Here is an 82,211-nt window from a genome sequence, read left to right on the forward strand (position 1 = left end):
GTGGGTCTCCTCGGAGAGGACATGGGACATCGGCGCCTCCGGTAGCAAAGGGGATGTAGGCCGGTCCTTCAGGTCACCGTGCCTGAGTGTTCGCCCGTTGGCAACAGTGCCGGTGCGACGCGTAGTCTCGCGGCGTGGCTGATACGACGTCCCTGACCCGTGCGGTGGACCACTTCGCCGATCGTCTGCGCGCGGCTTCGCAGAGCCGGCTCCAGAGAGGCGCGGCCACGGAGGCGCTGGCGCTGGCCAGGGAGTTGGTGCGGCGCGCGCAGCTCATCGAGGAGCCCGGAGCGCTGCCGCGCGAGATGCCGGACGCCGGGATGTTCGCCGCCGCCGATCAAATCACCGTCGCGGTGCACGACTTGGCCCTCGTACTCACGGACGAGGGCCAGGTTCGGGAAGCTCTGGAGTTGGTGGCGCAGGCGCAGAAGCGGGCGGGCGTGTGAGCCTCACAGGCTCGCTATGACCCGGTCGGCCAGGATGTAGACGTTCTCCGCGCCGCACTGGAACGTCAGGGTGTACGCGCCCGAGATGCCCGACCCGCCCAGCAGGAACGGGGTCTCGCCCGCGGTGAGGGCCGCGGCGAGGCGTTCCGCCGTCTCGCGGTGGCCCGGGGTCATGCACAGCGTGGTGCCGTCGGCGAAGACGTAGACGTCGAGGGTGCCGAGCGGACCCGGGCGGACGTCGGTCAGCTCGATCTGGGACGCGGCCAGTTCCTCGAGCGTCGCCACCGTGCGCTCGTGGTCGTTCACGATCGGTGACTGGACCGGTACGAAGTCGGGGTGGGACGGGTGGCGGCGGCGGGCCGCGGCCAGTTCGGCGGAGTCCCCGGCGAACTCGTCGGCGTCCGCGCCCGGCTCGGACACGGACTCCAGCGGCTCCAGGCCCACGAAGTCGGTCTGGCGGGGCAGGAACAGCTCGCTGTCCGGGAGGCCCAGCAGGGAGGGCGCGTCGGAGGCGTCACGCGCCTCCTGGGCGGCCCAGAACGCGCGCGCCTCGGCGAGCTCCCGCTCCCGCTCCTCGGCGAGCGCCTCGGCCACGGCAGCGCGTATCTCGGCCGCGTCGGCCGTGGTGCGGGCGGCCGGGACGAAGCCGCGCAGTTCGGCGGCGGTCTCCTCGGCGTTCCTGGCGTCCCTGGCCAGTTGGGTGTGCAGGGCGGCGACCTGCCGGCGCAACTGCAAGAGGGTGCGCAGGACGGCGACGCCCACGGCGCCCGTGGCGGCCGTGGTGACCAGCAACGCGATCGGCATGGCGCTCACTGACGTACTCCCGGTTCAAAGTCGACCCCCGACTTCCTACATCAGCTTGAAGGGTGGACTATCCACCTGTCAGTGCGTAACGTCACGAAACGGGCAGGACTTTGGGCCTGGGGTTTGGTGGCGAAGGGCGCTGAGCTGCGTAAATCCCTCCGGGGAGGGAGATAGGTCACATCCTGGGGGAGATTGGATCACAAAACGGCCCGGAGTCCAGGGGCTTTCCGGACTCCGGGCTGATCCGTCACCGCAGGTGCCGGCGCGGTCACGCAGGGCCCCTGCCGGGGGCCTGCGGCCGGGTGTTCAGCTCAGGCGCTCGATGACCATGGCCATGCCCTGGCCGCCGCCGACGCACATGGTCTCCAGACCGAACTGCTTGTCGTGGAACTGGAGGGAGTTGATGAGCGTGCCGGTGATGCGGGCGCCCGTCATGCCGAAGGGGTGGCCGACGGCGATGGCGCCGCCGTTGACGTTCAGCTTGTCCAGGTCGATGCCGAGCTCGCGGTAGGAGGGGATCACCTGGGCGGCGAACGCCTCGTTGATCTCGACCAGGTCGATGTCGTCGATGGTGAGACCGGCCCGGCGCAGGGCCTGGTTGCTCGCCTCGACCGGGCCCAGGCCCATGATCTCGGGGGACAGGCCGGAGACGCCGGTCGACACGATGCGGGCGAGCGGGGTGAGACCGAGCTCGCGGGCCTTGGTGTCGCTCATGACGACGACCGCGGCGGCACCGTCGTTCAGCGGGCAGCAGTTGGCGGCGGTCACCATGCCGTCGGGGCGGAAGACCGGCTTCAGGCCCTGGACGCCCTCCAGCGTGACGCCGGCGCGCGGGCCGTCGTCCTTGCTGACGACCGTGCCGTCGGGGAGCGTCACCGGGGTGATCTCCCGCTCCCAGAAGCCGTTCTTGATGGCTTCCTCGGCGAGGTTCTGCGAGCGGACGCCGAACTCGTCCATGTCCTGGCGGGTGACGCCCTTGAGGCGGGCGAGGTTCTCGGCGGTCTGGCCCATCGCGATGTACGCGTCCGGGACGAGGCCGTCCTCGCGCGGGTCGTGCCAGCTGGTGCCCTCCTGCGCGGCGACGGCCGCGGTGCGGGCCTCGGCCTCGGCGAAGAACGGGTTGCGGGTGTCGGGCAGGCTGTCGGAGTTGCCCTTGGCGAACCGGGAGACCAGCTCGACACCGGCCGAGATGAAGACGTCGCCCTCGCCGGCCTTGATGGCGTGCAGCGCCATGCGGCTGGTCTGCAGGGACGAGGAACAGTAGCGGGTGATCGTGCAGCCGGGGAGGTGGTCCATCCCCATCTGCACCGCCACGATGCGGCCGAGGTTGTTGCCCTGCTCGCCGCCGGGCAGGCCGCAGCCGAGCATCAGGTCGTCGATGTCCCTCGGGTCCAGCTCGGGGACCTTGGCGAGGGCCGCCTGGATGATCGTGGCGGTGAGGTCGTCCGGGCGCAGGTCCTTCAGGGAGCCCTTGAAAGCGCGGCCGATGGGCGAGCGGGCGGTCGAGACGATGACTGCTTCGGGCATCACGGCTCCATTGGCGGGGGTGCGTACGGTGGTCGGCTGCTTGGGAAGTTACCCGTACGTATGGCCGAGGTCACTGGTGTGGCCGTGTGACTCGCGCCGCAATTTACTAAGCGCTTGCTTGGGTCGCCGGCGATGGGCCGGGCGGGTGCGGGCGGGGCGGCGCACCGGGTCCGGGGGCTGCCGCCCCCGGACCCCTGCTTCGGCCCTGGACGGGCCTCGCCCTCACACGCCGGACTGGCTGATGGGGGACGTCGGTTCCGATTCCGACACCCGCCGCCTGCGGCGGCGCTTGAGGAGGGCCCACGGGCCTCGGGGGCCCGTCGGCATCGCTGCCGTGACCTCCGTGCCGGCCTCCGAGGCCGCTTCCGCCGCCGCCCGGGCCACCGGCAGGAAACCCTCGCGGCGCGAGACGTCCGGGCGCTCCTCCTCCGCCGGCCAGAGGCCGAGGGCCGCGCAGACCGTGGGCAGGACCGCCATCGCCGCCGTCGCGTACCCCTCCGCCGAGGGGTGGTAGTGGTCGGGGCCGAACAGCTCGCTCGGATTGGCCTCGAACTCGGGGCCCAGCAGGTCGCCCAGGGAGACCGTGCGGCCGCCCTGCTCGACGGCGCCGATCGTCTGGGCGGCCGCGAGCTGGCGTGAGGCCCGGCGGGCCAGCCAGCGCAGCGGCTGCTGGACCGGCTCGATCGTGCCCAGGTCGGGGCAGGTGCCGACGACGACCTCGGTGCCGGCCGTACGCAGCCGCCGTACCGCCGAGGACAGGTGGCGGACCGAGCGGGTGGCCGGCATCCGGTGGGTGACGTCGTTCGCGCCGATCATGATCACGCAGACGTCGGGCACCTGATCGGAGTCGCCGAGCACCAGCGCGACCTGGCGGTCGAGATCGTCGGACTGGGCGCCCGGGAGCGCCACGTTGCGCAGTTCCACGGGGCGCTCGGCGACCGCCGCCAGACCCGCGGCCAGCAGTGCGCCCGGGGTCTGCCCGGAGCGGTGGACGCCCTGGCCGGCCGCCGTGGAGTCGCCCAGCATCGTCAGGCGCAGGGGTTCCTTGCCGGGTCCGGGCGCGTCGTAGGCGAGGCCGTAGCGGCCGTCCGCCTGGGGGACGTGCGGATGCGTCCCGTTGTTCACCTGGCGCCGCGCCAGGTGCATCTCCGCCACTACCAGCCCGACCGCCGCCGCCCCGGCCAGTCCGATGCCGCCGCCGCCATAGGCCGCGCCGGCCGCGATGCGCCGGGCCACTCTCGCCCTCGACATGCTCGTCATGCCTCGACGCCACCTCCTTGTGTCCGTACACCCACTCCTTGCCCCGTACGGACCGTCGCCCAATCTCCACCAGGAGTGAACCTGCCGCCCGGTCGCCGCCCGGGCCGTACCCTGGCGTAACCACTACGACCACTGTTTTTGCAAGCAACCGGAGACAACGGTGCAATTCCACGACTCGATGATCAGCCTCGTCGGCAACACCCCGCTGGTGAAGCTCAACAGCGTGACCAAGGGCATCCAGGCGACCGTCCTGGCCAAGGTGGAGTACTTCAACCCGGGCGGTTCCGTGAAGGACCGCATCGCCCTGCGCATGATCGAGGCGGCGGAGAAGAGCGGGGAACTCCTGCCCGGCGGCACGATCGTCGAGCCGACCAGCGGAAACACCGGGGTCGGGCTGGCCATCGTGGCGCAGCAGAAGGGGTACCACTGCATCTTCGTGTGCCCCGACAAGGTGAGCACCGACAAGATCAACGTGCTGCGGGCGTACGGCGCCGAGGTCGTCGTGTGCCCCACCGCCGTGGACCCCGAGCACCCGGACTCCTACTACAACGTCTCCGACCGGCTGGTGCGGGAGACGCCGGGCGCGTGGAAGCCGGACCAGTACTCCAACGCGAACAACCCGCTCTCCCACTACCACTCCACCGGCCCTGAGCTGTGGGAGCAGACGGAGGGGCGGATCACCCACTTCGTCGCCGGCGTCGGCACCGGTGGCACCATCTCCGGGACCGGGCGCTATCTGAAGGACGCCAGCGAGGGCCGGGTCCAGGTCGTCGGCGCCGACCCCGAGGGGTCCGTGTACTCCGGCGGGTCCGGGCGGCCCTACCTCGTCGAGGGCGTCGGCGAGGACTTCTGGCCGACCGCCTACGACCGGACCGTCGCCGACGAGATCGTCCCGGTGTCCGACAAGGACTCCTTCCAGATGACCCGGCGGCTCGCGAAGGAGGAGGGGCTGCTGGTCGGCGGCTCCTGCGGGATGGCCGTGGTGGCCGCCCTGCGCGTCGCCGAGCGGCTCGGGCCGGACGACGTCGTGGTCGTCCTGCTGCCCGACAGCGGTCGCGGGTACCTCTCGAAGATCTTCAACGACGAGTGGATGGCCGACTACGGCTTCCTCGAGGACGAGGGCCCCAGCGCCCGCGTCGCCGACGTCCTCAACGACAAGGTGCACGGCGCGATCCCGTCCCTCGTCCACATGCACCCGGACGAGACCGTCGGCGAGGCCATCGAGGTGCTGCGCGAGTACGGCGTCTCCCAGATGCCGATCGTGAAGCCCGGCGCCGGTCACCCGGACGTCATGGCCGCCGAGGTCGTCGGGTCGGTCGTGGAGCGGGAGCTGCTCGACGCGCTGTTCACCCAGCGGGCCTCCCTCGACGACCCGCTGGAGAAGCACATGTCCGCCCCGCTGCCGCAGGTCGGCTCAGGTGAGCCGGTCGGCGACCTGATGTCCGTGCTGGGCACCGCGGACGCGGCGATCGTCCTCGTCGAGGGCAAGCCCACCGGGGTCGTCAGCCGCCAGGACCTGCTGGCCTTCCTGGCCAAGGGCGGGAAGTGACTTCTGGCCGGCGAGGGCCGAAACCTCCGGGAAACCTCCGGTGAACGGCCCCCGTGGGCGCTGAACTTCCGTTTGCCTACCGAAATGGTGGACTTCGCGGAAGTGGTACGAGCGTGTCACGTGCACGCAGCACCCGGTTAACACGCGTCCTGCATATTTATGGATGTCGGCAGGGCGGGAGCGGCTCCCCGCCCCACCGGCACCCAAACGGCGTCACGGACCTCCGGAGCGGCTCCCGGACCTCCACCGACGCCACGGACGCGCAAGCCCGGCCTGACCCGGCCCGCGTCCCTCGCGGGGACCGCCGTCGTCCCGCCCCCCGGCAACGGGGGTGCGGCGGTCCCCGCGCAAGCTTCCGCCGTAGGGCCTGTCCGCCGGACAGGCCCTACGGCGCTGTCCGCGCCGGCGTCGCCTTCCAGCTGCCGAGGAACCGCAGCCGCTCCTCCGTCTCGGAGCCCGCTTCCGGGGTGTAGACCAGCAGCGACCGGTCCGGGTCCGCCGAGACCGCCAGCGTCTCGTACGGGAGGGTCAGCAGGCCCGCGACCGGGTGCTGGATCCGCTTCACCCCGTACGCGCACTCCCGGACCGGATGTTCGGCCCACAGCCGCCGGAAGTCGTCGCTCTTCAGCGAGAGTTCCCCGACCAGGGCGGTCAGCCGGCGGTCGTCCTGGTGATGGCCCGCCAGCATCCGCAGATGCGCGACGCACTGGACGGCCACCGCGGACCACTCCGGGTAGAAGTCGTGGGAGCCGGGGTCGAGGAAGACGTGCCGCGGGATGCTGCGGTCCTGGGGCGGGGTGCGGCTGTAGCCGAAGACCGCGTCGGCGAGCGCGTTCCACGCCAGCACGTCCATCCGCTGGTCCAGCACGAAGGCCGGGGTGCGCTCCATGCTGTCGAGCAGCGACCGGACGCCCGCGCGGACGCGGGGCGCGGCCGGCCGCCCGGCCGGCCTGCGGGGGCGGGCGACGGCGCGCAGATAGGCGTGCTCCGTCTCGTCCAGGCGCAGTACGCGCGCCACGGCGTCCAGGACCGCGTCGCTGACTCCCCCCGACTTCGTCCGGGAGGGACCCCCGGGGCCCCTGCCCTGCTCCAGGCGGATGTAGTAGTCGACGCTCACTCCGGCCAGCTGCGCCACCTCCTCGCGACGCAGACCGGGCACGCGCCGTCGCCCGTACGAGGGCAGTCCGACCTCCTCCGGCTGGATGCGGGCGCGGCGCGAGCGCAGAAAGTCTCCGAGATCCCCGTCCATGCGTTCGATGGTAGGGGAGCGGCGGGCCGCGAACCTGGTACTGGCAGACCCAGGAAAAGCGCATCCCTGGGTAGCGCGGACGCGGACGGCGAGGGTGGTGCGTGCCGCCGGGGAACCGCCCCGGCCCGCTTCTCCCAGGAGCAACAGATGTCGTACGAGACCCCTTACACGAGCCTGGCCGGTCGTACCGCCGTCGTCACCGGGGCCGCCAGCGGTATCGGTGAGGCCGCCGCCGCGCTGCTCGCCGCCTCGGGTGCCCGGGTCGCGCTGCTGGCCCGGCGCGGGGACCGGCTGGAGGCGGTCGTCGAGAAGATCCGCGCCGACGGGGGCGAGGCCCTGGCCGTCGTCGCCGACGTCACCGACGACGCGTCGGTGGACGCGGCCGCCGCCAGGATCCGCGCGGCCTACGGGAACGTCGACCTGGTCGTCAACAACGCCGGCGTCATGCTGCCCAACCCCGTCGACGACGGCCGGATCGACGAGTGGCGGCGGATGCTCGACACCAACGTCACCGGAGTGCTGCGGGTGATCCGGGCCTTCACCGGGGACCTGGTGGGCGCCGCCGCCGAGGGGCGGCCCGCGGACCTGGTGAACATCTCGTCCATCGCCGCGCACATCGCGTTCCCGAACTACGGGGTGTACGGCGCCACCAAGGCGGCCGTCACCCATCTCTCCCAGGCCCTGCGCGTCGAGTTCGGGCCGCGGGACGTGCGGGTCACCAACGTGGAGCCGGGACTGACGGAGACCGAGCTGGCGACGCACCTGGACAACGCCGAACTGGCCGGGCAGCTGGACGGCATGTTCGACGCCGTCGGCGGGCTGTCCGCGGCCGAGGTCGCCGACGTGGTCGCCTACGCGACCAGCCGCCCGCGGCACGTCAACCTGCGGCAGATCATGGTGCTGCCGACCCGTCAGGCGTGAACCCCGGCCCCGGCCCGGGTCACTCCTCCCAGTCGCCGCCCTTCGAGGAGCGGCGACGGGAGCCGAAGAGACCGGGGTGGGAGCGGGCGGCCTGGACCGCGTTGACGCCGACGATGCCCACCCAGGAGACGATCAGGCCGGGCAGGTGCGCGGTGCCCGCGCCGATCGCGGACAGCGGGACCGCCAGCACCAGCGAGACGATCCCGAAGCCGAAGCGCTCGCCCCACGAGTCCGTCGCCCTGGGCGAGCGGGCGTCCCGGGCCGCCACCATCTGCTGCTCCGCGAACTGCCGCCGCACCCGGCGCTCCACCGCGGCGTCGATGCGCTGGTCGACCTTCTCCAGGAACGAGTCCACCAGCGCGGACTCGTACTCCTCGCCCAGCTCCCTGCGGGTCTGCAGGGTGGCGTCGAGGTCCTTCTTGAGGTCCGTGTCCCGCGCTTCCATGGTGGTCTCCCATCCCGTCATACGACCAGGCTAGGGAGCGGGCGCGCCCGCCGCACTGGGGATAGCCCCCCTGTCCGCGGTGGGGTTCGGCACCGGGGGAGGACCGCACCGGGGGAGGACGGCACCGGGGGAGGACGGCGGCGGGGGCGGGCCTACTTCGTCAGCCCGTGCTGCTTCGCGTACGCGTCGGCCACGTCCTCCGGGTCCTTCTTGTCCTTGTCCACCTGGCGGTTGAGCTCGGTGAGCTGGGCCGTGGTGAGGACGTTGCCGAGCTTCGCGAGGGCCTTGCGGACGGTGGAGTCGGCCTTGCGGTCGGCGATCAGCGGGACGATGTGCTGGCCCGGGATCAGGTTCTCGGGGTCGGTCAGCACCACCCAGTCGTTGGCCACGATGTCCGTGTCGGTGGTGAACAGGTTCGCCACGTCGACGTCGCCCTTCTTCAGGGCGCCCTTGACCAGCGGACCGGAGGAGTCGAGGGACCTGAACTCCTTGAACTCCACCCCGTAGACGTCCTTGAGGCCCACGACGCCCACCTGGCGGGTCTTGACCTCGGGCGCCGCGCCGACCACCAGCCTGCCGATCTGCTTCTTCAGGTCGGCGAGGGAGACCAGCCCGTACTTCCTGGCCGTCTCCTTCGTGACGACGAAGGCGTCCGAGTCCTCGGCCCTGCCGTACGGCAGTACCTGCAGGCCGGCCGGGAGGGCGACGGCGAGGGCGTTCTGCATCTCGCCCTCCTCGGTGGCCGTCGCCTTCGGGTCGAGGTAGTGCAGCAGGGCGCCCTGGTACTCGGGCAGCAGGTCGATGTCGCCGCCCCTGAGCGCGGGGATGAGGATCTCGCGGGTGCCGAGGTTGGGACGGACCTTCACCTTCACGCCGGCCGCCTCCAGGACGGCCGCGTAGAGGTGGCCCAGCACCTGGTTCTCGGTGAAGTTGGCGGTGCCGATGGTGACCCCGTCCTTGCTGGAGCCGCCGCCGGCGGAGGTGGTGCCCTCGTTGTCGAGGGAGGTGATGCCGCTCGCGCAGGCGGTCAGCGCGGGGACGGTCGCGGCCGCGAACAGGCCGCCGAGGATCGTGCGTCGGTTCATTTCGCTGACTTCCCTAGGCGGTCTGTGCGGGGCGGTGTCGGAAGAGGAGGCGCTGGAGGCCGGAGAGCGCCAGGTCCAGGGCGATGGCGACGGCGGCGACCAGGACCGCGCCGCCGAGCACCTGGACGAGGTCGCGCTGGGCGAGGCCGTCGAAGACGTAGCGGCCGAGGCCCCCGAAGGAGACGTACGCGGCGATCGTGGCCGTGGCGACGACCTGGATGAGCGCGAGGCGCAGGCCGGTCATGATCAGCGGGAGGGCCAGCGGCAGCTCCACCTGGAGCAGGACCTGGTGGCCGCGCATGCCCTGCCCGCGGGCCGCGTCCTTCACGTCCGGGTCGACGGCCGTCATCCCGGCGTAGGTGTTGGTGACGATCGAGGGGACCGCGAGGGCGACCAGCGCGACGTAGACCGGCAGCATCGACAGTCCGCCGGCCAGGAAGACGAGGACGACCAGGCCGACGGTCGGCAGCGCGCGGCCGAAGGAGGCCAGGTTGATCGCGACGAACGCGCCCCGGCCGGTGTGCCCGATCAGCAGGCCGAGGGGGAGGCCGATCGCGGTCGCGACGAGGGTGGCCAGCAGCGAGTACTGGAGGTGTTCGGCCAGGCGGTGCGCGATGCCGTCCGAGCCGGACCACTGGGCACCGCTGGTCAGCCAGCCGCCGAGGTTCTTGATCAGTTCGTACATCAGGCTCGCCGCCTCTTCCACGGGGTGAGGAGGTACTGGACGCCGACCAGGGCCGCGTCGGCGACGACCGCGAGGAGGATCGTGAGGACCACGCCCGCGATCACCGGCGTCGGGAAGTTGCGCTGGAAGCCGTCGGTGAAGAGCTGGCCGAGACCGCCGTCACCGATGTAAGTGGCGACGGAGACCAGCGAGATCGACATGACCGTGGCGATGCGGACGCCCGCCATGATCACGGGGAGCGCGAGCGGGAACTCGACGGTGAGGAGCGTGCGCAGGGGGCGCGTGCCCATCGCCTTGGCCGCCTCCTTGGTCTTCGCCGGCACCGAGTCGAGGCCCTCGACCGTGTTCCGCAGCAGCACGACCAGGGTGTAGACGGTCAGGCCGATGACGGTGGTGGTGCGGGTCAGGCCGCTGACCGGCAGCAGCAGAACGAAGATCGCGATCGAAGGGATCGTGAACAGCACGTTCGACAGACCGAGCAGGAAGCCGCGCAGGGGGCGCACCCGGTGGGCGACGACCGCGAGGGGGAGGCTGATCAGCAGTCCGAGGAGGACGGCGGTCAGGGCGGCCTGGAGGTGGGAGATCGTGAGGGTGGTCAGGTCGTCGGTGTGCCCGGATATCCAGGACCAGTCGATGGTCATGCGGCCACCCGTGCCTCGGTGTGGGCCCGGCCGGCGTGGGTGTGGATGTCGTCGCGGGACGTCACGCCGGTGAGGACACCGTCGGCGTCCACCCGGGCGACGAGTCCGGTGGGGGCGGCCACCGACTCGTTGAGCGCCGACAGCAGGGAGTCGGAGTCCTTGAGCGGCCGGACCGGCACGTCGGTTCCGGCGGTCGAGGCGGTTCCGTCGGCGGTCTTCGGCGCCCAGCGCAGCGGCCTGCGGGCCTCGTCGAGCACGAGGCGCCAGGGGCCGCCCTCGGGGGCCGGGCCCTGCGGGACGTCCGCGAGGGTCTTCAGCGAGAGCAGCTTCAGACCGCGCTCGGCGCCGAGGAAGTCGGCCACGAAGTCGTCCGCCGGGCGGGCGAGCAGTTCGGCGGGCGAGGCGCACTGGACCAGGTGGCCGCCGGTGCGGAACACGGCGATCTGGTCGCCGAGGCGGACGGCCTCGTCGATGTCGTGCGTGACGAAGACGATGGTCTTGTTCAACTCCTTCTGGAGCCTGAGCAGTTCGTCCTGGAGCTGGGTGCGGACCACCGGGTCGACGGCGCCGAACGGCTCGTCCATGAGGAGCACCGGCGGGTCGGCGGCGAGCGCGCGGGCCACCCCGACGCGCTGCTGCTGGCCGCCGGAGAGCTGGTGCGGGTAGCGGCGGCCGGCTTCGGCGGACAGACCGACGGTCTCCAGCAGTTCGGTCGCGCGGGCGCGTGCCCTGCGGCGGCCGTGGCCCAGCAGCAGCGGCACGGTGGCGATGTTGTCGAGCACCGTGCGGTGCGGGAAGAGCCCCGACTGCTGGATGACGTATCCGATGGAGCGGCGCAGCTCGGCCGCGTCCTGGCGGGTGACGTCCTTGCCGCCCACCTCGATCGTCCCGGAGGTCGGGTCGACCATGCGGTTGATCATCCGCAGGGTGGTCGTCTTGCCGCAACCGGAGGAACCGACCAGTACGGTGACGCCGCCCTGCGGCATGTGGAGGGAGAGATCGTGGACCGCCGTCGTGCCGTTGCGGAAGCGCTTGTGGACCGCGTCGAACTGGATCATGAGTTGTCCCTTGCCCGGCTGTATAACGTCATGCAGAGTTCTCGGTAGGTGAATAGCTTGTCAACGGTTCGGTGTTAATCCGAGGTAACGGATGGCCGGCAGGCAAGATCGAGTGTCCGGATTGATGGGAGTTCGTGGCCTTATGTCGTCTCGGATGGTGGACGCCCCTTCTGGGGTCGGCTCCGGTCTCGTCGTCCTCGACGGGATCGCTCTCGGCGTCGCGGACGTCGCGCGCCTCGCCGACCGGGCCGCCCGCCCGGTCCCCGGCACCGAGGCGACGAAGCGGATGACCGAGTCCTGGGACGCCGCCCGGCGGATCGCCGCCACCGGTCGCGTCTACGGCCGCTCCACCGGGGTCGGCGCCAACCGGAACGAGGACGTGCCCACCGAGGCGGCCGCCGAGCACGGACTGCGCCTGCTGCGCAGCCACGCCGGCGCCATCGGCGAGGAACTCCCCGCCCGGCAGGTCCGGGCCATGCTCGCCGTCCGCGCCAACCAACTGCTCGCCGGCGGCGCCGGCCTCAGGCCCGGCGTCGTCACGGCGCTCTGCGAGGCGCTGGAGAGCGGGGCGTATCCGGTCGTCAACGAGTTCGGCTCGGTGGGCACCGGGGACCTGGCGGCGCTGGCACAGGTCGGGCTCGCACTGGTGGGGGAGCACCCGTGGCGCGGCACCGGAGCCCCCGAACCGCAGCAGCTCGACAACAACGACGCCCTCGCGCTCATCAGCAGCAACGCCCTCACCCTCGGCCAGTCCGCCCTCGCCCTGCACGAACTGCGCGGACTCCTGGAGGCCACCCAGGTCGTCGCCGCGCTCTCCCTGCTCGCCGTCGACGGCTCGCACGAGGCGTACGCCGCCCCCGTGCACGCCGCCCGCCCGCACCGCGGCTCCGTCGAGGTCGCCCGCCGGATGCGGGAACTGATCGGCGCGCAGGACCGGCCCACGCCACCCCTCGGCAGGATCCAGGACCCCTACGGCTTCCGCTGCCTGCCCCAGATCCACGGCCCCGCGCACGACGCCGCCGACGCCCTGGAGGAGGTGGTCGGCATCGAGATCAACGCGGCCGCCGAGAACCCGCTCATCTCCCCCGAGGACATGGCCGCCTACCACCACGGCGGCTTCTACCAGGCCCAACTCGCCCTCGCCCTGGACCACTTCAGGCTGGCGCTGACCCAGGTGGCCCGGCTGTCCACCTCGCGTCTGTCGACGCTGAACGAACCGGCCTACACCCGGCTGCGCCCCTTCCTCGCCGACCCCGAGCCCGCCTCCTCCGGCGTGATGATCCTGGAGTACGCCGCCGCTGCCGCCCTCGGTGACCTGCGGGCCTTCTCGGCCCCCGCCTCCCTCGGCCACGCTGTACTCTCCCGGGGCGTCGAGGAACAGGCCAGTTTCGCCTCGCTCGCCGCCCGGCAGACACTGCGCGCCTGTGCCGCGTACCGTCTCGTCGTCGGCTGCGAACTCGTCGCCGCCGTACGGGCGCTGCGCCAGCGCGAGCTGCGGCCCGAGCCGGGACTTCCGGCGGGCCGGGCGCTGGAGCTGGCCGAAGCGGTGCTCGACGCGGAACAGGCCGACCGGCCGCTCACGGACGACGTGCGGGCGGCGGCCGGGCTGCTGGACCGGTTCACGGAGATCTGGAGGGGGAGCGGGGCATGAGCGCGGAGACGGAGATCGGTGGGGGAGTGCCGGGGCCGGGGGCGCCGGGTCCGGGAGGACCGGGGCCGGGGGCGCCGGGTGCCGGTGTGCCGGACAGTCCCGCCGCCCGGCTGCAGGCGCTCTTCGAGGGGCACCGGCTGACACCGACCCAGCGGCGCATCGCGCACAGCATGGTGCGGCGCGCCGCCGACGTGCCCTTCCTGTCCAGCGTGGAGCTGGCCGAACTCGCGGGCGTCAGCCAGCCGTCGGTGACCCGCTTCGCGGTCGCGCTCGGCTTCGACGGCTACCCCGCCCTGCGCAAGCACCTGCGCGAGGTCGCCCCCGCCGAACGGACGGCCGGTCCGGCCTCGTACAACGAGTACCAGCAGGCCGTCGAGGCCGAGATCGAGAACCTGAAGCACCTCGCCGAACTGCTCGCCGATCCCCGGCCGGTGCAGCGGGCGGGCCGGCTGCTGGCGGCCTCCCGCCCGCTTCCCGTGCTCGGACTGCGCGCCGCCGCCTCCCAGGCGTACGGGTTCGCCTACTTCGCCGCCAAGGTCCATCCGGACGTACGGCTGCTGAACGAGGGCGGCACGATGATCCACGACCGGATCGACGCCGCCGTCCGGGCGGGCGCCTCGGCCCTGCTCTGCTTCGCGCTGCCCCGGCATCCGCGCGAGGTCGTCGACACCCTCGCCTACGCCCGGGAGGCGGGGCTGAGCGTGGTGACGGTCGCCGACTCCGCGTTCGCGCCGGTCGCCAAGGTCTCCGACCTGCTGCTGCCGGCCGCCGTCGGCACCGGCCTCGCCTTCGACACGGCGTGCGCGCCGATGCTGCTCGGGCGGGTGCTGCTGGAGGCGATGTGCGACGACCTGCCCGACGCGCAGGCCCGGCTGGAGGAGTTCGACGCGCGGGCGGCGGCACGGGGGCTCTTCGTGGAGTAGACCCGCCCGTGTTCCCCGTCGTGCGCCCCGCCGGGTTCTCCGCCGGGTTTTCTGCCGAGTTCTTTGTCGCGGTCTCTGTCGCGGTCTCTCAGACTCGTCTCACGTTCGCTCACTAGTCTGAGCGGTCACGAGACTGAGCCGGAGAGACCAGGAGGCGGACGTGGCACGCGGAGGGCAGGGGCTGGCTCGGGTGGCCGTCGTCGTACGGGCCGGAGCCGCGCCGTTGTGGTGGTGCGGGGTGTTCGCGGCGGGGGTCGGGGTCCTGGTGCCCGGTCTCACCGGCCGGCGGATCGGGGTGCTGGCCGGGGCCGCGCTCTTCATCGTCGCCGTCGCCGTGGCGGCGTGGCGCGGCCGCAGGCGGCTCACCGCACTCGGCCGCGGCGCCGCCCGGGCCGGCAAGCAGGACGTGCTCCAGGACCGGGCGGTGACCGTCCGCACCTGGCGGCGCGGTCACCGCTGGTGGCTGCTGCTCGCCTTCGTGGCCGCGCTCGGCAGTTCCTTCGCGGTGCCCGCGGCAGCCGGCCTGCTGCTCGCCGGCTGGGGGACGGGGCTGCGGCTGAAGGCCGCCTGGCTCGGCCGCCGCGAGCGGGCCGACGACGCGCTGCTGTGGGTGCGCGTCGACTGGCTGGACCGGCGCGGCGGACGCCCCGCGGGCAAGGCCGTCAAGGCGTACCGCAGCACCGGCATCGCGGCGGGCGACGCGGCCCCGGGCGGGTCCCGTCGCCGCACCGCGGCGCTGGTCTAGCCACGGACCGGTACAGCGGGTCCGGCCGGTCCGGCTAAACCTCGAGGTCCTCCTCGATCTTCTTCAACTGGTGGCGGGCCATCGCCAGGTTGGCCCGCTTGGCGTCCAGGACCAGGTACATGAAGAGTCCGTTGCCGCCGCGGCCGCTGATCAGCCGGATCAGGTGGTACTGGTCGGCCAGGGTGATCAGGATGTCCTCGATCTGGCCCTTGAGACCGAGGTGCTCCATGGTGCGCATCTTGGCGCGCACCACGTCGGTGTTGCCGGCGGCGGCGACGTTCAGGTCGAAGGTCTTGCTGCCGCCCAACGTGCCCAGCGCCATGCCGCTGGTGTAGTCGACGAGCGCCACTCCGGTCGCGCCCTCGATCGAGGCGAGACATTCCTTCAGCGTGGTTTCGGTGTTGGCCATGACTGTGCTCCTCGGTTCCTTCTCAACTATCCGTGGTGGTGCGCGCGTTGGGCGTCGCCGATCCGCGCGCCGATCTGGTCCGTACGATGGGTGGCTTGGCGGGCGTCCGCACGGGCGGCTTCGCGGGGGTCTTCGGCGGCGTCCTGGCCGCCGTCTCGGCGGCGGCCTTCGCCTCCCGCGCCTTTGCTTCCCACGCGTCCACGAGCTCCCCGATGCGGGCCCCGGCCCGGCGGCCCTCCAGATGCAGCCGGCCGACATTGACGCGGTCCTGCGCGAGCAGCGTCAGCACGGCGCTCTCACCGGCCGCGTAGGTCGCGACGTAGCCGTAGACCCCGCGCACGAGCAGCTCGCGGAAGTCGCCCTGGCCGGTCGTGTCCGCCATCCGCACGGCGACGCCGAGGGCGGCGGCGGTCAGCGCGGCCACCACCTCCGGCTCCACACCGGGCGTGTCGTGGGCGAGGACGAGACCGTCCACGCCGGCCGTCAGGGCGCCGGTCAGCTGGGGCACCCGGGCCCGCAGCCGCCGGAGTTCGTCGAGTATTTCCGGCTCGGACACCATCAGCTCGCTCCTCTCGGCGCGCGGTCGCTGCCGTTCAAAGGGCCTCCAGCGCATCCCTGAGCCTTTTCAGCAGAGTGATGTCGGGGTCGTTGACACGGGGCAGGGTGATGCCCGGTGGCGGGTCGGGGTCGGGGGCGACGGGACCTGCGGCGGGAGTCGCGGCCGCCGACCTGGAGCGGAGCGGGGGCGCGCCCGGCGGCGGGCGGTGCGGCCGGGGCGGCGGGAAGAGGGCGGTCAGCAGACCGGCCGCCGCCAGCCGCCGGACGTCCACCAGGGTGTGGAAGGCCTGGCGGCCCAGCTCCCGGGCTATGTCCGTCGCAGTGCGCACACCGTCCACCGAGGCCAGCACCGCGCTCTGCCGGGCGGTCGGCGCGGGCGCCGCGACGGTCTCGGCCCGGCGCAGCGGCGCCCCGTCGGTCAACGGGTCCGGCCACAGCCGGTGCAGCAGCTCGCGCCGGCGCAGCGTCTCGCGCTCGACCGCCTCGACCGGGACCGGCCGGAGCGTGCCCAGCCAGTGCCCGGCGCCGTACCGGAAGTGGCCCGGGGTGCTGCTGGGGGTGAGCGCGAAGTAGGCCGCGTCGTACACCGCCTCCAAGTGGCACAGTTCCAGCGCGCCGCGCGGGACGCGGCCTGCGTCGAGCAGCAGCCGGGCGACGCCGTACTCCTCGTCGGCCCGGTCCACCGCGTCCTGCCAGACGGCGGGGGCCAGGGTGCCGTGGGCCAGGAGGAGCACGTCGAGGCCCGGGGCGAGGGGGCTCTCGGCGTGCACCACGCGGCCCTCGGCGAGGTAGAGCGAGCCGCGCTCCCGCTCCAGGACACCGGTCGCCCGTTCGGCCGCGAGCCGGGTCAGCATCGGGGACAGCCCGCTGCCGCGCTCCCGGGCCGCGGTCTTCTCCCGGACGGGCAGCCGGGGCGGCGGGGTCGTCCCCTGCGGGGGCGTTCTCACCGCGGTCACCCCAGCACCAGCCGTCCGGCCATCTCGCCCAGCCGGATCCGGGCCAGCGCGAGGTTGCCGTCCGGCCGGGCCAGCCACACGTGCAGGAACACGCTGCTGTCGAAGGACGTCGGTACGAAGCGGAGCACGTGATAGCTGTCCCGGTTGCTGATGATCAGGTCCTCGACCGGGGGATCGGCGGCCCCGCCGCCCCCTTGGCCGTCCTGGCTGTCGTGTCTGTCGTGGCCGTCGGGCGCGAACGCCCGCTGCTCCGCCGTGAGCCGGGCCACCTCGGCGGCCTCGGCCGCCGCCGCCTCGTGGTCGCCGCCGGGGAACTCCCCGACCGCGCCGAGGGCCAGCCCGCTCGTCCAGTCGACCAGCGCGGCGCCCCGGGCACCGGGCAGCCGCATGGCCTCCAGTAGACACTCGTCGATTCCGGGCACCGTTGGGCTCCCCTCCCGCCTTCGGTTCGGCTGAGTGATGAAGAAGCTACGCAACGTAGGCGACGAGGGGTGAGTCTTCTGGCATTTTCCAGCGGAACATGCGGCGGGGCGGCTAACGTGGGTCGACTGACCCCGTTTCGGGCCGAATCGGCGCCCCATGCGCCCCTTCTCCACCGTTCAACACCGGCCCACCGGCGCGCGTCAACGGCGCGCACGTCCGCGCGGGGTGGTGAGCGCGAAGACGCGCGCCCCTCTCGCTCCCGTCTTTCCTGTCCCCGTGGCTTTCGCCGCGCCGGGGCACGCTGTGGCCCCGATGTATTGACTAGTCCTATTCATCGAGTCAGGATGTGAATAACAACAGCAACACCCGCCGGGATCACCCATCCGCAAGGAGGCAGACCATGTCAGGACCCCGCCCCGTACGAGCGCCACGCGGTACGGAACTGAGCGCCCTGGGATGGCAGCAGGAAGCCGCCCTGCGGATGCTCCAGAACAACCTCGACCCCGAGGTCGCCGAACACCCCGACAAGCTCGTCGTCTACGGCGGCACGGGCAAGGCGGCCCGCGACTGGCGCTCCTTCGACGCGATGGTCCGCACGCTCAGGACCCTCAAGCAGGACGAGACCATGCTCGTGCAGTCCGGCCGCCCGGTGGGCGTCATGCAGACCCACGAGTGGGCCCCGCGCGTCCTCATCGCCAACTCCAACCTCGTCGGCGACTGGGCCAACTGGGAGGAGTTCCGCCGGCTGGAGCAGCTGGGCCTGACCATGTACGGCCAGATGACCGCCGGTTCCTGGATCTACATCGGCACCCAGGGCATCCTCCAGGGCACCTACGAGACCTTCGCCGCCGTCGCCGCGAAGAAGTTCGCCGGCACCCTCGCCGGCACGATCACCCTCACCGCCGGCCTCGGCGGCATGGGCGGCGCCCAGCCGCTCGCCGTGACGATGAACGACGGCGTGGCCATCTGCATCGACTGCGACCCGCGCGCCATCGAGCGCCGCATCGAGCACCGCTACCTGGATGTCAGGGCCGACAGCCTGGACCACGCGCTCCAGCTGGCCGTCGAGGCCCGCGACCAGCGCAAGCCGCTCTCCATCGGCGTCCTCGGCAACGCCGCCGAGCTGCTCCCGCAGCTGCTCGCGATGGGCGCCCCCGTCGACATCGTCACCGACCAGACCTCGGCCCACGACCCGCTCGCCTACCTGCCGACCGGGATCGCCTTCGAGGACATGGCCGACGCCGCCGAGAAGGACCCGGCCGGCTTCACCACCCGGGCCCGCGAGTCGATGGCGCGGCACGTCGAGGCGATGGTCGGCTTCCAGGACGCGGGAGCCGAGGTCTTCGACTACGGCAACTCCATCCGCGGCGAGGCCCAACTCGCCGGATACGACCGGGCGTTCGCCTTCCCCGGCTTCGTCCCCGCCTACATCCGCCCGCTCTTCTCCGAGGGCAAGGGCCCCTTCCGCTGGGCGGCCCTGTCCGGCGAGGCCTCCGACATCCACAAGACGGACAAGGCGATCCTCGACCTCTTCCCGGAGAACGAGTCGCTGCACCGCTGGATCAAGCTGGCCGGCGAGCGCGTCCACTTCCAGGGCCTGCCCGCCCGCATCTGCTGGCTCGGCTACGGCGAGCGCGACAAGGCAGGCGAGCGCTTCAACGACATGGTGGCGTCGGGCGAACTGGCGGCCCCGCTGGCCATCGGCCGCGACCACCTCGACTGCGGTTCCGTCGCCTCCCCGTACCGCGAGACCGAGGCCATGCTCGACGGCTCCGACGCCATCGCCGACTGGCCGCTGCTGAACGCCATGGTCAACGTGGCCTCGGGCGCCTCCTGGGTCTCCATCCACCACGGCGGCGGCGTCGGCATGGGCCGCTCCATCCACGCCGGCCAGGTGTCCGTGGCCGACGGAACCAAGCTGGCCGGCGAGAAGATCCGCCGCGTCCTCACCAACGACCCCGGCATGGGCGTCATCCGGCACGTGGACGCCGGCTACGACATCGCGGAGTCGGTCGCGGACGAGCGGGGCGTGCGGGTGCCCATGCGTGAAGGTGACGACGCGTGACCCTTCCGGGAGACGAGCGGGGCGGCAACGGTCCGGCGGGGGCCGAGCCCCCGTCGCCGACCGCGGGTTCGCCCGTGCCCACCGGTTCCGCCCCGCGGAACGACCGCCCCGAGCCGGCAGCGGCCCGTGCGTCCTTCCAGGAGATGTGGCGTGACCTGGCGCCCATCGGCCGGCACCCCGCATCCCGCGGCTACCGCCGCTACGCCTGGACCGCCGCCGACACCGACTGCCGGGCCTGGTTCAGGGACCAGGCCGAGACACGCGGCCTGACGTACGAGGTCGACCGCAACGGCAACCAGTGGGCGTGGCTCGGGGACCCGACGGCCGGCGACGCCGTCGTCACCGGGTCGCATCTCGACTCGGTGCCGGACGGCGGCGCCTTCGACGGGCCCCTGGGCGTGGTGTCCTCCTTCGCCGCCCTCGACGAACTCCGCGCCCGGGACGTCACGTTCACCAAGCCGCTCGCCCTCGTCAACTTCGGTGACGAGGAGGGCGCCCGCTTCGGCCTCGCCTGCGTCGGCTCCCGGCTCACCGCGGGCCGGCTCACCCCGGAGCAGGCCCACCGGCTCACCGACGGCGACGGGATCAGCCTCCCGCAGGCCATGGAGGCCGCCGGTCACGACCCCGACGCCATCGGCGCGGACCCGGAGCGGCTCGCCCGTATCGGCGCCTTCGTGGAGCTGCACGTGGAGCAGGGGCGCGCCCTCGACCTGAGCGGGGACCGGGTCGGCCTGGCCAGCGCCATCTGGCCGCACGGACGCTGGCGGTTCGACTTCCGGGGCGAGGCCAACCACGCCGGCACCACCCGCCTCGTGGACCGGCGCGACCCGATGCTGCCGTACGCCGAGACCGTGCTGGCCGCCCGCCGCGAGGCCCGGCTCGCGGGCGCCGTCGCCACGTTCGGCAAGATCTCCGTCGAGCCGAACGGCGTCAACGCCATCCCCTCCCTGGTGCGCGGCTGGCTCGACTCCCGGGCCGCCGACCAGGCCGCCCTCGACACCGTGGTCGGCGGTGTGGAGAAGGCCGCCCGCGAGTACGCCGAGAGCCACGGCATCGACCTGGACGTCGTCCGTGAGTCGTTCACGCCGGTCGTCGAGTTCGACCACGCCCTGCGCGACGAACTCGCCCGCATCCTCGGCAGCGACACGGACCTCAAGGTCCCGGTCCTGGGCACCGGCGCCGGACACGACGCCGGAATCCTCTCCGGGACCATCCCGACCGCCATGCTGTTCGTGCGCAACCCCACGGGTGTCTCGCACTCCCCGGCCGAGTTCGCCGCCGAGGACGACTGCGTGGCCGGGGTGCACGCCCTCGCCGACGTACTGGAAGGACTGGCCTGCCGGTGACCCCCACGCAGCGGACACGGACGTACTGGCTGGAGCACGCCTGGCTCGACACGAACGTCGAGCCGGGCGTCGCCCTCACGGTGTCGACCAGCGGCTCCGCCGCGGGTCCGGGCGGCCGGATCACCGCCGTCCGCACGGGCGTCGACACCCCGCCGCCCGGCGCCGAGATCCTGCGCGGCCTCACCCTCCCCGGCCTGGCGAACGCCCACAGCCACGCTTTCCACCGTGCCCTGCGCGGCACCGTCCAGGTCGGCTCCGGCACCTTCTGGACCTGGCGCGAGGTCATGTACTCGGTCGCCGACCGGCTCACCCCGGAGACCTATCACCAGCTGGCCCGCGCCGTGTACGCCGAGATGGCGCTGGCCGGCATCACGGCCGTCGGCGAGTTCCACTACCTGCACCACGCCCCCGGCGGCACCCCCTACGCGGACCCCAACGCCATGGGCGAGGCCCTGATCGAGGCCGCCGCCGACGCCGGTGTCCGGATCACCCTCCTCGACACCGCCTACCTGTCCGCCGGCTTCGGACAGCCCCCCAACGCCCACCAGCTCCGCTTCTCCGACGGCGACGCGGACGCCTGGGCCGAACGCTGTTCACTTCTCAAGGAACGGGATCACGCGAGGATCGGGGCGGCGATCCACTCCGTACGGGCCGTGCCCGCCCGGCAACTGGCGACCGTGGCGCGCTGGGCCGAGGAGCGCCGGGCGCCGCTGCATGTGCACCTGTCCGAGCAGACCGCCGAGAACGACGCCTGCCGCGCGGCCCACGGCCGCACGCCCACCCAGCTCCTCGCCGAGCACGGCGTCCTCGGGCCGCGCACCACCGGCGTCCACAACACCCATCTCACCGACGAGGACATCGCCCTCCTCGGCCGCTCCTCCACCGGCACCTGCATGTGCCCGACGACCGAACGGGACCTCGCCGACGGCATCGGCCCGGCCGTCGCCCTCCAGGCCGCGGGCTCGCCGCTCTCCCTCGGCTCCGACAGCCACGCCGTCATCGACCTGCTCGAAGAGGCCCGCGCGATGGAGCTGAACGAGCGGCTGCGCACCCGCACCCGGGGTCACTGGACGGCCGCCGCCCTGCTGCGCGCCGCCTCCGCCGACGGCCACGCGGCCCTCGGCAACCCGGACGCGGGCACCCTGGAGGCCGGCGCGGCCGCCGACTTCACGACGATCGCGCTCGACTCGGTCAGGACGGCGGGCCCGGTGCCCAGGCTCGGCGCCGAGACGGCCGTATTCGCGGCGACCGCGGCGGACGTACGGCACACGGTCGTCGCCGGGCGTCACGTCGTACGCGACGGGGCGCACACGCTCGTACCGGATGTGCCGCAGGCCCTCGCGCGGGCCGTGGCAGCCCTGCACGCCTAGCGACCACCACCGGCCCCCGCCCCCACGAGGACACGACGATGAGCAGCAGCACCGGCACGACCACCGTCATCACGAACATCGCCACGCTGGTCACCAACGATCCCTCCCTCGGAGGCGGATCCCCCCGGTCGAGCAAATTCGAGAGCGGGGGAGGCTCCCCGCTGGGTCTGGTCCGGGACGCGGCCGTCGTCATCGAGGGCGACCGCGTCGTGTGGACCGGTGAATCAAGCAAAGCACCCGCCACTGACAACCGGGTCGACGCCGGCGGCCGGGCGGTCCTCCCGGGCTTCGTCGACTCCCACTCCCACCTGGTCTTCGCGGGCGACCGCACCGAGGAGTTCAACGCCCGGATGTCGGGCCGCGGTTACACGGCGGGCGGCATCCGCACGACGGTGGCGGCCACCCGGGCGGCCACCGACGAGGAACTCGAGGCGAACCTCACCCGTTTCCTCTCCGAGGCCCTCCGCCAGGGCACCACGACCTTCGAGACCAAGTCGGGCTACGGCCTGACGGTCGCCGACGAGGCCCGCGCCCTGCGCCTCGCCGCCGCCCACACCGACGAGGTCACCTACCTCGGCGCGCACATCGTCTCCCCCGACTACGCCGACGACCCGGCCGGTTACGTGGCCCTCGTCACCGGCGAGATGCTCGACGCCTGCGCCCCGCACGCCCGCTGGATCGACGTCTTCTGCGAGAAGGGCGCGTTCGACGGCGACCAGGCCCGCGCGATCCTCACCGCGGGCAGGGCGAAGGGACTGCACCCCCGCATCCACGCCAACCAGCTCTCCTACGGGCCCGGCGTACAGCTGGCGGTCGAACTGGACGCGGCCAGCGCCGACCACTGCACCCACCTCACGGACGCGGACGTGGACGCCCTCGCGAGCGGCGCCACGGTGGCCACGCTGCTGCCCGGCGCCGAGTTCTCCACCCGGGCGGAATGGCCGAACGCCCGCCGGCTGCTGGACGCGGGCGTCACCGTCGCCCTCTCCACGGACTGCAACCCCGGCTCGTCGTTCACCTCGTCCGTGCCGTTCTGCATCGCGCTCGCGGTGCGGGACATGGGGATGACACCGGACGAGGCGGTGTGGTCGGCGACGGCGGGCGGCGCCGCGGCCCTGCGCCGCACGGACGTGGGACGCGTGAGCCCCGGCGCCCGTGCCGACCTGACCCTTCTGGACGCCCCGAGCCATGTCCACCTGGCCTACCGGCCCGGCGTGCCGCTCGTCTCGGGGGTGTGGCGGCGCGGCGTACGGGTCGTCTGATCCGGAGCCGCCTTCGGCCCCCGGTCCGCCACCGACCGGCCCCATCCGGTGCCGAGGAGCACGAGCACCGCGCCCACGAAGCCGAGCCACCCCGGCCGGTCGCCGGCCAGCGCGATGCCCACGGCCGCCGCCCACACCGGCTCGGTGCCCAGCAGCAGGCTGACCCGGGACGGCGAGGTACGGCGGACCGCCCACATCTGGACGAAGAACGCGAACAGCGTGCAGAACACGGAGAGGTAGACCAGCCCCAGCCAGTCGCCGCCGTCGAAGTCCGCCGCGGCCGCCCACGGCGAGGCGCCCGCCCCCGGAAGCGCCACCAGCACCGCGAACACGGCGACCGCGGAGCCCAGTTGGACCGTCGTCAGCGACAGCGCGTCGGCGCCGCGCACCGAGTCCATGCGTGCCATGGCCAGCACGTGCACGGTACGGGCGACAGCGGCCCCCAGCATCAGCAGATCGCCCCCGGACGGAGCGGTGAATCCGGCGCCCTGCGTCAGCAGCGCCACGCCGAGCACCGAGAGCCCCGCCGCCGCCAGGAACGCCCCCGGCAGCCGCACCCCGCGCACCCGGCTCTCCGCGAGCGGCGTGAACACCATGGTCAGACTGATGATCAGCCCGGCGTTGGTCGCGGAGGTGTGCACCACACCGTAGGTCTCCAGCAGGAAGATCCCGGCCAGGATCAGCCCCAGGATCCCGGCCCCGCGCCACTGCGGCCCGCTCAGCGCGCGCAGCCGCCGCCACCCCACGACCACCAGCACCGGCAGCACCACGGCGAACCGCAGCACCAGCACGGCCGGCACGGTGTCCGCCGTGGTGACGCCCTTGGCGGCGAGATAGCTGGAGCCCCAGACGACGGCGACGAGCAGGACGGGAACATCGGCGAGCCGCCCGAGCGCGGAGGGACCGGCAGGCGCGGCGGGGGAGGCAGATGAGGCAGGTGAGGCCGAGGCAGGGGAGTCGGGCATGGGGCTCCTCATGAGCAGATGACGTGGCTGGCCCAGCGGCTCTGCTGGTCAGAGGGCTGAGCCAGAGTAGTCACCGGCGGGAATCCGGCCAGTGGGTTTCCACCATGAGGACACCGGACACCGGACACCAGGTACGAGGCAGCAGACGCGGACACCAGGTACGAGGCAGCAGACGCGGACACCGCCAGGCACCGGGCACCGTGTCCTGTGCTCAGGCCGCCCCCGCCCGCCACAGCTGGTCGCCGTCCTCGTCCAGCGGCTCCAGGGACACCCCGCCGCCCGCGTCCGCCGTCAACGCCGTCAGGATCGCGATCTCCGGGCGGACGGTCCCGTCGCCGTCCACGGTGAACCGCAGGTTCGCCCCGTGATCGCCTTCCACCGAGGCGCACTCCCACACTCCCACGCCCTTCTCCACGGATCCCCTGCTGTCCAGGCAGAAGTCCTGGTCGGCGTACGACTGGAGCACCCCGCGCGCCGTGTCCACCCGCCACCGCTGGCTGGGCGAGGCGGTACACGGGACCGTGACCACGTCCGTGCCGTTGTCGAAGTCGCCCGCCACCTCCAGACAGCGCCCGGTGGCCGCGTTCACGACCTGGGCGTACGTCCCGCCGGGCGCGCGGGTCGGTGAAGGCGTGGGCTTCGGCTTCGGCGGGGTGCTCGTGCGGGAGGGGGACGAACTCGGCGTCGGGGAAGGCGAGGGGGAGCCGGGGGCGGAGGCGGGCGGCGCGGAGACCGTCGCCGTCACGGTCACCGGCGGGAGCGCCGACGGGCCGGTGACGACCGCGCCCGCCGCATCCCGGGAGTCCCCCGAGTCCCCCGAGTCCCCCGAGGTCAGCAGCAGGGCCACCGCCAGCGGTACCACCGCCACCCCCAGCGCGGCCGAGGCCAGCGCCACCCGCCGCGACGGTCGTCTCGGGGCCGCCGGTCCCCGGCCGCCGGACGGCTGCCGGTCGTCCCTCACGTACGCCGACCCGCCCCACACCAGCAACCCCTCCGCCAGCACCCCGCGAGGATCGTCGCGCAGCGCGCGCTGCTCCTCGTGGGCGGTCGCGCAGTGCGGGCAGTGCGCCATGTGGGCTTCGAGGTCGGGGCTGTGCCGCGGGCCGTCCGGACGTACGGACTGCTCGATCAGCCGGCGGAAGTCCCCGCAGCGCGGGTCGTCGGAGGCGGCGAGCCGGTGCCGGAGGCAGGCCTGGGCCAGAAGGTGGAGGGCGGGGCCCGTGCCGTACGTGACGTCCTCGGGGGTCAGGCCGAGCAGCGCGGCCGTCCGTTCGGCGGGCTCGCGTTCCACGACGCCGTACCAGACGAGGCCCTGCGTGCGGGAGGGCACGGAACGGAACGCGGCGAGCAGGGGCGGCACCGGGCCGCCGGGGCCGGCCGTGTTGAGGACGAGCAGCAGTCCCGCGTCCAGGCCGCCGGCCCGGTCGTCGAGGGCCCAGTGGGCGGCCACCTGCCCGGCCAGCAGCAGGAGTCGGTGCCGCCAGGACCCGCCGGGGTCGTTGCCGCGGGCCGTCTCCCGGGCGGCGAGGGTGAACGCCTCGGCCGCGAGACGCCGCGCCGCCGGTTCGCCGGTCGTGCAGCGGCGGGCGTAGGCCAGGACGGCCGGGTGGTGGCGGGCGCGCAGTGCGCGCAGCGCCGGGTACGCGGTGGCGGGGGCGGCGCGGAGCCGGTCGGTGAGGTACGCGTCGGAACCTTCGGCGCTCAGGTCGTCGCGGTCACCGTCGCCGTCGGCACGGGCCATGGGGGTCGCCTCCTCGCCGGACGTGCCGTGCGTCCGGTTGCTGACGTACCGGTCAGTCTGTGGTGGAGGTGACCCTAGTGGCCCAGGGGGTTCCGTGGGGAGGTTTCCGGGGGTAACAAGAGGGGGCGCAAGCGGGCGGCCGGGGTGACACCGGCGTCCGTGTCCGGGAGAGCACCCGGACACGGACGGGACGGGTCACTCCTCGACCGTCAGCCCCTTGCGCAGCCGCACCAGGGTCCGCGACAGCAGTCGCGACACGTGCATCTGCGAGATGCCGAGCTCCTCGCCGATCTCCGACTGGGTCAGACCGGCGACGAAACGGAGGGACAGGATCTGCCGGTCGCGGGCCGGGAGTTCGGCGATCAGCGGCTTCAGCGACTCCACGTACTCGATGCCTTCGAGTCCGTGGTCCTCGTAGCCGATGCGGTCGGCGAGGGCGCCTTCCGAGTCGTCCTCCTCCGGCTGCGCGTCCAGCGACGAGGCCGTGTACGCGTTGGACGCGGCCATGCCCTCGACGACCTCCTCGTTGGAGATGCCGAGACGCTCGGCCAGCTCCACGACGGTGGGCGCCCGGTCGAGCTTCTGGGCCAGTTCGTCGCCCGCCTTGGCCAGGTCGAGCCGGAGCTCCTGAAGCCGGCGCGGGACGCGCACCGACCAGGACGTGTCGCGGAAAAAGCGCTTGATCTCGCCGATGATGGTTGGCATCGCGAAGGTCGGGAACTCGACGCCGCGCGACAGCTCGAAGCGGTCGATCGCCTTGATCAGGCCGATGGTGCCGACCTGGATGATGTCCTCCATCGGCTCACTGCGGGAGCGGAACCGGGAGGCGGCGAACTTGACCAGGGCGAGGTTCAGCTCGACGAGGGTGTTGCGCACGTACGAGTACTCGTACGTGCCCTCCTCGAGGGACTCGAGCCGCGCGAACAGGGTCTTGGACAGGGCCCGTGCGTCGACGGCTCCGACCTCGTCGTACGGGGGGATCTCCGGAAGTCCGGCGAGGGCGTCGGTGGGGTCGACGTCCGGTGCCGCGTCCTGCGCGATGGGTTCCAGATGTTCTTGTTCCGGAGGGGGTGTCGACGTCGCTCCGCGGGTAGGCGGTGCGTCGAGCCGGGGTGACATGATGTCCTCCATCGTTCTCGGCGTATGGCCGCCGAAGCCGTTGAGTGCACTGCGGTGTGCGGCGCCTCCAAAGCCGGCCGTGTCGGTTACGTGCTTCTCCTAGCCCTACCCGCTTTACTTGCCCCGCCGCAAGTGCATTTTGTCCCACTATGTCCGTTTGTGTGTGATTGTTCGGGTGTTGAGGTGCGGGCCGAAGGCGTAGGGTGCGAGGGCGTCAGCAAGCAGTCAACGACCCCAGGAGAAGAGACGGCATGGACCGCGGGACGGTCGGCAGCGCACAGTCTGGCCGGCTTCTGGTCGAGGTGCGGCAAGAGGGCTCCAGCGCCGTGGTGACCCCGGCGGGTGAGTTGGATCACCACACCGCCGATCTGTTGCGTGAGCCACTCGAGGACTGCCTCTCCAAGGGGACCAGTCGCCTCGTGGTGGACTGCACGCGTCTGGAGTTCTGCGACTCCACCGGGCTCAACGTGCTGCTCGGCGCCCGCCTGAAGGCGGAGGCGGCCGGCGGCGGAGTCCATCTGGCGGGCATGCTGCCCGTGGTGGCGCGGGTCTTCGAGATCACCGGCGCGGACGCGGTGTTCACCGTGCACGCTACGGTCGAGGCGGCCCTGAGCGACGGGCACGACGAGCGTGACGCGGACGGCTGAGCTTCGCCGTCCGCCGGTAACGGGTGCGAACGGACGCGAACGGGGGGTGTTCCGGCGGCTCTCTCGGGCAGGAGACATCCTGAGCCCGAACATGTCGGCGGCGACGCCGACGCGAACGCCGTCCGTCCGCGTACGGACTTGTAGTGATCCGACCTGTGAATGGTGAACCGGTGAATCGGGGAATCGGTGAGGTGAAGCGCTGATGAGCACCACCCGGCCTTGTTCGCCGGGCGACCGCGGCCCGGAGCCCGACGACGCTCCTGGGGCGTCCGAGGGGCGCGCGCCTGGAGCCGCGGTGTCCGAGGAGGGCGCGGCGACCGCGGTGTCCGAGGAGGGCGCGGCGACCGTGACGTCCGAGGAGGGCGCGGCGACCGTGACGTCCGGCTCGCCGGGCGGCCGCCAGGTACGCCGGCTGAGCTTCGACGACGCCAGTGGGGTCGTCCCGCTCGCCCGCGACTTCGCCCGCCAGGCGCTCTACGCGTGGGCCTGGCTGCCCGCGGACACCGCCGACCGGCGGGCCGCCGCGGAGGACGTGCTGCTGGTCGTCTCCGAGCTGGTCACCAACGCGTGCCTGCACGCCGAGGGGCCGGACGGGATGGTCCTCACCTGTGACAACAAGGTGATCCGTGTCGAGGTCTCGGACCGCGGCGCGGGTCAGCCGGCCCCCCGCACCCCGCACCGCGCGGGCCGCCCCGGCGGCCACGGCATGTTCATCGTCCAGCGTCTCTGCCTGGACTGGGGCGTCGTACGGACCCCGGACGTCACGGGCAAGACGGTCTGGGCGGAACTGGGCGCCCCGGCCTGACCGTTCGAGGCCCGGGAACCTTCCGCTCCTCCCGGGCCCCTTTCCCTTCCCGGACCCGCTCTTGGCCGACCGGGCCCACTTCGGGTTGGACCGGGCCCCGGTGTCCCGCTGTCCCGGGGGAGGTAACGGAAGAGCGGGACCGGCCTTTCTGAAGTGGCGTCGGCGTCCCGAAAGCACGGTCGCCGTCAGGAACGACTCGGCGCCGGCGGTTCCGTACGTCCTCGAAACCCCCTGAACCCGCGCGCCGGATCGCCACAACTCCGGCGCGTACGTTCTCTTCCCTCCTCATCGCCCCGGGCGTACCTTGACGGCTCAATCTGATGCCTCGTCAGTAAGGGCGGGGCGGTGGGAGTGAGGGGACGGGACCGTGTCGAACCGGAAACGAACCGCCGCGCTCGCGACTGCCGCGGCCCTGGCCGGCTCGGCGGTGTGGATGGCCGCCCCCGCGGCCATGGCCGAGGTCGTGAACGTCAACTACGCCTGCAAGACGCCCATCGGCGACAAGAGCGCCGTATCGCCCATCGACATCAAGGGCGTCAGGAGCGGCAGCAGCTACAAGATCACCATGTCCTGGCAGAAGGGCGTCTCCTCCAGCCCCGTGGAACTCGGCGCGGGCTCCATGAAGCCGAGCGCCACGATCAAGCTGGGCGGCGCCGACAGCGGCACCCTCGAGGTCACCGGCCCCGCCAACCAGGCCGCGATCCCCGAGAACACCCCCATCAAGATCAACGACCTGAGCGGCACGTACACCCCGAAGAAGACCGGCAAGGTCACCTTCACGGCCGGCGTGCTCACCATCAAGGCGCTCGGTACGACCACCACCTGCACGCCCGCCAACAACGCCGGCCCCTCGCTGACCCTCGACGTGACCGCGTCGGGCGGCGGGAGCACCACGAGCGGCGGCACCACGAGCGGCGGCACCACGAGCGGCGGCGGTTCCGGCGGCGACCTTCCGCAGACCGGCCCCGAGGACTCGGCCATCGCCCTCGGCACCCTCGGCGGCACGGTGCTGCTGGCGGGCGCGGCCGGCACCCTGTGGCTGACCCGGCGGGGCCGGACGGCACGCGTCCACCGCTGACCGTCCCCCTCGTACGAGTGCTGGAGCCGCCGATGCCGTACGCCGCCGCCCGTGCCCTGCTGCTCACCCTGCCGCTGCCGCTGCTGCTCGCGACCACCCCGGCCGCCTCCGGCGGCTGGTCGGTCGCGCCCTCCGGTGGGGGACGGCCGTCCTTCTACGCGGAGGGCACGCCCGGGGCGGTGCTCCGGGACACGCTCGCCGTGACCAACCGGGGCACGCAGCCGCTCACCGTACGGCTGCGCGCCACCGGCGACGGCCTTCGGGTCGCCTTCGCCGAACCGGCTCTCGGCGTCCCCGCCCGCACCCGCGCCGAGGTGCCCTTCACGGTGACGGTCCCGGCGGACGCGCCGCCCGGCGACCGCGCCGGCGAGCTCCTCGTACGGGATGCCGCCGGCCGGGAGTCCACCGTCCGGCTGCTGATCCGGGTCGGCGGCCCGGAGCTGGCCGCGCTGACCGTCGAGCACGTGGCCGTGCGCGGCGACCGCATCGTGTACGAGCTGGTCAACCGCGGCACCACGGCGCTCGTCCCACGGCTCGCCGTGCACGCGGACGGCGTCCTCGGCGCCGTCCTGGACCGCGCCCCGCGCACCCTGCCCGTCCGGCTGCCCCCGGGCCGCCGCCTCGCGCTCGACGAACCGTGGCCCGACCGCCCGGCCCTGGACGCCGTCACCGTCCGCCTCACCGTGACCGCGCCGGGCGCGGCGCGGGCCACCGGGCGGGCGTCGGCGCGGTTCGTGCCGTGGGGCACGGCGGCGGCCACGGCGGCCGGCGCGCTGTCGGTCGCGGCGGCCGCGGTGGCCGTACGGCGACGCGGACGCCGGACGGCCGCGGCCCGGTCCGCGGCGAAGGGAGTACCGGCATGAGAGGCACCCCCCGGATCCTGGCGCTGCTGCCGGCCCTGCTCCTGCTGCTCCCGCTCTCGCTGCCGGCGGCCGGCACGGCCGTCGCCGCGGAGGGCGGACCGGCCGTCATCCTCTCGGCGTCGCAGGCGGGGACGGGTGGTTCGATCACCGTCAGCGGTACCGGCTGGCGGTCGCGCACGCTGCTGATGCTGCTGGTCTGCGGGCAGGCGACACCCTCCCGGGGCGTGGTCGGCGGCACCAACTCCTGTGCCAACGCCGACGGACGCGCCGTCACCACCGACGCCGACGGCCGCTTCAGCCGGGCGCTGCCGGTGACCGAACCGCCGGTGCCGTGCCCCTGCGTGGTGCACGTGGCCACCGCGACCGGAGCGAAGGCGCAGGCCGACGCGGTGTTCCAGGTGGCCGGACACCCGGTCGAACCGCTTCCCGCGCAGACGACGGGCGGACGCCTCTCCGTGCTCACCGACACCCGGCTCGACGGCTCCGGCGGTCTGCTGACCTGGTTCGGCGCGCCGCCCTCCCGCACCCTCGCCTTCACCGTCGGCAACGTGGGCACCGCGGCCGTCGAGAACCCCGTCTTCCAGGTCGGCACCGCCCACGGGGTGTTCTCCCCGCAGTGGGACGAGCGGCAGTGGCACGGCACGCTCCGCCCCGGCGAGAAGGCCCGTGTCGAACTGCCCGTCGAACTCACCGCGGGCGCCCACGGGGACTACACCGTCTCCCTGAAGTACGGCGGGAAGGTCCTCGCCGAACAGCCGTGGGGGGTGGGCCGCCCCTGGGGGGTGACCCTGTTCTGGATCCTGCTCTGCCTGGTGGTGCCGGCGGCGGTCTTCCGCATCGGGATGGCGGTGGTGGACCGGGTGCGCCCGCGCCACGCCGTCCGACGGCCCGCGCACCTCCCGGGGCACGGACGCAGACGCAGGACGGCGGTCACACTCCCGAAGCCCGCACCCCCCACCCCGAACGCGACCCTGCCGTGGTTCACCCCGGACACCGGTCCGGGCCCGGCGGGCCGGCTCTCCGCACCGCACGAAGACCATCCGACGAGTCCCACGACTCCCACGACTCCCGGCAGGAAGGGATCCACGTGAGTGAGAGAGCCGTATCACCTGACCGTGCGCCCGCGCGGAAGAGAGCGGCAGCGGCGGGCGCCGCCGTCCTGATCACCGGGGCGGCCGTCCTGCTGGGCGTGAGCGCCGGGCAGGCGCAGGCCGCCGAGGTGGCCTACGCCACCAAGTGCGTTCCGCCCGCGGGCATCGGCCTGCCCGACGTCAACGGCACCACCAAGGTCGAGATCACGGCACCCGCGACGGCGAAGGTCGGCGACACCGTCGACGTCGTCTGGAAGTTCACCCAGGCCGCGTCGAAGAACCCCGACATCATCGACCTGCCCGCGAACTCGGTCCAGCCGTCCGGCACCTTGAAGGCGGCCGGCGCGCAGACCGCCGACATCGCGCTGCAGGGGCCGCGCGAGAACCCGGCGATCCCCAAGGGCGGTGCGATGACGCTGTCCGACATGAAGGGCACGCTGAAACTGACGGCGGCCGGACAGGTGACGCTGACCCCGGACGCGTACGTCGTCAACGCGCTGTCCACGGACACCAAGTGCGCCCCGACGGAGGCCGTGCAGCCGGCGGCGACCATCACCGTGACCGCGGGGGAGAGCGGTTCGGGTTCGGGCTCGGGCTCGCCGAGTACGTCCCCCGACCCCTCGGAGAGCGCGAGCCAGTCACCGTCGCCGAGCGGGTCCGGCACACCCAGCACCTCCCCGTCGGCGTCCGCGACCGGCGGTGGCCAGACGGACTTCACCGGCAAGGTCGTCGACATCCCCTACACCTGCCAGTCGCCGATCGGCGAGAAGAAGGCGACCTCGCCGATCCAGATCAACGCCAAGAAGAACGGCGGGAGTTACGACCTCACCGTGCAGTTCAAGAAGTCGGTCATGGACAGCCCGATCGACATCCCGGCCGGCAAGGTGAAGCCGACCATGCAGATCGTGCTGGGCGGCGCGGACGAGGGCTCGGTGACGGTGGAGGGCCCGCTGAACTCCGCGCCGATCCCGCAGAACGACCCGATCGAGATCCCGGACCTCACGGGCGTCTACAAGCCCGGCGCGACCGGTGAGTCCACACTCTCCCCGGGCGTCCTGACGATCGAGGCCATGGGCACGACCACCACCTGCACTCCGGACAGCACGGCCGTCTCGCTCACCCTGGACACCGCGGAGCAGGCGAGCGGCGCGTCCGGCGGCAGCGGCTCCTGGTCGTCCTCGGGCGGGTCCACGTCGACCGGCGGCGGCCTCGCGGAGACGGGCTCCGGAGACCACGGCACCCTGAAGGCCCTGGGCCTGGTGGCGGGCACGGCGATCCTGCTGGGCGGCGCGGTGTTCACGTTCATGCCCAGGAGAAGGGCGAGCTGAGCCGCGCGGCGACGAGAACGGCGAAGGAACGACGGAGGGCCGCCGTACCCACGCGGGTACGGCGGCCCTCCGGCAGACACGGGAGCGGACGTCAGTGGACGTCGCCCATGAGCGCCTTGACCTTCTTGCGGTACATCCACACCGCCACACCGGCGATGACGGCGAGCACCGCCTCCAGGGCCACTATGCCCGTCTTGTTGAGGTCGACGCCGGCGATGGACAGCAGACCGGTCGTGGCGTCACCGGCGGTGACGGCCAGGAACCAGACGCCCATCATCTGCGAGGCGTACTTCGCGGGAGCCATCTTCGTGGTGACCGACAGGCCGACCGGGGAGAGCGTCAGCTCGCCGACGGTCTGCACGAAGTAGATCGCCGCCAGCCACAGCGCGGCCGCCTTGTGACCACCCTCGGCGATCGACAGCGGGGCCAGGAAGAGGAAGAAGGACGCGCCGACCAGCACGAGTCCCATCGCGAACTTCGTCGCGGTGCTCGGCTCCTTGCCGCGCCGGGCCAGGGCCAGCCAGGCCCAGGCGAAGAGCGGGGCCAGCGCCATGATCAGGACCGGGTTGACCGACTGGTACCAGGAGACCGGGAAGTCCCAGCCGAGAACGCTGTTCTTCGCCGAGGAGTCGGCGAACAGGGACAGCGTCGAGCCACCCTGGTCGTAGATCATCCAGAACACGGCCGCGGCGACGAAGAACCAGACGTACGCGGTCAGCTGGGACTGCTCGGCGCGGTCCAGTTCCTTGTCGCGCTTCATCCGGGCGATGACGACGACCGGGATGATCAGACCGGCGACGGTGATCGGGACCAGCAGCCAGTTCAGCGTGTAGACGCCGGAGACGCCGACGACGGCGTAGAAGACGATCGCGACGGCCGCCCAGAACGCGGCCTTGCGCAGGGTGGCCGCCTTCTCCTGTGCGGACAGCGGCGTGGGGACGACGTCCGAGCGGGAGCTCAGGTGGCGGCTGCCGAGCAGGAACTGGGCGAGGCCCAGGCCCATGCCGAGCGCGGCCAGCGCGAAGCCCAGGTGCCAGTTGACGTTCTCACCGATGGTGCCGATGATCAGCGGCGCGGCGAACGCGCCCAGGTTGATGCCGATGTAGAAGAGCGTGAAGCCACCGTCGCGGCGCGGGTCGTCGGGCCCGTCGTAGAGGTGGCCGACCATCGTCGAGATGTTGGCCTTGAGCAGGCCGGAGCCGATGGCCACCAGGCCGAGGCCCCCGTAGAAGGTGCCGGCGTTCGGCAGCGCGAGGGTCAGATGGCCGAGCATGATGACCGCGCCGGCGACGGCGACGGTCTTGCGGGGGCCGAGCACGCGGTCCGCGAACCAGCCGCCGGGCAGGGCGAGCAGGTACACGAGCGACAGATAGACCGAGTAGATCGCGGTCGCGGTCGCCGCGCTGAGGTGCAGGCCGCCGGGAGCGACCAGGTACAGCGGGAGCAGTGCCCTCATGCCGTAGTAGGAGAAACGCTCCCACATCTCGGTCATGAAGAGAGTGGCCAGTCCGCGGGGGTGGCCGAAGAAGGTCTTCCCGGAGCCGGGGGTGCCCGGGCGGACCGAGTCCTTCGTCAGGCTGGACGCCATGTCGTTCCTTGCTGCTCGGGACGCGCGCCGCAGTGGAGCGTTGCGCGCCCGGTGGGGGGCGGCCGGCACCGGCGGGCCGTGTCGTCCACCCCCACGCCCCGGGGGAGTCCGCTCCGGGTCTCGGAGCGGCGGACGGCGACCACCGGGATCCACGCCCCCTCGCGTCGGGGGCCCGGCCACAGGTCATTCCTTTCGAGGCCGGCGGGGACCGGCCCGCACACAAAGGAGACCTTCAGCGTCAAGTCCGACCGCCGAAGGTCCATGCGTGCTACAGGCGTTACTTCACCATACGACAGCACAACGCCTGATATGGAAGGACTTGAGACACGGATCACAGGTGATCAAGGAACCGTGGGCGGTGTTTTGAAGGTGTGCCCCAGGATGCCATCCCTCGACCGTAGGTCCGTACCAAGATCGACGGGGGGACGGGTCCCCGCTCGGCATGCCGTCTGTCCGGCATGTCCGTGAGTAAGAAACAGCTGGGCGATCACACTTCGGCCGCCGCCCGGCGCCGACTACCATCAGCTCATGACCCGTGTACTGCTCGCCGAGGACGACGCGTCCATCTCGGAGCCGCTGGCCCGCGCCCTGCGCCGGGAAGGTTACGAGGTCGAGGTGCGTGAGGACGGCCCCACCGCGCTGGACGCCGGAATGCAGGGCGGCGTCGACCTGGTCGTGCTCGACCTCGGGCTGCCCGGCATGGACGGTCTGGAGGTGGCCCGGCGACTGCGCTCGGAGGGCCACGCCATCCCGATCCTCATCCTGACCGCGCGCGCCGACGAGGTGGACACCGTCGTGGGCCTGGACGCGGGCGCCGACGACTACGTCACCAAGCCCTTCCGGCTGGCCGAGCTGTTGGCCCGGGTCCGGGCCCTGCTGCGGCGCGGCGCGTCCGAGCCCCAGCAGCCGCCCGCCACGCACGGTGTGCGCATCGACGTCGAGTCGCACCGCGCCTGGATGGGCGAGGAGGAACTCCAGCTCACGGCCAAGGAGTTCGACCTGCTGCGGGTCCTCGTCCGCGACGCGGGCCGGGTCGTCACCCGCGACCAGCTGATGCGCGAGGTCTGGGACACCACCTGGTGGTCGTCCACCAAGACCCTCGACATGCACATCTCCTGGCTGCGCAAGAAGCTCGGCGACGACGCGGCGAACCCCCGGTACATCGCCACCGTGCGCGGTGTCGGGTTCCGCTTCGAGAAGAGCTGACGCCGCCGCTGGGGTCGGCCGGCGGTGCGCGTCGCGTCGTCGGGTGCGGGCCGTGGGGCCTCTCGCGCAGTTCCCCGCGCCCCTGGGCCGGGCGCCGCACCGGTCTTGTGAAGTAACCGTCCGGAGGGCTCCGTGCGTCGCCGTCTCATTCAGTCCACCCTCGCCGTCGTGCTCGTCGTCATCGCCGTCTTCGGGGTGTCCCTCGTCATCGTCGAGACCCGCACGATCAGCAACAGCGCCCAGGAGCGGGTGGACTCCGAGGCGCTGCGGCTGGCCAGCATCGTCGACAGCCGGCTGGTGGGCTCGGAGAACGTCACCGCCGACATACTGCGCGACCAGGTCACGCAGGACCGCTACGCAGAGATCCGGATCCCCGGCCGGACGGTCATCCAGGTCGGCACCAAGCCCCAGGGCGATGTGATCAAGGCGTCGGCCCGGGGCGAGGAGGGCGAGACCATCCTGGTCCAGGAGCCGCGCTCCACGGTCACCCGGGAGGTCGGCCGCACGCTGCTGATCATCGGCCTGGTGGCGCTGCTCGCGGTGATCGCGGCGGTGCTGCTGGCCATCCGCCAGGCCAACCGTCTCGCCTCCCCGCTGACCGACCTCGCGGAGACGGCGGAGCGGCTGGGCTCGGGCGACCCGCGGCCCCGGCACAAGCGGTACGCCGTCCCCGAGCTGGACCGGGTCGCCGACGTCCTCGACGCGTCCGCCGAGCGCATCGCCCGCATGCTGACCGCCGAGCGCCGCCTCGCGGCGGACGCCTCCCACCAGCTGCGCACGCCGCTGACGGCCCTCTCCATGCGGCTGGAGGAGATCACCCTCACCGACGACCCGGACACCGTGAAGGAGGAGGCGACGATCGCCCTGACGCAGGTGGAGCGCCTGACGGACGTGGTCGAACGCCTCCTGACCAACGCCCGGGACCCCCGCACCGGCTCGGCGGTCACCTTCGACCTCGACGAGGTCATCCAGCAGCAGCTCGCCGAGTGGCGCCCCGCCTACCGCGGCGTGGGCCGGGCCATCGTCAGCTCCGGGAAGCGAAATCTGCGGGCGGTGGGCACGCCCGGCGCGGTCGCGCAGGTGCTGGCCGCCCTGATCGAGAACTCCCTCATGCACGGCGGCGGCACGGTGGCGCTGCGCACCCGTGTGACCGGCAACCAGTCCGTGGTCGAGGTCACCGACGAGGGCCCCGGGGTCCCCGCCGATCTGGGCGCCCGCATCTTCGAGCGGGCCATCAGCGGCCGCAACTCCACGGGTATCGGTCTCGCGGTGGCCCGCGACCTGGCGGAGGCCGACGGCGGCCGTCTGGAGATGCTCCAGGCCCAGCCCCCGATCTTCGGGCTGTTCCTGTCCCGTACCGCCCCGCAGAAGCGGACCGCGGAGGACGGCGGACCGACGGTCAGGTAGGAACCGGCGGACGGGTAGCACCGGCGGTCGGGTGGCACCCGGCGATCAGTTAGCACCCGCGAGCCGCTCGGGCACGGCCTTTTCCGGCCGATCCTGCGTGCGGCCGGACCTGTGCCCGGCCGATCCCGCGCCCGGCCGGTCAGCCGACCCGCTGTCCCGCCCTCGGCTCGGGCCCCCGGGACTGCTCGGTCACCGTCAGGAACGACTCGGCGCCGGCCACGGCCTCTTTGGCGGGCAGCGTCCGGAAGACCCACGTCCGGTACGACCAGAACCGGAACAGCGTCGCGATCCCGATGCCGACGAACTTGAACACGTTGCTCTGGATCGGGCTGTCCCAGCCGAAACCGTAGGTCGCCGCGAACAGCAGGCCGTTCTCGATCACCAGTCCCACCGCGCTGAACAGCAGGAACAGTGTCAGTTCCTTCGTCCGCCCGCTCTTGTCGCGGTCACGGTAGGTGAAGTAGCGGAACCCCACGTAGTTGAAGACGATCGCCACGACCGTCGCTATGACACTGGCCCGCACCACCTGAAGGTCGGTGAGGTGCCGGACGAGATTGAAGACTCCGAGGTTGACCAGCAGCCCCGCGCCGCCCACGGCTCCGAACTTCGCGAGCTCGCGGACGACCCTCCTCAGCCCCGAGGAACCATGCGCCATGGTCGTACAGGCCCCCGTCCGGGATCGGTTTCGTCAACCCAGCCATGCTAACCACCACTCTTCTCGGTTTCCTGTGGTCCGGCTCACGGGCCGGTGACCAGCAGGGGAGAAGCGGGGAAACGGTCGGTATGAGGCGGGAAAGTTCCCGGTAAGAGGCACGGAATTCGGCCGCGGTGGCGTGGCCGATACCCTGGGGTCGTGACGTTCCCGGTAGTCGGCATGGTCGGCGGGGGCCAGCTCGCTCGTATGACACACGAGGCGGGCATCCCGCTCGGCATCAGATTCAAGCTCCTCAGTGACACCCCACTGGATTCCGCGGCGCAGGTCGTGAGCGAAGTCGTCATCGGCGACTATCGCGACCTCGACACGCTCCGCGAGTTCGCGCGCGGGTGTGACGTGATCACCTTCGATCACGAGCACGTACCCACCGAGCACCTCAGGGCGCTGGAGGCGGACGGCATCCCCGTCCGCCCGGGCCCCGACGCGCTGGTGCACGCCCAGGACAAGGGGGTGATGCGCGCGCGGCTCGACGCGATCGGCGTCCCGTGCCCCCGGCACAGGATCGTGACCGACCCGGCCGACGTCGCCGCGTTCGCCGCGGAGGGCCTGGCCGAGGGCGCCGAGGGCGACGGCTTCCCGGTGGTCCTCAAGACCGTCCGGGGCGGCTACGACGGCAAGGGCGTGTGGGTCGTCGGCTCGGTCGAGGAGGCCGCGGACCCCTTCCGGGCCGGCGTCCCCGTCCTCGCGGAGGAGAAGGTCGACTACGTCCGCGAGCTCGCGGCCAACGTCGTCCGTTCGCCGCACGGTCAGGCGGTCGCGTACCCGGTGGTCGAGTCGCAGCAGGTGGGCGGCGTCTGCGACACGGTGATCGCCCCCGCGCCCGGCCTGGACGGGACCCTCGCCCTGCGGGCCGAGGAGATGGCGCTGCGGATCGCCAAGGAACTGGACGTGGTCGGCCACCTCGCGGTCGAGCTCTTCGAGATCCGCAACGAGGACGGGACGCCCGGTGTCCTCGTCAACGAGCTGGCGATGCGCCCGCACAACTCCGGCCACTGGTCGATGGACGGCGCGATCACCTCGCAGTTCGCCAACCACGTCCGCGCCGTCCTCGACCTCCCCCTCGGCGACCCGCGCCCGCGCGCCCCGTGGACGGTCATGGTCAACGTCCTGGGCGGCGACTACCCGGACATGTACTCCGCGTACCTGCACTGCATGGCCCGCGACCCCCAGCTGAAGATCCACATGTACGGCAAGGACGTGAAGCCCGGCCGCAAGGTCGGCCACGTCAACACCTACGGCGACGACCTGGACGACGTCCTCGAACGCGCACGTCACGCAGCCGGTTACCTGAGAGGCACGATCACCGAATGAGCCCTGCCCACCCGTCGCCCGACCACCGCCCCTCGACGAGCGCTGACGCGCCCCCCTTCCCATCGGTCGGCATCGTCATGGGTTCGGACAGCGACTGGCCCGTCATGGAGGCCGCCGCTCAGGCCCTCGACGAGTTCGAGATCGCCTACGAGGTCGACGTCGTCTCGGCGCACCGCATGCCGCGCGAGATGATCGCGTACGGCGAGCAGGCGGACGGGCGCGGGCTCAAGGTGATCATCGCGGGCGCCGGCGGCGCCGCCCACCTCCCCGGCATGCTCGCCTCCGTCACCCCGCTGCCGGTGATCGGCGTCCCCGTGCCCCTGAAGTACCTGGACGGCCTGGACAGCCTGCTGTCGATCGTGCAGATGCCGGCCGGCGTCCCGGTCGCCACGGTCTCGGTGGGCGGCGCCCGCAACGCCGGGCTGCTGGCCGCCCGCATCCTCGCCACCCAGGACGAGGAGCTGCTCGCCCGGATGCGGGACTTCCAGCAGGAGCTGAACGACCAGGCCACCGAGAAGGGCAAGCGCCTGCGCGCCAAGGTCGAGGGTTCGAACGGCTTCGGTTTCGGAAAGTGACGGAGATGACCTCACTGGACGCGGCCCGCGAGCTGCTGCGCGAGTTCCCTGTCGTCGACGGCCACAACGACCTGCCCTGGGCGCTGCGCGAGCAGGTCCGCTACGACCTCGACGCCCGCGACATCTCCGGCGACCAGCACGACCACCTGCACACCGACATCCCCCGGCTGCGCGCGGGCGGGGTCGGCGCGCAGTACTGGTCCGTGTACGTGCGCGCGGACCTGCCCGACGCGGTCCCGGCGACGCTGGAGCAGATCGACTGCGTGCGGCGGCTCATCGCCCGCCACCCGGAGGACCTGCGCGCCGCGCTGACGGCCGCCGACATGGAGGCGGCGCGCGCCGAGGGCCGTATCGCCTCGCTCATGGGGGCGGAGGGCGGCCACTCCATCGCCAACTCGCTCGGCACCCTGCGCGGCCTGTACGCGCTCGGCGTGCGCTACATGACGCTCACCCACAACGACAACGTGGACTGGGCCGACTCCGCGACCGACGTGCCCAGGGCCGGCGGCCTGTCCGCCTTCGGCCGCGAGGTCGTGCGCGAGATGAACCGCGAGGGCATGCTGGTCGACCTCTCGCACGTGGCGGCGACGACGATGCGGGACGCGCTCGACACGACGTCCGCGCCGGTGATCTTCTCGCACTCCTCCGCACGGGCGGTGTGCGACCACCCGCGCAACATCCCGGACGACGTCCTCGGACGTCTCCCCGCCAACGGCGGCATGGCGATGGTGACCTTCGTGCCGAAGTTCGTCCTCCAGGCGGCGGTCGACTGGACCGCGGCCGCCGACGACAACATGCGCGCGAACGGCTTCCACCACCTCGCCACCACGGCCGAGGCGATGAAGGTCCACCGGGTGTTCGAGGAGACGAACCCCCGCCCGGTCGCCACCGTCGCCACGGTCGCCGACCACCTCGACCACATGCGCGAGGTCGCCGGCATCGACCACCTCGGCATCGGCGGCGACTACGACGGCACCGCCTTCACCCCCGACGGCCTCGACGACGTCTCCGGCTACCCCAACCTGATCGCGGAGCTCCTCGACCGCGGCTGGTCCGGGCCGGACCTCGCCAAGCTGACCTGGCGGAACGCGGTACGCGTACTCGGCGCGGCGGAGGACGTGGCCCGCGGCCTTCAGGCGACCCGGTCGCCGTCCCACGCGACGATCGGGTCGCTGGACGGCTGAGCCGGCCCGTCGGTCAGGGCGGGGTAGTCGGTGTAGCCGACCGCCCCGCCCACGTACATCAGGTAGCGGTCCCGCAGCGGGTTCAGCGGTGCCCCCTGCCGCAGCCGGGCGACCAGGTCGGGGTTGGCCAGGAACGGCCGTCCGAGGGCGACCAGGTCGGCCCCGGCGGCGAGCAGCCGGTCGACCGCGCGGGAGACGGCGTCCGTGGTGAGTTCCGTCAGCACGGGGTTGGCGACGAGCGTCCCCGGCCACTCGGCCCGGATCCGGCGGAACAGCGGCGCGTCCGGCTCGGCGTACACCACGTGCAGATACGCGAGCCCGAGGCCCTTCAGCCGCTCGACGAGCGCCGGGTAGAGCTCCGCCGTCTCGTCGTCGTCCTCCTCGATGCCGTTGAAGGTGACGCCGGGGGAGATCCGTACGCCCACCCGCTCCGCGCCGATCTCCGCGGCGACCGCCTCCACCACCTCCGCCGCGAACCGGATCCGCCGGGCGACCGAGCCGCCGTAGGCGTCGGTGCGGTGGTTGGTGTTGCCGGCCAGGAACTGGTGCAGCAGATGGCCGTTGGCGGCGTGCACCTCGACGCCCTCGAACCCGGCGTCGAGCGCGTTGCGGGCGGCCGAGGCGAAGTCGGCGACGGTGGCGTCGATGTCGTCCGGGCCCATCTCCCGGGGTGTGACGGCGGGCCGGTGGCCGTCCGGCGTGAAGATCGTCTCCGGCAACGGGACGGGGGAGGGGGCGACGGGCGTCAGCCCGCTGGTCGCCGGATGACTCACCCGCCCCCCGTGCTGGAGCTGGAGGAACATCCGCCCGCCCGCGTCCCGTACGGCGTCCGTCACCCGCCGCCATCCGGCCACATGCCCGGGCCGGTGGATCGCGGCGATGTTCGGATACGTCTGTCCGACCGCGTTGGGCGTCGCGGCCTCGGCGATGATCAGGCCGGCGGACGCCCGCTGGGCGTAGTAGGCGACCATGAGGTCGCCCGGGGTGCCGTCGGCGGCGGCGCGGTTGCGGGTCAGGGGGGCCATGACGAGACGGTGGGGGAGGGCGAGCCCTCCCAGCCGGAACGGGGTGTCCTTGGTCGGTGTCATGGCGGTACCGTAGAAGTTGACACTGATGTCAGGTTCAAGTCCTTCCGGAACCGGGGCGGCCATGCGGATCGGTGAACTGGCGCGGCGCACGAACGTCAGCGAGCGCTCCCTGCGCTACTACGAGACCCAGGGGCTGCTGACCGCCGACCGCACCCCCGGCGGGCACCGGGACTACCCGGAGCGGGCCGTCGACCGGGTCGTGCTCATCCAGGAACTGTTCGCGGCCGGGCTGCACAGCACCAAGATCGCCCAGCTGCTGCCGTGCATGCGGGACTCCGACGGAGGCCCGTCCGCCGTCGCCACCCCCCGGCTGGTGGCCGACCTCACCGCCGAACGCGACCGCATCGACCGGACGATCGCGGATCTGGTCCGGTCCCGGGACACCCTGGACGAGGTCATCCAGGTGGCCGAGGGCACCTGACCGGCGCGTCCGTACCCCGAACGCCCCGCCCACCAGGAAGCCGGCCGGCCCGCGTGCGACGGTGACCGTACTGCTGATCGACGTACGGAGACCGCCATGGCCGACCTCCATGACGAGCCGCACGCCCTTCCCGAGGTCGGTGAGCTCGACGACGCGGCGCAGCCGTCCCCGTCCGGCCCGCACCCGTCGCTCACGGCCGAGGAAGCTGCCGAGGCCCTGCGAGTCGTTCAGGCCGCCCAGGAGCCCGAGAGCACCCCGCTGGAGCGCGCCCGCGCCCTGCTCGCCGCGCACCCCGTCGCCGACGGCTACAGCGGACTGCCCACGGCCCTGCGCCACCTGCCCTGGTACGACCTCCGGCTCGGAGACAGCGCCGTCGGCACGGACGTGCCCCGGCTGCGCCAGGGCGATGTCGGCGCGCTGCTGTGGTCACTGCACCTGCCCGACGGCCTCGCCGCCGGTGGCCGGGCCATCGCGGGCACCCTGGAACAGGTGGACCTCGTCTGGTCGGTGATCGCCGCCCACCCCGAGGCGCTGCGGCTCGCCCGCAGCGCCGGGCAGATCATCGACGCCCGCCACTGCGGCCGCGTCGCCGTCGTCCTGGGCCCGGCCGAGGCCGCCGCGCTCGACGACTCCCTGGGTGTCCTGCGCGTGCTGCACTCCCTCGGGCTGCGCGTCCTCACCCTCGCCGGCACCTCCTGGGCGGGCGAGGCGGGGCTGACCCGGTTCGGCGAGGAGGTCGTCCGCGAGATGAACCGGCTCGGTGTGCTCGCCGACCTCTCCGGCGCCTCCGACCGCACCGTGGGCCGCGTCCTCGGCCTCTCCAGGACACCGGTCCTGTTCACCCGCTCGGCCGCCCGCGCGCTGCGCCCCCACCCCGCCAACCTGTCGGACGAGACGCTCGCCGGACTGGGCGCGGCCAGGGGACTGTGCCTGGTGCCGCTGACCGCCGAGCAGACCGGCCCCGGCCTCCGGGACGTCGCCGACCACCTCGACCACGTCCGCGCGATCGCCGGTCCGGCCTGCGTCGGCCTGTCCGGCACCTACGACTCGGGCGCCGCCCACCCGCAGGGCCTCGCCGACGCCTCCGGCTACCCGCACCTGATCGCCGAGCTGCTCCGCCGGGGCTGGCCGGAGACCGACATCGCCCTGCTGACCTGGGGCAACGTGCAGCGTGCCCTGCGCACCGCCGACTTCACGGCCCGGGCGGCCCAGGAGCGCAGGGAGCCGTCGACGGCGAGGATCGCGGAGCTGGACGGCAGGGCCGCAGGGTAGAACCGCCGGACGGGTCCGCCGGGCAGGGCCGCCGGAGGGCCCCCGGGTCGTCCGACAGGGCCGCCGGACGGGGCCGCTACGGGTGCTCGGTCCGGCAGAGGCAGAACGGATGCCCCGCCGGATCGGCGTACACCTGGAAGTCCTTCTTCTCCCGGTCCTCCAGGTCCAGCGGCCGCGCGCCCAGCGCCAGCACCCGCTCGTGGGCCGCGTCGATCTCCGCCCAGGTGGCGCCGCCGTCGAGATCGAGGTGGAACTGCTGAGGATTGCGGTCGGCGCGCGGCCACTCCGGCGGGGTGTACCCCTCCACCTGCTGGAACGCGATCCGGGGACCGCCGGGGACGCGCAGGACGATCCAGTCGTCCTCGCCGTCCTCGGCCTCGGGCGTACCGCCCAGGACCGCCGCGTAGAAATCGGCGAGCGCACGCGGGTCGGGACAGTCGAGGACGACGGAACGGAAGCGGGCGACGGGCGGCATGGAATCCTCCTGGCTCGAGCGCGGTACAGGGCTTCGGCAGTCGTGCGGGCCGCGGCGATGGTGTGTGCTGCGGTCGTGGTGCGGGCTGTGACGATGGTGCGTGGTGCGTCGCGCGGGCTGCGGCGGTGGCGCGGGCTGGGGCCGTAGGACGGCTTCAGCAGGCGCACAGGCAGAACGGGTGCCCGGCCGGGTCCGCGTAAACGCGCCAGCCGCGCGAGCGGTCCTCCGCGTCCAGCGGCTTCGCGCCCAGCGCCAGCACGCCCCGCTCGGCCGCGTCCAGGTCGTCGACGGTCAGGTCCAGATGGAACTGCTGCGAGTTCTCGGGCGCGGGCCACGCGGGCGGTACGAACCCGGGGGCGGCCTGGAAGGCCAGCGACTGGCCGCCGGGCACCTTCACGTCGAACCAGTCCCCCTCGCCCTCGACGCTGCCGCCCAGCACCTCGGCGTAGAAACCGGCCAGCGCTCCCGGGTCGGGACAGTCCAGAACGACCGTACCCAGCTTGGCGAGAGCCATGACTTCCTCCTGGTGATCGGGATGGTTACCCCTAGAGGCGGATAACCAGTAACGGTTACTGCATGCTGCCGCATTGGCGGTAACGTCGCAAGCATGAATGACCGATCGGCCGCACCCGGCGGCCTGGCCCTGGTCGAGTCCCTGGTGAACACGCTGGACCTCGAGTCGGGCGCGGACGCGCTGGACACGGCGGAGGGCCGGGCGCGCTTCGGGCTGCCGGAGAGCGCCGACGGCGCCGGGGACACCGACGGCGCCGCGGGCGAGGTGGCGCGCGCCCGCGAGCTGCGCGAGTCCCTGCGCGCGGCCCTGCTGGCGCACGCGGGCCATCCGCCGCACCGCGCGGTGACCCCGCTGGGCGAGCTGCTGGCGTCGGCCCCCCTGCTGGTGACGGTCGACGAGCACGACGGCTCCGCCCGCCTCACCCCGTCCGGCCCCGCCCCCGCGGCCTCACTGCTCTCCCGTACGGCCGCCGCGGTGGCGGAGGCGCTGATCGCGGGCACCTGGACCCGGCTGAAGGCCTGCGAGGCCGCCACCTGCCACTGGGCGTACTACGACCGCAGTCCGGCGGGCCGGGGGCGCTGGTGCTCGATGCAGGTGTGCGGGGCGCGCGCGAAGATGCGCCGGTACCGGGCGAAGTAGTTCACCGGCCGAGGCACAGGCCGGTGGTGCAGAATGCAGCAAGACGCCGGTTCGGCCGACTGAGCCTCGGCCGAACCGGCGTCGCTCCGTAGGCCTGTGCCCGCGTCTCGCGTGTGACTGTGTCCGTTCCCGCGTGTGACTGGTGTCCGTTCCCGCGTCCGCGCGGTCGGGCCGCCTATGCGGTCGGGCGGCCCATCGCCCGGTACGTCCAGCCGGCCTTGCGCCACAGGGCGGGGTCGAGCGCGTTGCGCCCGTCGAGGATCAGCCGGGTCGTCGCGACCTCCCCGAGCTGCGCCGGGTCGAGCTCGCGGAACTCCCGCCACTCGGTGAGGTGCAGTACGGCGTCGGCGCCCCGGACGGCCCCCAGGGCCGAGTCCGCGTACCCGAGCGTCGGAAAGACCCGGCGGGCGTTGGCCATGCCCTTGGGGTCGTACACCGTGACCTGGCCGCCCTGGAGATGGATCTGCCCGGCGACGTTGAGGGCGGGCGAGTCCCGTACGTCGTCGGAGTCGGGCTTGAAGGTGGCGCCGAGCACGGCGATCCGCTTGCCCAGGAAGGACCCGCCGCCCAGCGCCTGCCGCGCCAGCTCGACCATCTGCCCGCGCTGCCGCATGTTGATGGAGTCGATCTCGCGCAGGAAGGTCAGGGCCTGGTCGGCCCCCAGCTCACCGGCGCGCGCCATGAAGGCCCGGATGTCCTTGGGCAGACAGCCGCCGCCGAACCCGATGCCCGCCCGCAGGAACTTCTTCCCGATCCGGTCGTCGTACCCGATGGCCTCGGCCAGCTTGGCGACATCGCCGTCGGCGGCCTCGCACACCTCCGCCATGGCGTTGATGAAGGAGATCTTGGTGGCCAGGAAGGAGTTCGCGGAGGTCTTCACCAGCTCGGCGGTGGGGAAGTCGGTGACGACGAACGGAGAGCCCTCGCCGATCGGCGTGGCGTACACCTGCCGCAGCACCGCCTCGGCCCGCTCGCTGCGTACCCCGACGACGATGCGGTCCGGGTGCAGGGTGTCCTGGACCGCGAACCCCTCCCGCAGGAACTCGGGGTTCCAGGCGAGCTCGGCGTCCGCGCCGGCGGGCGCCAGCCCGGCGATCGTCCGGGCCAGCCGGTCCGCGGAGCCCACCGGCACGGTGGACTTGCCGACGACGAGCGCGGGCCGCGTCAGATGCGGCGCGAGGGAGCCGATGGCGGACTCGACGTACGACATGTCGCACGCGTACTCACCGTGCTTCTGCGGGGTGTTCACGCACACGAAGTGGACGTCGCCGAAGGCTCCCACCTCGGCCCAGTCCTGGGTGAAGCGCAGCCGCCCGCTGGACCCCTCGAACCCGGGGACGTGCCGGCGCAGCAGTTCCTCGAGCCCCGGCTCGTACATGGGGGTCTCGCCGCGTTCCAGCATCTCGATCTTTTCGCGCACGACATCGAGCGCGAGCACCTCGAAACCCAGCTCGGCCATGGCCGCGGCGTGCGTGGCGCCGAGATAGCCGGTGCCGATCACGGTGATCTTGAGGGCCATGGATGCTCCAGGTGGGGGTGTCGTCGCTGCGCGCCCGAGCATAGTCGGGGCGTGTCGGCTCCCCTCACCGGGCAGTTGTCAGAAGAAGGCCCGCTGTCGCCAAACTCACGTATCACTCGGCTGGGTGGGCCCCTAAAATTTGAGTTACTTAACGGTAATTAGCGTCGGTGACCGTAGCGTTTTGGAGCGTGAGACACCTTGGCCGGATCGGCTGACTTCGACCTGTACCGCCCGTCCGAGGAGCACGACATGCTCCGCGACGCCATCCGTTCGCTGTCCGAGGCGAAGATCGCGCCGTACGCCGCCGCGGTGGACGAGGACGCCCGCTTCCCGCAGGAGGCGCTGGACGCGCTGGTGGCGAGCGACCTGCACGCGGTGCACGTTCCCGAGTCGTACGGCGGCACGGGTGCGGACGCCCTCGCCACGGTGATCGTGATCGAGGAGGTCGCGCGGGTCTGTGTGTCGTCCTCGCTGATCCCGGCGGTGAACAAGCTGGGCTCGCTGCCGGTGATCCTGTCGGGCTCCGAGGACCTGAAGAAGAGGTACCTGACGCCGCTCGCCAAGGGCGACGCGATGTTCTCGTACGCGCTCTCCGAGCCGGACGCGGGTTCGGACGCGGCCGGCATGAAGACCAAGGCGGTCCGGGACGGCGACCACTGGATCCTGAACGGCGTGAAGCGCTGGATCACCAACGCGGGGGTCTCCGAGTACTACACGGTGATGGCCGTGACGGACCCGACGAAGCGCTCGAAGGGCATCTCGGCGTTCGTCGTGGAGAAGTCCGACCCGGGTGTCTCCTTCGGCGCCCCGGAGAAGAAGCTGGGCATCAAGGGCTCCCCGACCCGCGAGGTCTACTTCGACAACGTCCGGATCCCGGCCGACCGCATGATCGGCGAGGAGGGCACGGGCTTCCTGACCGCGATGAAGACCCTGGACCACACCCGCATCACGATTGCCGCGCAGGCGCTGGGCGTCGCCCAGGGCGCCTTCGACTACGCCAAGGGCTATGTCCAGGAGCGCAAGCAGTTCGGCAAGGCGATCGCCGACTTCCAGGGCATCCAGTTCATGCTCGCCGACATGGCGATGAAGATCGAGGCGGCCCGTCAGCTGACGTACGCGGCGGCGGCCAAGTCCGAGCGCCTGGACGCCGACCTGACCTTCCAGGGCGCGGCCGCGAAGTGCTTCGCCTCGGACGTGGCGATGGAGGTCACCACGGACGCGGTCCAGCTCCTCGGCGGCTACGGCTACACCCGGGACTACCCGGTGGAGCGGATGATGCGCGACGCGAAGATCACACAGATCTACGAGGGCACCAACCAGGTCCAGCGCATCGTGATGGCGAGGAACCTGCCGTGAGCGGCCGCTGAACCGACGGTCGAAGGGTGCCCGGGCGAACGGGCACCCTTCACTGCTGTCCGCTCACTGCTGTTCGCTCACTGCTGTCCGCCGCGGCGACGCGGCCGGCGGCAGCCGATCACGCCGGGGTGTCCGGGTGCGGCGCCCGCTCGGTCGGGCCCGTTCAGTCGTCGAGGCCCTCCGCGATGCGGCGCTCGCGCAGTTCCCTGATCGCCCGGCGCCGGGCCAGCCGGTGGGTGCGGCGGATCTGGGCCTCCTGGTACCGCCTCTTGTCGCGTTCCGTCTCCGGGAGCACCGGGGGGACCGCGCGCGGCTTGCCGTCCGCGTCGACGGCGGCGAAGACCAGATAGGCCGAGCCGACCTGGGTGGCCGGCGCGGACTCGTTCCAGCGTTCGGCCAGGACCCGGACCCCGACCTCCATCGACGTCCGGCCGGTCCAGTTGACCTGGGCCTTCACATGGACGAGGTCACCGACGCGGACCGGCTCCAGGAACGCCATCTCGTCCATGGACGCGGTGACGGCCGGCCCGCCGGAGTGCCGCCCGGCCACCGCGCCCGCCGCGTCGTCCACGAGTTTCATGATCACACCGCCGTGCACCGTGCCGAGCAGGTTGGTGTCGTTGTGGGTCATGATGTGGCTGAGGGTGGTGCGGGACGCGGATGCGGGCTTGCCCGGGATGTCCGGGGTGCTGCCCGAGTCCGCCGCGGTGACCTGGTCTGTCATGTCCTCCACCTTATGCCGACGGGGACAACCCGGGACTTTGTGTCAGCTTGGCAACAGCGGGGCCCTGATTCTCCGACGGCCCTTGTAAGGCACACAGCACTGCCCTGCACACTGGTGCGCATGAACGATTGGCCCGAGGGACGGTCCGACAGCGACCGCGGCAACCGGTACGGCGGCGGCAGCGCGAACGCGCGGCCCGAGAGCCCGCGTGTCATGCGGCAGGTCCGCCGCGGCCCGGCCGCGCCGCCGCAGGGCGCCGGCGTCCCGCCGCAGCCGTCGTACGTCAACGGACAGGGACACGGCGACTACACGAACGCCCAGAACACCGGCTACGACAGCGGCTACAGCTCGGGCCAGGTCTACGGGGGCGGTGACGACTCCGGTGGCCCGGGGGGCTATGACACCCGCGCTCAGCGTCCCGCGCCGAACTGGCGCCGCCGCATCAAGTGGACGGCGATCAGCGTCCTGACCGTGCTGGTCGTGACGTCGGTGGGCACGTACTTCTGGGCCGACGGCAAGCTGAACCGCGAGGTGGACCTGTCCAAGGTCATCGACCGGCCCGAGGCGGGCGAGGGCACGAACTACCTGATCGTCGGCTCCGACAGCCGTGAGGGCATGTCCGCCGAGGAGAAGAAGGAACTGCACACCGGTTCCGCCGAGGGCAAGCGCACGGACTCGATGATGATCCTGCACACCGGCTCCAACGGCGACACGCTGGTCTCGCTCCCGCGCGACTCCGACGTGGAGATCCCCTCCTTCGTGGGCTCCGAGTCCGGCAAGACCTACAAGGGCACCGGCCGGCACACCAAGCTGAACGCCGCCTACGCCGAGGACGGGCCCGAGCTGCTGGTCCGCACGGTCGAGTTCAACACCGGCCTGCGCATCGACCACTACGTGGAGATCGGCTTCGCCGGCTTCGCGAACATCGTGGACTCGGTCGGCGGTGTCGAGATAGACATCCCGCAGGACATCAAGGACACCAAGTCGGGCGCCGACTTCAAGAAGGGCAAGCAGACCCTGAACGGCGAGGAGGCCCTCGCGTTCGTCCGCACCCGGTACGCGCTCGCGGGCTCCGACCTGGACCGTACGAAGAACCAGCAGAAGTTCCTCGCGGCCCTGGCCAACCAGGTGGCCACGCCGGGCACGGTCCTCAACCCCTTCAAGCTCTACCCGACCATGAGCGCGGGCCTGGACACCCTGATCGTCGACAAGGACATGGGCCTGTACGACCTGGGGTCGATGTTCTTCGCGATGAAGGGCGTCAACAGCGGCGACGGCAAGTCGATGAACATGCCGATCTCCGGATCCACGGGCGGCAACCTCGTCTGGGACAAGGCGAAGGTGAAGACGCTGGTCAGCCAGCTGAAGAACGACGAGAAGGTCACCGTCTCGGGCAACTGAGCAGTGGGCCGACCGCACGGCCCTGTCGGTCAGGGGCACCCGCACAGGGTGCCCCTGAGCGCGTTCGGGCGGCGGTCACATGGTGGCGCCCGCCATCGTGCGGCACATCTGCGCGCAGCGGCGACAGGACTCTGCGCAGCGCATCATCTGCGGATCGTCCGGCATGGCCATACACGCCTCGGCGCACATGTCGCAGGCCTTGGCGCACATCGCGCACATCTCGGCCGACATGGGCGAGCGCCGCATCATCATGTCGGCGCACATGCGGGTCGTCTCGGAGCAGTCCATGAGCGCGCGCATGATCTGCATCTGGGCCTGGCCGCCCATCTGCATGCAGGAGCTCATGGTCTCCTCGCACATGCTGTGGCAGGCCATGCACGCCTCGACGCAGTCCTGCATCTCCTTGCTCATGGCGGTCATCGTTCCGGGCTGGGTCATGGCTCCTCCTGGAGGGTGAGGGGGTCCGGGCGGGCCCCGTGCGTGCCCTTCCGTCGTACGCCTCCCACGTGCCCCGCGCCATCGGGCGGACGGCTCCGTTCCGTACGTTTCGCACCAGAAACGCACATCCGCTTAGGAGCAGCCCACCTCGTCCCCCCGCACCACACCGAACTCCCCCTGCTCCACCTGGGCCGCCCGCACTCTGCGGACCTGGTGGAAGTCCGTCCCCGCGATGACCTTCAGCGTCGGCCCGAGGCCCTTCACGGCCCGTAGTTCACTGCCCGGCAGGGCCGTCGCGAGGGACTTCGCGGAACGGTCCCAGCGGGGGTCGTAGGCCACGACCGTGCGCCGGGTCGAGGGGGCGGCCGCGCTGACCGGCTGCCGGGTCGTACGGAAGCCCGTGGCCGCCAGTGCCGCGTCCACCCGCCTGCCGAGCCCCGCGGTGCGGGTGCCGTTCTCGACCTGGACGCGGATCCGCTGCGGGGCCACGTCCACGCGCACGGCCCGGCCGCCGTGCGGCCTGGCTCCCGCGGAGGCGAGGGGCTCGTCGTCGCGCAGGGCCCGGAAGAGGCGCTGCGCCTTCACCGGGTCCCACTTCAGCGTCGATCCGAGGCCCTTCACGACGTAGTTCATCCGGCCGATGGGCACGGTCGTGAACTCGGAGGAGGAAGGGGAGAAGGTGCGCATCGCCCGGCCGAGGTCGAGGAGCTCGTCCGTGCCGAAGCCCCGGTCGGCCCGTACCGAGCCGAGCACCGCCCGCGTCACGTCCCGGAACTTCAGCGGGTTCAGCAGCACCCCGGAGGAGGTGGCCCGGTCCACCAGGGCCGCCAGGAAGCGCTGCTGGCGCTTCATCCTGCCCAGGTCGGAGGAGGCGTCCGTGTGCCGGGAGCGGACGTACTGGAGGGCCTGGCCGCCCTTGAGCGTGTGGGAGCCCGGCGCCAGGTCCAGACCCGTGTACGTGTCCTTCAGGGGCTCCGCCGTGCAGATCCGCACGCCGTCCAGGACGTCCACCGTCTTCATGAAGCTGGTGAAGTCGACCTCCAGGTAGTGGTCGATCTTCACGTGGGTCATGTTCTCGACCGTGCGGACGGTGAGCTGCGGCCCGCCCTCCGCGTACGCCGAGTTGATCCTGATCGGGTGGCCGCTGTGCTCCTTGCCGGTGACCTGGTCGGTGTGCGGCGGGGTCTCGGCGTAGGAGTCGCGCGGGAGGCTGACGACGCTGGCCCGCTCCCGGTCGTCCGAGATGTGCACGATCATGATCGTGTCGGTGCAGTGGCAGGGGGTCCCGCCCAGGCGGTAGCGGCGGCGCTCGGTCTCCGTGATGTCGTCGCGGCCGTCGGTGCCGACCAGCAGGACGTTCATGCCGTGGCCGGCCCGCGGCCGGTTCTTCATGTCCTTGAAGGGGTCGACGCGGGTGATGTCCGCGTCGAGGCCGGCGACCACCGAGTGACCGATCCCGGCGGCGGCGAGCAGCACCACCGAGAGCGTGGTCGTCGCCCGCATGGCCCAGCGGGGTCGCCCGCGCCGGACGGGACGGCGCGGCGTACGGCGTGAGGGGCGGGGGCGACGCGGGGACCGGGACGGTGTGGGGGGCATACGGGCACCTCCGGGCGGCGGCCGTGGGCGGTGGTGGCCGTTGGAACGGTAGGCCCATACGATCTGCCGACCGGTGCAGCGCACCCGGCGGGGCGGGCCGTGTCCCCCGTTCGCGGTAACGTGAGCCCCCTATGAACGCCAAGCCCGACGTGCAGCTCCCCGCAGTGTCCGTCATCATGCCCGTCCTCGACGAGGAGCGGCATCTGCGCGGAGCCGTCCAAGCGATCCTCGCGCAGGAGTACGACGGCGAGATGGAGGTCGTGATCGCCATCGGTCCTTCCACGGACCGTACGGAAGAGATCGCGGCCGAGCTCGTCGCCGAGACGGCCTCCCGGAACAAGCGCGTACAGACGGTCCCCAATCCCACCGGTCGTACGCCCGCCGCGCTCAACGCCGCGATCAAGGCCTCCCGCCATCCGATCGTCGTTCGCGTCGACGGGCACGGCATGCTCTCCCCGGACTACATCGCCACCGCCGTACGCCTCCTGGAGGAGACCGGCGCGCAGAACGTCGGCGGCATCATGCACGCCGAGGGCGAGAACGACTGGGAGCACGCGGTGGCCGCGGCCATGACCTCGAAGATCGGGGTCGGCAACGCCGCCTTCCACACGGGAGGGCAGGCAGGCCCCGCGGAGACCGTGTACCTCGGCGTCTTCCGGCGGGAGGCGCTGGAGCAACAGGGCGGCTACAACGAGGAGTTCATCCGCGCCCAGGACTGGGAGCTGAACTTCCGGATCAGGGAGGCCGGCGGGCTCATCTGGTTCTCGCCCGAACTCAAGGTGTCGTACCGGCCGCGGCCCAGCGTCAAGGCGCTCGCCAAGCAGTACAAGGACTACGGCCGTTGGCGGCACGTCGTCGCCCGCTACCACGAGGGCTCCATCAACCTGCGCTACCTCGCCCCGCCCACCGCGGTGTGCGCGATAGCCGCCGGGATCGTCGTGGGCGCCGCGCTCACCCCGTGGGGTTTCCTGATCCCGGGCGGCTACCTCGCGGCCATCGCCGCCGGGTCACTGCCGGCCGGCAAGGGGCTGCCGCTCAAGGCACGGCTCCGGATCCCCGTGGCCCTCGCCACCATGCACATGTCGTGGGGTTTCGGCTTCCTGACCAGTCCGAAGGCGCTGGCCAGGAAGGTCATCGCGTCGAGGCGTCCCGCCGTCCTCACCGACGCGCACTGAGCAGGGCGAGGGCGCGCTCACGGAGCGACTCCGGAGCGCGCCCTCGCGGCACCGTGGGACCCGGGCTACCAGGTGTAGTTCGGGTCCACGTGCATGCACTGGCTGGTGTCGGACGCGTTGATCGCCTCGGCCGTGTCGGGCGTCGTGTCGTCCTTCACCGGCGCCTTGTACGCCGTCCCCGACCGCCAGTCCGCGCCCACGACGACCGTGACCCCGGAGACCTCGGTGGACTTCTTCACCTGACCCGTCGGGATGCCGAGGGCCTTGGCGACCGCCTCGGCGTCGCCCTCCAGGTCGGCGCTCGGGTAGCGGACCACCGTGGCCGCCACGGCCGAGGCCCCCGAGGTGTCCGCGACGGCCTCGGTGAAGCCCTTGCCCGTCAGCAGGTCCTTCACCGCCGTCGCCCGCCCGCGGACCGCCGCCAGCGTGCTCGTGGACGTCCCGTTGTGCACCTGTACCGCGATCTCGCCGGCCGCCGCGGCCGGGTCCGTGACCGTCGGCGACGGGCTCGCGGTGGCCTTCTTCGCGTCCTTGCCGTCCAGGGCGATGTCGTCGCGCACCAGACGGAACAGCTGCTCGGCGTCGTCCGTGGGCACCACCCGGCTGCCCTGGTAGCGGTTCGGCATCGTCGTCATCGTGATGCGCTCGGTGGGCACCTTCTTGAGCTCGCCCGCCAGGTCGTACATCTTCGTGATGGTGTCGAGGCCGTCGTCGACGGTGATCGCCTTCGTGGCCGCCTCGGCGAGCTTGCGCAGCTTGTTCGGGTTGGTCAGCTTGGCGCTGGCGCGCAGCTCGCGGACCATCGAGTTCATGTACATGTGCTGCGCCTTGGCGCGGGCCAGGTCGGTGTCGTCCTCGAAGCCGTAACGCGTACGCAGCCACTGGAGGGCCTGCTTGCCCTTGACGGCGTGCGTGCCCTCCTCCAGCTTCAGGCCCGAGCCCTTGCCGGTGCTGGTGTGCGAGTAGACATTGGCGTCCACACAGACCGGGACGCCGCCGATCGCGTCCGCCATCGACACCACACCGGAGAAGTCGATCATCATGAAGTGGTCGATGTGGATGTCGGTGAGCTTCTCCCAGGTGGCCACCGTGCAGCCCGGGCCGCCGCGACCGAGGGACACGTTCGTCATCTCGTCGGTCAGCGCCCCGTACGTGGTCCCGTCGTCGGGGTCCGTGCACTTGGGGATGTCCAGCAGCGTGTCGCGCGGCATGCTCACCACCGACATGTTGCTGCGGTCCGCCGATATGTGCAGCAGCATCTGGACGTCCGCGAGCGGGGGCCCGTCGAAGGTGTCCTTGGCGCCGCCGAGCTTCTGGTTCTCCGCGGTGTCACGGGCGTCCGAGCCGATCAGCAGGATGTTCAGCGCCGTCTGCCCGGCCGAGTTGGCCTCCGTGACGGCCGCCCGGTCCTTCTCGTCGCCGATGTTCAGGTCGTCGCTCTTGATGTTCGCGTTGAGGTGTTCGTAGTAGAGGTATCCGGCCCCCGCGCCGCCGAGTATGACCACCGCGAGCACCGTCGCCGACCAGCGCAACGCGCGTCGACGTCGGCGTCTGCGATCCGTGTTCCGGCTCGCGCCGCGGCCGCCGCCGGCTCCGCCGTCCCCCCCGGAAGCGGTCTCGTCCTGTTGTTCCCGCGCCGCCGGGGACACCGTGTCCTCGACCGCGGGAACCTCCCTCCGCACCCCACTGCTCCCCGCCAATTCCCCTGCCCCTCCCCGCCGTGCGCCTGACACGGGCCCGTCCCGCGTCAAGTCAGACGCACAACGGGCCCGAAGGGTTACCTACTTGGCGCACTCGACCTTGTCCGCCGTGGACTTCTGGACCGTGTCCGGCACCGTGGTCGGAGCTGTGAGCGAGACGCCCGCGCCCTTGAAGTCCTTGCCCAGCGTCAGCGTCATCGTCGGCAGACCCTGGGAGTTCTCGACACTCTTGCCCGGCTTCAGAGCGGTACCGGGCAGCCCCATGACGGCGGCGAGCTTGCGTGCCTGGTCGGCCTGGTCGGGCGCGTACTCGAGCGTCGTCTTGCTCAGTTCCGCGGGCGCGTTGCCCGCGTTCTCGGACTTCGTCACGCCCTCATCATTCTGCAGCCAGTTAAGAGTTTCCTGTGCGCTGCCGGCCGGAGCGCCGCCGTTCATGACCTGTACCCGCACCGCGGAGGCGGCGGACTGGGTGCCCTTGAGGCGGGCCGCCGCGGCCGCGGCGGCCGCGTTCTTCGACGCCGCCGCCTGCTCCTTCACCTCGGTGAAGGAGACGTCGTCCTTGATCATCTGGAAGACGGTGGGCGCCGTCGAGGTGTTCACGACGACCGTGGCCGCGACCTTCTCGGCCGGGTTGTCGACCACCGGCACGGTGGTGAAGGTCAGGTTCTTCACATTGAGCTTGCCCAGCTCCAGACCCAGGTCCTTCAGCTTGTCGATGGTGTCCAGCTGGGAGTCGACGGTCAGCGCCTTCGTGCCCGCCTCCGCCAGCTTGATCATCTTGGTCGGGCTGCTGAGCGTGTCGTTCGACTTCAGCTTGCGCATCAGCGCGCTGAGGAACTGCTGCTGGAGCTCGATCCGGCTCAGGTCGCCGCCGAAGCCGACGGAGTGCCGGGTGCGCACGAAGGCCAGCGCCTGCTCGCCCTCGATGGTGTGGGTGCCCTTCGACAGCTTCAGATGCGAGTCCTCGTCGTCGATGTCCTTCGCCAGGCATACCTCGACGCCGCCGACCGCCGTGGTCAGCGTCTTGACCGCGTTGAAGTCGGCCACCATGAAGTTGTCGGCCTGGATCCCGGTCAGCTCGGTGACCGTGCGCACGGTGCAGCTCGGCGTGCGGTTGTCCTGGCCGAGGCTGGTGTTGAAGCGGACGTTGTCCGTGCCCTTGATGACCTTGGTGGAGCCGTCCTCCTGCTTGGTCTCGCAGTCCGGGACGTCCACGATCAGGTCGCGCGGGATGCTGAGCGCGGTCGCGTTCGTCCGGTCCTTGGAGACGTGCAGCAGGATCGTGGTGTCCGCGTGGCCCACGCTGCCGGAGTCGCCGTACCCCTCGTTGCCCGAACCGGTGCGCTTGTCGGTGCCGATCACCAGCAGGTTGATCGCCTTGTCCTTGCTGAAGCCACCGGTGCTCGCGCCGTCGTCGGAGACGGACGTGATGTTGTCGTTGAGGTGCTCCAGATAGAGATACGCCGCACCGGCCGTACCCACCAGGACGAAGGCCATGATCCCGCCGGTCCACAGCAGGACCTTCTTCGCCTTCGACTTCTTCTTCACCGGCCGGCGGCCACGCCGGTTCGCCGCCGGTTCCTCCGGCGGTGTGCCCCGGCGACGGCGCGGCGAAGGCACCTCCGGGTCCGGCGCCTCCTCGGACGAAGACGACGGCGACCTCTGGCCCTGCGCCGCCTTACGGCCGCGCTCCGCGTCTCCTCCGTCTCCGCCGGTCCGGCCGGAGTCGGATCTACGAGGCCCGGGCACCGCCGATTGCGGTGCGGAAGGAGTCAGTCGCAGTTCGTATTCGCCGGTGTTCGGATTGAGCACCCACTGGTCTGCGGGGTCGATGTTGTCCGCCCGCCCACGGCCTTGCGCGTCCACGGTTGTCTGAATCCTCCGTCGGGGCCACGCGGCGCCTTTCCCCCTCAAGGCGCTCGGGTCTCGGTCACTCGGTGCGCGACCCCAGGAATGACCTCGTGGCCGGGGGCACCGGATCGCTCACACTATCCGCCCGGTTCGGCGGCGAGCGACGGCCGTGACAAATTCCACGCCCCTACAAGCGGGCAATCCGACCTATTTCTTTGAACTTGTGTTCGCGGTAAGGGGTCGGCTTGGCAAGCGCTTTACCCGCAGCCGTCCTCGGCGGCGGTGTTCCCGCGGAACGTGGGGGCGGGCGGAGCGGGTGAAACCGCCCCGGAAGCCGCAGGTCCCGTCGCCCGCGATCCGAACGGACCGTAGTCACCCGACTCCGCAGGCGCGGAGTTCGTGGGAATTTCCTGAGAAACCACCACCGGCGTGTCCGTCCGCAGCCGTTCGAAGAGTTTCTCCGCCTCCGGCTCCACAAGTTGGTCGCGATTGGCGTTGTAGACGTACGACTCCCGTGGAACGGTCATGAATTGCACATGTTCGGTGGGAATGTCCCGTAGGCCGCGCACGAGTTCGTACAGTCCGCGCAGACTCGCCAGATCCGGGTCGGTGGTGAGCGAGGACGTGGCCGCGTCCAGCAGCGGATACAGCTTCACCGGGTTCAGCAGGACGTCATTGCTCTGCACCTTGTTGACGAGCGCCCCGAGGAACCGCTGCTGCCGGTCCATCCGGTCGGTGTCACTGCCGTTCCCGAGGGACTTGCGGGCCCGCACGTACCCGAGCGCCTGCTCCCCGTCGAGCGTGACCTTCCCGGCGGGCAGCCGCAGTTTGGCGGCCTTGTCGTCGATCGGCTTCTTCAGACACACCTCGACCCCGTCCACGGCGTCGACCATGTCCTTGAACCCACTGAAGTCCACGACCACGTGATGATCGACGCGCACGCCCGTCAGCTTCTCCACCGTCCGGATCGTGCAGGCCGAACCCCCGGTCTGGAAGGCGTAGTTGAACATCGCGAACATCGGCTCGGTCCGCTTTCCGTCCGGCCGCAGGCAGCCCGGCACGTCCACCATCAGATCGCGCGGGAGCGAGACGGCGGTGGCGCTGCGCCGCCCGGCCGCCAGATGCAGCAGGATCGTCGTGTCCGACCGCTCGGTCCCGGAGTCCCGCCCGTACTTCCGGTTCTCGTTCCCCGACCGCGAATCGGACCCTATGAGCAGGATGTTCTGCGCGTCCTTCACCAACGAGGTCGGCCGCTCCCTCGCGTACCGGGCGAGCTCCGCCGCGGCGGCCTCGTCGGGCGTGATGTTCCCGTCCAGCTTCGCGTAGACGACCCACCCCGCGACCCCGATCCCCAGGGCGACCACCCCCACCACCCCCGCCCCGCAGCGCACCCACCGCCGCCGGCGCCGCCGTATGAGCCCCCGCCCGTCGGCGGACGCCCCCACCCCCGGCCCGAGGGGCCCACCGGAACCCGCCGCTTCCCTCACGTCCGATCCACCCCTCCCGCCTCCGGACCCGCTTCGGCCGTACGAGCGTGTAGAGCTGTCCCTACGACGATGCCGCGAAGCGGGCCGAGAGGGAGGACGGGGGTGGGCCGAACGGGTGAGGGGGCACCGGGGGTGCCGGGGACCGCGAACCCAGCCCGCCCGGTGCTTCGGAGAGAGGGACGGGGGCGGGGGCGGGGGCGCGTGAGCCAGGTCGGTCCGGCGCTTCCGGAGGCGGTGGCGGTGGCGGAGGCGGTGGCGCGTGCGCCAGGTCGGTCCGGTGCTTCGGGGGCGGAGGCGCGTGAATCCGGCCCGTCCGGTCGCCCTTGCCGCGCGGCGTCGTCGTACCCGAGGCATCGGGCGGTAAGGCGGACGAGCCCGGCGCGGCGCTGCTTCGGGGCCGGGGCGCGTAGGCCGGCCCGTCCGGCGCTTCGGGGGCAGGGTGCGTCTGTCGAGCCCGTCCGGCGTTTGAGGACGAGGCCCCTTCAGGGCCGAAGCGGGGGCCTGGGGGCGGCAGCCCCCGGCGACGCCGACACCGGCGCCGGGCGCCGACCCTCCCGCCCGCCCGGAGGGCTACCGCGCGGTCGCCGTCACCCGCTCGCTCTCGACCCGCTTGGCCACGGCCTCCTCGCCGGCCTCCGCCAGGTTCACGCACAGCACCACGGACCCCCCGCTCGCCAGCGGCGCGTACAGCCCGGCGCTGAGCCCCTCCCACGTGTCGTACGCCAGCCCCGACAGCAGCCGGGAACCGGGCCCCGTCAGTCCCAGCCCCGCCGCCTCCGCCCGCGCCCGCTCCACGACCTCGGCCCCCGTGTACTCGGCCCCGGACACGATCAGCGCGGGCTCCTCGGGGTCGACGGGAACGTACGGCGCGAAACGGTCCCCGAAGGTAGGGACGTTCACGGCGTAGTCGTCGTACCCCTCGGGCGGGCCCGGCACGAACCGTCGCCCGAGCGGCGCCAGCGACAGCGCGTACCGCTCGCCCCGGCACGCCAGCCCCGCCTCGAACGACCCGGGCCCGGCGACGACGAAGTCCGCCCGCGCCGGATCCCCGGCCACGTCCGCGACGACGCCCACCGACGAACACGCCAGCAGCCACACCGCCGTCTGCCAGTGCGCGGGCAGCAGCAGCGCGACCCGGTCGCCGGGCTCGGCGGACAGCCCGTCCTGGAGGAGGTTGGCGGTTTTGGCCACCCAGTTGGCGAAGGTGGCCACGGACAATTCGACCCGCTCGCCCGTGGCGTCGTCGTAGAAGGTCACCAGGGGGCGGGCGGGGTCCGCGGCCAGCGCGGAACGCAGCAGGTCGGCCGGGGTGCGATCGGTGGCAGTCACCCGCGCAAGCGTACGCGCCGCCCCGGGCGTCGCACGGCTCGCCGGACCTTCCAGGAACCACCGGTTCGGCGGAACGCGCCCGACGGCCCGTCAATTCCCCGATGGACAGAAATGTATGGATATGGCCAGGATCGTTGGCATGCGCGGATTGCTTGCTACCTCGATCGGTGTCACCTGCGCGGCGGCACTCGCCCTCCCGCTGACGCCGCCCGCCAACGCGGCGACGGCGCGACCGGCGTCGGCCGCGGAGACGGCGCCCACCGGGACGGCCAGGGCCACGAGCCCCGACACCCTCCTCACCTCATCCCTCCCCGACCGACCGACTCACCCGGGTCTTCCCGACCGGCCCGAACTGCCCGCTCTTCCCGACCTCCCGGGCAGCACCCAGTCGCTGCCCCTCACCGCCCTCACCCGCGACCGGGCCCTCGGTGGCGCCACCGCCGACCAGGGCCTGCCCCGCCGCGACGTACGCCAGTTCTCCCTGCTCGGCGTGGTCTGGGACGACCCGGCCGCCGAACTCCATGGCCGCGTCCAGGTCCGTACCCGCACGTCCGGCACCGGCACCTGGTCCGGCTGGCAGGACGTCGAGACCCACAACGCCGACCACGGCGCCGACCCCGGCACACCCGAGAGCGCCTCGGGCCGGGTCCGCGGCGCCACGGCCCCGCTGTGGGTCGGTGACTCCGACGGCGTCGAGATCCGAGTCCATCCGGACACCGAACGCCGTACGGAGGAGACGTCCCGGGACGCCGGCACTCTTTCGACGGCCGCCCTGCTCCCCTCCGGCCTGCGACTGGAACTGGTCGACCCGGGCGCGGCGCCCCCCGAGCACGTCCCCGCAGGACCCCCGCACAGCCGGACATCGATCACCGGGTCCGGCCCGGCGGCGGCCCCGGAAGCGCTGGAGCCGCCCGACGCGGCAACGGGGAAGGCGACCGGCACGGTCCACCCGGCCGAGACATCCGAGACATCCAAGGCAGCTGAGACATCCGAGACATCAGAGACGCCCGAGAAGGACCAGCGGCCCGAGACCATCGGTTCGGCCGCGACCATCGGTTCGCCCGAGAAGGCCGGTTCGGCCGAGGAAGCTGAAGAGGCCGAAGGGATCGAAGGGGCCGAGGGGGTCGAAGGGGCCGAGCCCGCGGCCATGACCGCGATGACCGCCATGACCGCCGAGGTGACCGCGGCCTCCGCCGCCAACGCCCCCCTCGTCCCGCTGGGCGCCACGGAGATCCCCGCCCTGGACCGTCCGGGCACCGAACGTGAACTTCTCGCCCTGCGCGGGGCCGAGTTGACGTCGGCCCAGCGGGCGCAGCCGTACATCGGCCCGCGGCCGAGCATCGTCACGCGTCGCGGCTGGGGCGCCGACGAGAAGCTGCGGGAGAGCGGCTTCCGCTACACGACGAAGGTCAAGGCCGCGTTCGTGCACCACACGGCCTCGGGCAACAGCTACAAGTGCTCACAGGCCCCGTCCGTCATCCGTGGTATCTACCGCTACCACGTGAGGAGCATGGGCTGGCGCGACATCGGCTACAACTTCCTCGTCGACAAGTGCGGGAAGATCTACGAGGGTCGCGCCGGGGGAGTGGCGAAGCCGGTCCTCGGCGCCCACACCCTCGGTTTCAACAGCAACAGCATGGGGATCGCCGTCCTCGGCACCTTCACCTCCGCCAAGCCGACCGCCGCCACGGTCGACGCCGTCGCGCGCCTGACGGCATGGAAACTCGGCCTCTTCGGGGCGAATCCCAAGGGAAAGACATACCTGAAGTCCGGAGGTGGCAATCTCTACGGAAAGGGAAAGAACGTACGACTGAATGTGATCTCGGGTCACCGGGACGGGTTCGCCACGGAATGCCCAGGCAGGCAGCTCTACGGCAAGCTCGGCTCGGCCCGCTCGACCGCGGCGCGCTTCCAGGGGCGCTGAGGCGGGCGATCAGGTTCGGGAGCCCCGGGGCCTGGGGAGGCCCCGGAGGCCGCACGCCCCCGGACGGTCGGAGCGCACATCTCAGATGGGGGCCACATTCAGCAGCCGTCGGGGGGACAGTCTCCTGGGACTGGGACGGAACACCAACGGCCTGGAAGTCGCCACGCAACGGTCTGCATACACTGGCCGGCCGAATGACAGTTCGGCCGGTCCCGGCAGGAAGCAGAGACGACGGTGACAGAAGCGATCCTCCTGGTCGGCGGCAAGGGCACCCGGCTGCGCCCTCTCACGGTGCACACGCCCAAACCCATGGTCAGGGCGGCGGGGGTGCCGTTCCTCACGCATCAACTGGCGCGGGCGAGAGCGGCGGGCGTGGACCACATCGTCCTGGCGACGAGCTATCTGGCGGAGGTCTTCGAACCGTACTTCGGCGACGGCTCGGCGATGGGCCTGCACATCGAGTACGTGACGGAGGACGAGCCCCTGGGCACGGGGGGCGCGATCCGCAACGTCGCGTCCCGTCTGCATTCGGGCCCCGACGACCCGGTCCTGGTCTTCAACGGCGACATCCTCACCGGCCTGGACATCAGAAGGCTGGTGGCCACCCACGAGGCGACGGCGGCGGACGTCTCCCTGCACCTGACGAAGGTGACGGACCCGAGGGCCTACGGCCTGGTCCCCACCGACGGCACGGGCAAGGTCCTGGCGTTCCTGGAGAAGCCGCAGACCCCCGAGGAGATCGTCACCGACCAGATCAACGCGGGGGCGTACGTCTTCCGCCGCTCGGTCATCGACACGATCCCGCAGGGCCGTCCGGTGTCCGTGGAGCGCGAGACGTTCCCCGACCTCCTCTCGGCCGGAGCCCATCTGCAGGGCATGGTCGACTCCACCTACTGGCTGGACCTGGGCACCCCCGCGGCCTTCGTCCGGGGCTCGGCGGACCTGGTCCTCGGCCGGGCCCCGTCCCCCGCGGTCCCCGGCCGCTGCGGCGACCGTCTGGTCCTCCCGACGGCCAGGGTCGCCCCCGACGCGAAGCTGACGGGCGGCACGGTGGTGGGCGAGGGCGCGTTCGTGGCGCGGGGCGCGAGGGTCTTCGGCTCGACGATCCTCCCCGGCGCCGTCATCGAACCGGGCGCCGTCATCACCGACTCCCTCATCGGCACCCGGGCCCGCGTGGGCGAACGCTCCGTGCTCACGGGCACGGTCATCGGCGACGGCGCGATAGTCGGCCCCGACAACGAACTCCGCGACGGCGCGCGGGTGTGGTGCGACGCGAGAATCCCGGCAGGCGCGGTCCGCTTCTCGTCGGACCAGTAGCCCTAGCCGAAGGGGCGGCGCCCCTGGCGAGAACGGGACGGTCAGGGGCGGCAGGGGCGGTGGGGGCGAAGGCTCCCCCGCCCCCACCCCGGCGGAGCGCCCCTCACAACCCCCCGATGTCCCACCGGGGCATCTTCGGCGCCCGCCGAGCCGGCACCCGCCCGCTCAACAAGATCAACCGAGCCGCCCGATGCCGCTGCCCCGCATACGGCTCCAACAGCTCCAGCATCACGGAATCGTCGGCGTCCCGGTCCCCCGCCAACGCCCACCCCACGATCCCCGGCAGATGCAGATCCCCCACGGTCACCGCATCCGCCGCCCCATGACTGCGCTGCACGGTCTCCGCCGACGTCCACGGCCCGATCCCCGGCACGACCTCCAGCCGGGCCTGAGCCTCGGCCGGAGCCATCCCCGCCGCCTCCTCCATCCGCCCCGCGACCCGCACGGCCCGCACAATCGTCGACGCCCGCTTGTTGTCGACGCCCGCCCGGTGCCACTCCCAGGACGGGATCAGCGCCCATGTCCGGGGCGTCGGCATCACCCAGAGCCGTCCGCCCGCCGCGGGCCCCGGCGCCGGCTCCCCGAACTTGCGCACCAGCAGGCGCCACGCCCGATACGCCTCGTCGGTGGTGACCTTCTGCTCCAGCACCGAGGGGATCAACGACTCCAGGACCAGCCCGGTCCGCGTCAGCCTGAGTCCCGGCCGCCGATGCCGGGCCGCCGCCACCACGCGATGCCGGGGCACGAAGTCCTGCGGAGCGTCCGAGGCCCCGAGCAACTCCGGCAACCGGTCCAGCAGCCACTCCGCGCCCGGCCCCCACGCCTCCCCGCACACCGCACCGCCGGCCGTGGAGACGCGCAGCGTCCCCGGCCCGGCGGGGGTGAGACTGGCCCGCCACACGGACCCGTCCGGCATCGCGCGGAACGTCGGATCGCCGGGCCCACGCCTGAGGGGCCCGAGCACCAGCCCGAGTTCGAGAGGCCCCTCCGGCACCCAGTTCCGCACCCGCCCGGCCACCGAGACCTGCCGCGGCACCCCGGCGGGCACACCCACATGTCCACCGCGCACGGTCGTACGAGTGGGCCGAGGGGGCTGGGGAGAGAACCGTCCTGACACGAAGAGTCCCGGGTAGAGGAAGAGAAGTGCTACGAGAGTAGGCGCACCCACCCACAGGCCACCGTACGACGCCCAGAACGCCACCACGCGGGCCGGCTCCGTGCGTCGCAGATCACCGTGCGTCGCAGGTCACCGTCCGGCGCACATCACCGCACGCCCGTGCCGCACATCACCGCACGCCCCACGCCACCGTGCCCCACGCCACCGTGCCCCACGCCACCGCGCCGCACGCCACCGTGCCCCACGTCACCGTGTCGCGAGGCCCATGTCACCGCGCCGCACCTCACCGCACCTCGACAAAGTCCGCCACCTCCCGCTCACCTCGGGCCCGGGGCTCCTCCGCCGCGTGTCCGACGGCCACCGCCCCCATCGGGTCCCAGTGCTCCGGCAGCTCCAGCGCCTCCCGCACCACGTCCCGGCAGAACATCGTCGACGAGACCCACGCGGACCCCAGCCGCTCCCCGGCCAGCGCGACCAGGAAGTTCTGTACGCCGGCCCCGGTCGCGACCACGAACATCTCCCGCTCGGCCGCGTCCCGCCGCGCGTCTCCGTAGGTGTGCGATCCGTCCATCACCAGACACGGCACCACCAGGTAGGGCGCGTTGCGCAGGACGTCGCCCCGGCGCACCCGCTTGGCGATGGACTCCTCGGACTTCCCGTCCCGCCGCAGATCCGCGATCCACGCGTCCCGCATGGCGTCCAGCAGCCGGACCCTCGACGCCGCCGACTCCAGCAGCACGAACCGCCAGGGCGTCGTGTGATGCGGCGCCGGCGCCGTGACGGCCGCCGCGACCGCCCGCCGTACCGCCCCGGGATCGACCGGCTCGTCGGTGAAGGCCCGCACCGTCCGCCGCTGGGTGACCGCCAGCCGCACCGCCTCGGACGTCCCGAGCCGGAACATGTCGTCGCGCGCACCGCGCACCATGACCCGCGCCCCGGCGGGCCCGCCCTCGCCTGCCTCCGCGCTCTCGGCGCCCTCGGCCACGACGACGTGCTCCAGCCCCCGGACCACGGCCACGGGCAGTCCGGCCGCCTTCCCCTTCACGAGGTCCCCGGCGCCGGCCAGTTCGTCCGCCGTGGCGACGACCGTCGCGCTCAGCGGGTTGCCGTACGCGTCGGTGCCCCCGCGCAGGTCGTCCAGCACCCGCACGCCCGCGGCGCCGATCGCCACGTCGGTGAGCCCGGCGCGCCAGGGCCGTCCGAAGGTGTCGGTGACGACGACCCCGACGTCCACTCCGAGCGCGTCCCGCAGTCCGGCCCGGATCGTCCGCGCCGACGCGTCCGGGTCCTCGGGCAGCAACAGCACGGTCCCCGCAGGGGTGTTGGAGGCGTCCACGCCGGCGGCGGCCATGATCAGCCCCTGCCGGTTCTCGACGATCCGCAGCGTCCCGCGCCGGGCCACCACGCGTACGGTCTCGGCGTCGATCGCGGCCTCCCGGTCGTCCGCCCGGACGATCCGCCCCTCCGCCTTGGACACGATCTTCGAGGTGACGAGCAGGACGTCACCGTCGGCCAGGCCGGGCTCGGCATTCGCGATCAGCTTCGCGAGGTCGTCCCCGGTCCGCACCTCGGGCAGCCCGTCGACGGCCCAGACCCGGTAGCCGGATGTGAGGGACCCGCTCATGCCCCGCGCACCTCCTCGGCCAGTGCCAGCGCCTCCCGGGCCATCCGCGCGGTCGCGTCGAGGTCGCTCATCATCAGCGGGACGGCCCGGCAGCGGATCCCGGCCGCCTCCACCCGCTCCACGGTGCCCGCGTCCACGGTGTCGACGAGCCAGCCGTCGAGGAGACCCGAGCCGTAGTGCTCGGCCACCGCCGCGGCCGTCGACTCCACGCCGACCGCCGCGAGCACCTTGTCGGCCATGCCGCGCACGGGCGCGTCCCCGACGATGGGGGACAGGCCCACCACCGGCACCCCGGCCTCGGCGATGGCCTCGCGGATGCCCGGCACGGCGAGGATCGTGCCGACCGAGACGACGGGGTTGGACGGCGGGAAGAGGATCACGTCCGCCGCCGCGATGGCCTCCAGCACCCCCGGCGCGGGCTTCGCCTGCTCGGCGCCCACGGGCACGACCGCCTCCGCGGGCACCGACGCCCGCAGCCGCACCCAGTACTCCTGGAAGTGCACGGCCTTGCGCTCGCCGTCCATCTCGACCGCGACATGGGTCTCCACCCGGTCGTCGGTCATCGGCAGGAGCCGGACGCCAGGCTGCCACCGGTCGCACAGCGCCTCGGTCACCGCGCTGAGCGGGTACCCGGCGCCGATCATCTGCGTCCGCACGATGTGCGTGGCGAAGTCCCGGTCGCCCAGCCCGAACCACCCGGGCCCGGCGCCGTACGCCGCGAGCTCCTCCTTCAGATGGAAGGTCTCGTCGGCGCGCCCCCAGCCCTGTTCCTCGTTGATGCCGCCGCCGAGCGTGTACATCACCGTGTCGAGGTCGGGGCAGACCTTGAGCCCGAAGAGGTGGATGTCGTCGCCGGTGTTGCCGATGACCGTGATGTCCGCGTCCGGCACGGCCTGCTTCAGACCGCGCAGGAACCGGGCACCGCCGATGCCGCCTGCCAGAACCACAATGCGCATGAGGGCAAGTCTCGCAGGCGGCCACGACAGCCCGTCGGCCGGTTGTGGACAACCACCCGCCTGTGGATATCCGGTCCACCCGTACGAGCCGGCGGCAGACGCCGTCGGCTCACGAGCTGACGGCGTCCACCTCTTCGTAGGTGTCGAGCGCGGCGCAGGCGATGGGGGTCCCGCCGGCCGAGCGGAGCCGGGACCGGGAGTGCATGGGCATGTCCGTCAGTCCCGGGAAGTACACGTGCAGGCTCACCGCGGGCTCCAGCGCGTCGTTGACGACCTCGTGCGCGTACCCCGGCGCGAACACCCGCTGCACCCCCGCCCCCAGCACCCGCTTGCCGCGCTCCGTGCGCTCGGTCAGCTCGCCGTCCAGGACGGTGAGCACCCCGGAGGACCCGCCGTGGTCGTGCAGCCCGCTGCCCTGGCCGGGCACCCACGACAGCAGCCACACCTCGTAGCCGGGACCGGTGCGCAGCCGGTGGTACCAGCGGGTCGTCGCGTCGTACCGGACCAGGTGTTCCCACTGGGCGCGGTCCGCGGCGATCGAGCGGGCCAGGCCGACGAACTCGGCGACGGTGGCCGGGTGCTCGCGCGGTGCCTGGAGGAGGTGCGGGACTTCGAGGATGTCGCCCGCGATCTGGAGGTCGCTGTCGCTGTTCATGGGGTGCGGTGGTTCCTCGGCGGAGAGGCGGAAGAGTGGGGGGCCTGCTGGGTGTCGCGTACCGTCCGCCCGGATCACGGGTGGAGCAGGAGCGCCCTGGTGTGGGCCGATGGGAACAGCAGCCGAGTCGCGTGGACTCAGGAGGAGCAGCCGGAGCGCGTTGGGCTCAACAGCTGGAACGACGACAACAGCTACAGCGAGCGCGGGCAGCACCGTGGGACCCGGCGGAGCCGGTCGAGGTGAGTGCCAAGTTCGCGAGCATGCCCATAAGGACAGCGGTTCACACCTTCACTGTCAACTCGACGCCCGGTATGTGGGACAGGGTTCACCTCATCCGGTCCATCTCGGAGGTGAAAGGTTTGTGCACACGTCCTTCGGGACACATGGCGCACAAGCCGGGCGCGCAAGCCTCGTGGCGATCCCGTGATCCGACTGTGATCAGGTTCGCTTCCGCGCGCGTGCCGCAACGGGATCGCACCTTTGGGCGTCCTTCCCCGTACAAGCGCTGTGCGGGGCCGGTGGCCCTCCGGGGCTTCATCTGCTTGTCAAGGTTTATGGCGATTTGAACACTTACTGCATGGCCTTGGTTCCGCAGAGTGAATAAGGGGCCCAATAGCAGATCTCGGCTTGACTCGCCCGGAGCAGCACACTTGTAATTTCACTCGTGTCGTTCAGCCGAAATCGGTAACGGCCAGGTCACGGGGACGCGAAAGACAGAGCGAGGGGCGCACATGACCGAGCTGGTGCAGCAACTGCTGGTCGACGTCGACGACGCGGACGAGGAACTCGGCTGGCAGGAGCGCGCGCTGTGCGCCCAGACCGATCCCGAGTCCTTCTTCCCCGAGAAGGGCGGCTCCACCCGCGAGGCGAAGAAGGTCTGCCTCGCCTGTGAGGTCCGCTCCGAATGCCTTGAGTACGCCCTCGCCAACGACGAGCGCTTCGGTATCTGGGGCGGTCTGTCCGAGCGGGAGCGCCGCCGGCTGAAGAAGGCGGCGGTCTGAGAACCGCCCGCCTCGACAGCGCAAGGGCGTCGCGGCATCGCGGTACGCGCAGGCAAGGGTCCGAACGGCCCGTCGCACGTGGATCGTCCACAGGCGGCGGGCCGTCGCCCGTCCGCCGCCCGACCGCCGCCCCCGTCGAGGCGCTGCGCGCCGCCCCTTCTGGTTCAGCCGATAGTGTGGGCGCTCGTCCGAGACAGCCGGCCGCCCCACACGGCGCAGGCGTCCACCGCAGTCCACCGAACCGGGGCCCGTACCTCGATGTCCGTGCACAGCCACACGGCAGCCCAGCAAGACCGCGCTGCCACACCTGAGTTCCCGCGTCATGTAGTGACCGCGGTGATCGTCGCCCACGACGGTGCCCGCTGGCTGCCCGACGCGCTCGCCGGGCTGCTCGGCCAGGAGCGCCCCGTCCAGTCCGTCATGGCCGCCGACACCGGCAGCTCGGACGACTCCGCCCGGCTGGTCACCGAGGCCCTCGGCGACGACCGCGTCCTGCACCTCGCCCGGCGCACCGGGTTCGGCCAGGCCGTGGAGGAGGCCAACCGTACGGCCCCGGTCCTCACCCCCGAGGAACTGCCGTACCTCAAGCGCCCCAGCGGCTGGGACCCCGTCACGCGCACGTGGCGCGACGACACCTACGACCTGCCGGAGCTCCCGCACGGAGAGCCCGTCCAGTGGCTGTGGCTGCTGCACGACGACTGCGCCCCGGAACCGGAGGCCCTCGCCGAGCTGCTGCGCGTGGTCGACAACGAACTCGAACTGGGCCGGGACGACGTGGCCGTCGTCGGCCCCAAGCTCCGCGGCTGGTACGACCGCCGCCAGCTCCTCGAGGTCGGCGTCACCATCGCCCACTCCGGCCGCCGCTGGACCGGCCTGGACCGCCGCGAACAGGACCAGGGCCAGCACGACCACGTCCGCTCCGTGCTGTCCGTGTCCACCGCGGGCATGCTGATCCGCCGCGACGTCTTCGAACAGCTCGGCGGCTTCGACCGCCGCCTGCCCCTCATGCGCGACGACGTCGACCTGTGCTGGCGCGCGCAGGCCGCCGGCCACCGCGTCCTCATCGCCCCCGACGCCGTCGTACGGCACGCCGAGGCCGCCTCCCGCGAGCGCCGCGCCGTCGACTGCGCGGGCCGCACCAGCGCCTCCCCGCACAAGGTCGACAAGGCCGGCGCCGTCTACACCCTCCTCGTCAACAGCCGCACCGCCCTGCTGCCCTGGATCCTGGTGCGCCTGGTCCTGGGCACCCTGCTGCGGACCGTCGCCTACCTCGTCGGCAAGGTCCCCGGACAGGCCGTCGACGAGATCCGCGGCCTGCTGGGCACCCTGCTGCGGCCCGAGCGGATCATCGCCGGGCGGCGCAGGCGCGGGAAGCCGGCGGTCGACAAGGATGAACTGCGCCCCCTGTTCCCGCCACCCGGCGCGACCGTGCGGGCCACCGTCGAACAGGTCGCCGGCGACTTCTTCGGCTCCTCCGACCCCGAGGCCACCTCCGGCGCCGGCCGGCACGGCGGCGCCGTCGAGTCCGGACCCGGCGGCGACGACGCCGACTTCCTGGAGATCGAGCAGTTCGCCCGGCTCAAGCGCATCGCGCGCAAGCCCGGCCCGGTGCTCTTCCTGGTCCTCCTGCTCGTCTCCCTGGTCGCCTGCCGAAACCTCCTCGGCGGCGGCGCGCTCGCGGGCGGCGCCCTGCTGCCCGCCCCGGCCGACGCCTCCGAGCTCTGGTCGCGCTACCTCGACGCCTGGCATCCGATCGGCGCGGGCGGCACCCCGTCCGCCCCGCCCTATCTCGCGATCATCGCGGCGCTGGCCACCCTGCTGTTCGGCTCGACCGGGCTCGCGCTCACCCTGCTGCTCGTCTGCTCGGTGCCGCTGGCCGGCCTCACCGCCTACTTCGCCTCCCGCCCGCTCGTCGAGTCGCGCCTCCTGCGCGCCTGGGCGGCCGTCGTCTACGCCTTCCTGCCCGCCGCCACCGGCGCTCTCGCCGGCGGCCGGGTCGGCACCGCCGTGCTGGCCGTCCTGCTGCCGCTCATCGCCCGCGCGGGCGTCGCCGCGAGCGGCCTCACGCACGCGTCCGGCGCCCGCGGCAGCTGGCGCGCCACCTGGGCCTACGCGCTGCTGCTGACGATCGCCACCGCGTTCACGCCGATCGTCTGGCCCATCGCGCTCGTCCTCGGCGTCGCGGTGCTGGCCGTGCGCCGTCGCGAGATCACCGCCTACGGCCTGCGCTTCCTGGTCCAGCTGGGCACCCCGCTGCTGATCCTCGCGCCCTGGTCGCTGTCCCTGCTGCCGTTCGGCTTCTTCACCCAGGCCGGCCTCGACCACGGCCCGTCGACCGCCACCGCGCTCGACCTGCTCGGCGCCAGCCCCGGCGGACCCGGCACCGTCGACGGCCTGATGCTCATCGGCATCGTGCTGGCCGCGCTGGCCGCGCTGCTGCGCTCCGAGCGCCACTTCGGCGTCTGGGCGGCCTGGGCGGCCGCCCTCGTGGGCCTCGTCTTCGCGGTCCTGTCCAACAGCTCCACCTGGGCCGGACCCGCCACCCTCGTCTACGGCATCGCCCTCCTCGCCGCCGCCGTCATCGGCGCCGACGGCGCACGCACGCGTGTCGCCGAGCAGAGCTTCGGCTGGCGCCAGCCGGTGGCCGCCCTCATCGCCTTCGCCTCGGCCGCCGGCCCGCTCCTCGTCGCCGCCGGCTGGATGATCGGCGGCGCCGACGGCCCCCTGGAACGCCGCGACCCGGTACAGGTGCCCGCGTTCGTCGCCGAGGAGGCCGGCAACCGCGACCAGGCCCGCACGCTCGTCCTCGACAGCGACTCCGCCGCGCACGTCGCCTACATGCTGGTCCGCGGCTCCGGCGCCCGCCTCGGCGACGCCGAACTCGCCGCGGCCGACGGCGAGAACAAGCAGCTCGACAAGGTCGTCGCCAATCTCGTCGCCGGCTCCGGCGCCGACCAGGCCGACCAGCTGGGCAAGTTCGCCGTGGGCTACGTCCTCGTCCACAAGGGCGCGCCCCGCGAGGTCACCCGCGTCCTGGACGCCACAACCGGCCTGAAGCGGCTCAGCCAGCAGGACGGCAGCGCCCTGTGGCGGGTCGACCAGGAGGTCTCCCGCGCGGCCGTCGTCGCCGACTCCGGCAAGGGCACGGCGACTCCGGTCGCCGCGGGCCCCGTCGACATCCACACCACCCTCCCCGACGGCTCCGGCAGCCGCGTCCTGCGCCTGGCCGACACCGCCGCCGAGGGCTGGACGGCCACCCTCGACGGCAGGCCCCTCACCCCCACCACCCTTGACGGCTGGGCCCAGGGCTTCGAACTCCCCGCCTCCGGCGGGAAATTGGACGTCACCTACGACGACCCCTTCACCCACACCGCCTGGTTGTGGGCGCAGGGCTTCCTCGCCCTCGTCCTCGTCGTCCTCGCCCTCCCCGGCCGTCGCCGCGACGTCGACGACGACCTTCCCGAGGAGGAGCCGATCCCGGCCCAGGCGGCCGACGGCGAGGGCCGCCGCGCCCGCCGTCTGCGCGCCCAGGCCGAGGCCGAGGCCGAGTCCGAAGAGCCCGGCCTGCACGAGGAGTTCCCCTCTCCGCCACAGACGGAGAGCCCGGTCGCGGTCCCCCAGCAGCAGTCGTACGACATGGGAGTCCCCGCGGACGGGCAGGGCGGGGACTGGGGCGGGGACCGGGCGGGCTACGCGGGCGCCGAGTACGGCGGTTACGGGGGCGAGCAGTACCAGGGCGCCCAGCAGTACCCGCAGGGCGGCTACGACCAGCAGGCCTACGACCCCTACCAGGCCGGCCAGTACGACCCGTACACCTACGACGGCCAGGCCCAGCAGGCGCCGTACGACCAGACGTACCAGCAGCAGGGCTACGACCCGTCGGCCTACGGCCAGGGCGGCTACGACCAGGGCGGCTACGACCCCGCATACGACCCGGACCGGCACCCCGACGGCACCGACAGCGAGCGCCCCGACGGGAGCCAGCAGTGAACCGCACCACCCTGTCCCTGATCGCCGGCACGGCCGCGCTCGCCGCGGTCACCGGGTTCGCCACGCTCAACCAGCCTGACACGGCCGGCCCGGACACCGCCCGGGCGGCCGCCGAACTGCCCGTGGAGCGCACGAGCCTGCTCTGCCCCTCGCCCAGCACCTCCGACCTCGCCGAGACCTCGTACACGTCCTTCACACCCGTCACCAAGGGCACGGACGGCGACGGCACGGCCGAACTCCTCGCGGCCACCGCGGAGTCGGCGGCCACGCCGAGCGACAAACCGAGCGACAAGGCCGACGACAAGGCCGACGACAAGGCCGACGACAAGGCCGACGACAAGAAGAAGGCGACGAAGCCCGTCGTCACGCCCAAGGCGCCCGGCACCCCGGCCGTCGGCGACACCTCCGGCGGCGAGGCGCCCGCGCTGCTGGGCACCGCCGAGGGGAAGTTCGCGCCCGGCTGGACCGTCCAGGAGACCACCGAGGTCGCTGCCGGCAGCGGCCGCGGCCTCCAGGGCGTCACCTGCACCGCACCGGACACGGAGTTCTGGTTCCCGGGCGTCAGCACCCTCGCCGACCGCACGGACTACGTCCACCTCACCAACCCGGACGACTCCGCCGCCGTCGCCGACATCGAGCTCTACGGCAAGGACGGCGCCCTCTCGACCACGGTGGGGGAGGGCATCACGATCCCGGCGCACTCCAGCGAGCCGATCCTGCTGTCCACGCTCACCGGCGAGAAGCAGGAGGACCTCACCGTCCACGTCAACGTCCGCAGCGGCCGCGTGGGGGCCGCCGTACAGGCACTGGACGAGAAGCTCGGCGGGGACTGGCTGGCCGCCTCCACCGACCCGGCGGGCAGCCAGGTCATCCCGGGCATCCCCAAGGACGCCACGGCCGTCCGGCTCATCGCCTACGCGCCGGGTGACGCGGACGCGGACCTGAAGGTCCAACTCGCCTCCGCCTCGGGCCTGATCACCCCCGCCGGACACGAGACGCTGCACGTCAAGGCGGGCATGACGGCCTCGGTCGACCTGGGTGACGTCACGCGCGGTGAGGCGGGCTCGCTGGTCCTGACCCCGACGGGTCAGTCGGCGCCCGTCGTCGCGGCCGTACGGGTCCTGCGCGGCAAGGGCACCCAGCAGGAGTCGGCGTTCATCACAGCCACCGCCCCGGTCGGCACGCGCGCGTCCGCCGCCGACAACAGCGCCAAGGGCTCCACCCTGTCCCTGACCGCCCCCAAGGGCACCGCCAAGGTCAAGGTCACCGCGTCCGCCGGCAGCGGCGGCGGCACGGCCGTGTCCAAGACGTACACGGTCAAGGCCGGCACCACCCAGGACGTCGAACTCCCCGTCCCCGCCGGGCTGAAGGGGACCTACGCGCTGACCGTGGAACCCCTCACGGACACTCCGGTCTACGCCTCCCGCACCCTGTCGGCCACCCAGGACGGCGTCCCGGGCTTCACCGTCCAGACCCTGCCGGACGACCGGGGCACGGTGGCCGTCCCGGAGGCCGACGAGGACGTCGCGGTGTTGCAGAAGTAACCCGGAAGCGCTGTCGAGACACCCGGAAGAGACACCCGTAAGCGAGGCGCGGGGGGAGCGGCGCGGGGGAGCGGGACAGAGGGAGAGGGGCGGCACGGGGAGGACGGGGAGGACGGGGTTCAGTCCTCGCCGTAGCGCGGATCCACCGTCTCCGGAGTCAGCCCCAGCAGCTCCGCGACCTGCTCCACGACCACCTCGTGCACCAACGCGGCCCGCTCGTCACGCCCCTTGGTGCGGATCTCGACCGGCCGCCGGTAGACGACGACCCGCGCCCGCCGTCCCTCGCTCGCGGGAATCGCCCCGCCCAGCGGGACCGCCTCGTCGTTCCACGGCTCCGGTGCGGCGTCCAGACGCGGCACCTCCAGCACCATGAAGTCGATGTCGGCGAGCTGCGTCCACCGCCGCTCCAGCCGTTCCACGGAGTCCTGTACGAGATCCGCGAACACATCGGCGCGGCTCGCGGCCAACGGGACCTGGGGAGGCGCGATCGGCCCTCGCATGCCCCGGCCGTGGCGGTCGCGACGTCGGGGTCCGGGGCCTGCGGCGGGGGGCGGTACGGGGCTGTCCATCACTACTGAAGCGTAGTCCCCGCCGTGACCCGGCGCCCGGCCCCACACGGCAACCCGGCCGCCACCGGCCGCCGTGCCCCGCATGTCGCAAGGTGATCATTCCAGCCAAGGTTGGGCTCGATTCCGTACCTCTCCGCGACCGGCGAACTCATCGCAATTGATGCCTTTTGTGTCGAGTGGTGACCGGGAGTCGATGCCTTCCTCTGTTCAAGGACTGGTGTTCGCGCAGGTCAGCGGGGTATGACTGGAGAGGCGCGTGGGGCGTTTCACAACACGACACGGTGGAGTGACCTGGTGGAGAGTCGTCGCGGCCCGCTCAAGAGTGCGGTACCGTCCAACGTCGTGAGCCCTGTACGTCGCTGTTCGCGAACTGCCTGCGGCCGACCCGCCGTCGCGACGCTGACGTACGTCTACGCCGACTCGACCGCGGTCCTCGGCCCGCTCGCCACCTACGCCGAACCTCACTGCTACGACCTGTGCGCCGAGCATTCCGAGCGCCTCACCGCCCCGCGCGGCTGGGAGGTCGTCCGGCTCCTCGACAGTTCGGCTCCCGCGCGACCCAGTGGTGACGACCTGGAAGCGCTTGCCAACGCGGTCCGCGAGGCGGCCCGCCCGCAGGGACGCGTGGCCGGAGCCGGCGGCGGACGTGCGATCGACCCGATGGAGGTCGCGCGCCGCGGCCACCTGCGGGTGCTGCGCTCCCCGGACAACTGAGCCGGTTCCCCCTTCTCGACCTCGTCCCCACCTGTCCGGCCGACACGCTCCGGAAACCGCTTTCCGCATGCACGGCCTGCTCGGCCCGACCGACCTGCTCGACGCGTCCGCCACCTCGTTGCCCGCCTCGCGCAGGCATGCCCGGGGGCAGCTTCCCTCTGGCGCCGCCCAGTTCACCGCCGCCGTCCTACGCCTCCGCGCAACCGGCCCACATCGGCGCCGCCTTGGCAGGCGCCCGGCCCGGACCGCCGTACCGCACGCGCGCGTGGCGCACAGGGAACGGGCCGCGACGACGGCCTGTTCGAGGTACGCGAGCCGCACGCACCACGCCGCCGTCCCGGCCCTCGCCCACGTCGTGAACCTCTCCGGGCAGAGCACCACGTGAGGCCCCGGACCGCTCCGGTGATGCGCCTGCGCGCGGTCGGCCAGAGCGCGCCCGCCGTCCGGGATGCTGCCGCGGCGGCGGCCCCACCTCGGACGACACGGAGAATGGCGGCACGGTTACGTCTGTGGGTCCACTCGACGGCCCCACCGCGGCCGGCGAACCGGCCCGGGTAGTTTGTGGTGACCTACAGACTCCAGGAAGGTTGGCCGTGGCTGCTGATCTGTCACAGATCGTGAAGGCGTACGACGTACGCGGGGTGGTCCCGGACCAGTGGGACGAGTCGCTGGCCGAGCTGTTCGGCGCGGCCTTCGCCCGGGTGACCGACGCCGAGGCGATCGTCGTCGGCCACGACATGCGCCCCTCCTCGCCCGCCCTGACCCGCGCCTTCGCGCGCGGGGCGGCGGCACTCGGCGTACACGTCACCGAGATCGGCCTCTGCTCGACGGACCAGCTGTACTACGCCTCGGGCGCGCTCGACCTGCCCGGCGCCATGTTCACGGCCTCGCACAATCCGGCCCGGTACAACGGCATCAAACTCTGCCGCGCGGGAGCCGCCCCGGTCGGCCAGGACACGGGCCTGACCGAGATCCGTGAACTGGTGGAACGCTGGACGGACTCGGGCGCCCCCGCCCCGGCCCCGACCCCGGGAACCATCACCACGGCCGACACGTTGAAGGACTACGCGGCGCACCTCCGCGCACTCGTCGACCTGACCTCCATCCGCCCCCTGAAGGTCGTGGTCGACTCGGGCAACGGCATGGGCGGCCACACCGTCCCCACGGTCTTCGACGGCCTGCCCCTGACGCTCGTCCCGATGTACTTCGAACTGGACGGCACCTTCCCCAACCACGAGGCCAACCCCCTGGACCCGGCGAACCTCGTGGACCTCCAGAAGCGCGTCCGCGAGGAGTCCGCCGACCTCGGCCTCGCCTTCGACGGCGACGCCGACCGCTGCTTCGTCGTCGACGAGCGGGGCGAGCCGGTCCCCCCGTCCGCGATCACGGCCCTGGTGGCCGTCCGCGAACTCGCGCGCAACGGCGGCAAGGGCACGATCATCCACAACCTGATCACCTCCTGGACCGTCCCCGAGGTGGTGAAGGAGAACGGCGGCACCACCGTCCGCACCCGCGTCGGCCACTCCTTCATCAAGGCGGAGATGGCCCGCTCCGGCGCGATCTTCGGCGGCGAGCACTCGGCGCACTACTACTTCAAGGACTTCTGGTACGCCGACACCGGCATGCTGGCCGCCCTCCACGTCCTCGCGGCCCTCGGCGGCCAGGACAGCCCGCTCTCCTCCCTGGTCGCGGAGTACGACCGCTACACCGGCTCCGGCGAGATCAACTCCACCGTCGCCGACCAGGCCGACCGCATCGCCGCGATCAAGGCGGCCTACGGCGACCGCGAGGACGTCACCCTGGACGACCTCGACGGCCTCACCGTCACCTCCACCGACTGGTGGTTCAACGTCCGCCCCTCCAACACGGAGCCCCTCCTCCGCCTCAACGCGGAAGCCCGCGACGAACCGACGATGGCCAAGATCCGCGACGAGGCACTGGCCATCATCCGAGGCTGAGAGGCGAAGGGGCGAAGCCTCGGAGGGCCGAAGGACCGATGCCACGGCGGGTCGAAGGGGGGGAGGCATCGGAGGTCGAAGGGACGATGCCACGGAGGGTCGAAGGGACGAAGCCCCTGGAGGCGGGAACGGGCAAGGGCGCCGGGGACGAGCCACGACGCCCGCCTCGACCGTCCACCCCGACGCCCGCTCCGCCGCACCGGCCACCAGCCCCACCCCTCACGCGCTCCCGCCCACCCCACCCAGTCCCGCCCAACCCCCACGCCCCAACCCCACCAGCGGTACCCTGACCAGGCACATCCGCACACCCCGAAGGGACACCCCATGCCGCTCGAAGCCGGCCTTCTGGAGATCCTCGCCTGCCCCGCCTGCCACTCCCCCCTGGAGGAGCAGGACACGGAGCTGATCTGCACGGGCCAGGACTGCGGCTTGGCATACCCCGTCCGCGACGGCATCCCCGTCCTCCTCGTCGACGAGGCCCGCCACCCCGCGTGACAGCGCGCCGCGCGACTGCACCCCGCGCCGCCGCCCGGCCCGCCGCCGACCCGGCCCGAACCACCCCGGCGCCCGCCCGCGCACGGCGCCACGCGCCGCCCCTCCCGGGCGTCCCTCGCCACAGCTCGCCCCCGGCCCCTTAAACCGACGACGCCCCAGGCGATCGGAGACTGCCGACATGCTCGACGACTCGCTGCTCGACACGCCGGAGGCCCTGGCCGAGGCCGATCACCGGGCCCTCCTGCGCGGCGCGGCCGAAGCCGGTGCCCGCGTCCGCACCGCCGCCCGGCTCGCGACCGAGGCCGGCGTCCACGGACTGCAACCGGACGGCCGCCCCCGCGCGATCCTCATCGCGGGCCCCGGCGCCGCCGCCACCTGCGTCGCCGACCTCCTCGGCACGCTCGCCGGCGCCGCCTGCCCCGTCATCCGCCTGACCCCCGGCGGAGTCGCCCCCGCCGCAGGCGCCCTGCGCTGGGAACTCCCCGGCTGGGCCGGTTCCGTGGACCTCCTCCTCATCGCCACCCCCGACGGCAGCGAGCCCGGCCTCTCCCTCCTCGCCGAGCAGGCCTACCGACGCGGCTGCACGGTCGCCGCCGTGGCCCCCGCCGGCTCCCCGCTCACCGAAGCGGCAGGCGCCGCCCACGGACTCTTCGTACCGCTCGCGACCGCCCCGTACGAACAGGACGAACAGCCTCCGGTCGCCGCCTCCGCCCCCGGCGTCCTCTGGGCCCTCCTCACCCCGCTCCTCGCCCTCCTCGACCGCGTCGGGCTGCTCTCCGCCCCGCCCGAGGAGCTCGAACGGGTCGCCGACCGGCTCGACCAGGTCGCCGAACGCTGCGGCCCCGCCGTCGCGACCTACAGCAACCCGGCGAAGACCCTGGCCGCCGAGCTTGCCGACGCCCTCCCGGTGATCTGGACCGAGGGCACCTCGGCCGGTCCCGCGGGCCGCCGGTTCGCCGCCGCCCTCGCCGAACTCGCGGGCCGCCCCGCCCTGGTGGCCGAACTCCCCGAAGCCCTCGCCGAGCACAACGCGCTCCTGGCGGGCTCCCTCGCCGCCGGCGCCGACCCGGACGACTTCTTCCGCGACCGCATCGAGGAGACGCCCGCGCTGCACGCGCGCGTGGTGCTGCTGCGCGACCGCCCGATCGGCGGCCTGACCGCAGCCCCGACCGCCCGCGAACTGGCCCTCAGCCACGACACCCCGATCAGCGAACTCGAGCCCGAAGAGGGCGACGAACTCGTCACCCTCGCCGAACTGATCGCCACCACGGATTTCGCCGCCGTCTACCTGGCTCTCGGCTCAGGAGCCTGACCCACCCCGACCGTCACCCGGGAAACACCGAACACCACAGGGCAACAGGGCAGACGGCCGGTGACAACGGCAGACGGCCGCGACAACCGACAGACGGCAGCAGACCCGCAGACCGGCAGACCCGCAGACCGGCAGACCCGCAGACCGGTAGCCCGGCAGGCAGAGAGAACCGCATGGACCGCCTCGACAACACCGTCCGCCCCTACGCCTGGGGTTCCCCCACCGCCATCCCGCACCTGCTCGGCGCCGAGCCGACCGGCGAACCGCAGGCCGAGATGTGGATGGGCGCCCACCCGGGCGCACCCTCACGCACCGACCGAGGCACCCTCGTCGAGATCATCGAGGCCGACCCGCAACAGGAACTCGGCGCGGCGACGGTCACCAAGTTCGGCCCCCGCCTCCCCTTCCTCCTCAAGATCCTCGCCGCCGGCGCCCCCCTCTCCCTCCAGGTCCACCCCGACCTGGAACAGGCCAAGGAGGGATACGAGGACGAGGAACGCCGCGGCATCCCCGTCGACGCACCGCACCGCAACTACAAGGACGCCAACCACAAGCCCGAACTCATCTGCGCCCTCACCGAGTTCGACGGCCTGTGCGGCTTCCGCGCCCCCTCGCACGCGGCAGACCTCCTGGACGGCCTCGGCGTCGACTCCCTCAAGCCGTACGTCGACCTCCTGCACGCCCAGCCGGAGGAAGCCGCCCTGCGCGAGGTCCTCACCGCGATCCTCACCGCCGACCGCGAGGAGATGGCCCACACCGTCGCCCTGGCGGCGGCCGCCTGCGACCGCCTCGGCGGCGACTACGCCCCCTACGCAGGCATCGCCCACCACTACCCCGGCGACCCCGGCGTCATCGCCGCGATGCTGCTGAACCACGTCAGACTCCAGCCCGGCGAGGCCCTGTTCCTCGGCGCCGGCATCCCGCACGCCTACCTCGACGGCCTCGGCGTCGAGATCATGGCCAACTCGGACAACGTTCTGCGCTGCGGCCTCACCCCCAAGCACGTCGACGTCCCCGAACTCCTGCGCATCGTCCGCTTCGAACCCGCGGACCCCGGCGTCCTGCGCCCCGAAGCCGCCCCGGACGGCGAAGAGGTCTACGACACCCCCATCGACGAGTTCCGCCTGTCGCGCTACGTCCTCTCACCGGGCGCCCCCGCCCACGACCTCACCCTGCCCACCCCGCAGATCCTGCTCTGCACCGCGGGCACCGTCCACGCGGGCGAGCACGCGCTGACGCCCGGCACGTCTGTCTTCGTCCCGGCGGGGCACAAGGCCGAAGTGGCCGGGGCGGGTACGGTCTTCCGGGCCACGGTTGTCGTATGACTCCTGTCGTGACGACCTGACGCACCGCTGCCCGACAGGGCTGCAAGAATGGCCCCCCGGCAAAGGACGGGCAAAGCCGAAGAGGCCCCGCCCTGCACGGCGTACGCACGAAGGCGAAGGGACAACGCGAAAACATGAGCGCGTCAGGCGGCACCAAGGCGATCGTGGCGGCACTGGGGGCCAACCTCGCGATCGCGGCATCGAAGTTCGTGGCGTTCGCGTTCAGCGGCTCGTCGTCGATGCTCGCCGAAGGCGTGCACTCGCTCGCCGACTCCGGCAACCAGGCCCTGCTCCTCATCGGCGGCAAGAAGGCCCAGCGCGAGGCCACCCCGCAACACCCCTTCGGCTACGGCCGTGAGCGCTACATCTACGCCTTCCTCGTCTCCATCGTCCTCTTCTCGGTCGGCGGCATGTTCGCCATCTACGAGGGCTACGAGAAGATCAAGCACCCGCACCAGATCGAGCACTGGTACTGGCCCGTCGGGGTCCTCGTCTTCGCGATCATCGCCGAGAGCTTCTCCTTCCGTACCGCCATCAAGGAGTCCAACCCCCTGCGGGGCGACCACTCCTGGAAGGAGTTCGTCCGCCGCGCCAAGGCCCCCGAGCTCCCGGTCGTCCTCCTGGAGGACCTCGGCGCCCTCGTCGGCCTGGTCCTCGCGCTCGGCGGCGTCGGCCTGGCACTCCTCACCGACGACGGCGTCTGGGACGGCATCGGCACCCTCTGCATCGGTATCCTCCTCGTCCTCATCGCGCTCGTCCTGGCCGCCGAGACCAAGTCCCTCCTGCTCGGAGAGGCCGCCGGCGTCGAGGACGTCCGGAAGATCGAGGCGGCGGTCGTCGACGGCGACACCGTCACCCGCGTCATCCACATGCGCACCCTCCACCTCGGCCCCGAGGAACTCCTGGTCGCCGCCAAGGTCGCCGTCCGGCACGACGACACGGCCGGCCAGGTCGCGACGGCCATCAACGCCGCCGAGGCCCGCATCCGCACCGCGGTCCCCATCGCCCGCGTCATCTACCTCGAGCCCGACATCTACAGCGAGACCGAGGCCGCCAAGGGCTCCGACCCCGAGGCGACCCCGGGCGGCCCCGCCCAGCACCCGGCCGAGCACTGACCCGCACCACCCCGGCAGGGCCCGCCCACACCGGGCGGGCCCTGCCGCCGTTCCGGCTCCCCGACCCGCTCACCGACGGTGATCGGCGCGATCTGATCGGAGATGGACTGGGGCCGCCCCGCCACTCCGGTGTAGCTTGGAACGGAGCCAGACGTCGCTGCTGATGGCGGTCGGGCGGACCCAGTGCGGACCGTCCGAGGGAGAGAGGGCCTCCGACGGACTGCGCTGCGCGCACGCGGGCATGCCTGTGCCCTTCTTCGGGCACCCCTGTGTCCGCCGCCGCGCAGACCAGCCGTACCCACTCTCTCGACCCAACCCCGAGGAGCAGCTCCCCATGACGACTGTCGACAACCGACAGGACTTCAAGGTCGCCGATCTCTCCCTGGCCGCTTTCGGCCGTAAGGAGATCACCCTGGCCGAGCACGAGATGCCCGGCCTGATGTCGATCCGTAAGGAATTCGCCGCCGCGCAGCCGTTGGCGGGTGCCCGGATCATGGGCTCGCTGCACATGACTGTGCAGACGGCCGTGCTGATCGAGACGCTGGTGGCGCTGGGCGCCGAGGTCCGCTGGGTGTCCTGCAACATCTTCTCCACCCAGGACCACGCGGC

Annotated in this window: 74 protein-coding genes (1 of these 74 running past the window's edge); 39 read left to right on the forward strand and 35 right to left on the reverse strand. The window is 72.4% G+C overall.

The features are described 5' to 3' along the window. Positions 1-30, reverse strand: the 5' portion of a protein-coding gene (locus ABT070_RS31555) for a DUF4287 domain-containing protein (protein WP_020128488.1). 198 nt of this gene lie to the left of the window's left edge; 30 of the gene's 228 nt are visible here — the first part of the coding sequence; its start codon is at positions 28-30; its stop codon lies off the left edge, out of view. Positions 31-134: 104 nt separating this feature from the next. On the opposite strand from ABT070_RS31555, the gene ABT070_RS31560 reads away from it, so the two are divergent. Beyond that, positions 135-446, forward strand: coding sequence for a hypothetical protein (locus ABT070_RS31560; protein WP_351765571.1), 312 nt, complete (start codon positions 135-137; stop codon positions 444-446). A 3-nt stretch (positions 447-449) separates the two neighbouring features. Here the strand turns inward: ABT070_RS31560 and ABT070_RS31565 are convergent, their stop codons facing one another. The 3 genes from ABT070_RS31565 to ABT070_RS31575 all read right to left on the reverse strand — a co-directional run bounded on the left by ABT070_RS31565 (position 450) and on the right by ABT070_RS31575 (position 4,037). Continuing rightward, positions 450-1,259, reverse strand: coding sequence for a hypothetical protein (locus ABT070_RS31565; protein ID WP_351765573.1), 810 nt, complete (start codon positions 1,257-1,259; stop codon positions 450-452). Positions 1,260-1,556: 297 nt separating this feature from the next. After that, complete coding sequence (locus tag ABT070_RS31570) at positions 1,557-2,777, reverse strand: acetyl-CoA C-acetyltransferase (RefSeq protein ID WP_351765575.1); 1,221 nt, start codon at positions 2,775-2,777, stop codon at positions 1,557-1,559. A 222-nt stretch (positions 2,778-2,999) separates the two neighbouring features. Beyond that, positions 3,000-4,037 carry an SGNH/GDSL hydrolase family protein gene (locus ABT070_RS31575; protein ID WP_351765578.1) on the reverse strand — a complete coding sequence of 346 codons (1,038 nt, stop codon included), beginning with the start codon at positions 4,035-4,037 and terminating at the stop codon, positions 3,000-3,002. 160 nt (positions 4,038-4,197) lie between these two features. Between ABT070_RS31575 and ABT070_RS31580 the strand changes: the two genes are divergently transcribed. Continuing rightward, the gene (locus ABT070_RS31580; protein ID WP_351765580.1) at positions 4,198-5,586 is read left to right on the forward strand and encodes a cystathionine beta-synthase; all 1,389 of its coding nucleotides are present in this window, start codon (positions 4,198-4,200) and stop codon (positions 5,584-5,586) included. Positions 5,587-5,971: 385 nt separating this feature from the next. Here ABT070_RS31580 and ABT070_RS31585 read toward each other — a convergent pair whose 3' ends face one another. After that, positions 5,972-6,835, reverse strand: coding sequence for a helix-turn-helix transcriptional regulator (locus tag ABT070_RS31585; RefSeq protein WP_351765582.1), 864 nt, complete (start codon positions 6,833-6,835; stop codon positions 5,972-5,974). A gap of 147 nt (positions 6,836-6,982) precedes the next feature. Between ABT070_RS31585 and ABT070_RS31590 the strand changes: the two genes are divergently transcribed. Beyond that, complete coding sequence (locus tag ABT070_RS31590) at positions 6,983-7,756, forward strand: SDR family oxidoreductase (RefSeq protein ID WP_351765584.1); 774 nt, start codon at positions 6,983-6,985, stop codon at positions 7,754-7,756. Positions 7,757-7,775: 19 nt separating this feature from the next. Here ABT070_RS31590 and ABT070_RS31595 read toward each other — a convergent pair whose 3' ends face one another. From ABT070_RS31595 to ABT070_RS31615, 5 genes are all read right to left on the reverse strand, one after another. After that, positions 7,776-8,201 (reverse strand): hypothetical protein, encoded by a 426-nt coding sequence (locus ABT070_RS31595; protein WP_351765702.1) that lies wholly within the window; start codon positions 8,199-8,201, stop codon positions 7,776-7,778. Positions 8,202-8,353: 152 nt separating this feature from the next. Continuing rightward, positions 8,354-9,286, reverse strand: coding sequence for an ABC transporter substrate-binding protein (locus ABT070_RS31600; protein ID WP_351765586.1), 933 nt, complete (start codon positions 9,284-9,286; stop codon positions 8,354-8,356). A 13-nt stretch (positions 9,287-9,299) separates the two neighbouring features. Continuing rightward, complete coding sequence (locus ABT070_RS31605; protein ID WP_351765588.1) at positions 9,300-9,971, reverse strand: ABC transporter permease; 672 nt, start codon at positions 9,969-9,971, stop codon at positions 9,300-9,302. Continuing rightward, positions 9,971-10,612, reverse strand: coding sequence for an ABC transporter permease (locus tag ABT070_RS31610; RefSeq protein ID WP_351765590.1), 642 nt, complete (start codon positions 10,610-10,612; stop codon positions 9,971-9,973). The genes ABT070_RS31605 and ABT070_RS31610 overlap by 1 nt, the downstream gene beginning before the upstream one ends. Further along, the gene (locus tag ABT070_RS31615) at positions 10,609-11,670 is read right to left on the reverse strand and encodes an ABC transporter ATP-binding protein (RefSeq protein WP_351765592.1); all 1,062 of its coding nucleotides are present in this window, start codon (positions 11,668-11,670) and stop codon (positions 10,609-10,611) included. Before ABT070_RS31615 ends, ABT070_RS31610 begins: the two co-directional genes overlap by 4 nt. A gap of 142 nt (positions 11,671-11,812) precedes the next feature. Here ABT070_RS31615 and ABT070_RS31620 point away from each other — a divergent pair, with 142 nt between their 5' ends. The 3 genes from ABT070_RS31620 (at position 11,813) to ABT070_RS31630 (ending at position 14,989) form a co-directional block, all read left to right on the forward strand. Next, positions 11,813-13,321: an aromatic amino acid ammonia-lyase gene (locus tag ABT070_RS31620; RefSeq protein WP_351765594.1), complete on the forward strand. Its 1,509-nt coding sequence runs from the start codon at positions 11,813-11,815 to the stop codon at positions 13,319-13,321. After that, complete coding sequence (locus ABT070_RS31625; protein ID WP_351765596.1) at positions 13,318-14,244, forward strand: MurR/RpiR family transcriptional regulator; 927 nt, start codon at positions 13,318-13,320, stop codon at positions 14,242-14,244. Before ABT070_RS31620 ends, ABT070_RS31625 begins: the two co-directional genes overlap by 4 nt. Before the next feature lie 160 nt (positions 14,245-14,404). Continuing rightward, positions 14,405-14,989 (forward strand): hypothetical protein, encoded by a 585-nt coding sequence (locus tag ABT070_RS31630; RefSeq protein ID WP_351765598.1) that lies wholly within the window; start codon positions 14,405-14,407, stop codon positions 14,987-14,989. A 34-nt stretch (positions 14,990-15,023) separates the two neighbouring features. Here ABT070_RS31630 and ABT070_RS31635 read toward each other — a convergent pair whose 3' ends face one another. The 4 genes from ABT070_RS31635 to ABT070_RS31650 are packed head-to-tail and all read right to left on the reverse strand — an operon-like array spanning position 15,024 to position 17,334. Next, the gene (locus ABT070_RS31635; RefSeq protein WP_054244176.1) at positions 15,024-15,398 is read right to left on the reverse strand and encodes a roadblock/LC7 domain-containing protein; all 375 of its coding nucleotides are present in this window, start codon (positions 15,396-15,398) and stop codon (positions 15,024-15,026) included. 22 nt (positions 15,399-15,420) lie between these two features. Beyond that, on the reverse strand, positions 15,421-15,957 hold the full coding sequence (locus tag ABT070_RS31640; RefSeq protein ID WP_351765600.1) for a roadblock/LC7 domain-containing protein: 537 nt from the start codon (positions 15,955-15,957) through the stop codon (positions 15,421-15,423). A gap of 34 nt (positions 15,958-15,991) precedes the next feature. Then, the gene (locus ABT070_RS31645) at positions 15,992-16,912 is read right to left on the reverse strand and encodes a transcriptional regulator (protein WP_351765602.1); all 921 of its coding nucleotides are present in this window, start codon (positions 16,910-16,912) and stop codon (positions 15,992-15,994) included. Further along, positions 16,909-17,334, reverse strand: a complete 426-nt coding sequence (locus tag ABT070_RS31650; RefSeq protein WP_351765604.1) for a hypothetical protein — start codon at positions 17,332-17,334, stop codon at positions 16,909-16,911. The genes ABT070_RS31645 and ABT070_RS31650 overlap by 4 nt, the downstream gene beginning before the upstream one ends. Positions 17,335-17,735: 401 nt before the next feature. Between ABT070_RS31650 and hutU the strand changes: the two genes are divergently transcribed. From hutU to hutI, 4 genes are all read left to right on the forward strand, one after another. After that, a complete protein-coding gene (gene hutU / locus ABT070_RS31655; RefSeq protein WP_351765606.1) occupies positions 17,736-19,400 on the forward strand; it encodes a urocanate hydratase in 1,665 nt (554 codons plus the stop codon). A 143-nt stretch (positions 19,401-19,543) separates the two neighbouring features. Beyond that, on the forward strand, positions 19,544-20,746 hold the full coding sequence (locus ABT070_RS31660) for an allantoate amidohydrolase (RefSeq protein WP_451101923.1): 1,203 nt from the start codon (positions 19,544-19,546) through the stop codon (positions 20,744-20,746). Next, positions 20,743-22,116, forward strand: coding sequence for a formimidoylglutamate deiminase (locus ABT070_RS31665; protein WP_351765608.1), 1,374 nt, complete (start codon positions 20,743-20,745; stop codon positions 22,114-22,116). The genes ABT070_RS31660 and ABT070_RS31665 overlap by 4 nt, the downstream gene beginning before the upstream one ends. Positions 22,117-22,154: 38 nt before the next feature. After that, positions 22,155-23,378 carry an imidazolonepropionase gene (hutI, locus tag ABT070_RS31670; protein ID WP_351765610.1) on the forward strand — a complete coding sequence of 408 codons (1,224 nt, stop codon included), beginning with the start codon at positions 22,155-22,157 and terminating at the stop codon, positions 23,376-23,378. Here the strand turns inward: hutI and ABT070_RS31675 are convergent. The 3 genes from ABT070_RS31675 to ABT070_RS31685 form a co-directional block, all read right to left on the reverse strand. Continuing rightward, complete coding sequence (locus tag ABT070_RS31675; protein ID WP_351765612.1) at positions 23,318-24,343, reverse strand: DMT family transporter; 1,026 nt, start codon at positions 24,341-24,343, stop codon at positions 23,318-23,320. The genes hutI and ABT070_RS31675 overlap by 61 nt on opposite strands. A gap of 211 nt (positions 24,344-24,554) precedes the next feature. Further along, entirely contained in the window at positions 24,555-26,084 is a 1,530-nt protein-coding gene (locus ABT070_RS31680) for a ricin-type beta-trefoil lectin domain protein (protein WP_351765614.1), read from the reverse strand. 195 nt (positions 26,085-26,279) lie between these two features. Continuing rightward, positions 26,280-27,215, reverse strand: a complete 936-nt coding sequence (locus ABT070_RS31685) for an RNA polymerase sigma factor SigF (protein ID WP_351765616.1) — start codon at positions 27,213-27,215, stop codon at positions 26,280-26,282. A gap of 239 nt (positions 27,216-27,454) precedes the next feature. Between ABT070_RS31685 and ABT070_RS31690 the strand changes: the two genes are divergently transcribed. The 6 genes from ABT070_RS31690 to ABT070_RS31715 all read left to right on the forward strand — a co-directional run bounded on the left by ABT070_RS31690 (position 27,455) and on the right by ABT070_RS31715 (position 33,015). Next, positions 27,455-27,850, forward strand: coding sequence for an STAS domain-containing protein (locus ABT070_RS31690; RefSeq protein WP_351765618.1), 396 nt, complete (start codon positions 27,455-27,457; stop codon positions 27,848-27,850). Positions 27,851-28,052: 202 nt separating this feature from the next. Then, positions 28,053-28,655 carry an ATP-binding protein gene (locus ABT070_RS31695; protein WP_351765620.1) on the forward strand — a complete coding sequence of 201 codons (603 nt, stop codon included), beginning with the start codon at positions 28,053-28,055 and terminating at the stop codon, positions 28,653-28,655. 367 nt (positions 28,656-29,022) lie between these two features. After that, positions 29,023-29,733: an LPXTG cell wall anchor domain-containing protein gene (locus tag ABT070_RS31700; protein WP_351765622.1), complete on the forward strand. Its 711-nt coding sequence runs from the start codon at positions 29,023-29,025 to the stop codon at positions 29,731-29,733. Positions 29,734-29,765: 32 nt separating this feature from the next. Then, entirely contained in the window at positions 29,766-30,596 is an 831-nt protein-coding gene (locus ABT070_RS31705) for a COG1470 family protein (RefSeq protein ID WP_351765624.1), read from the forward strand. After that, positions 30,593-31,687 (forward strand): hypothetical protein, encoded by a 1,095-nt coding sequence (locus ABT070_RS31710; protein WP_351765626.1) that lies wholly within the window; start codon positions 30,593-30,595, stop codon positions 31,685-31,687. Before ABT070_RS31705 ends, ABT070_RS31710 begins: the two co-directional genes overlap by 4 nt. A 68-nt stretch (positions 31,688-31,755) precedes the next feature. After that, a complete protein-coding gene (locus tag ABT070_RS31715; protein ID WP_351765705.1) occupies positions 31,756-33,015 on the forward strand; it encodes a hypothetical protein in 1,260 nt (419 codons plus the stop codon). Between the two features lie 91 nt (positions 33,016-33,106). On the opposite strand, the gene ABT070_RS31720 is transcribed toward ABT070_RS31715, so the two are convergent. Beyond that, complete coding sequence (locus ABT070_RS31720; RefSeq protein ID WP_351765628.1) at positions 33,107-34,603, reverse strand: oligopeptide:H+ symporter; 1,497 nt, start codon at positions 34,601-34,603, stop codon at positions 33,107-33,109. A gap of 528 nt (positions 34,604-35,131) precedes the next feature. On the opposite strand from ABT070_RS31720, the gene ABT070_RS31725 reads away from it, so the two are divergent. Next, positions 35,132-35,809, forward strand: a complete 678-nt coding sequence (locus ABT070_RS31725; RefSeq protein WP_020128522.1) for a response regulator transcription factor — start codon at positions 35,132-35,134, stop codon at positions 35,807-35,809. A gap of 132 nt (positions 35,810-35,941) precedes the next feature. Beyond that, a complete protein-coding gene (locus ABT070_RS31730; RefSeq protein ID WP_351765630.1) occupies positions 35,942-37,216 on the forward strand; it encodes a sensor histidine kinase in 1,275 nt (424 codons plus the stop codon). Positions 37,217-37,355: 139 nt separating this feature from the next. Here the strand turns inward: ABT070_RS31730 and ABT070_RS31735 are convergent, their stop codons facing one another. Continuing rightward, complete coding sequence (locus ABT070_RS31735; RefSeq protein ID WP_351765632.1) at positions 37,356-37,871, reverse strand: GtrA family protein; 516 nt, start codon at positions 37,869-37,871, stop codon at positions 37,356-37,358. A gap of 198 nt (positions 37,872-38,069) precedes the next feature. On the opposite strand from ABT070_RS31735, the gene ABT070_RS31740 reads away from it, so the two are divergent. From ABT070_RS31740 to ABT070_RS31750, 3 genes are all read left to right on the forward strand, one after another. Further along, positions 38,070-39,242: a 5-(carboxyamino)imidazole ribonucleotide synthase gene (locus tag ABT070_RS31740; RefSeq protein WP_351765634.1), complete on the forward strand. Its 1,173-nt coding sequence runs from the start codon at positions 38,070-38,072 to the stop codon at positions 39,240-39,242. 77 nt (positions 39,243-39,319) lie between these two features. Continuing rightward, positions 39,320-39,817 carry a 5-(carboxyamino)imidazole ribonucleotide mutase gene (purE, locus tag ABT070_RS31745; RefSeq protein ID WP_351765706.1) on the forward strand — a complete coding sequence of 166 codons (498 nt, stop codon included), beginning with the start codon at positions 39,320-39,322 and terminating at the stop codon, positions 39,815-39,817. A 5-nt stretch (positions 39,818-39,822) separates the two neighbouring features. Then, the gene (locus ABT070_RS31750; RefSeq protein WP_351765636.1) at positions 39,823-41,001 is read left to right on the forward strand and encodes a dipeptidase; all 1,179 of its coding nucleotides are present in this window, start codon (positions 39,823-39,825) and stop codon (positions 40,999-41,001) included. Here ABT070_RS31750 and ABT070_RS31755 read toward each other — a convergent pair. Next, the gene (locus ABT070_RS31755) at positions 40,950-42,089 is read right to left on the reverse strand and encodes an alkene reductase (protein ID WP_351765638.1); all 1,140 of its coding nucleotides are present in this window, start codon (positions 42,087-42,089) and stop codon (positions 40,950-40,952) included. The genes ABT070_RS31750 and ABT070_RS31755 overlap by 52 nt on opposite strands. A gap of 61 nt (positions 42,090-42,150) precedes the next feature. On the opposite strand from ABT070_RS31755, the gene ABT070_RS31760 reads away from it, so the two are divergent. Then, positions 42,151-42,510 (forward strand): MerR family transcriptional regulator, encoded by a 360-nt coding sequence (locus ABT070_RS31760; RefSeq protein WP_351765640.1) that lies wholly within the window; start codon positions 42,151-42,153, stop codon positions 42,508-42,510. Between the two features lie 96 nt (positions 42,511-42,606). After that, positions 42,607-43,782 (forward strand): dipeptidase, encoded by a 1,176-nt coding sequence (locus ABT070_RS31765; RefSeq protein WP_351765642.1) that lies wholly within the window; start codon positions 42,607-42,609, stop codon positions 43,780-43,782. 76 nt (positions 43,783-43,858) lie between these two features. On the opposite strand, the gene ABT070_RS31770 is transcribed toward ABT070_RS31765, so the two are convergent. Together ABT070_RS31770 and ABT070_RS31775 are read right to left on the reverse strand one after the other, a co-directional pair. After that, a complete protein-coding gene (locus tag ABT070_RS31770) occupies positions 43,859-44,257 on the reverse strand; it encodes a VOC family protein (RefSeq protein WP_351765644.1) in 399 nt (132 codons plus the stop codon). Positions 44,258-44,411: 154 nt separating this feature from the next. After that, positions 44,412-44,771, reverse strand: a complete 360-nt coding sequence (locus ABT070_RS31775; RefSeq protein WP_351765646.1) for a VOC family protein — start codon at positions 44,769-44,771, stop codon at positions 44,412-44,414. A 93-nt stretch (positions 44,772-44,864) separates the two neighbouring features. Between ABT070_RS31775 and ABT070_RS31780 the strand changes: the two genes are divergently transcribed. Further along, positions 44,865-45,410 (forward strand): CGNR zinc finger domain-containing protein, encoded by a 546-nt coding sequence (locus ABT070_RS31780; RefSeq protein WP_351765648.1) that lies wholly within the window; start codon positions 44,865-44,867, stop codon positions 45,408-45,410. Between the two features lie 175 nt (positions 45,411-45,585). Here ABT070_RS31780 and ABT070_RS31785 read toward each other — a convergent pair whose 3' ends face one another. After that, entirely contained in the window at positions 45,586-46,929 is a 1,344-nt protein-coding gene (locus ABT070_RS31785; RefSeq protein ID WP_351765650.1) for a UDP-glucose dehydrogenase family protein, read from the reverse strand. Between the two features lie 198 nt (positions 46,930-47,127). On the opposite strand from ABT070_RS31785, the gene ABT070_RS31790 reads away from it, so the two are divergent. Further along, complete coding sequence (locus tag ABT070_RS31790; RefSeq protein ID WP_351765652.1) at positions 47,128-48,285, forward strand: acyl-CoA dehydrogenase family protein; 1,158 nt, start codon at positions 47,128-47,130, stop codon at positions 48,283-48,285. Between the two features lie 163 nt (positions 48,286-48,448). Here the strand turns inward: ABT070_RS31790 and ABT070_RS31795 are convergent, their stop codons facing one another. Further along, positions 48,449-49,009 carry an acyl-CoA thioesterase gene (locus ABT070_RS31795; protein ID WP_351765654.1) on the reverse strand — a complete coding sequence of 187 codons (561 nt, stop codon included), beginning with the start codon at positions 49,007-49,009 and terminating at the stop codon, positions 48,449-48,451. A 120-nt stretch (positions 49,010-49,129) separates the two neighbouring features. Here ABT070_RS31795 and ABT070_RS31800 point away from each other — a divergent pair, with 120 nt between their 5' ends. Further along, on the forward strand, positions 49,130-50,410 hold the full coding sequence (locus ABT070_RS31800; RefSeq protein WP_351765656.1) for an LCP family protein: 1,281 nt from the start codon (positions 49,130-49,132) through the stop codon (positions 50,408-50,410). Between the two features lie 75 nt (positions 50,411-50,485). Here the strand turns inward: ABT070_RS31800 and ABT070_RS31805 are convergent, their stop codons facing one another. Continuing rightward, a complete protein-coding gene (locus ABT070_RS31805; RefSeq protein WP_351765658.1) occupies positions 50,486-50,848 on the reverse strand; it encodes a four-helix bundle copper-binding protein in 363 nt (120 codons plus the stop codon). A gap of 132 nt (positions 50,849-50,980) precedes the next feature. Beyond that, on the reverse strand, positions 50,981-52,444 hold the full coding sequence (locus tag ABT070_RS31810) for an LCP family protein (RefSeq protein ID WP_451101913.1): 1,464 nt from the start codon (positions 52,442-52,444) through the stop codon (positions 50,981-50,983). A gap of 131 nt (positions 52,445-52,575) precedes the next feature. Here ABT070_RS31810 and ABT070_RS31815 point away from each other — a divergent pair, with 131 nt between their 5' ends. Beyond that, positions 52,576-53,619 carry a glycosyltransferase family 2 protein gene (locus tag ABT070_RS31815; protein WP_351765662.1) on the forward strand — a complete coding sequence of 348 codons (1,044 nt, stop codon included), beginning with the start codon at positions 52,576-52,578 and terminating at the stop codon, positions 53,617-53,619. Positions 53,620-53,684: 65 nt separating this feature from the next. Here the strand turns inward: ABT070_RS31815 and ABT070_RS31820 are convergent, their stop codons facing one another. The 4 genes from ABT070_RS31820 to ABT070_RS31835 all read right to left on the reverse strand — a co-directional run bounded on the left by ABT070_RS31820 (position 53,685) and on the right by ABT070_RS31835 (position 59,986). After that, entirely contained in the window at positions 53,685-55,268 is a 1,584-nt protein-coding gene (locus ABT070_RS31820; RefSeq protein ID WP_351765707.1) for an LCP family protein, read from the reverse strand. 132 nt (positions 55,269-55,400) lie between these two features. Next, the gene (locus tag ABT070_RS31825) at positions 55,401-57,185 is read right to left on the reverse strand and encodes an LCP family protein (protein WP_351765664.1); all 1,785 of its coding nucleotides are present in this window, start codon (positions 57,183-57,185) and stop codon (positions 55,401-55,403) included. 242 nt (positions 57,186-57,427) lie between these two features. After that, on the reverse strand, positions 57,428-58,657 hold the full coding sequence (locus ABT070_RS31830; protein WP_351765666.1) for an LCP family protein: 1,230 nt from the start codon (positions 58,655-58,657) through the stop codon (positions 57,428-57,430). Between the two features lie 570 nt (positions 58,658-59,227). Beyond that, complete coding sequence (locus ABT070_RS31835) at positions 59,228-59,986, reverse strand: TIGR03089 family protein (RefSeq protein ID WP_351765668.1); 759 nt, start codon at positions 59,984-59,986, stop codon at positions 59,228-59,230. A gap of 139 nt (positions 59,987-60,125) precedes the next feature. Here ABT070_RS31835 and ABT070_RS31840 point away from each other — a divergent pair, with 139 nt between their 5' ends. Together ABT070_RS31840 and manB are read left to right on the forward strand one after the other, a co-directional pair. After that, positions 60,126-61,910 carry a peptidoglycan recognition protein family protein gene (locus ABT070_RS31840; RefSeq protein ID WP_351765670.1) on the forward strand — a complete coding sequence of 595 codons (1,785 nt, stop codon included), beginning with the start codon at positions 60,126-60,128 and terminating at the stop codon, positions 61,908-61,910. A gap of 234 nt (positions 61,911-62,144) precedes the next feature. After that, entirely contained in the window at positions 62,145-63,227 is a 1,083-nt protein-coding gene (gene manB / locus ABT070_RS31845) for a mannose-1-phosphate guanylyltransferase (RefSeq protein ID WP_351765671.1), read from the forward strand. A 103-nt stretch (positions 63,228-63,330) separates the two neighbouring features. Here the strand turns inward: manB and ABT070_RS31850 are convergent, their stop codons facing one another. The 4 genes from ABT070_RS31850 to ABT070_RS31865 form a co-directional block, all read right to left on the reverse strand. Further along, the gene (locus ABT070_RS31850; RefSeq protein ID WP_351765708.1) at positions 63,331-64,344 is read right to left on the reverse strand and encodes a DNA-3-methyladenine glycosylase family protein; all 1,014 of its coding nucleotides are present in this window, start codon (positions 64,342-64,344) and stop codon (positions 63,331-63,333) included. A 283-nt stretch (positions 64,345-64,627) separates the two neighbouring features. Continuing rightward, on the reverse strand, positions 64,628-65,968 hold the full coding sequence (locus ABT070_RS31855; RefSeq protein WP_351765673.1) for a coenzyme F420-0:L-glutamate ligase: 1,341 nt from the start codon (positions 65,966-65,968) through the stop codon (positions 64,628-64,630). Beyond that, a complete protein-coding gene (gene cofD / locus ABT070_RS31860) occupies positions 65,965-66,924 on the reverse strand; it encodes a 2-phospho-L-lactate transferase (protein ID WP_351765675.1) in 960 nt (319 codons plus the stop codon). The genes ABT070_RS31855 and cofD overlap by 4 nt, the downstream gene beginning before the upstream one ends. A gap of 109 nt (positions 66,925-67,033) precedes the next feature. Continuing rightward, entirely contained in the window at positions 67,034-67,579 is a 546-nt protein-coding gene (locus ABT070_RS31865; RefSeq protein WP_351765677.1) for a cysteine dioxygenase, read from the reverse strand. A 731-nt stretch (positions 67,580-68,310) separates the two neighbouring features. Between ABT070_RS31865 and ABT070_RS31870 the strand changes: the two genes are divergently transcribed. The 3 genes from ABT070_RS31870 (at position 68,311) to ABT070_RS31880 (ending at position 74,114) form a co-directional block, all read left to right on the forward strand. Beyond that, a complete protein-coding gene (locus ABT070_RS31870) occupies positions 68,311-68,580 on the forward strand; it encodes a WhiB family transcriptional regulator (protein WP_020128551.1) in 270 nt (89 codons plus the stop codon). A gap of 258 nt (positions 68,581-68,838) precedes the next feature. Beyond that, on the forward strand, positions 68,839-72,570 hold the full coding sequence (locus tag ABT070_RS31875) for a glycosyltransferase family 2 protein (protein WP_351765679.1): 3,732 nt from the start codon (positions 68,839-68,841) through the stop codon (positions 72,568-72,570). Beyond that, positions 72,567-74,114, forward strand: a complete 1,548-nt coding sequence (locus ABT070_RS31880) for a DUF5719 family protein (RefSeq protein ID WP_351765681.1) — start codon at positions 72,567-72,569, stop codon at positions 74,112-74,114. The genes ABT070_RS31875 and ABT070_RS31880 overlap by 4 nt, the downstream gene beginning before the upstream one ends. Positions 74,115-74,233: 119 nt before the next feature. On the opposite strand, the gene ABT070_RS31885 is transcribed toward ABT070_RS31880, so the two are convergent. Further along, the gene (locus tag ABT070_RS31885) at positions 74,234-74,614 is read right to left on the reverse strand and encodes a metallopeptidase family protein (protein WP_351765683.1); all 381 of its coding nucleotides are present in this window, start codon (positions 74,612-74,614) and stop codon (positions 74,234-74,236) included. A 363-nt stretch (positions 74,615-74,977) separates the two neighbouring features. On the opposite strand from ABT070_RS31885, the gene ABT070_RS31890 reads away from it, so the two are divergent. The 7 genes from ABT070_RS31890 to ABT070_RS31920 all read left to right on the forward strand — a co-directional run. Next, positions 74,978-75,397, forward strand: coding sequence for a DUF3499 domain-containing protein (locus ABT070_RS31890; protein WP_351765684.1), 420 nt, complete (start codon positions 74,978-74,980; stop codon positions 75,395-75,397). Positions 75,398-75,990: 593 nt separating this feature from the next. Further along, on the forward strand, positions 75,991-77,355 hold the full coding sequence (locus ABT070_RS31895; RefSeq protein WP_351765686.1) for a phosphomannomutase/phosphoglucomutase: 1,365 nt from the start codon (positions 75,991-75,993) through the stop codon (positions 77,353-77,355). A 324-nt stretch (positions 77,356-77,679) separates the two neighbouring features. Then, positions 77,680-77,850 carry a Trm112 family protein gene (locus ABT070_RS31900; RefSeq protein WP_078890202.1) on the forward strand — a complete coding sequence of 57 codons (171 nt, stop codon included), beginning with the start codon at positions 77,680-77,682 and terminating at the stop codon, positions 77,848-77,850. Between the two features lie 178 nt (positions 77,851-78,028). After that, a complete protein-coding gene (locus ABT070_RS31905; RefSeq protein WP_351765689.1) occupies positions 78,029-79,162 on the forward strand; it encodes an SIS domain-containing protein in 1,134 nt (377 codons plus the stop codon). A gap of 173 nt (positions 79,163-79,335) precedes the next feature. Further along, positions 79,336-80,487, forward strand: a complete 1,152-nt coding sequence (gene manA / locus ABT070_RS31910; protein WP_351765690.1) for a mannose-6-phosphate isomerase, class I — start codon at positions 79,336-79,338, stop codon at positions 80,485-80,487. 134 nt (positions 80,488-80,621) lie between these two features. Then, positions 80,622-81,602: a cation diffusion facilitator family transporter gene (locus tag ABT070_RS31915; protein WP_351765692.1), complete on the forward strand. Its 981-nt coding sequence runs from the start codon at positions 80,622-80,624 to the stop codon at positions 81,600-81,602. A 334-nt stretch (positions 81,603-81,936) separates the two neighbouring features. Beyond that, the coding region (locus tag ABT070_RS31920) for an adenosylhomocysteinase (RefSeq protein ID WP_351765694.1) at positions 81,937-82,211 on the forward strand (275 nt) is incomplete at its 3' end.

The organism is Streptomyces sp. NPDC002884 (assembly GCF_040295245.1).
Lineage (GTDB): Bacteria > Actinomycetota > Actinomycetes > Streptomycetales > Streptomycetaceae > Streptomyces.

Excerpts from the sequence above, each read along its gene's own strand:
- ABT070_RS31570 (WP_351765575.1), bottom strand. The coding sequence starts at position 2,777 with ATGCCCGAAGCAGTCATCGTCTCGACCGCCCGCTCGCCCATCGGCCGC.
- ABT070_RS31575 (WP_351765578.1), bottom strand. The coding sequence starts at position 4,037 with ATGACGAGCATGTCGAGGGCGAGAGTGGCCCGGCGCATCGCGGCCGGC.
- ABT070_RS31585 (WP_351765582.1), bottom strand. The coding sequence starts at position 6,835 with ATGGACGGGGATCTCGGAGACTTTCTGCGCTCGCGCCGCGCCCGCATC.
- ABT070_RS31590 (WP_351765584.1), top strand. The coding sequence starts at position 6,983 with ATGTCGTACGAGACCCCTTACACGAGCCTGGCCGGTCGTACCGCCGTC.
- ABT070_RS31595 (WP_351765702.1), bottom strand. The coding sequence starts at position 8,201 with ATGGAAGCGCGGGACACGGACCTCAAGAAGGACCTCGACGCCACCCTG.
- ABT070_RS31600 (WP_351765586.1), bottom strand. The coding sequence starts at position 9,286 with ATGAACCGACGCACGATCCTCGGCGGCCTGTTCGCGGCCGCGACCGTC.
- ABT070_RS31605 (WP_351765588.1), bottom strand. The coding sequence starts at position 9,971 with ATGTACGAACTGATCAAGAACCTCGGCGGCTGGCTGACCAGCGGTGCC.
- ABT070_RS31610 (WP_351765590.1), bottom strand. The coding sequence starts at position 10,612 with ATGACCATCGACTGGTCCTGGATATCCGGGCACACCGACGACCTGACC.
- ABT070_RS31615 (WP_351765592.1), bottom strand. The coding sequence starts at position 11,670 with ATGATCCAGTTCGACGCGGTCCACAAGCGCTTCCGCAACGGCACGACG.
- ABT070_RS31620 (WP_351765594.1), top strand. The coding sequence starts at position 11,813 with ATGTCGTCTCGGATGGTGGACGCCCCTTCTGGGGTCGGCTCCGGTCTC.
- ABT070_RS31625 (WP_351765596.1), top strand. The coding sequence starts at position 13,318 with ATGAGCGCGGAGACGGAGATCGGTGGGGGAGTGCCGGGGCCGGGGGCG.
- ABT070_RS31635 (WP_054244176.1), bottom strand. The coding sequence starts at position 15,398 with ATGGCCAACACCGAAACCACGCTGAAGGAATGTCTCGCCTCGATCGAG.
- ABT070_RS31640 (WP_351765600.1), bottom strand. The coding sequence starts at position 15,957 with ATGGTGTCCGAGCCGGAAATACTCGACGAACTCCGGCGGCTGCGGGCC.
- hutU (WP_351765606.1), top strand. The coding sequence starts at position 17,736 with ATGTCAGGACCCCGCCCCGTACGAGCGCCACGCGGTACGGAACTGAGC.
- ABT070_RS31660 (WP_451101923.1), top strand. The coding sequence starts at position 19,544 with ATGTGGCGTGACCTGGCGCCCATCGGCCGGCACCCCGCATCCCGCGGC.
- hutI (WP_351765610.1), top strand. The coding sequence starts at position 22,155 with ATGAGCAGCAGCACCGGCACGACCACCGTCATCACGAACATCGCCACG.
- ABT070_RS31675 (WP_351765612.1), bottom strand. The coding sequence starts at position 24,343 with ATGCCCGACTCCCCTGCCTCGGCCTCACCTGCCTCATCTGCCTCCCCC.
- ABT070_RS31680 (WP_351765614.1), bottom strand. The coding sequence starts at position 26,084 with ATGGCCCGTGCCGACGGCGACGGTGACCGCGACGACCTGAGCGCCGAA.
- ABT070_RS31685 (WP_351765616.1), bottom strand. The coding sequence starts at position 27,215 with ATGGAGGACATCATGTCACCCCGGCTCGACGCACCGCCTACCCGCGGA.
- ABT070_RS31690 (WP_351765618.1), top strand. The coding sequence starts at position 27,455 with ATGGACCGCGGGACGGTCGGCAGCGCACAGTCTGGCCGGCTTCTGGTC.
- ABT070_RS31695 (WP_351765620.1), top strand. The coding sequence starts at position 28,053 with ATGAGCACCACCCGGCCTTGTTCGCCGGGCGACCGCGGCCCGGAGCCC.
- ABT070_RS31705 (WP_351765624.1), top strand. The coding sequence starts at position 29,766 with ATGCCGTACGCCGCCGCCCGTGCCCTGCTGCTCACCCTGCCGCTGCCG.
- ABT070_RS31710 (WP_351765626.1), top strand. The coding sequence starts at position 30,593 with ATGAGAGGCACCCCCCGGATCCTGGCGCTGCTGCCGGCCCTGCTCCTG.
- ABT070_RS31720 (WP_351765628.1), bottom strand. The coding sequence starts at position 34,603 with ATGGCGTCCAGCCTGACGAAGGACTCGGTCCGCCCGGGCACCCCCGGC.
- ABT070_RS31725 (WP_020128522.1), top strand. The coding sequence starts at position 35,132 with ATGACCCGTGTACTGCTCGCCGAGGACGACGCGTCCATCTCGGAGCCG.
- ABT070_RS31735 (WP_351765632.1), bottom strand. The coding sequence starts at position 37,871 with ATGGCGCATGGTTCCTCGGGGCTGAGGAGGGTCGTCCGCGAGCTCGCG.
- purE (WP_351765706.1), top strand. The coding sequence starts at position 39,320 with ATGGGTTCGGACAGCGACTGGCCCGTCATGGAGGCCGCCGCTCAGGCC.
- ABT070_RS31750 (WP_351765636.1), top strand. The coding sequence starts at position 39,823 with ATGACCTCACTGGACGCGGCCCGCGAGCTGCTGCGCGAGTTCCCTGTC.
- ABT070_RS31755 (WP_351765638.1), bottom strand. The coding sequence starts at position 42,089 with ATGACACCGACCAAGGACACCCCGTTCCGGCTGGGAGGGCTCGCCCTC.
- ABT070_RS31760 (WP_351765640.1), top strand. The coding sequence starts at position 42,151 with ATGCGGATCGGTGAACTGGCGCGGCGCACGAACGTCAGCGAGCGCTCC.
- ABT070_RS31765 (WP_351765642.1), top strand. The coding sequence starts at position 42,607 with ATGGCCGACCTCCATGACGAGCCGCACGCCCTTCCCGAGGTCGGTGAG.
- ABT070_RS31770 (WP_351765644.1), bottom strand. The coding sequence starts at position 44,257 with ATGCCGCCCGTCGCCCGCTTCCGTTCCGTCGTCCTCGACTGTCCCGAC.
- ABT070_RS31775 (WP_351765646.1), bottom strand. The coding sequence starts at position 44,771 with ATGGCTCTCGCCAAGCTGGGTACGGTCGTTCTGGACTGTCCCGACCCG.
- ABT070_RS31780 (WP_351765648.1), top strand. The coding sequence starts at position 44,865 with ATGAATGACCGATCGGCCGCACCCGGCGGCCTGGCCCTGGTCGAGTCC.
- ABT070_RS31785 (WP_351765650.1), bottom strand. The coding sequence starts at position 46,929 with ATGGCCCTCAAGATCACCGTGATCGGCACCGGCTATCTCGGCGCCACG.
- ABT070_RS31795 (WP_351765654.1), bottom strand. The coding sequence starts at position 49,009 with ATGACAGACCAGGTCACCGCGGCGGACTCGGGCAGCACCCCGGACATC.
- ABT070_RS31800 (WP_351765656.1), top strand. The coding sequence starts at position 49,130 with ATGAACGATTGGCCCGAGGGACGGTCCGACAGCGACCGCGGCAACCGG.
- ABT070_RS31805 (WP_351765658.1), bottom strand. The coding sequence starts at position 50,848 with ATGACCCAGCCCGGAACGATGACCGCCATGAGCAAGGAGATGCAGGAC.
- ABT070_RS31810 (WP_451101913.1), bottom strand. The coding sequence starts at position 52,444 with ATGCCCCCCACACCGTCCCGGTCCCCGCGTCGCCCCCGCCCCTCACGC.
- ABT070_RS31815 (WP_351765662.1), top strand. The coding sequence starts at position 52,576 with ATGAACGCCAAGCCCGACGTGCAGCTCCCCGCAGTGTCCGTCATCATG.
- ABT070_RS31840 (WP_351765670.1), top strand. The coding sequence starts at position 60,126 with ATGCGCGGATTGCTTGCTACCTCGATCGGTGTCACCTGCGCGGCGGCA.
- ABT070_RS31855 (WP_351765673.1), bottom strand. The coding sequence starts at position 65,968 with ATGAGCGGGTCCCTCACATCCGGCTACCGGGTCTGGGCCGTCGACGGG.
- cofD (WP_351765675.1), bottom strand. The coding sequence starts at position 66,924 with ATGCGCATTGTGGTTCTGGCAGGCGGCATCGGCGGTGCCCGGTTCCTG.
- ABT070_RS31865 (WP_351765677.1), bottom strand. The coding sequence starts at position 67,579 with ATGAACAGCGACAGCGACCTCCAGATCGCGGGCGACATCCTCGAAGTC.
- ABT070_RS31870 (WP_020128551.1), top strand. The coding sequence starts at position 68,311 with ATGACCGAGCTGGTGCAGCAACTGCTGGTCGACGTCGACGACGCGGAC.
- ABT070_RS31875 (WP_351765679.1), top strand. The coding sequence starts at position 68,839 with ATGTCCGTGCACAGCCACACGGCAGCCCAGCAAGACCGCGCTGCCACA.
- ABT070_RS31885 (WP_351765683.1), bottom strand. The coding sequence starts at position 74,614 with ATGCGAGGGCCGATCGCGCCTCCCCAGGTCCCGTTGGCCGCGAGCCGC.
- ABT070_RS31900 (WP_078890202.1), top strand. The coding sequence starts at position 77,680 with ATGCCGCTCGAAGCCGGCCTTCTGGAGATCCTCGCCTGCCCCGCCTGC.
- ABT070_RS31905 (WP_351765689.1), top strand. The coding sequence starts at position 78,029 with ATGCTCGACGACTCGCTGCTCGACACGCCGGAGGCCCTGGCCGAGGCC.
- manA (WP_351765690.1), top strand. The coding sequence starts at position 79,336 with ATGGACCGCCTCGACAACACCGTCCGCCCCTACGCCTGGGGTTCCCCC.
- ABT070_RS31915 (WP_351765692.1), top strand. The coding sequence starts at position 80,622 with ATGAGCGCGTCAGGCGGCACCAAGGCGATCGTGGCGGCACTGGGGGCC.